The organism is Ruegeria sp., from assembly GCF_965243365.1.
Lineage (GTDB): Bacteria > Pseudomonadota > Alphaproteobacteria > Rhodobacterales > Rhodobacteraceae > Ruegeria.
This window is the reverse complement of the sequence record NZ_CBDEUW010000002.1, coordinates 2,332,687-2,447,187: the sequence shown is the minus strand read 5'-3', so window position 1 is coordinate 2,447,187 and position 114,501 is coordinate 2,332,687. Positions and strand designations below refer to the sequence as shown.

General features: G+C 58.4%; 110 protein-coding genes (2 of these 110 cut by a window edge). 44 read left to right on the top strand and 66 right to left on the bottom strand.

Annotated features, from left to right (window positions below; all coding sequences use genetic code 11):
* The 11 genes from ACP0GE_RS15835 to coxB all read right to left on the bottom strand — a co-directional run.
* On the bottom strand, positions 1-959 hold the 5' portion of the coding sequence (locus ACP0GE_RS15835; RefSeq protein ID WP_424832878.1) for an FAD-binding oxidoreductase. The gene continues 451 nt to the left of window position 1, outside the view; 959 of the gene's 1,410 nt are visible here — the first part of the coding sequence; the start codon lies at positions 957-959; the stop codon falls past the left edge of the window.
* Between the two features lie 38 nt (positions 960-997).
* Entirely contained in the window at positions 998-1,816 is an 819-nt protein-coding gene (locus tag ACP0GE_RS15830; RefSeq protein ID WP_424832877.1) for an MBL fold metallo-hydrolase, read from the bottom strand.
* 123 nt (positions 1,817-1,939) lie between these two features.
* Positions 1,940-2,524: a GNAT family N-acetyltransferase gene (locus ACP0GE_RS15825; protein ID WP_424832876.1), complete on the bottom strand. Its 585-nt coding sequence runs from the start codon at positions 2,522-2,524 to the stop codon at positions 1,940-1,942.
* Positions 2,524-3,786: a M16 family metallopeptidase gene (locus tag ACP0GE_RS15820; protein ID WP_424832875.1), complete on the bottom strand. Its 1,263-nt coding sequence runs from the start codon at positions 3,784-3,786 to the stop codon at positions 2,524-2,526. The genes ACP0GE_RS15825 and ACP0GE_RS15820 overlap by 1 nt, the downstream gene beginning before the upstream one ends.
* A complete protein-coding gene (gene thrC, locus ACP0GE_RS15815) occupies positions 3,783-5,171 on the bottom strand; it encodes a threonine synthase (RefSeq protein ID WP_424832874.1) in 1,389 nt (462 codons plus the stop codon). The genes ACP0GE_RS15820 and thrC overlap by 4 nt, the downstream gene beginning before the upstream one ends.
* Entirely contained in the window at positions 5,168-5,845 is a 678-nt protein-coding gene (locus ACP0GE_RS15810; protein WP_424832873.1) for an SURF1 family protein, read from the bottom strand. The genes thrC and ACP0GE_RS15810 overlap by 4 nt, the downstream gene beginning before the upstream one ends.
* Positions 5,846-6,000: 155 nt before the next feature.
* Positions 6,001-6,816 carry a cytochrome c oxidase subunit 3 gene (locus tag ACP0GE_RS15805; protein WP_424832872.1) on the bottom strand — a complete coding sequence of 272 codons (816 nt, stop codon included), beginning with the start codon at positions 6,814-6,816 and terminating at the stop codon, positions 6,001-6,003.
* 22 nt (positions 6,817-6,838) lie between these two features.
* Positions 6,839-7,414, bottom strand: coding sequence for a cytochrome c oxidase assembly protein (locus ACP0GE_RS15800; RefSeq protein ID WP_424832871.1), 576 nt, complete (start codon positions 7,412-7,414; stop codon positions 6,839-6,841).
* A complete protein-coding gene (locus tag ACP0GE_RS15795) occupies positions 7,414-7,575 on the bottom strand; it encodes a hypothetical protein (RefSeq protein WP_170530980.1) in 162 nt (53 codons plus the stop codon). Before ACP0GE_RS15795 ends, ACP0GE_RS15800 begins: the two co-directional genes overlap by 1 nt.
* Positions 7,572-8,528 (bottom strand): heme o synthase, encoded by a 957-nt coding sequence (cyoE, locus tag ACP0GE_RS15790; protein ID WP_424832870.1) that lies wholly within the window; start codon positions 8,526-8,528, stop codon positions 7,572-7,574. Before cyoE ends, ACP0GE_RS15795 begins: the two co-directional genes overlap by 4 nt.
* A gap of 83 nt (positions 8,529-8,611) precedes the next feature.
* Positions 8,612-9,523: a cytochrome c oxidase subunit II gene (gene coxB, locus ACP0GE_RS15785; RefSeq protein ID WP_424832869.1), complete on the bottom strand. Its 912-nt coding sequence runs from the start codon at positions 9,521-9,523 to the stop codon at positions 8,612-8,614.
* Between the two features lie 176 nt (positions 9,524-9,699).
* Between coxB and tldD the strand changes: the two genes are divergently transcribed.
* From tldD to ACP0GE_RS15760, 5 genes are all read left to right on the top strand, one after another.
* Positions 9,700-11,121, top strand: coding sequence for a metalloprotease TldD (tldD, locus tag ACP0GE_RS15780; protein WP_424832868.1), 1,422 nt, complete (start codon positions 9,700-9,702; stop codon positions 11,119-11,121).
* 240 nt (positions 11,122-11,361) lie between these two features.
* Positions 11,362-12,486 (top strand): DNA-processing protein DprA, encoded by a 1,125-nt coding sequence (gene dprA, locus ACP0GE_RS15775; RefSeq protein WP_424832867.1) that lies wholly within the window; start codon positions 11,362-11,364, stop codon positions 12,484-12,486.
* A 181-nt stretch (positions 12,487-12,667) separates the two neighbouring features.
* Positions 12,668-15,292, top strand: a complete 2,625-nt coding sequence (gene topA / locus ACP0GE_RS15770) for a type I DNA topoisomerase (protein WP_424832866.1) — start codon at positions 12,668-12,670, stop codon at positions 15,290-15,292.
* A 92-nt stretch (positions 15,293-15,384) separates the two neighbouring features.
* Positions 15,385-16,089 carry a CoA transferase subunit A gene (locus tag ACP0GE_RS15765; RefSeq protein WP_424832865.1) on the top strand — a complete coding sequence of 235 codons (705 nt, stop codon included), beginning with the start codon at positions 15,385-15,387 and terminating at the stop codon, positions 16,087-16,089.
* Positions 16,089-16,715: a CoA transferase subunit B gene (locus ACP0GE_RS15760; protein ID WP_424832864.1), complete on the top strand. Its 627-nt coding sequence runs from the start codon at positions 16,089-16,091 to the stop codon at positions 16,713-16,715. Before ACP0GE_RS15765 ends, ACP0GE_RS15760 begins: the two co-directional genes overlap by 1 nt.
* Before the next feature lie 42 nt (positions 16,716-16,757).
* Here ACP0GE_RS15760 and ACP0GE_RS15755 read toward each other — a convergent pair whose 3' ends face one another.
* Positions 16,758-17,624, bottom strand: a complete 867-nt coding sequence (locus ACP0GE_RS15755; RefSeq protein WP_424832863.1) for a lytic transglycosylase domain-containing protein — start codon at positions 17,622-17,624, stop codon at positions 16,758-16,760.
* A gap of 349 nt (positions 17,625-17,973) precedes the next feature.
* Here ACP0GE_RS15755 and ACP0GE_RS15750 point away from each other — a divergent pair, with 349 nt between their 5' ends.
* The 16 genes from ACP0GE_RS15750 to pdeM all read left to right on the top strand — a co-directional run bounded on the left by ACP0GE_RS15750 (position 17,974) and on the right by pdeM (position 33,149).
* Positions 17,974-18,168, top strand: a complete 195-nt coding sequence (locus ACP0GE_RS15750; protein WP_424832862.1) for a hypothetical protein — start codon at positions 17,974-17,976, stop codon at positions 18,166-18,168.
* 95 nt (positions 18,169-18,263) lie between these two features.
* Positions 18,264-18,455 (top strand): hypothetical protein, encoded by a 192-nt coding sequence (locus ACP0GE_RS15745; protein WP_424832861.1) that lies wholly within the window; start codon positions 18,264-18,266, stop codon positions 18,453-18,455.
* A gap of 176 nt (positions 18,456-18,631) precedes the next feature.
* Positions 18,632-19,510, top strand: coding sequence for a Flp pilus assembly protein CpaB (gene cpaB / locus ACP0GE_RS15740; protein WP_424832860.1), 879 nt, complete (start codon positions 18,632-18,634; stop codon positions 19,508-19,510).
* Between the two features lie 193 nt (positions 19,511-19,703).
* On the top strand, positions 19,704-21,125 hold the full coding sequence (locus tag ACP0GE_RS15735) for a type II and III secretion system protein family protein (RefSeq protein ID WP_424832859.1): 1,422 nt from the start codon (positions 19,704-19,706) through the stop codon (positions 21,123-21,125).
* Between the two features lie 16 nt (positions 21,126-21,141).
* Positions 21,142-21,771, top strand: coding sequence for an OmpA family protein (locus tag ACP0GE_RS15730; RefSeq protein WP_424832858.1), 630 nt, complete (start codon positions 21,142-21,144; stop codon positions 21,769-21,771).
* Between the two features lie 206 nt (positions 21,772-21,977).
* Complete coding sequence (locus ACP0GE_RS15725) at positions 21,978-23,210, top strand: AAA family ATPase (RefSeq protein ID WP_424832857.1); 1,233 nt, start codon at positions 21,978-21,980, stop codon at positions 23,208-23,210.
* A 17-nt stretch (positions 23,211-23,227) separates the two neighbouring features.
* A complete protein-coding gene (locus ACP0GE_RS15720; protein ID WP_424832856.1) occupies positions 23,228-24,667 on the top strand; it encodes a CpaF family protein in 1,440 nt (479 codons plus the stop codon).
* Positions 24,668-24,678: 11 nt separating this feature from the next.
* The gene (locus tag ACP0GE_RS15715) at positions 24,679-25,647 is read left to right on the top strand and encodes a type II secretion system F family protein (protein ID WP_424832855.1); all 969 of its coding nucleotides are present in this window, start codon (positions 24,679-24,681) and stop codon (positions 25,645-25,647) included.
* 9 nt (positions 25,648-25,656) lie between these two features.
* On the top strand, positions 25,657-26,634 hold the full coding sequence (locus ACP0GE_RS15710; protein WP_424832854.1) for a type II secretion system F family protein: 978 nt from the start codon (positions 25,657-25,659) through the stop codon (positions 26,632-26,634).
* Positions 26,635-26,656: 22 nt separating this feature from the next.
* Positions 26,657-26,929, top strand: coding sequence for a hypothetical protein (locus ACP0GE_RS15705; protein WP_424832853.1), 273 nt, complete (start codon positions 26,657-26,659; stop codon positions 26,927-26,929).
* Entirely contained in the window at positions 26,911-27,132 is a 222-nt protein-coding gene (locus ACP0GE_RS15700; RefSeq protein ID WP_424832852.1) for a hypothetical protein, read from the top strand. The genes ACP0GE_RS15705 and ACP0GE_RS15700 overlap by 19 nt, the downstream gene beginning before the upstream one ends.
* Positions 27,133-27,162: 30 nt before the next feature.
* Positions 27,163-28,014, top strand: a complete 852-nt coding sequence (locus ACP0GE_RS15695; protein WP_424832851.1) for a tetratricopeptide repeat protein — start codon at positions 27,163-27,165, stop codon at positions 28,012-28,014.
* Positions 28,015-28,017: 3 nt separating this feature from the next.
* Positions 28,018-28,563 (top strand): prepilin peptidase, encoded by a 546-nt coding sequence (locus ACP0GE_RS15690; RefSeq protein WP_424832850.1) that lies wholly within the window; start codon positions 28,018-28,020, stop codon positions 28,561-28,563.
* 118 nt (positions 28,564-28,681) lie between these two features.
* Entirely contained in the window at positions 28,682-29,989 is a 1,308-nt protein-coding gene (locus tag ACP0GE_RS15685; RefSeq protein ID WP_424832849.1) for an ATPase, read from the top strand.
* A gap of 40 nt (positions 29,990-30,029) precedes the next feature.
* Positions 30,030-32,438, top strand: coding sequence for a ligase-associated DNA damage response DEXH box helicase (locus tag ACP0GE_RS15680; protein WP_424832848.1), 2,409 nt, complete (start codon positions 30,030-30,032; stop codon positions 32,436-32,438).
* A gap of 39 nt (positions 32,439-32,477) precedes the next feature.
* Positions 32,478-33,149: a ligase-associated DNA damage response endonuclease PdeM gene (gene pdeM, locus ACP0GE_RS15675; protein ID WP_424832847.1), complete on the top strand. Its 672-nt coding sequence runs from the start codon at positions 32,478-32,480 to the stop codon at positions 33,147-33,149.
* Here pdeM and ACP0GE_RS15670 read toward each other — a convergent pair whose 3' ends face one another.
* From ACP0GE_RS15670 to ybgC, 14 genes are all read right to left on the bottom strand, one after another.
* Positions 33,150-33,884, bottom strand: coding sequence for a LytTR family DNA-binding domain-containing protein (locus tag ACP0GE_RS15670; protein ID WP_424832846.1), 735 nt, complete (start codon positions 33,882-33,884; stop codon positions 33,150-33,152).
* A gap of 230 nt (positions 33,885-34,114) precedes the next feature.
* Positions 34,115-35,005 carry a bifunctional methylenetetrahydrofolate dehydrogenase/methenyltetrahydrofolate cyclohydrolase FolD gene (gene folD / locus ACP0GE_RS15665; protein WP_424832845.1) on the bottom strand — a complete coding sequence of 297 codons (891 nt, stop codon included), beginning with the start codon at positions 35,003-35,005 and terminating at the stop codon, positions 34,115-34,117.
* A 52-nt stretch (positions 35,006-35,057) separates the two neighbouring features.
* Positions 35,058-35,363: a chorismate mutase gene (locus ACP0GE_RS15660; RefSeq protein ID WP_424832844.1), complete on the bottom strand. Its 306-nt coding sequence runs from the start codon at positions 35,361-35,363 to the stop codon at positions 35,058-35,060.
* A gap of 58 nt (positions 35,364-35,421) precedes the next feature.
* On the bottom strand, positions 35,422-37,098 hold the full coding sequence (locus tag ACP0GE_RS15655; protein WP_424832843.1) for a formate--tetrahydrofolate ligase: 1,677 nt from the start codon (positions 37,096-37,098) through the stop codon (positions 35,422-35,424).
* A 165-nt stretch (positions 37,099-37,263) separates the two neighbouring features.
* Positions 37,264-37,839 (bottom strand): MOSC domain-containing protein, encoded by a 576-nt coding sequence (locus tag ACP0GE_RS15650; RefSeq protein WP_424832842.1) that lies wholly within the window; start codon positions 37,837-37,839, stop codon positions 37,264-37,266.
* Positions 37,840-37,934: 95 nt separating this feature from the next.
* Positions 37,935-39,851, bottom strand: coding sequence for an ATP-dependent zinc metalloprotease FtsH (ftsH, locus tag ACP0GE_RS15645; protein ID WP_424832841.1), 1,917 nt, complete (start codon positions 39,849-39,851; stop codon positions 37,935-37,937).
* A gap of 75 nt (positions 39,852-39,926) precedes the next feature.
* Positions 39,927-41,180: a tRNA lysidine(34) synthetase TilS gene (gene tilS / locus ACP0GE_RS15640; protein WP_424832840.1), complete on the bottom strand. Its 1,254-nt coding sequence runs from the start codon at positions 41,178-41,180 to the stop codon at positions 39,927-39,929.
* Complete coding sequence (gene ybgF / locus ACP0GE_RS15635) at positions 41,177-42,001, bottom strand: tol-pal system protein YbgF (RefSeq protein WP_424833859.1); 825 nt, start codon at positions 41,999-42,001, stop codon at positions 41,177-41,179. The genes tilS and ybgF overlap by 4 nt, the downstream gene beginning before the upstream one ends.
* Before the next feature lie 4 nt (positions 42,002-42,005).
* Positions 42,006-42,509 carry a peptidoglycan-associated lipoprotein Pal gene (gene pal / locus ACP0GE_RS15630; RefSeq protein WP_424832839.1) on the bottom strand — a complete coding sequence of 168 codons (504 nt, stop codon included), beginning with the start codon at positions 42,507-42,509 and terminating at the stop codon, positions 42,006-42,008.
* A gap of 89 nt (positions 42,510-42,598) precedes the next feature.
* Positions 42,599-43,918 (bottom strand): Tol-Pal system beta propeller repeat protein TolB, encoded by a 1,320-nt coding sequence (gene tolB, locus ACP0GE_RS15625; RefSeq protein WP_424832838.1) that lies wholly within the window; start codon positions 43,916-43,918, stop codon positions 42,599-42,601.
* Positions 43,915-45,015 carry an energy transducer TonB gene (locus ACP0GE_RS15620; protein ID WP_424832837.1) on the bottom strand — a complete coding sequence of 367 codons (1,101 nt, stop codon included), beginning with the start codon at positions 45,013-45,015 and terminating at the stop codon, positions 43,915-43,917. The genes tolB and ACP0GE_RS15620 overlap by 4 nt, the downstream gene beginning before the upstream one ends.
* 9 nt (positions 45,016-45,024) lie before the next feature.
* Positions 45,025-45,501: a protein TolR gene (gene tolR, locus ACP0GE_RS15615; protein ID WP_424832836.1), complete on the bottom strand. Its 477-nt coding sequence runs from the start codon at positions 45,499-45,501 to the stop codon at positions 45,025-45,027.
* Position 45,502: 1 nt separating this feature from the next.
* Complete coding sequence (tolQ, locus tag ACP0GE_RS15610; protein WP_424832835.1) at positions 45,503-46,198, bottom strand: protein TolQ; 696 nt, start codon at positions 46,196-46,198, stop codon at positions 45,503-45,505.
* A 107-nt stretch (positions 46,199-46,305) separates the two neighbouring features.
* Positions 46,306-46,713 carry a tol-pal system-associated acyl-CoA thioesterase gene (gene ybgC / locus ACP0GE_RS15605; RefSeq protein WP_424832834.1) on the bottom strand — a complete coding sequence of 136 codons (408 nt, stop codon included), beginning with the start codon at positions 46,711-46,713 and terminating at the stop codon, positions 46,306-46,308.
* A gap of 166 nt (positions 46,714-46,879) precedes the next feature.
* Here ybgC and ACP0GE_RS15600 point away from each other — a divergent pair, with 166 nt between their 5' ends.
* Entirely contained in the window at positions 46,880-48,586 is a 1,707-nt protein-coding gene (locus ACP0GE_RS15600) for a SulP family inorganic anion transporter (protein ID WP_424832833.1), read from the top strand.
* A 16-nt stretch (positions 48,587-48,602) separates the two neighbouring features.
* On the opposite strand, the gene ACP0GE_RS15595 is transcribed toward ACP0GE_RS15600, so the two are convergent.
* The 4 genes from ACP0GE_RS15595 to ruvC form a co-directional block, all read right to left on the bottom strand.
* Positions 48,603-49,226, bottom strand: a complete 624-nt coding sequence (locus ACP0GE_RS15595) for a hypothetical protein (protein WP_424832832.1) — start codon at positions 49,224-49,226, stop codon at positions 48,603-48,605.
* A gap of 63 nt (positions 49,227-49,289) precedes the next feature.
* Positions 49,290-50,309, bottom strand: a complete 1,020-nt coding sequence (ruvB, locus tag ACP0GE_RS15590; RefSeq protein WP_424832831.1) for a Holliday junction branch migration DNA helicase RuvB — start codon at positions 50,307-50,309, stop codon at positions 49,290-49,292.
* A gap of 4 nt (positions 50,310-50,313) precedes the next feature.
* A complete protein-coding gene (gene ruvA / locus ACP0GE_RS15585) occupies positions 50,314-50,991 on the bottom strand; it encodes a Holliday junction branch migration protein RuvA (RefSeq protein WP_424832830.1) in 678 nt (225 codons plus the stop codon).
* Entirely contained in the window at positions 50,988-51,485 is a 498-nt protein-coding gene (gene ruvC / locus ACP0GE_RS15580) for a crossover junction endodeoxyribonuclease RuvC (protein ID WP_424832829.1), read from the bottom strand. Before ruvC ends, ruvA begins: the two co-directional genes overlap by 4 nt.
* Positions 51,486-51,812: 327 nt before the next feature.
* Between ruvC and ACP0GE_RS15575 the strand changes: the two genes are divergently transcribed.
* Positions 51,813-52,028 (top strand): DUF1127 domain-containing protein, encoded by a 216-nt coding sequence (locus ACP0GE_RS15575; RefSeq protein WP_424832828.1) that lies wholly within the window; start codon positions 51,813-51,815, stop codon positions 52,026-52,028.
* A 110-nt stretch (positions 52,029-52,138) separates the two neighbouring features.
* Here the strand turns inward: ACP0GE_RS15575 and ACP0GE_RS15570 are convergent, their stop codons facing one another.
* The 4 genes from ACP0GE_RS15570 to ACP0GE_RS15555 all read right to left on the bottom strand — a co-directional run bounded on the left by ACP0GE_RS15570 (position 52,139) and on the right by ACP0GE_RS15555 (position 57,036).
* The gene (locus tag ACP0GE_RS15570) at positions 52,139-52,483 is read right to left on the bottom strand and encodes a hypothetical protein (RefSeq protein ID WP_424832827.1); all 345 of its coding nucleotides are present in this window, start codon (positions 52,481-52,483) and stop codon (positions 52,139-52,141) included.
* 98 nt (positions 52,484-52,581) lie between these two features.
* Positions 52,582-53,460 (bottom strand): 50S ribosomal protein L11 methyltransferase, encoded by an 879-nt coding sequence (locus ACP0GE_RS15565; RefSeq protein ID WP_424832826.1) that lies wholly within the window; start codon positions 53,458-53,460, stop codon positions 52,582-52,584.
* Positions 53,461-53,528: 68 nt separating this feature from the next.
* Positions 53,529-54,761, bottom strand: coding sequence for an MFS transporter (locus tag ACP0GE_RS15560; protein WP_424832825.1), 1,233 nt, complete (start codon positions 54,759-54,761; stop codon positions 53,529-53,531).
* A gap of 79 nt (positions 54,762-54,840) precedes the next feature.
* Positions 54,841-57,036 carry a primosomal protein N' gene (locus tag ACP0GE_RS15555; RefSeq protein WP_424832824.1) on the bottom strand — a complete coding sequence of 732 codons (2,196 nt, stop codon included), beginning with the start codon at positions 57,034-57,036 and terminating at the stop codon, positions 54,841-54,843.
* Positions 57,037-57,124: 88 nt separating this feature from the next.
* On the opposite strand from ACP0GE_RS15555, the gene fsa reads away from it, so the two are divergent.
* The 4 genes from fsa to ACP0GE_RS15535 all read left to right on the top strand — a co-directional run bounded on the left by fsa (position 57,125) and on the right by ACP0GE_RS15535 (position 60,388).
* Positions 57,125-57,778, top strand: coding sequence for a fructose-6-phosphate aldolase (fsa, locus tag ACP0GE_RS15550; protein ID WP_152457215.1), 654 nt, complete (start codon positions 57,125-57,127; stop codon positions 57,776-57,778).
* Between the two features lie 198 nt (positions 57,779-57,976).
* Positions 57,977-58,684, top strand: coding sequence for a DUF484 family protein (locus ACP0GE_RS15545; protein ID WP_424832823.1), 708 nt, complete (start codon positions 57,977-57,979; stop codon positions 58,682-58,684).
* On the top strand, positions 58,681-59,601 hold the full coding sequence (locus ACP0GE_RS15540; protein ID WP_424832822.1) for a tyrosine recombinase XerC: 921 nt from the start codon (positions 58,681-58,683) through the stop codon (positions 59,599-59,601). Before ACP0GE_RS15545 ends, ACP0GE_RS15540 begins: the two co-directional genes overlap by 4 nt.
* Positions 59,602-59,692: 91 nt before the next feature.
* Entirely contained in the window at positions 59,693-60,388 is a 696-nt protein-coding gene (locus ACP0GE_RS15535; protein WP_424832821.1) for a CDP-alcohol phosphatidyltransferase family protein, read from the top strand.
* Between the two features lie 2 nt (positions 60,389-60,390).
* On the opposite strand, the gene ACP0GE_RS15530 is transcribed toward ACP0GE_RS15535, so the two are convergent.
* From ACP0GE_RS15530 to ACP0GE_RS15495, 8 genes are all read right to left on the bottom strand, one after another.
* Positions 60,391-60,858 carry a hypothetical protein gene (locus ACP0GE_RS15530; protein WP_424832820.1) on the bottom strand — a complete coding sequence of 156 codons (468 nt, stop codon included), beginning with the start codon at positions 60,856-60,858 and terminating at the stop codon, positions 60,391-60,393.
* A gap of 76 nt (positions 60,859-60,934) precedes the next feature.
* Positions 60,935-61,393, bottom strand: coding sequence for a methylated-DNA--[protein]-cysteine S-methyltransferase (locus tag ACP0GE_RS15525; protein ID WP_424832819.1), 459 nt, complete (start codon positions 61,391-61,393; stop codon positions 60,935-60,937).
* A 137-nt stretch (positions 61,394-61,530) separates the two neighbouring features.
* Entirely contained in the window at positions 61,531-64,443 is a 2,913-nt protein-coding gene (ileS, locus tag ACP0GE_RS15520; protein ID WP_424832818.1) for an isoleucine--tRNA ligase, read from the bottom strand.
* 164 nt (positions 64,444-64,607) lie between these two features.
* Complete coding sequence (locus ACP0GE_RS15515; protein WP_424832817.1) at positions 64,608-67,328, bottom strand: DUF2339 domain-containing protein; 2,721 nt, start codon at positions 67,326-67,328, stop codon at positions 64,608-64,610.
* A 236-nt stretch (positions 67,329-67,564) separates the two neighbouring features.
* Positions 67,565-68,275 carry a VIT1/CCC1 transporter family protein gene (locus tag ACP0GE_RS15510; protein ID WP_424832816.1) on the bottom strand — a complete coding sequence of 237 codons (711 nt, stop codon included), beginning with the start codon at positions 68,273-68,275 and terminating at the stop codon, positions 67,565-67,567.
* 54 nt (positions 68,276-68,329) lie between these two features.
* Complete coding sequence (locus ACP0GE_RS15505) at positions 68,330-69,319, bottom strand: YcjF family protein (protein ID WP_424832815.1); 990 nt, start codon at positions 69,317-69,319, stop codon at positions 68,330-68,332.
* Entirely contained in the window at positions 69,312-69,767 is a 456-nt protein-coding gene (locus tag ACP0GE_RS15500; protein ID WP_424832814.1) for an N-acetyltransferase family protein, read from the bottom strand. Before ACP0GE_RS15500 ends, ACP0GE_RS15505 begins: the two co-directional genes overlap by 8 nt.
* A complete protein-coding gene (locus tag ACP0GE_RS15495) occupies positions 69,764-71,179 on the bottom strand; it encodes a YcjX family protein (RefSeq protein ID WP_424832813.1) in 1,416 nt (471 codons plus the stop codon). Before ACP0GE_RS15495 ends, ACP0GE_RS15500 begins: the two co-directional genes overlap by 4 nt.
* A gap of 107 nt (positions 71,180-71,286) precedes the next feature.
* Between ACP0GE_RS15495 and truA the strand changes: the two genes are divergently transcribed.
* A complete protein-coding gene (gene truA, locus ACP0GE_RS15490; RefSeq protein WP_424832812.1) occupies positions 71,287-72,051 on the top strand; it encodes a tRNA pseudouridine(38-40) synthase TruA in 765 nt (254 codons plus the stop codon).
* Here truA and ACP0GE_RS15485 read toward each other — a convergent pair.
* The 4 genes from ACP0GE_RS15485 to ACP0GE_RS15470 form a co-directional block, all read right to left on the bottom strand.
* Positions 72,048-72,968: a nickel/cobalt transporter gene (locus tag ACP0GE_RS15485; RefSeq protein WP_424832811.1), complete on the bottom strand. Its 921-nt coding sequence runs from the start codon at positions 72,966-72,968 to the stop codon at positions 72,048-72,050. The genes truA and ACP0GE_RS15485 overlap by 4 nt on opposite strands.
* The gene (locus tag ACP0GE_RS15480) at positions 72,953-73,600 is read right to left on the bottom strand and encodes a DUF1007 family protein (RefSeq protein ID WP_424832810.1); all 648 of its coding nucleotides are present in this window, start codon (positions 73,598-73,600) and stop codon (positions 72,953-72,955) included. Before ACP0GE_RS15480 ends, ACP0GE_RS15485 begins: the two co-directional genes overlap by 16 nt.
* Positions 73,601-73,674: 74 nt before the next feature.
* Complete coding sequence (locus ACP0GE_RS15475) at positions 73,675-74,475, bottom strand: thioesterase family protein (protein WP_424832809.1); 801 nt, start codon at positions 74,473-74,475, stop codon at positions 73,675-73,677.
* Between the two features lie 9 nt (positions 74,476-74,484).
* Positions 74,485-75,720: an acyl-CoA dehydrogenase family protein gene (locus ACP0GE_RS15470; protein ID WP_424832808.1), complete on the bottom strand. Its 1,236-nt coding sequence runs from the start codon at positions 75,718-75,720 to the stop codon at positions 74,485-74,487.
* A gap of 131 nt (positions 75,721-75,851) precedes the next feature.
* On the opposite strand from ACP0GE_RS15470, the gene ACP0GE_RS15465 reads away from it, so the two are divergent.
* Entirely contained in the window at positions 75,852-76,787 is a 936-nt protein-coding gene (locus ACP0GE_RS15465) for a 2-hydroxyacid dehydrogenase (protein WP_424832807.1), read from the top strand.
* Positions 76,788-76,790: 3 nt separating this feature from the next.
* Here ACP0GE_RS15465 and ACP0GE_RS15460 read toward each other — a convergent pair whose 3' ends face one another.
* Positions 76,791-77,147, bottom strand: a complete 357-nt coding sequence (locus ACP0GE_RS15460; protein WP_424832806.1) for a hypothetical protein — start codon at positions 77,145-77,147, stop codon at positions 76,791-76,793.
* A gap of 167 nt (positions 77,148-77,314) precedes the next feature.
* On the opposite strand from ACP0GE_RS15460, the gene ACP0GE_RS15455 reads away from it, so the two are divergent.
* The 3 genes from ACP0GE_RS15455 to ACP0GE_RS15445 all read left to right on the top strand — a co-directional run bounded on the left by ACP0GE_RS15455 (position 77,315) and on the right by ACP0GE_RS15445 (position 79,581).
* Entirely contained in the window at positions 77,315-78,148 is an 834-nt protein-coding gene (locus ACP0GE_RS15455; protein ID WP_424832805.1) for a bifunctional allantoicase/(S)-ureidoglycine aminohydrolase, read from the top strand.
* A 68-nt stretch (positions 78,149-78,216) separates the two neighbouring features.
* Positions 78,217-78,543, top strand: a complete 327-nt coding sequence (locus tag ACP0GE_RS15450) for a hypothetical protein (RefSeq protein ID WP_424832804.1) — start codon at positions 78,217-78,219, stop codon at positions 78,541-78,543.
* 51 nt (positions 78,544-78,594) lie between these two features.
* Entirely contained in the window at positions 78,595-79,581 is a 987-nt protein-coding gene (locus ACP0GE_RS15445) for a type I glyceraldehyde-3-phosphate dehydrogenase (protein WP_424832803.1), read from the top strand.
* A gap of 39 nt (positions 79,582-79,620) precedes the next feature.
* Here ACP0GE_RS15445 and ACP0GE_RS15440 read toward each other — a convergent pair whose 3' ends face one another.
* Together ACP0GE_RS15440 and puuE are read right to left on the bottom strand one after the other, a co-directional pair.
* Positions 79,621-80,109: an ureidoglycolate lyase gene (locus ACP0GE_RS15440; RefSeq protein ID WP_424832802.1), complete on the bottom strand. Its 489-nt coding sequence runs from the start codon at positions 80,107-80,109 to the stop codon at positions 79,621-79,623.
* Positions 80,106-81,524 carry an allantoinase PuuE gene (puuE, locus tag ACP0GE_RS15435; protein ID WP_424832801.1) on the bottom strand — a complete coding sequence of 473 codons (1,419 nt, stop codon included), beginning with the start codon at positions 81,522-81,524 and terminating at the stop codon, positions 80,106-80,108. The genes ACP0GE_RS15440 and puuE overlap by 4 nt, the downstream gene beginning before the upstream one ends.
* A 159-nt stretch (positions 81,525-81,683) precedes the next feature.
* On the opposite strand from puuE, the gene uraH reads away from it, so the two are divergent.
* Positions 81,684-82,040 (top strand): hydroxyisourate hydrolase, encoded by a 357-nt coding sequence (gene uraH / locus ACP0GE_RS15430; protein WP_424832800.1) that lies wholly within the window; start codon positions 81,684-81,686, stop codon positions 82,038-82,040.
* A gap of 23 nt (positions 82,041-82,063) precedes the next feature.
* Here the strand turns inward: uraH and ACP0GE_RS15425 are convergent, their stop codons facing one another.
* Complete coding sequence (locus ACP0GE_RS15425) at positions 82,064-82,984, bottom strand: LysR family transcriptional regulator (protein WP_424832799.1); 921 nt, start codon at positions 82,982-82,984, stop codon at positions 82,064-82,066.
* Positions 82,985-83,080: 96 nt separating this feature from the next.
* Here ACP0GE_RS15425 and ACP0GE_RS15420 point away from each other — a divergent pair, with 96 nt between their 5' ends.
* The 3 genes from ACP0GE_RS15420 to ACP0GE_RS15410 all read left to right on the top strand — a co-directional run bounded on the left by ACP0GE_RS15420 (position 83,081) and on the right by ACP0GE_RS15410 (position 90,354).
* The gene (locus tag ACP0GE_RS15420; protein WP_424832798.1) at positions 83,081-84,304 is read left to right on the top strand and encodes a urate hydroxylase PuuD; all 1,224 of its coding nucleotides are present in this window, start codon (positions 83,081-83,083) and stop codon (positions 84,302-84,304) included.
* Positions 84,305-84,463: 159 nt separating this feature from the next.
* Positions 84,464-86,269, top strand: a complete 1,806-nt coding sequence (locus tag ACP0GE_RS15415) for an autotransporter assembly complex protein TamA (RefSeq protein ID WP_424832797.1) — start codon at positions 84,464-84,466, stop codon at positions 86,267-86,269.
* A gap of 86 nt (positions 86,270-86,355) precedes the next feature.
* Positions 86,356-90,354 carry a translocation/assembly module TamB domain-containing protein gene (locus ACP0GE_RS15410; protein ID WP_424832796.1) on the top strand — a complete coding sequence of 1,333 codons (3,999 nt, stop codon included), beginning with the start codon at positions 86,356-86,358 and terminating at the stop codon, positions 90,352-90,354.
* 111 nt (positions 90,355-90,465) lie between these two features.
* On the opposite strand, the gene fdhF is transcribed toward ACP0GE_RS15410, so the two are convergent.
* The 3 genes from fdhF to ACP0GE_RS15395 all read right to left on the bottom strand — a co-directional run bounded on the left by fdhF (position 90,466) and on the right by ACP0GE_RS15395 (position 95,933).
* Entirely contained in the window at positions 90,466-93,249 is a 2,784-nt protein-coding gene (gene fdhF, locus ACP0GE_RS15405; RefSeq protein WP_424832795.1) for a formate dehydrogenase subunit alpha, read from the bottom strand.
* 13 nt (positions 93,250-93,262) lie between these two features.
* Positions 93,263-94,966 carry an NAD(P)H-dependent oxidoreductase subunit E gene (locus tag ACP0GE_RS15400; RefSeq protein WP_424832794.1) on the bottom strand — a complete coding sequence of 568 codons (1,704 nt, stop codon included), beginning with the start codon at positions 94,964-94,966 and terminating at the stop codon, positions 93,263-93,265.
* A gap of 85 nt (positions 94,967-95,051) precedes the next feature.
* The gene (locus tag ACP0GE_RS15395; RefSeq protein WP_424832793.1) at positions 95,052-95,933 is read right to left on the bottom strand and encodes a LysR family transcriptional regulator; all 882 of its coding nucleotides are present in this window, start codon (positions 95,931-95,933) and stop codon (positions 95,052-95,054) included.
* Between the two features lie 155 nt (positions 95,934-96,088).
* Between ACP0GE_RS15395 and ACP0GE_RS15390 the strand changes: the two genes are divergently transcribed.
* The gene (locus ACP0GE_RS15390; RefSeq protein ID WP_424832792.1) at positions 96,089-96,601 is read left to right on the top strand and encodes an ester cyclase; all 513 of its coding nucleotides are present in this window, start codon (positions 96,089-96,091) and stop codon (positions 96,599-96,601) included.
* A 39-nt stretch (positions 96,602-96,640) separates the two neighbouring features.
* Here ACP0GE_RS15390 and ychF read toward each other — a convergent pair whose 3' ends face one another.
* Entirely contained in the window at positions 96,641-97,738 is a 1,098-nt protein-coding gene (gene ychF / locus ACP0GE_RS15385; RefSeq protein WP_424832791.1) for a redox-regulated ATPase YchF, read from the bottom strand.
* Positions 97,739-97,939: 201 nt separating this feature from the next.
* Between ychF and ACP0GE_RS15380 the strand changes: the two genes are divergently transcribed.
* The 7 genes from ACP0GE_RS15380 (at position 97,940) to ACP0GE_RS15350 (ending at position 103,978) form a co-directional block, all read left to right on the top strand.
* Positions 97,940-98,428 (top strand): acyloxyacyl hydrolase, encoded by a 489-nt coding sequence (locus ACP0GE_RS15380; protein ID WP_424832790.1) that lies wholly within the window; start codon positions 97,940-97,942, stop codon positions 98,426-98,428.
* A gap of 80 nt (positions 98,429-98,508) precedes the next feature.
* Positions 98,509-99,300, top strand: coding sequence for a tryptophan synthase subunit alpha (trpA, locus tag ACP0GE_RS15375; protein WP_424832789.1), 792 nt, complete (start codon positions 98,509-98,511; stop codon positions 99,298-99,300).
* 147 nt (positions 99,301-99,447) lie between these two features.
* Entirely contained in the window at positions 99,448-100,614 is a 1,167-nt protein-coding gene (locus tag ACP0GE_RS15370) for an alpha-hydroxy acid oxidase (RefSeq protein WP_424832788.1), read from the top strand.
* A 259-nt stretch (positions 100,615-100,873) separates the two neighbouring features.
* On the top strand, positions 100,874-101,539 hold the full coding sequence (locus ACP0GE_RS15365) for a 50S ribosomal protein L25/general stress protein Ctc (RefSeq protein ID WP_424832787.1): 666 nt from the start codon (positions 100,874-100,876) through the stop codon (positions 101,537-101,539).
* Positions 101,540-101,673: 134 nt separating this feature from the next.
* Complete coding sequence (gene pth, locus ACP0GE_RS15360) at positions 101,674-102,357, top strand: aminoacyl-tRNA hydrolase (RefSeq protein ID WP_424832786.1); 684 nt, start codon at positions 101,674-101,676, stop codon at positions 102,355-102,357.
* Between the two features lie 76 nt (positions 102,358-102,433).
* Positions 102,434-103,597: a serine hydrolase domain-containing protein gene (locus ACP0GE_RS15355; RefSeq protein ID WP_424832785.1), complete on the top strand. Its 1,164-nt coding sequence runs from the start codon at positions 102,434-102,436 to the stop codon at positions 103,595-103,597.
* A gap of 9 nt (positions 103,598-103,606) precedes the next feature.
* Positions 103,607-103,978 carry a DUF2237 family protein gene (locus ACP0GE_RS15350; protein ID WP_424832784.1) on the top strand — a complete coding sequence of 124 codons (372 nt, stop codon included), beginning with the start codon at positions 103,607-103,609 and terminating at the stop codon, positions 103,976-103,978.
* 60 nt (positions 103,979-104,038) lie between these two features.
* Here the strand turns inward: ACP0GE_RS15350 and ACP0GE_RS15345 are convergent, their stop codons facing one another.
* The 12 genes from ACP0GE_RS15345 to trmB form a co-directional block, all read right to left on the bottom strand.
* On the bottom strand, positions 104,039-105,697 hold the full coding sequence (locus ACP0GE_RS15345; protein WP_424832783.1) for an Ig-like domain-containing protein: 1,659 nt from the start codon (positions 105,695-105,697) through the stop codon (positions 104,039-104,041).
* Between the two features lie 515 nt (positions 105,698-106,212).
* Positions 106,213-107,460 (bottom strand): tryptophan synthase subunit beta, encoded by a 1,248-nt coding sequence (trpB, locus tag ACP0GE_RS15340; RefSeq protein WP_424832782.1) that lies wholly within the window; start codon positions 107,458-107,460, stop codon positions 106,213-106,215.
* Positions 107,461-107,527: 67 nt separating this feature from the next.
* A complete protein-coding gene (locus tag ACP0GE_RS15335) occupies positions 107,528-107,863 on the bottom strand; it encodes a hypothetical protein (RefSeq protein WP_424832781.1) in 336 nt (111 codons plus the stop codon).
* Positions 107,864-107,910: 47 nt separating this feature from the next.
* Entirely contained in the window at positions 107,911-108,555 is a 645-nt protein-coding gene (locus tag ACP0GE_RS15330; protein WP_424832780.1) for a phosphoribosylanthranilate isomerase, read from the bottom strand.
* 5 nt (positions 108,556-108,560) lie between these two features.
* Positions 108,561-108,911, bottom strand: coding sequence for a lipopolysaccharide assembly protein LapA domain-containing protein (locus tag ACP0GE_RS15325; protein ID WP_424833858.1), 351 nt, complete (start codon positions 108,909-108,911; stop codon positions 108,561-108,563).
* Positions 108,912-108,918: 7 nt separating this feature from the next.
* Positions 108,919-109,203, bottom strand: a complete 285-nt coding sequence (gene ihfB, locus ACP0GE_RS15320) for an integration host factor subunit beta (protein ID WP_008758048.1) — start codon at positions 109,201-109,203, stop codon at positions 108,919-108,921.
* 270 nt (positions 109,204-109,473) lie between these two features.
* Positions 109,474-111,150 (bottom strand): 30S ribosomal protein S1, encoded by a 1,677-nt coding sequence (gene rpsA / locus ACP0GE_RS15315; protein WP_039532111.1) that lies wholly within the window; start codon positions 111,148-111,150, stop codon positions 109,474-109,476.
* 274 nt (positions 111,151-111,424) lie between these two features.
* A complete protein-coding gene (locus ACP0GE_RS15310; RefSeq protein ID WP_424832779.1) occupies positions 111,425-111,616 on the bottom strand; it encodes a DUF6525 family protein in 192 nt (63 codons plus the stop codon).
* A 153-nt stretch (positions 111,617-111,769) separates the two neighbouring features.
* Entirely contained in the window at positions 111,770-112,285 is a 516-nt protein-coding gene (locus ACP0GE_RS15305; RefSeq protein WP_424832778.1) for a hypothetical protein, read from the bottom strand.
* A 90-nt stretch (positions 112,286-112,375) separates the two neighbouring features.
* Positions 112,376-112,999, bottom strand: coding sequence for a (d)CMP kinase (locus ACP0GE_RS15300; RefSeq protein WP_424832777.1), 624 nt, complete (start codon positions 112,997-112,999; stop codon positions 112,376-112,378).
* Positions 113,000-113,007: 8 nt separating this feature from the next.
* Complete coding sequence (gene aroA, locus ACP0GE_RS15295) at positions 113,008-114,360, bottom strand: 3-phosphoshikimate 1-carboxyvinyltransferase (protein WP_424832776.1); 1,353 nt, start codon at positions 114,358-114,360, stop codon at positions 113,008-113,010.
* A 66-nt stretch (positions 114,361-114,426) separates the two neighbouring features.
* On the bottom strand, positions 114,427-114,501 hold the 3' portion of the coding sequence (trmB, locus tag ACP0GE_RS15290; protein WP_424832775.1) for a tRNA (guanosine(46)-N7)-methyltransferase TrmB. 636 nt of this gene lie beyond the right edge of the window; 75 of the gene's 711 nt are visible here — the last part of the coding sequence; the start codon falls outside the window, past its right edge; its stop codon occupies positions 114,427-114,429.

Genomic DNA, 114,501 nt, shown 5'->3' with positions numbered 1-114,501 from the left:
GTCTGTGCGATGACGCCGTCTGTCACCAAACCCTTAGACAACCCTGATTCGAACGCCGTTTCCAATTCCATCGCCGGGTTCTGCCTGCCGGTCAGTCCCAGCTCAATCAGCACGCTCCATTCGGGCATGGTCTCAAAAGGTTGCCGCGTGTCCGGCAAAACCTCGGATAGAAACTCCAGCCCTTGCCGATGAATCAGTTCAAAGGCACTGATCCCTTCGCCAACCTGATCCCGCAGAACAGACAGCATTTCGATGGCGGCACCGGGGGACGCCACCTGAAAAATCGCCGCACCAACCTGAGACGGGTTTGGGAACAGCTTCAACGACGCTGCAGTAATGATACCCAACGTGCCCTCAGACCCGATCAGCAAGTCGCGCAGATCATATCCAGTATTGTCCTTCCGCAACCGGCTGAGGCCGCGCCAGATTTTACCATCCGGCAAAACCGCCTCAAGCCCCAAACACAGGTCACGCGCATTGCCATAGCGCAGCACATTCAGACCGCCGGCATTGGTCGCCAGATTCCCGCCAATCCGACAGGATCCTTGCGCGGCCAGAGACAAGGGAAACAGACGACCCGCATCCTGCGCTGCGGCCTGAACATCGGCAAGAATCGTCCCACCCTCGGCAATCAGCACATTCTCGGTCGGATAGAGGGCCCGGATTGTCGCCATACGTTCAAGAGAGATCACCAGCGGCACAGGGCCATCCGGCAACACTTGCCCGCCAACCAAACCTGTCCCGCCACCGTAAGGAACAACAGGAACCCGCGCATCAGCGGCCAGCCGGACCAGCACCGACACCTCTTCAACGGTGCGAGGCATTGCCAGCAGGCCAGACTGTCCGAAAAACCGCCCGCGCGGCTCCTCAAGAAAGCGTTGTTCGATGGGACGCAATACGTTGGGTAACGCCTCGCGAATTCTCTCGCCCAGATTTTCATCGGCAGGGTTCAGTCTCATGCCCCTTCCTTGCCCAAGCTTGCGCGTTCCGGCAAGGCCTATTCCAGATCGATCAGATATCGGGGCTCAAGCACAACAACGGTCGGACGATCCGGTAGATCGCGCAAGGAAACTATAATTTCGGAGACCCCTGTACGCTCGACCGGAAATTCATTGCGAATATCCACCAAAAACCGATCAAGCGAAAACCCGGAAAACCAGTGCATGGGTATGATGACCGAACTTTTCAGCCGTTTTAGAACCTGGATCATATCCGGCAACGGCATGGTTGTACCGCCATCGACCGCCGCCATAACCACATCCAAACGCCCCAAAGCGGCAAACTGTTCATCCGTGGGCACATGATGCAAATGCCCCAGATGTCCGATACACAGCCCTTCGACCTCGAACACGAAAATCGAATTCCCGCGTTCTTCGACCCCGCCATATGGGGACCGGATATCGGTCGACACGTTCCGAACCAGCATCTCGCCCAGATCAAGGTAATGGTCGATGCCCTGCCCAAACTCCCCCCACCCCGGCAGGACATGTGGAATGGCAGGATCAGGATGCGCCGTCCAATGCGTGCTGTGCGCGTGGTTCATGGTCACAACGTCCGGAATCAAATCCGCCCCGCCAATGAACCCGGTAAAATCGGTTACTGCGTTCAGTCCACCCGGCGTCTGAATCAGAAACGACGCATGAGCGACATAGCTGATCCGAACCGAAAACTCGGGCACCGGGTCGCTCCAGGACGCCTTGTGCAGATACTCTATCCCCGGTGTTGCATCGGCAATAGCGATACAATGGCTCGGCCTCCGCTCTTGTGCCGAAGCCGCGCCCGAAATCATCACCACTGCCAAAACCAACCAGCGCATGACCCTAGTGTAGCGCACTACGCCGCCAAGTCATGCCCCTTGCTTCATCTGGCCAAAAATATCCCGGGGGAGCCGCCCAAAGGGCGGCTGGGGCAGAGCCCCCAATGGCCCCTCGGGGGCCGACTAACCAGCGTCCGTCTTCCCGCGCCGATCCGAACGCAAGCTGGCATACAGAACATGCGTTCGCCATCGCCCATTGATCTGCAAATACGACTGCGCCACGCCCTCGTATTTAAAACCCGAGCTTTCCAGCAGCCCGCGTGAGGGTTTGTTTTCCGGCAAACATGCTGCCTGAATCCGACTCAAATCCAACCTTGTGAACGCATGGTGAACCAATGCCCCAATCGCCTCGCGCATATAGCCCTGCCGCGCGAAAGCCTGTCCGGTCCAGTATCCCAAGGTGCCAGCCTGCGCCGGTCCACGCTGGATGTTGTCCAGCGTGATGGCGCCCACCAAAACATCGTCGCTGCGACGAAACAGAAACAGCGGTACTGCCGTTCCGCTGGCCACCGACCGCTGCGCCCAATAAACCCTGTTGGTGAAGGATTTGCGCGTCAGATGATCCGACGCCCAGACCGGCTCCCACGGTGTCAGATATTCTTTGGACGCGCGCCGCAACGCGGCCCAATCTCCAAAATCGGAATGTATAGGCGGGCGCAGGCTGAGGCGCTCGGTCTCGAGTTTCAGCTTGCGTCTGCCCAACAGCATCACGCCGCACGCCTCTCCTGCAAATCCGCCAGTGTCGGCGCGCCCGAGATCGGACCATAGAGCGCCAGCGCCGCCGGGGCCTGCACCGCCATGTTTTCCGCAAAGGTGCGCACATCCTCGGTGCTGACCGCATCGATCTTGGCCACCGTGTCCTCCAGCGAGGGCACACGGCCCCAGATCTGCACCAGCCGCGCCAGACGCTCGGCCCGGTTCGACGGGCTTTCCAGCCCCATCAGCATCCCGGCCTTCATCTGAGCCCGCGCCCGAGCCACCTCTTCGGCGCTCATGTCTTCTGCCGCGCGCTTCATCTCATCGATGGTGATCGCACCAAGTTCGCCCACCTGATCGGCTGAAGTACCTGCATAGATCGTTGTTGTACCAGTATCCGCATAGGCCCCGGTCTGCGCGAAGATCGTATAACAAAGCCCGCGCGTTTCCCGCACTTCCTGGAACAGGCGCGAGGACATGCCTCCGCCCAGAGCGGTCGAATAGATCTGCGCGGTATAGATCGCATCATCGCGATAGCCCGGGCTTTCCAATGCCAAAGCGAAATGCGCCTGCTCCAGCTCTTTTTCCTGCCGCGCCTCACCGCCGGTGAATCGCGCCGCGTCGGGGATCACACCTTTGCGCGGTTTCAGATGGCCAAACATTTCTTCGGCTATTTTCATCAGCGCATCGTGATCCACAGCCCCGGCGGCAGACAGAATCATCTGCTCTGGCCCGTAATGTTCTGCCACAAACCCAGACAGGTCCTCGCGCGAGAACGCGCTGACCCGCTCGGACGGCCCAAGGATCGTCCGGCCCAGAGGCTGGTTGTGGTAGCTCTGCTCCTGCAGCCAATCAAAGATCACATCGTCAGGCGTATCGTAAGCCTGACCGATCTCTTGCAGGATCACGCCACGCTCGACCTCGATCTCGCGCGGGTCGAAAACCGGGTTCAGAACGATGTCGCCAATGACATCCATCGCAAGCGCCACGTCGTCCTTCAGAACCCGCGCGTAATAGGCCGTCACCTCGCGCGAGGTATAAGCGTTGATGTAACCGCCCACATCCTCGATCGCCTCGGCGATTTGCAACGCAGACCGGCGCTCGGTTCCCTTGAACGCCATGTGTTCAAGGAAATGCGCGATACCGTTCTGTTCGATCCGCTCATGCCGCCCACCGGCGGTTACCCAGATGCCGATGGCCGCCGATTGCAGCCCCGGCATATGTTCACTGACGATACGAAAGCCGTTCTTCAGTTGGTCTTGTCTGACTGTCACTCAGCGATATGCCTTCTGATATGATCCTCGAGGGCACCCAGATCATTGGCAATCCGCGTCACCCGTTCCGGACGTTCATACAGATCAGACATGCGGGATGGAAGAGGCGGATGTTCTCCGCTTGCCTTCTCGACCGCTGCCGGGAATTTCGCCGGGTGTGCCGTGGCCAGAGTGATCATCGGCACATCAGCGGAGCGATGTTCTTCCGAGACCTTGATACCAACGGCGGTGTGCGGGCAGACCAGTTCTGAGCTGTGGGCCAGCGTGTGCTTGATCGTCTCCAGCGTCTCATCCTCGGACACGCGACCCGAGTCAAAGCTTTCGCGCAGTGCCTCCATCGCGCCTTGGCTGACGTTGAAGCCGCCATTCCTGAGCTCGTCCATCAACTGCGCCACAGCACCGCCGTCCTCGCCATAGGCATAATACAGAGCCCGTTCAAAGTTCGAGCTGACCTGAATATCCATCGACGGGCTGATCGAGGGGATTGTGTCACCTTTGAAATAACCTTCACCGGATAGGCATCGATGCAGAATGTCATTCTGGTTGGTTGCGACGACCAGACGGTCAATCGGCAAGCCCATGCGTTTGGCCAGATAACCCGCGAAGATGTCACCGAAATTGCCAGTTGGCACCGTGAAGCTGACCTTGCGATGCGGCGCGCCAAGGCTGACGGCCGCCGTAAAGTAATAGACGATCTGTGCCAGAACGCGCGCGAAGTTGATCGAGTTCACACCGGCCAGTTTCACGCCGTCGCGGAAGTCGAAATCGTTGAACATATCCTTCAGCGCGGCCTGGCAATCGTCGAAATCTCCGTCAACAGCCAGCGCATGCACGTTGTTGTCCGTAGGCGTGGTCATCTGGCGGCGCTGCACCTCAGAGACACGGCCATGCGGGAACAGGATGAACACATCCACCGCGTCCAACCCCCGGAAAGCCTCAATGGCAGCAGAACCCGTATCGCCGCTGGTCGCGCCGACGATGGTAACTCGATCGCCATGCCGCTTCAGGGCCGCCTGAAACAGCTGGCCGATCAGTTGCATGGCGAAGTCTTTGAAAGCCAGCGTCGGGCCGTGGAACAGCTCCAACAGGAAGTGGTTCTCGTTCAACTGCTTCAAAGGCGCGCGGGCGTCATGGCCGAACCCTTCATAGGCGCGGGCGATGATCTCTTTGAACTCATCCTCGGCGAACGAGCCACTGACATAAGGCCACATCACGCGGAATGCGATGTCCTCGTAAGGCAGACCTGCCAAGGCGGCAATCTCGTCTTGCGACATCACCGGAATCTCGGCAGGCAAATACAGGCCGCCGTCGCGGGCGAGCCCGGTCAGCATCGCCTCTTCAAAGGTCAGTTCGGGCGCCTGCCCACGGGTCGAGATGTATTTCATGTCGCGTCACTCTCAGAATTGGCGCGGCTGCGCCACAGGAAGTATCCGGTCATCGCGGCCCAAACCAGGGCCAGACCAAACCAGGTGATTGCATATTGCAGGTGATCATTGGGAATGCCTGCCGTGTCCACGGGCAAAGGCGTTACGTCAGGGTCCGTAGCCGACCGGGCGATCAACAGCACGGGCTCTGCCCCCAAGGCGGCCGCCAGATTGGGCACATCGCGCGCAAACCAGATGTTGCCATCGATATCCGGTTCCGGCGTATAGCTGTCGATTTCATCCGGCCAGTGCAGGTTGCCGGTAACCTCCATCGGCCCGGTCAAACGATCAGCCTGCTTGGCGGTTGTCGGCACAAAGCCGCGATCCACCAGAATGGTCCGGTCTTGTGTGCTGAAAGACTGGATAATGCGGTACCCTGCTCCGACCTGCTTAACCGACACCAGAACGTGAATTTCCCCGGGCTCCATCTCGCCTGAAACGGTGACGGGCAGATATTTGTGCTCATCCGCGTCGATCTGTGACGGCAAGGCAATCGGATCGGCAGAGATGCGGCTTTCGATTTCAGCCAGAACACCCTGCTTCCAGCCCAGCCGCTGCACCTGCCAGATGCCCAGCGACACCAGCACGCCCAATCCGGCGAGGCCAAAGATCAGCAGGAACAGGATGCGGCGCATTTCTGGGCAAAACCTCGTATCTGGAACCGGCGTCTTGTTAAGGGCGGCGTAGGCAGAATTGCAACCACGCAATTGTATGGGGCGCAATCTTGCGCCCCGGATAGAGAAAAAGCCGCCCCTAAGGGCGGCTTTTGCAATTGGATCACCTGACCCGGTTACATCAGAGGCGCCTGACCCCAGATGTAAACAGCGAAGAACAGGAACAGCCAGACAACGTCAACGAAGTGCCAGTACCAGGCGGCGGCTTCGAAACCGACATGCTTCTCGGGTGTGAAATCCCCTCGCAACGCGCGGATCAGACAGACCGACAAGAAGATCGTCCCGATAACAACATGGAAGCCATGGAAACCGGTTGCCATGAAGAAGTTCGAATAGAACTGATCACCGCCAAATTTCCAGCCTTCGTGGGCCAGCAGCTCATAATATTCAAAGGCCTGCAGCGCAGTAAAGGCGATGCCCAGAACAATACCGATGGCCAAACCGTTGATCAACGCCTTGCGGTCATTGTCGTGGACCAGGGCGTGGTGTGCCCAGGTGATCGCACAGCCCGACAGCAACAGGACCAGAGTGTTGATCAGCGGCAGGTGGAACGGGTCAACCGCGTGGATATCCGGCTGGATGTATTCGGTGCCAGCATAGTCGTACATCGGATACATGCGATGTTTGAAGAACGACCAGAACCAGGCAAAGAAGAACATCACCTCGGACATCACGAACAGAATGAAGCCATAGCGCAGGCCGATGCGGACAACCGGCGTGTGATCGCCCTGACGGCTTTCCACAACGACTTCGGACCACCAGGCGAACATGGTGTAAAGAACGGCCACCAGACCGGCCCAGAACATCCACGGGGTGATCCCGTGCATCCAAAGGACGGCTCCGAACAGCATCACGAAGCCGCCAATCGCGCCGATCAGCGGCCAGATCGATGGAGCCAGAATGTGATAATCGTGGTTTTTAGCGTGTGCCATCAGCGTCCCTCACCTACAGGCGTTAGTTCGTGTTTGTATCTTCCTGCGTCTCGAGGGCAGCATAGCCCTCGGGCAGGTCAATTTCGTAGAATGTATACGACAGAGTGATCGTATGCACATATTTGGCTTCGAGGTCCTCGACCAATTCGGGATCAACGAAGAAACTCACCGGCATCTCTACCCGCTCCCCGGGCTCCAGCACTTGTTCTTCAAAGCAGAAACAGGCGATTTTCTGGAAATAGCCGCCCGCCGAATAAGGCGCGACGTTGTAGGATGCCTGCCCGGCAATGGGCCGATCCGTCGGGTTATATGCCTCATAGAACGCTAGGCCTGTTTCGCCGATCCGCACTTCCATCTCGCGCTCGACCGGTTTGAATTCCCAGGCCATGCCTTTTGCCTTGGAGGCGTCAAACCGCACGGTAATGGTCCGGTCCAGGATGTCCTCAGGCGCGGCCTCGGCAACCCCTGTTGTGCCCCCAAATCCAGTCACGCGGCAGAACCAGTCGTAGAACGGTACGGCTGCCCAGGCCAGGCTGCCCATCAGCAGGACCACGCCCACAGTTTGCGACACTGTTTTTTGCGGACCCGACAACGCCATCAGTTCTGCACCTCTTGCGTCGCCATGCCAAAATCGGTGCCGGAAACCTTAACGACGGTCAGGCCAAAGATAATCACAATGAATGCCGCCAATGTCAGGCCAACACCAAGATTGCGACCAAACCGGCGCTGATGCAGCTCGTGGCTTTTTCGCAGGCTCAAGACCAACCTCCCAACCCATAGGGTTTTAGCAGAGCTTCGGCCAAAATCGCACCGAAGTGCAGGAAAAGGTAGAGCAGCGAGAGCTTGAAGAAAGACTGCTCGACCTTGAAATTGTCGGCTTCGCACTCCTGCTCGGACCGGCGCGAAATCTGCCAGGCCCCGCGCAGGAACAGCGCATTCATCACAAGGGCAACCGCCAGATAGACCGGCCCGCCGATATCAGAAAACGCGGTGCCAATGGCCAGAACGGCCAGCAAACCCGTATAGACCAGAATATGCGTGCGCGTTGCTTTGCGCCCATGAGTCACGGTTAGCATCGGCACGCCCGCATCGTCGTAATCCGAGCGCATGAACAAGGCCAAAGCCCAGAAATGCGGTGGCGTCCACATGAAGGTCAGGGCGAACATCAGCCAGGGTTCGACGGACATTGTTCCGGTTGCAGCGACCCAACCGATGACCGGAGGGAACGCACCCGCGGCACCACCAATCACTATGTTCTGTGGCGTCGAACGCTTGAGCCACATGGTGTAGACAGCAACATAGAAAAAGATCGTGAAAGCCAGAAACGCCCCTGCAAACCAGTTGGTTGCCAGCCCCAGCATGATCACCGACAGGCCCGAAAGTGTCAGGCCTATCGCCAGTGCCTCACCCTCTTGGACTTTGCCGGACGGTATCGGACGCCCCTTGGTGCGTTTCATCACCTTGTCGATATCCGCATCCCACCACATATTCAGCGCACCCGAGGCACCGCCTCCGATTGCGATGAACAGGATCGCGCAGAAACCGATAAACGGGTGCACAGGGGTCGGAGCTGCCAGCAACCCAACCAAAGCAGTGAACACAACCAGCGACATCACGCGTGGCTTGAGCAACGCGAAGTAGTCGCCAAAGCTGGCCTCGTCGGCATGCGCCTTTGCGGTCACTTGGCTGGCATTGATGCTTGCGTCGCTCATTACGGGTCCTTTAGGGGCGAAAACTGCGCGGTAACCGCGCAGCCATTATTCAAACCGCAGGGTCGAAACCCCGCGCCGGGTCATCAGTTCGAGGCAACCTGATAGGTGGCCGGCTGTCCCGCGTATTCTTCCAGAGCGCCTTGCAGCCACTCTTCATACGCTTCCTCACTGACAACCTTGACCGTGATCGGCATGTAGGCATGGTCCTTGCCGCAAAGCTCGGAGCATTGACCAAAGTAGACGCCTTCCTTGTCGGCCTGGAACCACAGTTCAGCCAAACGACCCGGAACACCGTCCTGCTTCACTCCGAACGAGGGGATGGTCCACGAATGGATCACGTCCGACGCGGTGACTTGCATGACGATGATTTTTCCGACCGGTACGACCACGGCAGTGTCGGTCGCCAGTAGCCATTCGTCCTCGCCATAACCCGCATCAGAAAGCTTGGCGCGCATCGCATCATCCAGAACAAACGGGGTGACATCCGCATCTGCTGGGCGCGCGCCTTCGTCCAGAGTGGCTGGGTGACCCAGCAGATAGCTGTCGAACGCGAAATCGTGATCAACGTATTCGTAGGTCCAGTACCACTGGTTGCCCACAACCTTGATGACCACGTCACCTTCGGGGATTTCCTGCTGTTTGAACAGAACCGGAAGCGAGAAGGCACCGATAAAGACCAGAATCAGGATCGGCCCAAGGGTCCATGCAATCTCAACCGGGGTATAGTGCGAGAATCGCGCCGGTGTCGGGTTCACACGAGAGTTGTAGCGCACGATGCAATAGATCAGCAGACCAGCCACAAACAGACAGATCGCGGTGATGATCACCAGAATCATGTTGTCCAGCGAATGAATCCCTTCCGCAAGGCTGGTCGCTGCGGGCTGGAAACCCATGCCGCCATCAACCGGCTTGCCAATAATCTCAAGCTCCTGAGCCATGGCGGGAAGGCTGGAGAGGGCCGTTACAAGCCCCGAAAGCATCAAAGCATTCTTCATATTCTGTCCTGATCGTTTGATCTTTGCGTCCCTGGCGAAAAGGTGTGAATCGGCCACACCTCACCCGTTGTCTTTGGCCGCGTTAAAAACCATATTCCGACGGGTAGATAAAGCAAAATGCTTGCGTCAAACAGACGCTATTTTTGATCTGGATCAAACCCGAAAGGTCCCAACCCATGCCCAACGACCCGTTTCGCCCGTTTGAAAGCGCTCTTCCGCAGGACGAGGCGCTTGCGGTCTTGCAGTCTGCCACCGCTGGGGCCGAAGACGGAGAACTGTTTGTCGAGCGGCGGAAATCCGAGTCGCTGGTATTTGACGACGGGCGTTTGAAGACCGCATCCTATGACGCGTCCGAAGGGTTCGGGTTGCGCGCTGTGCAGGGTGAAGTTGCCGGATATGCCCATTCCACAGATGTCTCGATCCCTGCCCTGAAACGCGCGGCCGAGACCGCGCGTCTTGCCGTTGGTGACGGTGGCGGCACACTGGCCGAGGCACCTCGGGCGACCAACACGCGGCTTTATACCGATGAAGATCCCATCGACTCGGCCAGCTTCCCGGTGAAAATCGACACCCTGCGCGAGATCGACGCCTTCGCCCGTGATCTCGACCCGCGCGTCGTGCAGGTCAGCGCGTCGCTGATGGCTGCCGTGCAAGAGGTCGAAATTCTGCGCCCCGACGGGGTTCAGGTCCGCGACGTACGGCCGATGACTCGCCTCAACGTGTCGGTGATTGTGGAGCAGAACGGCCGCCGCGAAGGCGGTTCGGCGGGCGGCGGTGGGCGCGTAGGTCTGGATGGTCTCATCGACCCCGCAGACTGGCAGGACAAAGCGCGTGAGGCGCTGCGGATCGCTTTGGTCAACCTCGACGCCGTCCCTGCGCCTGCTGGCGTAATGGAAGTCGCGCTCGGCCCCGGCTGGCCCGGTATCCTTCTGCACGAGGCCATCGGTCACGGGCTGGAAGGTGATTTCAACCGCAAAGGCAGCTCGGCCTTTGCCGGGCTGATGGGGCAGCAGATTGCCTCCAAGGGCGTGACGGTCGTGGATGATGGCACGATTGCGGATCGTCGCGGTTCGATCACTGTGGATGACGAAGGCACCCCCAGCTCGCGCACTGTATTGATCGAAGACGGGGTTCTGACCGGTTATATGCAGGACCGTCAGAACGCGCGTCTGATGGGCGCTTCACCTACCGGAAATGGACGGCGGCAAAGCTATGCCCATAAACCCATGCCGCGCATGACCAATACGGTGATGCTAGGCGGTGATGCCGACCCGGCGGCCTTGGTCGCGGATATTAAGGATGGCATCTGGGCGGTGGGCTTTGGCGGCGGCCAGGTGGACATCACCAACGGCAAGTTCGTCTTTTCCTGCACCGAGGCGTATCGGGTCGAAAACGGTAAGATCGGCGCGCCGGTCAAAGGCGCCACGCTGATTGGCGATGGGCCTTCGGCGTTGAAGCGAATCCGGGGGCTTGGCAATGACATGGCCCTGGACCCTGGCATGGGTACCTGTGGCAAGGACGGGCAATGGGTGCCGGTCGGCGTCGGCCAACCGACCGTACTTATGGATGGGCTGACGGTCGGCGGCTCGGCCGCATGAGTCGCAATCAGACCTGATTTACGGGCGCAGGGTTAATCCCGCGCCCATGACTTTTTGCCTTACTCGGATTCCCAACTGGCACGGCACCAAAAGTCGAAAGTGGTATTTTTCTTTTAAATTCAATATATTAAATAGTAATCACGCTTTGAAGCCTCAGAAAATTGCATCTAATTTTCATCGATTTACAGCCTGTTAACCCAGCCGGTCGTAAACCAGTTCTGCAATCAGGCGGAGCATCGGATGACCGAAGAGCAGCTTTCTTCCAATCACCCCCCACTCCCACCCACCACGGAAGAGGATCGGTTTTCCTGGCTTCGTCTGTTGCGCTCGCGCAAGGTTGGACCGGCGACGTTTCGTCGGTTGCTGTGCGAACATGGCTCAGCGCAGAACGCGCTGGCCGCGCTGCCTGAAATGGCACGTGCTGCCGGAATTGAAGGGTATGAAATTTGCCCATTCGGCGTGATTGAGGCGGAACTCAAAGCAGCAAAAGCGGCCAAGGCGCAGCTATTGTGCCTTGGGTCCGCCGACTTTCCTGACGCTCTGGTCGACCTCAATGACGCACCACCAATGTTGTGGGCGATCGGGGATATTGCGCAACTGAAGAAGCCTGCAATTGCGTTGGTTGGAGCGCGGAACTGTTCTTCGCTTGGTGCCAGGATGGCGCGCGGTCTGGCAAAAGATTTAGGGGAAAAAGGTCACGTTATTATCTCTGGGCTTGCACGCGGCATCGATACGGCCGCTCATTTGGCCTCGCTTGAAACGGGCACCGTAGCGGTTATGGCCGGAGGTGTGGACGTTATCTACCCGGCGGAGAATACAGACTTGGCGCGAAAGATTTCTAAAACGGGCCTGCGGCTGTCGGAACAACCGATGGGCGTTACACCGCAAGCCCGGCATTTCCCAAGGCGCAACCGGATCATTTCAGGCTTGTCACAGGCGGTTGTAGTGGTCGAAGCAGCCGCCAAGTCAGGAAGCCTGATTACAGCCCGGGACGCGCTGGATCAGGGTCGTGAGGTTCTGGCCGTGCCGGGCCACCCATTCGATGCCCGCGCTGGCGGATGTAATTTACTGATTCGAGACGGCGCGACATTGGTTCGGTCTGCCGAAGACATCATCGAGGCCTTACCGAAACGGGTTGCCATCCCCACCGAACCGGCAAAAACCGCACCCCCGCCTGCATCAAAGACATCCCAAGCCTTGCACGGGCAGATTCTTGAACGGCTGGGGCCATCCCCCATCGCCGAGGATCAGTTGCTGCGCGACATCAATGCCAGCGCGGGCGAGCTCGGCCCCGCGCTGGTCGATCTGGAACTGGATGGGCGAATCCATCGCCAGCCGGGCGGGCTATTATCGCTGGCAAGTTGATTCAAAGCCACCTAAAGCGGGCAGCAGAAATGCGCAGCGCACCGTCGACAATGGGCTTATCCGCCTGAAATCCCCGGAACTTTCTAGGTGCGAAAGGAACGCATTGACAATTCTGTCTTGCCCCACACATTTTGCTCCACCATAGATGGCGCCCTATTCGTCGAGCGAGGATTCCCCTTAAATGCCCGTAGTTGTTGTAGAATCTCCGGCCAAAGCAAAAACAATCAATAAATATCTCGGCCCCGACTACACGGTTCTGGCCTCATACGGCCATGTACGGGACCTGCCGCCGAAGGATGGATCGGTGGATCCCGAGCACGAATTCTCGATGAAATGGGAAGTCGGCAATGACAGCCGAAAGCACGTCAAAGCCATCGCCGACGCGCTGAAAGAAGACAACGCGCTGATCCTCGCCACCGACCCTGACCGTGAGGGAGAGGCCATCAGCTGGCACCTGCAGGAGGCGCTGACCAAGCGCCGTTCGATCAAGAAGGACACGCCTGTCAGCCGCGTGACCTTCAACGCCATCACCAAAGATGCCGTGACCGAAGCGATGCAGAACCCGCGTGAGGTCGACATGCCGCTGGTCGAGGCCTATCTGGCCCGCCGTGCGCTGGACTATCTGGTGGGCTTCAACCTGTCACCGGTTCTGTGGCGGAAGCTGCCCGGAGCGCGTTCTGCCGGGCGCGTGCAATCCGTCTGCCTGCGTCTGATCGTTGAGCGCGAGATGGAGATCGAGGCCTTCAAGCCGGTCGAATACTGGTCGGTCAAGGCCGTCTTTGAAACGCCGCGCGGTCAGACCTATGAAGCGCGTCTGATAACGCTGGCCGGTAAGAAGCTGGACAAGCATGATCTGGCGAATGCCACGCAAGCGGAACTGGCCGTCCAGGCCATTACCAGCCGCGATCTGAGCGTATCGTCAGTCGAGGCCAAACCCGCAGCGCGCAACCCATCTGCCCCGTTCATGACCTCGACCCTGCAACAAGAGGCCAGCCGTAAATTCGGTATGGGCGCGCGCCATGCAATGCAGGTGGCGCAGCGGCTCTATGAGGCCGGGTACATTACCTATATGCGGACGGACGGCATCGATATGGCGCCTGAGGCCGTGGCGGCGGCACGTGACGCGATCACCGACCGCTATGGCGCGGAATACGTGCCGGACAGTCCGCGCATGTACAAGAACAAGGCCAAGAACGCACAGGAAGCCCACGAATGTATCCGCCCGACCGATATGTCGCGCGACGCCAAGGCGTTGAAGGTGACGGACGAGGATCAGCGCAAGCTTTATGATCTGATCTGGAAACGCACCATTGCCTGTCAGATGGCAGCCGCGCGACTGGAGCGCACGACGGTTGATATCACCAGCGCGGACGGTCAGGTCGGCCTGCGCGCCACCGGGCAAGTGGTGCTGTTCGATGGGTTCATGCGTGTTTACGAAGAAGGCCGCGATGACGTTGTCGACGATGACGAAAAGCGCCTGCCGCAGATCATGCAGGGCGATCCGGCGCGTTTTGCCAAGACCTCGCTGCGTGATCAATATGCCAAGGCCACCGGCGACTCGGACAAGGCTGCGATTCTGTCCGACAACGAATCCGTTCTGGCGCTGCAACACCACACCCAACCGCCCCCACGCTATACCGAGGCCACGCTGGTCAAGCGGATGGAGGAGTTGGGGATCGGACGCCCCTCGACCTATGCCTCGATTGTAACCACGATTCAGGACCGGGAATATGTGCGCAAGGACAAGAACCGGCTGATCCCCGAGGAAAAGGGGCGGATCGTCACGATCTTCCTGCTGAACTTCTTCCGCCAATATGTGGGCTATGAGTTCACCGCCAATCTGGAAGAAGAGCTTGACGACGTCAGCGCGGGCGACCGCGACTACAAGGACCTGCTGGGCAAATTCTGGCGCGATTTCTCGGCTGCGATTGGCGAGACGTCCGAGCTGCGCATTTCCGAAGTGCTGGACAAGCTGGACGAAGCGCTTGCTCCGCAGCTGTACCCGCCACGCGAGGATGGCTCCGATCCGCGCATCTGTCCGAAATGCGGTGTTGGGAAGTTGCATTTGAAAACCTCACGCACCGGCGGGTTTGTGGGCTGCGGCAACTATCCCGAATGCACGTATACACGTCCGATCGCTGGCGAAGGGGCCGAAGGCGATGAACGTCTGCTGGGAGAGGATGCTGGCGATGAGATCTGGCTGAAATCAGGCCGGTTCGGACCGTATGTTCAGCGCGGAGAGCCCACGCCGGAGAACAAGAAGCCGCCCCGCGCCTCGCTGCCGCGCGGGTGGAGCAAGGATGACATGGACTTGAATAAGGCCCTGACACTGCTATCCCTGCCCCGCCAGATTGGCGAGCATCCCGAGGGTGGCATGATCAGTTCAAACTTCGGCCGTTTTGGACCCTATCTGATGCACCAACTGGCCGATGAGGCCAAGCCGGTCTATGCCAACCTCAAAGACCCCAACGATGTGTTCGAAATCGGTATGAACCGTGCGGTGGAACTGCTGGCGGAGAAGCGCGCCAATCCCGGACGCGGGCGCCGGGCGGCGGCGAAACCTCTGAAGGAACTTGGCGAACATCCTGATGGCGGTGCGATGCAGGTTCTGGACGGGCGTTATGGGCCATATGTGAAATGGGAAAAGGTCAACGCGACCATTCCCAAGGATATCAAGCCCGAGGACGTGACGCAGGAAATGGCCATTGAACTGGTGAACGAGCGTGCCGCCAAGAAGGGTACAAAGAAAAAGGCGGCACCAAAGAAGAAAGCCGCTGCCAAGAAAACGACCAAAGAAGCAGGCTAGGTAGAAATACCACCTACCCCCCAGATTCGTTGACTTCCCAAGGGCGTGGCGGCACAACCTGCGTCATCACCATGTCATTGGGGGAGTTTTCCATGAAGAAAGTCTATGCCAATGCCACCGAGGCACTCGACGGAGTGTTGTCGGATGGCATGCTTATCGCCGCAGGTGGGTTTGGCCTATGCGGCATTCCCGAGCTGTTGTTAGAGGCCATTCGGGACTCGGGTGCTCAGGATCTGACATTCGCCTCGAACAATGCTGGCGTGGACGATTTCGGGATCGGCATTCTGCTGCAGACCAAGCAGGTCAAGAAGATGATCAGCTCGTATGTCGGCGAGAATGCCGAGTTCATGCGTCAGTATCTGAGCGGTGAGTTGGAGCTGGAGTTCAACCCTCAGGGCACTCTGGCCGAACGGATGCGGGCCGGTGGCGCCGGCATTCCCGGGTTCTACACCAAGACGGGCGTCGGCACCGTGATCGCTGAAGGCAAAGAGCACAAAGAGTTTAACGGCGAGACCTATATCATGGAGGAAGGCATCTTTGCCGATCTCGCCATCGTGAAAGCCTGGAAAGCGGATGACACCGGGAACCTTGTGTTCCGCAAAACCGCGCGCAACTTCAACGTGCCCGCGGCGACCTGTGGCAAGATCTGTGTGGCCGAGGTCGAAGAGATCGTCCCGCGCGGTTCGCTCGACCCAGACAGCATCCATCTGCCCGGTATTTATGTGCACCGCATCATTCAAGGCAGCCACGAAAAGCGCATCGAACAGCGCACCACCCGCAAGAAGGAGGACGCATAATGCCTTGGGATCGTAATCTGATGGCCGCCCGCGCGGCTAAGGAGCTGGAAGACGGCATGTATGTGAACCTCGGCATCGGGATTCCGACGCTGGTGGCAAACTACGTGGGTGACAAGGACATCACTCTACAGTCTGAAAACGGCATGCTGGGCATGGGCCCCTTCCCGTTTGAAGGCGAAGAAGATGCTGACCTGATCAACGCTGGGAAACAGACGATCACCGAATTGTCCCGCACGTCCTATTTCGACAGTGCGACCTCATTTGCCATGATTCGAGGCGGCAAGATCGCTGCAGCGATTCTGGGCGCGATGGAAGTTGACGAGGAAGGTGACCTCGCCAACTGGATGATTCCGGGTGTGCTGGTTAAGGGCATGGGCGGCGCGATGGATCTGGTCGCTGGCGTGGGCCGTGTGATCGTTGTGATGGATCACACCAACAAGCACGGTAAGTCCAAGCTGCTGAAGAAATGTACTCTGCCGCTGACCGGTAAAAAGGTGGTGGACCGCATCATCACCAATCTGGGTGTTCTGGATGTGGTGGACGGCGGCCTGAAGATCATCGAAATCGCCGAGGGCGTCACCGAAGACGAGATTCGGGCCGCGACCGAGGCCAATATCGTCAACTAAACATTTCTGCGAACGCAAGGGCCCGCCAATCGGCGGGCCTTTTCAATTCACGGTTTGGAAAACGCATCCATCCGAAATCAACTCGGGTGGTGTTGCGCAAAGGGCCCGCGCCACCTGAAAGGCGGCCAGAACCTTGGGTACATAATCACGCGTTTCGGCATAAGGCGGTACACCGCTATGTTTGCGCACGGCACCCTCCCCCGCATTATATCCAGCCAGGACAAGAATCGGGTCGTCACCGAACTCCTCCATCAGCCAGTCCAGGTATTTCACCCCTCCGGCAATGTTCTGTTCAGCAATCATGCTGTCTTTGACACCGAATCTGGCAGCGGTTGCTGGCATCAGTTGCATCAAGCCCTGCGCGCCTGCCGAACTGACAGCCTTTTCCCGCCCAGCAGATTCCACCGATATAACCGCCAAGACCAAAGCAGGCGAAACATTGGTTCCAACGGTCGAACGCAAAATATCCACGCCGCGTTCCTGCGCGATGTTCTGAAGCGTCTGCAATCGGGGTGAGGCGACTTCGGTGGCGGCCAGCGCCTGAATCGCATCGGCCAACCGCCCCGAACTGCCCTCAGCCAATTCTGGCGACACGCGGTTCCAGAATGCCTTATAGGACCCAACCGGATTGGGTTCTTGCTCGATTCCCGGCACCGCACCCGCCGGAGGTTTGGTACGCGCGATGATTTCGGGCACGATCAATTCTGTACCAGTGCTGGGAGCCGATGGCTTGGCCGCATGCTCCTCTGCTGTGATTTGCACCGTGATCTTAGGGCGGCTGCCTGGTGTTGGTGCCTTGATTCGTTTGTAAACGCCGCGCGGCTGTTGCTCGGCTGCAGGGGCCGTAGACGTCCCCGCCAGCAGAAATACCGCCATACCGGCGCACGAAATTGCATTCCGGAAAATCATTTTGCCTGCCTCAACTCTTCTTTTGGTTCATTTTGAACCCGGAAACGTCGCGCAAGGCCAGAAAAACAAAGCGAAATAGGGCAGTTTCGCCTCATTTGGCGCAATTTTGCACCGCTTGCCCGGGTGCTAGTTCAAAACATGGGAAAACTTTTCATTAAAAATCAGATGGTTACAAATTTTCCGAAGAAAAAGTTAATCCAAAAGCGAAAAAAATGCTGTTTGGCCCAATTCCTGCCACGCCGACCCGTCAAACATAGGTTCATACCGAGACGATCGGGAGCGGACTGAGAGAGAATGCTCTGAAAGACGCCGAGGTTAATTACTTTTGATCCTTTAGGAGGGACGTAACATGATCAAGATCTTCAAGAAGTTCCGTACAGACGAAGACGGCGCCGTAACAGTTGACTGGGTCGTTCTGACCGCAGCCGTTGTTGCTCTGGCCGCAGTTGCTTACAACCAGATCCGTTCTGGTGCCAGCGACCTGGCAGGTGACGTTGATTCCGCACTGACCGCGGCAACTGTTACTATGCCGACCACAAACTAATCGATACCACACTGGGTATTCGAAAATTGGGGCTGTGCCTTTCTTCGGAAGGCATGGCCCTCTTATTTCCGACTCAAGCAATCCGGCGGTATTCGATGTTTGATATTTGCAAGAAGTTTACCACTGACGAAAACGGCGCAGTCACGGTTGACTGGGTTGTTCTGACGGCAGCTGTCGTTGGATTCGGCGGTTTGATGTACGTTCTGCTAAACGAAGGCGTGCAGGACTTGGATGGCGATGTTGGGAACGCTTTGGCGAGTCACGAAGTTCAAGATATCAACTTTTAAGTTCGGCCGCTGGAATACTATTACAGCGATTATTGTATTTTCAAGTTTTCACACACGAACGTAACTTACCCAAAGATTGTCCCCTTTTTCGACACAATTACAGATTAGGTTGGCGTCTAAACCAATGTGGCGCGCTGCGTCACGTGACTTAGTGTAAGAAGAATAACGAGGGACAAATGCGAGCTGTTTTTGGACTTGTTCTGATCATTGGGGTCGCCCTTGCAGGCGGAGCTGTTTATCTGGCACGCGATTATATCAGCAAGAATCGGGCCCAACTGGAACTGGAGCGGCAACTGCGCGAACAGGCGCTTGCCAACGTAAAATCCGTACCCACTGTCGGGGTCATCGTTTCCACGCGTGCGCTTCGTTACGGCGAGAAGTTGACTCAGGAAGACGTGCGAATCGTCCAATGGCCGGAAGATGCGATTCCCGAAGGCTCATTCATCGATATCGCCGTCCTTTTCCCCGAAGCCGCAAACCAAGACCGCTTTGTCCTGCGTTCGATGGAAAAAGACGAAGCCGTGATGGAGGTCAAAGTGACCCAACCCGGAGAAGCGGCCGGCCTGACATCGCGCATTGAAAAGGGCATGCGTGCCTTTGCCATCAGCGTGGATGTGGCTTCTGGTGTTTCAGGCTTTTTGCGCCCAGGCGACAAGGTTGATGTCTATTGGACAGGATCACTGCGCGGTTTGGGGAACAATGGCGCGGACGGTGAAATCACTCGCCTGATCCAGACCAATATCGAACTGATTGCGGTTGATCAGTCGGCGGGCTCGGACGTGACAGGAACAATGATTGCACGAACAGTCACGGTTGCGGCGACACCAGAACAAATCGCGGCCCTGGCACAAGCTCAGAACACCGGGCGCCTTTCTTTGGCTCTGGTCGGCGTACAGGATGAGACTGTCGCAAGCGCAATTGAAGTCGATCAGCGAAAACTTCTGGGAATCAAAAAAGAAGCCCCGGCTCCAATCAAGGTCGAAGAGAAAGTTTGCACCGTGCGCACCCGCCGTGGGGGTGAGATTGTAGAGACTACTATTCCCTGCACAAACTGACGCTTAATCAACCTGTTAGGTACTTAAGGCCGCGCCGTCCGCGCGGCCTTTTTCATGGCATGTTGCGTAATACCCACATAAGGAAAACTCCGGAAACCATTGATTATTGCAAATAATCCGGATTTCGCGCAGGGTTTCTCTACATTGGGCGAAAGACCCAGAAAACATAGTGGTGATCGGAGAGGCAGGTCACATGACAATACGTTCTTGGATCAGCGCAGCCCTGATGGGGCTGACGCTTGTTATGGGTCCGGTCGGCGATGCCGCTTGGGCTGAAAATCTTCGTGTGGTTAAAAAGGGGACAGCGGAAACGCTGGATGTCCCTATTAATCGTGCGGTTGTTGTAGAAAGCGAAACACCCTTCGCTGAACTTAGTATCGCAAATGCGGGTATCGCAGACATCTCGTCGCTTTCCGAACGCACAATTTACGTTCTGGGTAAGGCACCGGGCCTGACGACCCTGACCCTGTTCGACGCAGCGGGCAACCTGATCACCAACGTTCAGGTCCGTGTTTCGCCCGACGTGACAGAGTTTAAAGAGCGTCTGCGTCAGATTCTTCCAAGCGAAGCCATTGAAGTTCGCACTGCAAATGACGGCATAGTACTATCTGGCACCGTCTCCAGCAGCGCTAAACTGGCGCGTGCCTTGGAACTGGCCGAACGGTATGCGCCCGAGCGGGTTTCGAACCTCATGAGTGTTGGCGGCATACAGCAGGTGATGCTGAAAGTACGCTTTGCCGAGATGAACCGCTCGGTCGCCAAAAGCCTCACCACTTCGCTCGGCTTCGCCGGGACTGACGTTACCGGTGGCTTTAACTCGCTAAACAACCAATTTGCTCTGGACAATGCGCTGGGTCGGTTCACCGGCACAAACAATATTCCCTTCACTCAAACCAATAACGGCGCAATCCTGTTTGGCTTTGGTGTGGGATCAACTCAGGTCCGCCTGTTGCTGGAAGCCCTTGAGACCAAAGGGTTGGTGCGCAGCTTGGCGGAACCAAACCTGTCAGCCCTGTCCGGTCAGGAAGCCGTTTTCCTTGCCGGTGGTCAGGTTCCAATTCCTGTTCCACAGGGTGACGGTGTTGTCGCCATCGAGTATCGCTCGTTTGGTGTTCAACTCGACTTTATCCCCCGCGTGGTTGACGGCGATCTGATCAACCTGGAACTGGTAGCCGGCGTTTCGAGCATTGACCCAAGCGTCAGTTTCTCGATCAACGGTGACAACGTTCCTGGCTTTATCGTCCGTCAGACAAGCACAACGGTTGAGTTGCGTGACGGTGAAAGCTTTGCCATCGCCGGATTGTTGCAGGATGACTTCACAGATCTGAACAACCAGGTACCGTGGCTGGGCGATCTTCCAGTCCTGGGTGCCCTCTTCCGCAGCGCCGAATATCAGCGTGATCAAAGCGAACTGGTCATCATTATCACCGCGCATCTGGTGTCTCCGACTCGCGGCGAGGCCCTGGCCCTGCCCACGGATCGTGTGAAACCACCCAGCGAGTTCGACCTGTTCATCAATGGTAAGACCGCACGGACAGAACGTGCCGGAAACGGTGCAGCCTCGGAAGTGGCCAATCAGACCTTTGGCAGCTCTTACGGCTATGTCCTGGATTAATGAGGAGGATAGACCAATGCAGAAGTGGATCATCATCCTGGGTCTGAGCACCTCGATCGCCGCATGTACCCGTGAAGCCGGTTACGAGATCGACCAAGGTGCATTCGGAAACGCAACGCTGAACAACATCCAGGTTGCGAACGGAGAACTGACCTATGCACAGATCCTCGGACAGCGCTTTGCCGCCGAGGTTCCAACCCAGATCAACTTTGCCTTTGACAGTGCGCAACTTGATGCCTCAGCACAGCGTATTCTGTTGCAGCAGGCTGACTGGATCAAACAGTTCCCCGAAGCACGGTTCCGTGTATACGGCCATACCGACGCGGTCGGTTCCTCGGCTTATAACCGAGCCTTGGGTCAGCGGCGGGCCAATGCGGCCGTTGCCTTCCTGACACAGCAGGGCATTTCGCGTAGCCGACTGGAAGCAGCGGTATCTTTCGGCAAAAGCAGACCTCTGATCGACACGCCGAACAGGGATCGCCGGAATCGCCGTACAGTGACCGAGGTTTCGGGCTTTGTGGACCGTCATCAGCAGCTTCTGGACGGAAAGTATGCTGAGGTCATCTACCGCGAATACATCGCCAGCGCCTCACCGCCGACCACCCTGTCGTGGGAGATTGATCTCGGCGGCGGCGAAGACGAATAAGACAATAAAACGTAATTGGGCGACATCGTCGCCCAATTCCCAACAATTGGTTCTTTTGCGCCTAAATCTCGCCCAACTTCCCAGCGACATTGAAAACAATAGGGTGACCTGCGGTCTGGATTGGCCGCATCAGGGCGACAGCAGACCAAAACCTTCCAGCTCATGCTTGTACGGTTTGCTCAGCCCTCTCGACGAGGATTGTGTTAATGACAAGCGCGACGCCGCAAGACGAAAATACAAGCATTCTGGCCTGCACCATCAGCCGGGACGTCCAGAACTTCGACCTTTTGATCGAAGACATGGAAGCCGTGCTGGGCGAAAGGTGGGGAGATCTGGGATTTGCCGAAGCTCTTGCCTTTTTCAATCAGCCCGAAGCCGAATCGCTGCAATTCGTAGCTCTGGCGCTTGATGGCGAGGACGAAGACAACCTGACTTTGATGGGTGAGATTATCACTCAGGCCAAAGACAAGGGCATCAAGATTGTTCTGATTGCCGAGGATGTGACCCCGGCCGCCCTTCATCAGCTCTTGCGCAAGGGCGCTGATGAGTTTGTCCCCTACCCTCTTCCCGAAGGGGAATTGCAGGAAGCCATCGAACGGATGAACCGGCCCGACCCGGTTGCGGCACCTCAAGCGGCAGTTACTCTGTCTGAAGGCGCCGGCAAAGAAGGCGCGCTGTTTGTCGTGCAAGGGCTTGCCGGTGGTGTCGGTTCGACGACTATGGCCGTCAACCTGGCCTGGGAATTGGCGACCGTGTCGGACAAGGATGCGCCCAAGGTCTGTTTGATCGACCTGGATCTGCAATACGGTACCGTCTCGACATATCTTGACATGCCCCGCCATGAGGCCGTGTTCGAGATGTGGTCGGACACAAGCTCGATGGATGAAGAATCCTTTGCGTCTTCGCTGCAGACCTTTGAAGACAAGCTTGAGGTTCTGACCTCGCCCTCTGACATGGTGCCGTTGGATATCGTCACGCCAGAGGATGTTCAGCGCGTAATCGACACAGCCCGCAGTCACTTTGATTATGTCATCATCGACATGCCCAAAACGCTGGTTCACTGGTCAGAGACGGTTCTACAGGCAGCCCATGTTTATTTTGCGCTGATCGAGCTGGACATGCGGTCGGCCCAAAATGCACTGCGTCTGAAACGTGCGCTGCAAGCCGAAGAGCTTCCGTTTAACAAACTGCGCTTTGCAATGAACCGGGCGCCAAAATTCACTGATCTCAATGGCAAGAGCCGGGTCAAGCGCATGGGTGAAAGCCTGGGCATTTCCATCGACCTGCTTCTGCCCGATGGCGGCAAACCCGTCATGCAAAGTGGTGATCATGGTCTTCCGCTGGCCAATTCTGCCGCGAAGAACCCACTGCGCAGAGAGATCGCAAAGCTCGCACAATCGCTTCACAGTCTAGGCAGCAGTAACGCCGAGGCCGCATAACACGAGGGAGAGCCGCCGTGTTTTCACGATATAAAAAACAACCTGCCGCCCAGCCGGTAGATGCTCAGCCAAAGACCCAGGCGCCGGCCTCAGCGACAGATCAGACCGCTGCTACAACGGCTATGGTCCGCAAGCCAATCAAGAAAAAGGCCGCCGAGGTTGCCACCAGCGACAAAGAACGCAAGCGCAAGGAGCGTCTGGGTGAAATCAAGCTGGAACTGCATCGCGAACTGCTTGAGAACCTGAACCTCGCCGCGCTGGAAAACGCGGCAGAGGCAGAATTACGCAATGAAATCAGCGCCATCGCCAGTGAAGTTCTCGACGCCCGGAACATCGTTCTCAACCGTGAAGACCGTACCCAGCTGAACAAAGAGCTGTATGACGAGGTCACCGGTCTTGGGCCGCTTGAAACCCTGCTGCAGGACGACTCGGTCAACGATATTCTGGTGAACGGGCCGCAACAGATATTTGTGGAACGTTCGGGTAAGCTGGAACTCAGCGACATTACGTTCAAAGACGAAAAGCACCTGATGCGGATCATCGACAAGATCGTGTCCGCTGTGGGTCGTCGTGTTGATGAATCCAACCCTTATGTTGACGCCCGACTTGCCGATGGCTCGCGTTTCAACGCCATGGTGCCGCCGATCGCCGTGGATGGCTCGCTGGTGTCCATTCGTAAGTTCAAAAAAGACAAGCTGGGCATTGACGACCTGGTCAATTTCGGCGCGTTCACAGAAGAAATGGCCGCCTATCTGCAGGCCGCCGTGTCCACTCGCCTGAATATCATTGTCTCGGGTGGTACCGGTTCCGGTAAAACGACGACGCTGAACGCGCTGTCCAGCTTCATCGATGACGCCGAGCGTATCCTGACCATCGAGGATACGGCGGAACTTCAGCTACAGCAGACCCACGTGGGCCGGATGGAAAGCCGCCCGCCCAACGTCGAAGGCAAGGGTGAGGTCAGCCCGCGCGACTGTCTGAAAAACGCCCTGCGTATGCGCCCTGACCGCATCATCGTGGGCGAGACGCGTGGCGCCGAGGTTATCGACATGTTGCAGGCCATGAACACCGGCCACGACGGCTCAATGACCACGATCCACGCCAACTCGGCCCGTGATGGTATCTCGCGTCTGGAAAACATGATCGCGATGGCCGGTATCGAGATGCCGATCAAAGCGGTCCGCAGCCAGATCTCGTCCGCTGTGAACCTGATCGTGCAGGCTAGCCGCCTGCAGGATGGCTCGCGCCGCATGACCTCGATCACCGAGATCACTGGCATGGAAGGCGATGTGATCTCGATGCAGGAAATCTTTAAGTTTCAGCGTGTTGGCCTGACACCGGATAACAAGATCATCGGCCATTTCACTGCAACGGGCGTTCGTAGCCACTATTCCGAACGGTTCCGCCTGTGGGGCTTTGACCTGCCGACGGCCATCTACGAACCAACCACTATGTAGGAGACACCGACATGCAACTGCCTATCGAGGCGCTTATATATGTCGTCATTTTCGTTGGTGTTTTTGCCCTCGTGGAAGGTATCTATCTGGTCGCCTTCGGCAAATCCATCAGCCTGAACAGCCGGGTCAATCGCCGCCTGGACATGATCGACAAAGGTGTAGGCCGGGAACAGGTTCTGGAACAGCTGCGCAAAGAGATGCAGCAGCACATGAAAAGCCAGACCATCCCACTCTATTCGCTTTTGGCCGCCAAAGCGCAAAAGGCTGCGATTGCCTTCAGCCCCCGGCAACTGATCATGATTATGGCATTGGTCTCTGCCATGGCCTTCGTGGCGCTAAGCGTTGCAACAGCTACCGAAGTCGCCTTGCGGGCCGCGATCTCGGTCGCAATTGGCGTCGGTGCCGTCTACGCATGGGTGAATCGGAAGGCCAAAAAGCGGATGTCGATGTTCGAAGAACAATTGCCGGACGCTGTGGAACTGATGGTGCGCTCGCTGCGTGTCGGTAACCCGTTCACATCCTCGATTCAAATTGTGGCGTCCGAGGCCGAAGACCCGTTGGCCACCGAATTTGGCATTATTTCGGACGAGGTTGCCTATGGCCGTGATGTCGGCGAAGCGCTGAAGGAAATGGCCGAGCGTCTGGATATGCAGGATCTGCGCTTCCTGGCGGTTGCGGTGTCCATTCAGCAGCAGTCAGGTGGTAACCTCGCTGAAATTCTGGCTGGCTTGGCTAAGGTGATCCGCGCCCGGTTTCGTCTGTTCCGACGCGTCAACGCAATCACGGCCGAGGCAAAATGGTCCGGGAAATTCCTGTCCGGTTTCCCTGTCGTGTGTCTGATCGTGATCCTGGTCAATGACCCGGGCTACTACGACACGGTTCTTGACCATGAACTGTTCATTCCGGCGTGTTTCTTCGTTGGCATCATGCTGACGCTGAACCTGATCGTCATGCGCATTCTCACCAACATCAAGGTCTGAGGTTCTGCCATGGAAATTCTTTCACAAATCAACGACTTCCTGACGCAGCACCTTGGGGAATTCGGCCCATTGATCGTGGTCGGTGTGCTGGGGTTGTTCATGATCCTTGTCACTGTCCCGCTGATGCTGAATCAGCCCGAGGATCCTCTGAAAAAGCTTCAGCGTTCGACTGCTGCGCCGAAGAAATCCCAGAAGGATAAGAAAGATCGCCTTAGACAAGCCGGGCAGAACGAGCAGCTTGAGAAATTTGCCAACTTCCTTGAGCCGAAAGACAAGGAAGAATACTCGGCCATGCAGCTCAAAATGCGCCAGGCGGGGTACCAATCCAAGGATTCCGTGCGGTTTTTTCACTTTGCACAGTTCTCATTGGGTTTGATCGGGCTGCTGATTGGCGTTCTGTTCGTGACTGTTTTCGCGGGGGATCAAGAATTCGATAGCCAACAATTGCTGATTCGAGTGCTGGTGCCCGGGGCGATTGGCTATTACATCCCGAAATACTGGATCACGCGCCGTGTAGAGGAACGTAAGGAAAAGATCACAGCCGGCTTCCCTGACACACTGGACCTGATGCTGGTTTGTGTTGAGGCGGGCCAGTCGCTGGATCAGGCAATCGTTCGCGTATCCGCCGAGATGAAAGCTTCGTACCCCGATATTGCGCTGGAGTTTGAGGTTGTTGCCTATGAAATGAAGGCAGGTAAGGAAAAAGATACGGTTCTGCGCGATTTCGCAACCCGTTGTGGGGTACAGGACGTCAGCGCCTTTGTGACCGTGATGATCCAGTCGGCCACTTTTGGTACATCCATCGCCGACGCGTTGCGGGTTTACGCTGACGAAATGCGTGACAAACGCGTGATGCGCGCCGAAGAAGCCGCGAACAAGTTGCCAACCAAAATGACACTTGCCACAATGATGCTGACAGTGCCTCCGCTTCTGGTCATTCTTGTTGGACCGTCTGCAAAAGGCATCATGGAATTCGGCAGTCAATAAATACCGGAGGTTACAGCTTCTGATGAAATCGGCAGCGGATGTTGCCCTCAGATGGCTTCAAAAAACAGCTCAGGCCACCTTGGTTTTTGCCATGGTGGCCTCTTGCGCTGAAAACGAATTGGGCGATGACCCTTTTGCGCCTGGCGTAGATCCCGACGGGGAAGCCGTCGATGAAATCACGGTGGGCAATCGCTTGATGGTTGCTGGCGAGTACGAGCTGGCGATGGACTCTTTCACGCGTGCGGCCTTGACGGGGAAGCCGTCGATGAAATCACGGTGGGCAATCGCTTCCTGATGGAAATCGGAGAATACCCAGAGGCTGAACAGGTGTTTCGACGGGCATTTGCGTTGGACAATGGCGAAAGTGACGCAATCCGCGACAATCTGCGCTTAGCACTCGCAAAAATGGAAAATCCTGTTAATAATACGCCTCAAGAACAAGAATTTGAGCTGGAGCAACAAGGGAACGGAGAATTCCTGCTGCGCAAAATCCAGTGACCGAGGTTAAGAGCAGTAAAGGACGCAAAAATGCGCCACCCCTTTTTGATTCCGACCATCCTTGCGTGCGGCGTCGTTTTGACCGCCTGCGCTAAAGAAACCGAAGAAGAAAAGGTCGAGCGTACCTTTCAGGAAGTGAACGTCATTGACGAAACCAACCTGAATGACGTGATGCTCAGTGCGGCAGATCCAAACGAAGCCGTCACCTATTTTCACGCAGCCGCAAGCAAGGATCCCGAACGGATCGACTTGCAGCGCGGGCTGGCCTTTTCACTGACCCGCGCGAAGCGCAACACCGAGGCATCCGCTGCATGGAAGCGGGTAACCGAAATGGAAGGCGCAACCATGGCGGATCGGGTCGAGTATGCCGATGCTCAGGTCCGTGGTGGAAACTGGAAAGGCGCCAAGGCTACGCTGGATGCGATCCCGCCAACTTATGAGACATTCAAAAGATACCGGCTCGAAGCGGTTGTTGCGGACTCCAACAAGGATTGGAAACGCGCCGATCATTTCTATGAAACCGCAGTCGGTCTGACGACCCGCCCCGCCAGCGTCATGAACAATTGGGGATACTCCAAGCTGACACGTGGGCAATATGCCGACGCCGAGCGCCTGTTCACTGAGGCCGTTCGTCAGGACAATTCCCTGTTCACAGCCAAAAACAACCTGGTTCTGGCCCGCAGCGCGCAGCGTAATTACAGCTTACCTGTAATTCCGATGTCGCAAACGGAACGTGCCCGCCTGCTGAATACAATGGCCATCTCGGCCGTCAAACAGGGTGATGTCGCCACCGGCAAGAACCTGCTGCGTGAAGCAATCGCCACGCATCCACAGCACTATGACGAGGCTGTCCGGTCGCTTCGCGCGCTTGAGGGCACCTGATCCATGGCAATACCTGCCTTGGCGGCGGCATGGTTCCTACCATTTGTGCTGCCGATCTGCCTGTACGTGGCCTTTACGGATCTGCGGGAAATGCGGATTAAGAACCACGCAGTTCTGCTGCTGGTGCTGGTATTCGTTGTCGTAGGCTTTTTTGTCTTGCCGCCATGGTCAGGAGGTTTGGTTCCCGGCCGGATTGGTCCGTTGGACATTAAGCTGCCGATCTATGTCTGGCAACTCACTCATATTATTGTTGTTTTGGTTATAGGCATTGTTCTCAATGCGGCCGGAGCTTTGGGGGCCGGAGACGCGAAATTCTGCGCAGCCGCTGCACCCTTTATCTGGCTCTCAGATCTGATGCCGCTGCTGGTCATACTGATGGCCACAACACTGGGCGCGGTCGCCACCCACAGACTGGCAAAACATACGGCGTTGCGCCAAATCGCACCGCATTGGAAAAGCTGGGACAGGGGCCGCAAGTTCCCAATGGGTTTCCCCTTGGCTGGCAGCCTGATCATCTATTTGATTCTAGGCATAATTAACGGATCGTAAACAATCATAAGCCCGCCATGCCCACGCCTTGGTCATGCCACAAAGACAATCCAGATTTTCCATAGCAAGCCCTTTTGAGGGGCGATTGGTGTGACGATTAGACAAGCGAGCGACGCTCATGAATATGCAGCCCACCGCAGTTATGGCCCCCCCTACCCCCAAAGGGTTGGGCGAAATGAAACTCCCGCTGGTGATGATGCGGGATATTCTGCTGAAAACCGTTTTCCGCAAGAACGTGAACACGGTCACCGAAATCGCCGAGGCTGTATGTCTGCCCGGTGCGGTGACGCAGGAACTGATCGACATCGCGCGCGAGCAGAAACTGCTGGAAGCGACAGGCACCCTGAACGCCAACTCGGGCAACGAAATGGGATATCAGCTGACGGATGCAGGCAAGGCGCGGGCACTGGATGCGCTTAGCCAATCCGAATACTTCGGCGCGATGCCGGTGCCGCTGGATGTCTACCGCGAGCAGGTAAAGCGCCAATCCATCCGCAACATTCAGGTCACCCGGGACCAACTGACCGGAGCGATGGGACATCTGGTATTGCCCGACAGCCTGCTGGACCATCTGGGCCCGGCGGTCAGTGCAGGACGTTCGATCCTGATGTATGGCCCTCCGGGTAACGGTAAGTCGTCCATCTCGAACGGTATTCGCGATGCGCTGGGGGATAACGTCTATGTCCCGCGCGCCATCGAATATGCTGGTCAGGTGATTACCGTTTATGACCCCATCGTCCACACCGCGATCGAGCAGGAGGCCGACGACCCCAACAGCCTGCGCCGCCGCAAGCGTTTTGACACGCGCTATGTTCAGTGCGAACGCCCGACCGTTGTGACCGGCGGTGAACTTTCGCTGTCGATGCTCGACCTGGTCTACAACCCCACGGCCCGGACATATCAGGCGCCGTTGCAGTTGAAATCAACCGGCGGCATCTTCATCGTCGACGACCTTGGTCGTCAGGCCGAGCCTCCGCAGGCCCTGATCAACCGTTGGATTGTTCCACTGGAAGAAAGCAAGGACATCCTCGGCCTGCAGTCCGGTGAAAAGTTTGAAGTGCCTTTTGACACGCTGGTCATCTTCTCGACCAACTTCCACCCGAACGAGATCTTCGACCAAGCGGCCCTGCGGCGGATCTTCTTCAAGATCAAGATCGACGGCCCGAACCAGGAGAACTTCCTGAAAATCTTCGCCATGGTTGCCCGCAAACGCGGCATTCCACTGGACGAAGCCGCACTGGTCCATCTGCTGAAAGTCAAATACCCGACCATCAACAATATCTACGCGAACTATCAGCCGATCTTCCTGATCGACCAGATGATCTCAATCTGCGAGTTTGAGGGCATCCCCTATCAGATGACCCCCGACCTGATTGATCGCGCCTGGGCCAACATGTTCGTCAAGGACGAAAAAATCGTCAAATAACGCCGTGCCAATCCGGTGCATGCCCGGGTAATCTGCGTCCATGACGCAGATTCCTTCCCGGATTACCGATTGGTTTACAGCCAAAGGCTGGTCCATCCATCCGCATCAGCAAGAGATGTTCGACCGGGCGCAAGATCCGGCAACACTCCTTATTGCCCCGACGGGCGGCGGCAAGACAATGGCGGGGTTTCTGCCCTCGTTGGCTGAGCTGGCCGATGGTGGCACACGGCTGCACACGATCTATGTCTCGCCCCTTAAGGCGCTCGCGGCGGATATCAAACGCAACCTGCGCACTCCGGTTGATGAAATCGGGCTACCAATCCGTATTGAAGACCGCACCGGCGACACCTCGGCCACGCAGAAGAAACGCCAGCGGGTGGACCCGCCTCATATTTTGCTGACAACCCCTGAGAGTCTGGCGCTACTGACGTCCTATGAGGACGCCCCGCGCATGTTTGACGGGGTTCAGCGCGTGATCGTGGATGAAATTCACGCCCTGTCGGAAAGCAAGCGGGGTGATCAGCTGATGCTGGCGCTGGCCCGTTTGCAGCGGCTATGCCCGGACCTGCGGCGCGTGGGCCTGTCTGCAACCGTCGAAGACCCCGAAGGCATTGCCCGTTTTCTGGCCCGACATCCCGACCCTTGCCAGATCATTCTGGCCGATCCCGGTCCGGACCCGGATATCCGTATGCTGGAAACCGAAGAAATGCCCCCCTGGTCCGGCGGCGGCGCGGCCTACGCGATTCCGGCAGTTCTGGAACAAATCAAGCAGCACAAAACGACACTGATCTTTCACAACACCCGCGCGCAGGCCGAGATTTTCTTTCATAATCTGTGGCTTGCGAACGAGGACGGTTTGCCCATCGGCATTCATCACGGCAGTCTGGACCGGCAACAGCGGGAACGGGTCGAGGCCGCAATGGTGCGGGGCGACCTGCGCGCCATCGTCTGCACCGGCTCTTTGGATCTGGGTATCGATTGGGGCGACGTGGACCTGGTGATTCAGATCGGCGCGCCCAAGAACGTCAAACGGCTGGTCCAGCGGATCGGGCGGGCAAATCACCGGTACAATGCGCCTTCCAAGGCCCTGCTGGTGCCTGCCAACCGGTTCGAGGTGGTCGAATGCGTCGCAGCCCTTGAAGCCGCACGCGCGCATGAACTGGACGGCGATCCACGCGGTCCGGGGCCTCGGGACGTGTTGTGCCAACACATCCTTATCGCAGCCGCCGCCGGCCCTTTTCAGGCAGACACACTGTTTGCCGAAATGACTGCGGCTGGCCCCTACGCCAGTCTCACCCGGAACGAGTTTGATGCCTGTCTCGATTTCTGCGCCACCGGCGGGTATGCCTTGCGCGCCTATGACCGTTGGCAGCGGTTGCAACAACGTCCCGACGGGCAATGGCAATTGCGCGACCCGCGCGCGGCGCAACGTATTCGCATGAACCTCGGCACGATACAGGACACTGATACGCTAAAGGTCCGCCTGAAGCGTAATCGCGGGGGGAAGCCTCTGGGCGAGGTGGAGGAGGGCTTTGCCGCCTCGCTGACTCCGGGCGACACCTTTCTGATCGGCGGCCAGATCGTGCGTTACGAGGGTCTGCGCGAGATGGTGGTCGAGGTATCACGCCGCGCCGACAAGAAGCCCAAGATTGCCACCTTCATGGGCACCAAATTCGCCACCTCTACACAGCTAAGCGATCGCATTCTGCGCATGTTTGCCCAACCCGACTGGCCACAACTGCCGCAGCACACGGCAGACTGGCTGGCGCTTCAACGCGACGTGTCGCGTCTGCCGCAGCGCGACCGGCTGCTGATCGAGAGCTTTCCAAACGATGGTCGCGAACACCTGTGTGTCTACGGTTTCGCAGGACGCAATGCGCAGCAGACCCTGGGTCTGCTACTGACCAAACGGATGGAGGAAACCGGCCTTGCACCTTTGGGGTTTGTCGCCACCGACTACGCAACTCTGATCTGGGGGCTGGACGCCGTGACCGACCCGCGCCCTTTGTTCCAAAGGGATGCACTGCGCGAAGGGCTAGAGACCTGGCTTGCCGGAAACGCAGTGATGAAGCGAACCTTTCGCGCCTCGGCGACCATTGCCGGTCTGATTGAGCGGAACACGGGCGGTCAGCGAAAATCCGGCCGACAGGCTACTTTTTCCTCGGATATTCTGTATGACACGCTGCTGAAATACGACCCAAACCATCTGCTGATGCAAATCACACGAGAGGAGGCGATGCGCGGTTTGGTCGATTTCGGGCGGATCGAAGCCATGATCGCCCGGATCGGCGACCGGATTGATCTGTTGCGCCTTGACCGGGTTTCTCCGCTCGCCGCGCCACTGTTTCTGGAGGTCGGCAAAGTGCCGGTTAAAGGCGCGGCCGAAGAACGCCTTCTGGCCGAAGAAAGCGCCCGCCTGATGCAGGCGGCAGGCTTGTCGATGGGATGACCCCTTGCAAATACAGCGCGAAAGATAGAAGAACGGATCATGAACGCCGTTGAGATCACTTTTGCCGGACAACGCCTGCACGCCCTTGGCACTGGCGCGCTATGGTGGCCCGAAAGACGACTGTTATGCGTATCGGACCTTCATCTGGGCAAATCTGAACGCGTAGCACGGCGCGGCGGCCCGACTCTGCCGCCCTATGACATTCGTGACACCTTGAACAGGCTGGCGACGGACCTGACGGCGACCGCTGCAACAACAGTGATCTGTTTGGGCGACAGCTTTGACGATCTTCAGGCCACTCACGCACTAGAGATATCCGACAGGCTGCAAATCACAGCCATGCAAGCCGGGCGGCAATGGATTTGGATCGAAGGCAACCACGATCCCGGTCCTGTCGACTTGGGCGGTGAGCATCGGACTGAATGGTCCAGTGGCCCGTTAACCTTCCGCCATATCGCGCAGGATCCTGCATGGGGTGAAATTTCAGGCCACTACCACCCAAAAGTCAGCGTAAGGGTGAGAGGTCGATCAATCTCACGCCCGGCCTTTCTGATCGACGATCAACGGCTGATCCTGCCTGCATACGGAACTTACACCGGCGGGCTGCGCAGCACAGATACGGCGCTATCTGATCTTTTGCAAAGCGATGCACAGGCCATTTTGACCGGGCCGCACCCGCAACTTATCCCCATGCCGCGTCAGAACTGTTGATCAGACAAGACCTGCCTGCTCCAATTCGGACCGATATTTGCGGCTGATCGGGATCAGATCACCATTGCAGAGTTTCAAAAACGTCCTATTGCCCTGCTTTTCAATCCCGGCAATCGCAGCTTCGGTCACCCAATGCGAGCGATGCGTACAAAACCCCAGGACCGGTTCCATCTCGGAAATGGCGTCCGTTAGACGAGACCGAATGGTAAAAACGCCTACCGAAGTCACCACATCCACATAGTGATCTCGCACTGTCAGGCGAAAAACCGTTCCATCAAAATCCTGTGGCAATCGGCGGAAAAGCCTTGGTGTCTGGGCCGGCTCCTCTGGCGTCGCCTCATCTCGCTTGTGAACAAACATCAAGCCCGCTGCGAGCATAAAACCATAAGGCATCACAGCGGTAGGCCCAGGGGTTTCCTGCCCGCTGAAGGTAAACACCAGCCAACTCAAGACCCAAAGCGCCGGGGCAAAAAGACACAGAACAAAAGCTGCGAATGCCATATCGCGCATAATTACAGTTGAGTGACGGATATTTCTTCGCACCAGTTGCCGCGCCCCCCAGGTCACGGCCAATGCGAGCGCAATAACGCCGCTCCAAAAGATCAGACGGGCCAGAAAAGACAGATTCATGTCCCGGAACGGGTCAAAACAATAGGCCAGCAGTGGTATGAAAATGACGCCGGCCAGCGTTCTTTGCAGGCTGAAATGAGTAAGTAGAGGTCTTAGTCCTGACATTGCGCTTGGTAACATTCGCCGCCGACGGCACAGCCTTCACACCCCGGTCGGACTTCTGTATTTAACTTAACCGGCTGAAATACAAGGTTTATCACCGCTCCCCCCATATTCAAACCCATTAATTTCCAAGAACCAAGCTAACGAAAAAAAGAAAAGGCCGAAAAGCCAGTCAGCTTTTCGGCCCGGTGCATCAGGTGGACCCCAAGAACTGGGTCACTCGCCAGCAGTTGTCAGGCGGTCAAACCCTCTGGTTCCGGCAAGCTGTTTGCACGGCAGCAAGCGGTCAGCGTGTTCGCCAGCAAGCACGCGATGGTCATCGGGCCTACACCACCCGGAACTGGCGTAATGGCCCCCGCGCGCTCGGCGGCGCTGGCGTAGTCGACATCCCCCACCAGCTTGTTTTTACCGTCGCGCTCAATCCGGTTGATCCCCACGTCAATCACCGTGGCACCTTCCTTGATCCAGTCGCCCGGAACCATCTCAGGCCGTCCAACAGCGGCCACAACGATGTCTGCGCGGCGTACAACGTCCGGCAGGTCTTTGGTCCGCGAATGCGCGATGGTCACCGTGCAGCTGTCACCCAACAGCAATTGTGCCATCGGCTTGCCCACGATGTTCGAGCGCCCGATCACAACCGCATCCATACCCGACAACGAGCCATGATGGTCACGCAGCATCATCAAGCAGCCCAGCGGTGTGCAGGGCACCATCGACTTCTGGCCGGTACCCAGAAGGCCGACATTCGAGATATGAAACCCATCCACATCCTTGGCCGGATCGATCGAGTTGATTACCAGGTCCTCGTTCAAATGCCCGGGCAGCGGCAGCTGTACCAGAATACCATGCACAGCCGGATCATTGTTCAGCTTGTCGATCAGTGCCAGCAGGTCCGCCTCGGAGGTGTCGACATCCAGCTTGTGCTCATACGAGTTCATGCCGACCTCGACGGTCATCTTGCCTTTCGAGCGGACATAGACCTGACTGGCCGGATCTTCGCCCACCAGAACCACCGCCAGGCCCGGCGTGATGCCGTTTTCTTCCTTGAGCTTCGCAACCTGATCGGCCACCTGTGCGCGAACCTTGGCCGCAAAAGCCTTACCGTCGATAACCTGCGCTACCATCCTTTGATCCCTTCTTTCAAAAAGCGGATCGGGCGCAAAAGCGCCCGGTCATTCAGTCGGGGCCGAGTACGCGTTCCTCACGTGCAATCGACCAATCAATCAAGATGCGCCACAATCTTTCGGCAAGGTCAGGGTCCATTCCCAGTTCAACCGAATTCACACGCACCTTTTGCACCACATCTTCGACACGATCCGGGATTCGGGCGGGCAGGCCCTCGCCCGGTTTCAGCTCGGACGCGCGGTCGATATAAGACGCGCGCGTTACCAACAGTTCGATCAGTTGGCGGTCCAGCTTGTCGATCTGAGCCCGCAACTCCTGCATGGACTGGCAGTCTTGCGGCGATGTCAGAGTGGGCATGTTCGTCTCCTCATGGCCCGGGGAATTCCCCGGACCACGAGATGTCTTATTCAGCGGCTTAGAACAAGCCCTCGATCTCACCTGCGTCGTTAAGGCAAATGGTTTCAGCCGCCGGTTTACGCGGCAGACCGGGCATGGTCATGATCTCACCGCAGACCACGACGATGAAACCAGCACCGGCAGACAGGCGGACCTCACGCACCGGAACCGAGTGGCCGGTGGGCGCGCCGCGCAGGGTCGGGTCGGTCGAGAACGAGTACTGGGTTTTCGCCATGCAGACCGGCAGGTTGCCATAGCCGGCAGCTTCCCATTCCTTCAACTGGTTGCGGATTTTGTTGTCGGCCAGAACCTCATCCGCGCGGTAGATGCGCTTGGCGATGGTTTCGATTTTCTCGAACAGCGGCATGTCGTCGGGATAGATCGGAGCGAAGTTCGCCGCACCGTTTTCGACGATTTCAACCACTTTCTCGGCCAGGGGCGCAGAACCGTCCGACCCCAGTTCCCAGTGACGCGACAGGATCGCCTCGACGCCATGCTCGGCGCAGTAGGTCTTGACCGCGTCCACTTCGTCATCGGTATCGGTAACGAAATGGTTGATTGCGACCACGACCGGAACACCGAAGGATTTCACGTTCTCGATGTGACGGCCCAGGTTGGCGCAACCCGACTTTACGGCGTCGACGTTTTCGGCACCCAGATCGGCCTTGGCAACGCCGCCGTTCATCTTCATCGCGCGCACGGTGGCGACCAGTACCACTGCCGACGGGGCGATGCCCGCCTTACGGCACTTGATGTTCATGAACTTTTCGGCACCCAGGTCAGCACCAAAGCCCGCTTCGGTCACGACATAGTCAGCGACTTTCAGAGCGGTCTTGGTCGCGATGACCGAGTTGCAGCCGTGCGCGATGTTCGCGAAGGGACCACCATGGACAAAGGCCGGGTTGTTTTCCAGCGTCTGCACCAGGTTCGGCTGCATCGCGTCCTTCAGCAGAACGGTCATAGCGCCTTCGGCCTTGATGTCGCGGCAGTAAACCGGGGTCTTGTCGCGGCGGTAGGCCACGATGATGTCGCCCAGACGCTTTTCCAGGTCTTTCAGGTCATTGGCCAGACATAGGATCGCCATAACTTCGGACGCAACAGTGATGTCAAAGCCTGCTTCACGCGGGAAGCCGTTCGATACGCCACCCAGAGACGCCGTGATCTGACGCAGCGCGCGGTCGTTCATATCGACCACACGACGCCACGCAACGCGGCGGGTGTCGATTTCCTGCTCGTTGCCCCAATAGATGTGGTTGTCGATCATCGCCGACAACAGCGAGTGGGCCGAGGTGATGGCGTGAAAATCGCCGGTGAAGTGCAGGTTCATCTCTTCCATCGGAACAACCTGCGCATAGCCGCCACCTGCAGCGCCGCCCTTCATGCCGAAGTTCGGGCCAAGCGAGGCCTCACGGATACAAATCATCGCGTTTTTGCCGATGCGGTTCAGGCCGTCGCCCAGACCAACGGTCGTGGTGGTCTTGCCCTCACCCGCAGGGGTCGGGTTGATCGCGGTTACCAGGATCAGTTTACCGTCTTCACGGTCCTGCACCGAGTTGATGAAGTCCTGGCTGACTTTCGCCTTATCATGACCATAAGGCAGCAGATCGTCGCTGGAGATACCCAGCTTGGCGCCGATTTCCTGAATCGGCTTTTTGTTCGCTTCTCGGGCGATTTCGATGTCGGATTTATAGCTCATTGGGCAGGGTCCCTGGTTGAATTCCGTGCATAACCAACGCAGAACGCCGGCGCTGCGCAATACATACCGTTGTGTACCAATCTGGTGGCTATGGATTCCGACATAATTGTGCTGCGAAACGGCGTGGCGTCATTTCAAGAGTTTCAAATCGGAAACGAGCGGCCTTTATGGTGCCCATCCCTTCTGGTCCGGAACAAACAGGCGCATCCTGTCTTCGACGCGCAGCGGGCCTGGGCGTTCGACCCAAGCCGTCACGCCACGTCGGCCCTGCGCAGCAGGCTTGAACGCAACCCCATGTCCGGCGTGATCAGCCTCAATCTCACGACCGGGAAGAACGCAGGGCGCGTTTTCCATATCGACAGTGATCGTCGCGCCGCTATCCGCCTGCAATCGCGAGGATGGAGGAATATGAGAGAAATCAGGAATACCTTTCAAAACAATCGACGCCCCAAGATATGACGGGTCAAGGTCATCCAGTTTCATGTTGGTGGCGATCTCTTCCAGCTCCTCGACAGACAATACCGACACCTGCCGCACATTCCGGATTTCAGTGCCTTTTGGGTATAGGTTCCCGACCCGAACACAAGAGGCCCGATTAAGCCCCTCGTGCCGCTCGCCCCGAACACCTTCGAATCCTAACTCCAGACAAGTCACGGGCGTGGCCCGAAGGGATTTTCCGGCTGGCACGTGGCCCAGCCAGGTCACCTCCGCAATATACTCGGTCTCACGCAAAAACGGCACTGGCTTCCCCTTCTTGCCACCTTCTTTGCGGGCATAATGCCCAACCAAGCCCTGATGGAAAGAAAAAACCCGAGGCGAAGACCTCGGGTTTCAAGTTATGCGGTTGGTTCCGGCTCCATCCCCCCGTCGGGTGGGGATTTTTTGGCCTTTGTCTTGGGAATCGCAGTCAGGCTGGGCGCGTTGCCTTCGTCCGGCTTGTCGCCCTCATCATCGCTTTCATTGGGCGGTTCGCCGTTCATGACGCGCTTGATTTCATCACCTGTCAGAGTTTCATATTCCAATAGCCCCTGAGCCAGACGTTCCCATTCCTCGTTCTGTTCGGTCAGAATCTGGTGGGCACGCTCATACCCTTGTTGGATCAGGCGCTTGACCTCTTCCTCGATCAGCTCTTTGGTATGGGCCGAAACCGAGAACCCGGCAGTGTTGCCCTGATAACCTTCATGGGCTTCGGCATAATCGATGTTGCCGACTTTGTCGGACATGCCCCAGCGCATCACCATGGCCCGCGCCAACTGGCTAGCTTGCATGATGTCACCGGCCGGACCGTTCGAGACGTGATCTTCACCGTATTTGATGACCTCGGCGGCTTTACCGGCCATAGTCATGGCCAGCTTCTGCTCACATTCGTCGCGGTGATAGTTCAGACGGTCCATTTCCGGCAGCGACACGACCATACCCAGCGCGCCACCGCGCGGAATGATAGTCGCCTTGTAGACCGGATCGCACAGCGGCAGAGTCAGGCCGACAACGGCGTGGCCAGCCTCGTGATAGGCGGTCTTTTCCTTCTGGTCCTGGGTCAGCACCATCGAGCGGCGCTCGGCCCCCATCATCACCTTGTCCTTGGCGTTTTCGAAATCTTCCATGGTAACAAAGCGACGGCCCACACGCGCGGCCATCAAAGCCGCCTCGTTCACGAGATTCGCAAGATCGGCACCCGAGAAGCCTGGCGTTCCGCGCGCGATGATGCGCAGGTCCACATCGGGGCCCAGGGGCGTCTTGCGGGCATGAACGCCCAGAATTTTCTCGCGTCCTTTGATGTCAGGGTTGCCGACGGTCACATTCCGGTCGAACCGGCCCGGACGCAGCAGCGCGGGGTCCAGAACGTCTTTCCGGTTGGTGGCCGCCAGAATGATGACGCCCTCGTTGGCCTCGAACCCGTCCATTTCAACCAGCAACTGGTTGAGCGTCTGTTCGCGTTCGTCGTTACCGCCGCCATAGCCAGCACCACGATGGCGGCCCACGGCGTCGATCTCGTCGATAAACACAATACAGGGCGCGTTCTTCTTGGCTTGTTCGAACATGTCGCGCACACGGGATGCGCCGACACCTACGAACATTTCAACGAAGTCCGAGCCTGAAATAGTGAAGAACGGAACACCCGCCTCACCTGCAATCGCACGGGCCAGCAGCGTTTTACCGGTGCCCGGAGGGCCAACCAGCAGCGCACCTTTCGGAATCTTGCCACCGAGGCGCGAGAATTTCTGCGGGTTGCGCAGGAATTCCACGATCTCTTCCAATTCTTCCTTGGCCTCGTCAATGCCGGCCACATCGTCAAACGTCACGCGGCCATGCTTTTCTGTCAGCATCTTCGCCTTGGACTTGCCAAAGCCCATCGCGCCACCTTTGCCACCGCCCTGCATCCGGTTCATGAAATAGACCCAGACGCCGATCAGCAGCAGGAAGGGCAACAGAGTGATCAGGAAGGACTGGAACCCCGATTGCTGCTGTTTCTCCGCCCGAACTGGGATATTCTTGTCGATCAGCAGCTTGGTGACCTCAGCGTCGGCGGGTTTGATGGTGACATAATCACGGTTGTCATTCGTACGATAGCGAATCTGCTCACCATCAAGCGTCACGTTGGTGACGTCTCCGGCATCCACGGCGCTTACGAATTCGGAATAGGTTCTTTCGTTGTTCTGAAGTGTCCCGCCCGATCCGCTGAACAGATTGAACAGTGCAAGGATCAGCAGAAACAGAACGACCCAGAAGGCGATGTTGCGAGCGTTGCCCAAGGAAAATCTCCCAGAAGGTTTCGGCAGATGGGGTCTGCCGGGTTGTTTCTTAAAATAGAGATGATTGAAGCAGGTTCAATGCGATAAAATCGAAGCGTGAAAACTGGGCCGTTCACTCGGTGCCTCAACGCGCCAATGATTGGGAAAACCGGCTATTGGTGCGGCAATAAGCATGTTTTCGGACCACACAGCAGGTGTCGATACCAGAACGGCCCTTGGCACGCCTGTGCTTCGCCAATCCTCAACCTGCAGGATTCCATCCTCGCCCAAAGCGCGGATTTGGGCGTTGGGCGACCGGGGCCCGGTCAAAATCCATCTTTTATCCCAAATCTCGCCGGGCCGCGCTGTCTGATGCGCTATGGTGTTTAGCTCTCTGCTAATCCACGTCTTTTTGCCTTCCGCATACAATAGACAGCCGCCAATTGTGGTGGTCTGTCCGTTCAAGATAGCGTTCATCGCCTGTTCAACCGCTCGGTGGCGCGGTGAATAACCCCCTCCGGCAATCCAGACCGCGGCAGCGGCCAGAATGCGGCGGCGGATTTCCATGGGCAGTGCCGAGTAAGCATCTTGATCGATGCACAAACCCGCGTCTTTCGCCTGGACGACACGCATGGCGGACTCCTGCGCATAATGCGCCAAAGCCTCACGCGCCTGTGCAAGATTTTCCGCCACCCGTGACAGGGTATCGGCCGTAATCCCCAAAGGGGCCAGCTGAGACAAGGCCGCACGCGCCTTGATCCGGTCAAATCGCTGGTCCTGATTCGAGGGGTCGTCGATCCAACGGATATTCTCGGACCTGAGGTATTTGCGCAGGCGTTCGCGGGGGATCGACAGCATTGGACGCAACAGACTGACGTTATGTTCCCTGCGCATCGAAGCCATGGCCGACAAGCCCGAAACACCCGCCGCGCGGGCCATTCGCATCAAAACGGTCTCAGCCTGATCGTCAGCAGTGTGACCGAGTGCTATCGCCTTCAACCCCATCTGGTTCGCCCAGTCGATCAGCAACTCGTATCGCGCCCGTCGCGCAGCATCCTGGAGGTTTCCGGTTTTGTCCCAGCCAGTCCATTTCAACGTCTCATGAGGAATACCCCAGCGGTCTGCCTGTGCCGCAACCGATGCGGCTTCGGCCACCGATTCCGGTCGCAAACCGTGGTCGACTGTTGCGGCAAACAGCTCAATTCCTTCGGCCCGGGCAATATCCCCGAGCAGGCGCATCAAAGCCGTCGAATCACTGCCCCCCGAGACAGCAACACCCAGACGGTGCGGCAGCAGTTCGGGTAATTTTTTCCGGATTTCGGAACGGAGTGTATCGGCGTCAGCAGTCAAGAACAGCCCAGCGACGCCATTTCCTGTGCCGCAGATCCCGCCGGAGCAGAGGTTGGAAACCGCACGCCCACCTCACCCAGCGTTATACAGGCCTGATCGGTCTGACCCAAACGTCCCAAGGCTGCACCCAGTTCAAACAATGCCTCTGGGGCCAAAGGGCCTTCGGAATCGCCGGTGAAGCTGGCCAGAAATGCCCGTGCCGCTTCGCGCGTGTCGCCCAGACCTTCCAATGCTTGCCCGCGCCGCAGGTTGGCGCGCGGGGCCAAAGGACTGCCGGGATAAGACTGATCGAACTGTGAAAACAGATTGGCCGCAGTCTGGAAATCCCCGTCCGCCAGCGCCTGTGCGGCCAGATCAAAATCAGCCTGTTCGCCAACGGCCAACTCGCCCTGATCCGGGACAGCGGGCTGCGTGGGCGACGGGTTCGCAGCAATGTCAGTCTGGCCCTCGCCGCCGAGGGTCGTTGTTTCGCCCAAAGTGCTCAGATCACCGCCTTCCAGCTCAACCAGTCGAAACTCCAGATCGCCGATCCGGTTGGTGCCATCGGTCACGATATTCTGCACCCGCTGATTCAACTGCTCGGTTTGACGGGTCAGCCGCTGAAGCTCGGCCTCGATCGCGTCCACACGCTCAAGAACCGAGCTGCCGGACAGGTTTGGTGCCGGGGAGCCCGTGGTTGAGAACTCACGCTTCAGACGCTGAATCTCAACATGCAGTACCGTCAATTCCTGACGGATATCCGCCAGAGTCTGCTGATCCTGCGCCTGAGCCACCCCTGCGACGGCCATCACCGCCGCCAGAACCAAACCTGCAATACGCATCATTTTACCCCAATGTTGAGCCGGTCAGTACCGTTACCGCACGACGGTTCTTGGCATAACAATCTTCGGTGCTGCAAATCTCGATCGGACGTTCTTTGCCATAGCTGACGGTGGTCAAGCGATTGCCTGCAACGCCGCGCGAAATCAGATACTCGCGTGCGGCGTTTGCACGACGCGCGCCCAGCGCGAGGTTGTATTCGCGGGTGCCTTGTTCGTCTGCATGACCTTCGATTGTCGCGACAAAATCGGGGTTGGCCAACAGCCAGTCGGCCTGCCCTTGAAGGATCGTCTGCGCCTCGGGCGTCAGCGTCGACTGATCTACGGCAAACAGTACCCGATCCCCAACTGTTTGCTGGAAATAGGCCGGAGACCGTGGATCACTTGGCGACCCCGGAACCAACGCGCCGCTACCGCCCGCGCCGCCGCCCAGTGACGAAGGATCATTATTAGTACAGGCTGCGATCAGGGCCAGCGCGCCAACCGCCGCGATTTTGCTTAGAAATTTCATCTCAATGCCTCGTGCTCGGTTTTGTTTATTGACGTCTCTACTATCACAGCGCGGGTTTCTTGTGAACGTTGCTGACCCGCTTCAGGCGATCAATTCTGCAACGGTCCCCAGGACGGGTCGCTGCCACCATCCGGCGTCCGCACCGGGCGCAAATTGCGCCCTGAAATATCGACAGAATAAAGCGTCGCCCGACCGCTGGCCCCCTGCGTTTCCCGGGTGAACATGATCACGCGACCGTTGGGCGACCAGGTTGGCCCCTCATCCAGGAAAGACGCGGTCAAAAGACGCTCTTCGCTGCCGTCCGTGCGCATCACGCCGATGTGGAACCGGCCCTTGTTCTGTTTGGTGAACGCGATCAGGTCACCACGCGGCGACCAGACCGGCGTGCCATAGCGCCCCTGCCCAAAGCTGATCCGAGTCGCCTCACCCCCGCTTGCGGGCATGATATACAGCTGCGGTGTGCCGGACCGGTCGCTTTCGAATACGATCTGGCTGCCATCGGGGGAATAGCTGGGTGCGGTCTCAATCGCGGGCGTATTGGTCAGCCGTGTGTTTTGCCCCGACGCCAGATCCATCCGCCACAGGTCGGTGTTTCCACCCTGCGTCAGCGAATACACGATCGACCGCCCATCCGGCGAAAAGCGCGGAGAGAAGCTCATCGTGCCGTCCTGCGTTTTCAACTCCTGCGGGCGCACGCGGGCGATGTCCATTACATAAATCCTCGGCTGGCCCGTGGCATAGCTGGTATAAAGCAGCCGGTCCCCGGTGGGTGAAAAGCGCGGCGCAAGCACGATGGCGGCGCTGTCAGTCAGGTACTGAACATTCGCGCCGTCATAATCCATGATCGCCAACCGCTTAAGCCGCTGATCCTTTGGCCCGCTTTCCGAAATAAAGGCGACGCGGCTGTCGAAATATCCGCCCTCACCGGTGATGCGGCTGTAAACTTGGTCGGCCACTTTATGCGCCATCCGCCGCCAGCCGTCTGTTGTGCCCGCAAACTGCAACCCGTTGCCCAGTTCCTGACCCGAGAACACGTCCCACACGCGAAACCGTACCGTCAGCCGCTTGCCCGAGACGTTGACTGCACCTGTGACCAGCGCCTGAGCGTTGATCGCTTTCCAGTCAGCGAACTGAACCGGCGCATCAAAGCTGCTGACCCTGCTGATAAACGCATCCGCTGCGATTTCTCGAAACAGCCCGGTGCCGGTTAAATCAGCCGCAACCACGCGCGAGATGTCTTGGGCATACTGCGCCGCTGCCGCGCTGTCGGGAACAAAGTTCGGTACGGCAAAGGGCATCGGTTCGATGATCCCCTGGTCGATTTCCAAACGCAGCGGACCGCTTTGCGCGTATACCGGAGCCGCCAGCAAAGAAAGGCCAACAAAGAGGCTGGTCAGAAGTTTCATCATTTGATCCGCATCCTCTCGGGATTAAATGTAATCTCAATATCCTGCCATTGAGTGTATTTGTCAGCAGGCAAGGTGTATCCTTTGGCTCCGCAGCGCAAAATCGCGCGCCGCGCAGCTTCGTAAGCTTGTTTTGCCGAGGCTGCCGTGCCGCCCGAGGCATCCAGCATCCGCACACTACCGCCGACGACTTTCCCATCGGGCGTCAGTGAAAATCCAACTACGACAATCGTTTGCAAGGCATCCGTCGACAAAGAACCGACGTTCCAACAGTTCGACACCGCCAGACGCATCGCATCCTTTTCCCCGCTGGTCAGGGGCGGCCCAGACGGTTCACTGCCCTGCCCCAATGCCTCGGCAAGTGCGTCGTCGATGGCGGACTGATCGTTTTGCGCCGGTTCCTCTGCCGGCTCGGGCGTTTCCGCAACCTCGGGCTGGGCCGGAGGTTGCGGCCGGTTGGGCCGTGTGCGTGGACGCGGCGAGGTCAGGGGCGCAGTTTCATCCGTTTCTTCCGCTTCGGTCACGATCTGATCGGTAGCCTCTTCAGGCGCAGTCTGGTCCTGTTGTTCCTGCTGGGTCTCGGCGCCGTCGTCCAATGAGACCGGCGGTGTCTCCACATCGTCAGGCTTGGCCTCGGGTGGTGGCGGCGCAACCGGCTCTGGCGCAACGCGATCAACCGGACGAGGTTGGGCTTCGGGGCCGGGAGGTACAGGTAGCGCGGCAATCTCGGGTTCGGGTTGTTCAAGCGTCGGAAGCTCTTCGATCACCTCGGGATCGGCGGGCGCTTCGACGACCACAGGTTCAACCTCGGGCTCGGGCTCAACCGGCGTTTCTGGCTCGGGCACAGGCTGCACCTCATCCACCGGTTCGGGAGGCGTGGCCGTGTCCTCGGGCTCATTCGGTTGCTGTAACTCGTTTGGGGCGGTCGGAACGTCCGGCGCTTCTCTCTGCGCTGTCATTGCCGCGAACTGCTCAGCCGAAATCACAGACACATCCTGCACTGCCATTGGCAACGGCTCGGACCTGAAAGTCCCTCCGAACAGCGCCCAGCTTATCAAGCCGACATGCGCAATTGCCGAAATCTTGGTGCCGGTATCCACCGCGCAGCCTCACTCTTCCCCATCGTCCAGCGTCGGGCCGCCGGTATCCGTAACCAGACCCACGTTCGAAAATCCACCCGCGTTCAGCGCGCCCATGACCTGCATCACCTGCGCATAGGGGATCGCGCCATCGGCCCGCAGGAACACCCGGTCACTGCTGCGTTCCGCTGCAATAGCGCGCAGCTTTCCAATCAACTCATCGCGCACGACATCCGTGGTCTGAATCTGCACACGCCCGTCCGCCGTCAGGGTCACAGTCAATGGCTCCTCGTTATCGCCAGGCAAGGCGCTGGCGGCTGTCTTTGGCAGATCGACCGGCACACCGACGGTCAACAACGGTGCAGCCACCATGAAGATGATCAACAACACCAGCATGACATCCACAAACGGAGTCACATTGATCTCGGCCATCGGCTGCGCGCGCCCGCGCCGCCGTCCGCGCCTGCGCCCGTTCCCGCCCGAGGGTTGTTGGACCGCCGCGCCCATATCAGCTGTCCACTTGGCGCGACAGGATAGTAGCGAACTCGTCAGCAAAAGCTTCGTAGCCGCCAACGATCCGATCACTGTCGGCGCTTAGCTTGTTGTAGAAAATCACCGCTGGGATCGCAGCCAACAGGCCCAGACCGGTGGCCAGCAGCGCCTCGGCAATACCCGGAGCCACAACGGCCAGATTGGTGTTCTGCTGCTCGGCAATTTCGATGAAGGCGTTCATGATGCCCCAGACGGTGCCGAACAGACCGATGAACGGAGCGGTTGAGCCCACTGTCGCCAGTATCGGCAGACCTTTCTGCAAAGTCTCAGCCTCTTTCGCGATGGCCACATCCATCGACCGGTCAATCCGGGCGGTTGCCCCGGCAATCAGCCCACCGTCGGTGCGATGAGACCGCCGCCATTCGATCATTCCGGCGGCAAATATCTTTTCAGAACTGCCATCCGGCTGCGTGCCGATTTGTTCGAATAATTCATCCAGAGGGTTGCCGGACCAGAAACTTTCGTCAAAAACCTGCGCCTCACGCCGCGCGGCCCGGTAGTTGATAAGTTTCTGGATAATGATCCCCCAGGACCAGACCGATGCCACAATCAGCATCAGCATCACCAGTTTTACGATAAATGTCGCGCGGGCAAACAGCCCCCACATGGAGAAATCGATCTCCTGCGCCAGCACCAGCGTTTCAGCTTCCATGAACCTGCTCTTTTTAAAATGCCTGACAGCCATTTGGCCTTGTTTTGCCAAACGCTAACGCAGTTGGTAGCGAAAAGCCAATAGAACCACCCTTGCTTGCCAATTTGTTACAGCAATGCGCGAATCTCTGCCGGAAGACGCACTGGCCTGCCCTTCGCATTCATGCAAACCGCGGTGACAATTGCCCGAAACACCTCTGTCTCGCCCCGCTTAACTACCTGCGCCATGGTCAGCCGAGCCCCCGAGATCGAAACCATCCGAGTTTCAATCGTCAGTTCGTCATCGAATTTCGCCGATGACAGATAATCCGCCTCGATCCGCCGCACGACCCAGACAAGCCCTGCGTCGCGCATCGCATTCTGATCATTTCCTAGTTTCCGCACCCAGTCCGAGCGGGCGCGCTCGATAAACTTCAGGTAATTCGCATGGTACACCACGCCGCCCATATCGGTGTCTTCATAGAAGACACGAACGGAAAAGGTATGTGTGTGCTGTCCGACAGAAGTGTCTTCCATAGTCGCAAGCCTGGCTTTCCTTTGGGGTCCTCGTCACAGACAAGACCCGCTTCCCACACATGCACGCATCGGTAAGGTCCTGCAATCCCGGATTTCAATGCTTTACTCGATATTCCTGCGCAGGGCGTCTAGGGTTCGCCTACTGGCTGACTATAAGTAGACGCGCATGAACGAACCCTTAAAACAGAACACCAGAACACGGCTTCCTGTTTTGCAGGGCGTGCTGCCCTTCGATCGCTCGCGGTTGCCGACGGAAATTCTGGCTGGTCTAACATTTGCCTGCCTCGCCATCCCCGAGGTGCTTGGCTACACCAAAATCGCCGGAACGCCGGTGGTAACCGGATTATACACGATCCTGATACCGATGGCTTTGTTCGCGATTTTCGGGTCATCCCGCCACCTGGTTGTCGGCGCAGATTCTGCAACCGCGGCCATTACGGCGTCAGCACTAGCCGGAATGGCTGTATCAGGGTCATCCGAATATCTGGCACTGGCCTCGCTGCTGGCACTGATGGCCGCCGTTTTGTTGATTGTGGCCCGGCTCGTTGGTGTGGGATTTCTGGCCGATTTTCTGTCCAGAACGGTTCTGGTCGGGTTCCTGACCGGCGTCGGAATACAGGTTGCAATCGGTGACCTTCCGGGCCTGATCGGGCTACAGGTTTCAGGGCATGGCGTGCTTGCCAAGCTGCAGGGCACTTACCAAAACATCAATCAATTCAGCTTACCAACCTTAACCGTAGCTGCCGCCGTGTTGGCCATAGTTGTCGGCTGCGCGCGCGTCTCAAAGAAGATACCTGGCCCCTTGATCGCCATACTGGGCGTGATCCTGTGCAGTTGGGCGTTTCAGTTCGACAACATGGGCATCGGTGTCCTGGGTACGGTCCCAAGCGGCCTGCCATCCCTTTCGATCCCGAATGTTGATTGGAGCTGGGCCCTGATCAAACAGCTGTTACCCACAGCCGCCTCGATTTTTATCGTTATCCTTGCGCAAAGCGCCGCAACCTCACGCGCATACGCCGCCCGCTACGACGAGAAATTCAACGAAAATACAGACCTGATCGGGCTGGGCCTCGCCAACCTCGGGGCAGCCTTTTCCGGTACATTCGTGATCAATGGCAGCCCGACTAAGACAGAAATGGTGGCCAGCGCCGGTGGCCAAAGTCAGATTGCCCAACTGACCACAGTCGTCATTGTGCTGCTGGTCATTCTGTTTCTGACGGCGCCTCTTGCCTTCCTGCCAAACGCAGCGCTGTCAGCGATCGTTTTTCTGATAGGCATCAAGCTGATCGACATTGCAGCTTTGCGGCAGATTTTCCGTCAGGCCCGGTCCGAGTTCTGGATTGCAATCGGCACCGCCGCTGTCGTGGTGATCGTCGGGGTCGAGCAAGGCATTCTTTTTGCCATGGTCCTTTCCCTGATCGATCACACGCGCCGCGGGTACCGCCCGAAAAACTCGGTCATCGTCAAGAATGACTCAGGCGGCTGGCATTCGAAAGCCCTGACCGAACCCACCCAGTTCGCGCCAGGGCTTGTCATCTACCGCTTCTCGCACAGCTTGTACTACGCCAATACGCAGCGCCTGTCCGACGAGGTCACCTCACTCGTTCAAAACGCCGCATCGCCCATCCGATGGTTTTGCCTCGATGCATCTGCCGTGGACGATGTCGATTTCACGGCTGGATATACTCTGCGCTCCCTTCACGAAATTCTGTCGGCTCAGGACATCAGGCTGGTCTTCGTTTTTGTCGAACCTGACGTAAAAACCGAACTGGACCGATACGGGATTACAGCGCTGGTTACCGGGCAGGCTTATTTCGACAGCGGAAACGACTTGCTTCAGGCGTATCATGATCAGGCCGAGGCTCCTGCCTAAACCAGGTTGCACCAAATCACTGAGGCTGTTCCATCCGGGCAAACAAGCGCAGCGCATGAGATGAATCCCGCGACGCACCGGGCAAGACAGGATCGTAGGCTGCGCGGATCAGCGAAGCGATATCCGGTCGTAAAATCGTTGTTTCCCCGGCAATCGCCAGTGGGGACTTGGCGCGAAACGCGGTATCCGACCACAGCAGGATCGTCTGAACCACCTGACTCAACGCAAGGGTCTCGGCAGGAATCTTCGACAACTCAGCGTCCATTTTGAGAAAGACAAAACCCGCCCTGATCGCGCCGTCTTCTTCAAAGCGAAAAATACGGTATTGATTGGCCTCTGCGGCAATCAGCCGATCCACCAAAGGCGCAAGGTCAGGGATCAGGCGATCCAAATCAGGAACTTCAAGCAGTTCCTGCCATTGGCGAAAAAAGAAAACCATGCAATTGGCGCCAAGTTCCGGGTCGGTCTCGGCCATTTTATGACCCGCAAGCGTCACAACCGCTTCAAAAGCGCCCTTGACCGTGGCCAGCGTCTCATCCTCGACACCAAATACAATCGGGACAATCGGCCGCCCCCATCGCGCAAACAAAAAATCACCACTTTCGCGCGTGAACAGCGCTTCGATCTCTTCCGGAGTCACGCCCAGCCCTTCATCTTTTCGAAAATACTCTCGCCGAAGGCATAAAAACTCTGGCGCGCGGCTTCAACCGAACAAATCGTTCTGCCCTCGGGGGGGCGCCATTCCCAAATGTGTCCAGGCCTTCTGCACCAACATGCGCCCGCGCGGTGTGCGCTGAATCAATCCTTGCTGCAACAAATAAGGCTCGATCACCTCTTCCAGCGAATCCCGGCTCTCGGACAAAGCGGCCGACATCGTTTCGATCCCGACCGGCCCTCCGCCGTAGTTTTCGGCAATCAATGTCAAATAGCGGCGGTCCGCACCATCCAGACCCAGATTATCCACGCCCAACCGGGTCAAGGCGCCATCCGCAAGGTCGCGCGTGATCCGTCCATCCCCTTCGACGATGGCGAAATCGACAACCCGGCGCAGCAAACGCCCCGCGATCCGAGGTGTCCCGCGCGAGCGTCGCGCGATTTCGCGCGCGCCATCATCATCCGCCGGGGCACCCAATTTGCGCGCGTTGCGCGTGACGATTTCATGCAGCTCATCCACCGTATAAAACTGCAATCGCGTTGGAATACCAAACCGGTCCCGCAGCGGTGTTGTCAGCAGACCCATCCGCGTCGTCGCCCCTACCAGCGTGAACGGTTGCAATTCGATCCTAACTGTCCGAGCCGCCGGGCCTTCACCGATCACGAGGTCCAGTTCGAAATCTTCCATCGCGGGGTAAAGAACCTCTTCCACCGCCGGGTTTAGCCGGTGAATCTCGTCAATAAACAACACATCACGCGCTTCAAGATTGGTCAGGATCGCCGCAAGGTCGCCTGCCTTGGCCAATACAGGCCCGGACGTCATGCGAAAGTTCACCCCCAACTCACGCGCCATGATCTGTGCAAGTGTTGTTTTGCCCAACCCCGGAGGGCCATGAAACAGCGTATGATCCATCGCCTCACCGCGTTGGCGCGCCGACTGGATGAAGATGCGCAGATTGGCCCGCGCTTCCGCCTGACCGATGAATTCATCCAGCCCCTGCGGGCGCAGCGCGCGATCATTGTCTTCGGGCAACGGCTCGGGGCGCAGGGTCGGATCAGCATCTACCATTCATCTACCCCTTCGGAGCCAGCAGTTTCAGAGCCGCGCGGATCAGTTCTGCCTCGCTTGCATCCGGCAGACTTGCCGCAGCTTCTGCCACAGCCGACGCGGCCTCGGACGGGCCATACCCCAGATTGGACAAGGCTGACAGCGCTCCGGCAGACGCGGCAGCCGAACCGGAACCAGATATCGCCGCACGCCTTAGCGCGGATGACGGCTCGGCCGGCTCAATGACTTCAAGGCCTGGCCCGTCCATCGCCTCGGTCACCGTACCGCCCATGGCCATGACCCCTGGGGCCTTGTCCTTGAGGTCAAGTACGATCCTTTGGGCCGTTTTCGGCCCAACGCCCTTTGCGGCTTTGACCGCCCCCCAGTCGCCCAATGCAATTGCACGGCTGACCCCGTCGGGGCCCAACGCGGACAGGATGGCGAGCGAGACCTTGGCCCCAACACCCTGTACCGAACACAGCAATCGGTGCCATTCCTTTTCGATCAGCGACAGGAACCCGTAAAGCTGCATCAGATCCTCACGCACCACCATGTCAGTGTAGATTGAGACAGCCTCTCCCACGCCCGGCAGCGCGGCCATGGTCCGGTCCGAACAATAGACGATGTACCCGACACCTCTGACATCGATCAGAACGTGATCCGCCGCGCGGTAATCCAACCGCCCTGTCAGCTTGCCGATCATGTCCCCACCTCTTTCAAACGCGACTGTTGTGTCTTGCCGTAATACGCGTGACAGATCGCGATCGCCAGCGCGTCCGCCGCGTCTGCGCCTTTGGGCTGACAACCGGGCAATTGCAATTTGACCATATGCAGAATTTGCTCTTTCTCGGCATGCCCCACACCCACCACCGTTTTCTTTACCCGGTTGGGCGCATATTCCCCAACAGGCAACCCGGCCTGTGCCAACGTCAGCAGCGCCACGCCCCGCGCTTGACCCAGCTTGAGCGTCCCTGCCCCGTCCTTGTTCACAAATGTCTGTTCGATAGCCGCCTGATCCGGTTGGTGCTCGGCAATCACCTCGACGATCTGATTGTGCAGCGACAACAACCGTTCGCCCAGATCGTCCCCGTCTGACTTGCAAAGGCCATTCGAAACATGGCTCAGGCGGCTGCCATTTGATTCGATGACGCCCCATCCCAGGGTCCTAAGACCCGGATCAATGCCCAAAATTCGCATGTTTCGCCTCGGCCTGCTCGGGTTATTTGATCTTTTTTCATCGAATAGCACGAAGCGTGAACATTTTCCAAGCGAATTGACCTCACGTCCAAAAACGACACAGCTGTCCCTGCGGCGACACCCCGGTCAGATTACGACTCCAAAAAGTCAGAAATCGACCTGTTTTATGAACGCGAATTCACCAAATATTTAAGAGGATTACAGTCATTTCGAGCATTGCAGAAACTGCATAGGACACATGCAAAAACTGCTATTGCGCGGCCAAAACAGCCGCACTAGATGCCGCCTTGTAACAGGAACGTAACTCAAACCAGAAGGAAACAGGATATGGCTGCACTGGACACTTCCCGCACTGCCACTGGCTCATTCGGCCTCGTCGGCCGTATCGGCGCATTGTTCGCATCGGTAAACAACGCCGTCATCGAATGGAACGACGCCCGCGTGACACGTAACGCGCTGAGCGATCTGACAGATCGCGAACTGGCTGACATTGGCATGTGCCGTGGCGACATCGACGTCGTTGCTGAAAGCCGTCGCTACTAAGGTTCACAGAACCGCCACTCACGCGCCCCGTCCTCCCTCAGGGGCAAAAAACACCGCGCGCCACACGGCACGCGGTGTTTTTTATTCCTGTCCCGCTCTGACGCGTCAGGCTAGAAACGAAGCTTGTTGATCTGAAGCGCAAGGAAATCGGAAACCGGGTCAATCTGCATGATCCATGCCCCCGCCTTTTCAACCGAGGTTCCGGCGTTCAGGCTATCCACGCGGTTCTGGTAGGTCGTTGCGCCGAGATGTGCCAACAAAAACGCTTTGAACGCAAAGAAGCCAAGTACGGCCAGTATCAGAACCCGAGCCGGGATGGCCGAGCGTACACGCTGCGGCTTCATCACCACCAGCCCATCCGACCGCATGGTCGCACGATAGCCGCGGTTCAGTTTCTGATGTTTCTTGGTCAGCTGCGTCACGCGCTGATCAAATTCAAGTTGCTTTCCAGTCATGGCAGCCTCCGAAAACCGCCCCCCGATTTCATCCAGTAACGTTAGATACAGAATGCGACAAAACCGAGGCGAAACTCCAGAAAACTCCTGTAAATGGCCTAATTTCCGCCCTGTTTCGTTAAGATTAGCGTCGTCCACTCGCCAATTTCCGAGATTTTAGCAAGATTGAACTCGTTTTGAGAATAAACGGACAGCACATCTTGGGCTTGTTCGTTAAGGATTCCAGACAGAATCGCCTGCCCTCCGACCCGTAGATTGGCCGAGATTTCGGGCGCGAGCGCCACAAGCGGGCCCTTCAGGATATTGGCGAAAATTAAATCATAAGGTGCATGGGCCTTCAGGGCAGGATGATCGAAACCTGCCGCTTCGATGCATTGCACGGCACCGTTCATGCCATTGGCTTTAAGATTGGCTTCGGCGACGTCAACGGCCACCTGATCAATGTCGCTGGCGAGAATGTCACCTTCCCAGACTCGGGCGGCTGCCATCGCCAGCACGGCCGTACCACATCCAATGTCAGCCACTTTCGAGGCCGAGAACCCCTGCTCCAGTAGCCAATCCAGGGCCTTGAGGCAGCCCAGCGTCGTTCCGTGATGCCCGGTTCCAAACGCCATGGCGGCCTCGATCAAAAGCGGGATGCTGTCTGCGGGCACCTTGTCAGCATCATGGCCGCCATACACGAAAAACCGACCCGCTTCGACAGGCGCCAACTCCCGGCGAACGTGCGCAACCCAGTCAGTTTCCGGCAGTTCCGAAACCACAAAAGGCTTGGCTTCAAACGCCGCCGCCAGCAAGGCCAGCGCAGCCTCATCCGGGGTTTCGGTGAAATAGCCCCCGACCTCCCACAGGCCCGAACCGTCTTCGACCTCGAACACGCCAACGCCGGTGGGTTCAGGGTCCAATCGCTCCATCGCTTCGCCCAGACCTTCGGCGGCTTTTTTACCGGTCAGGGTGGTCAGCGCTGTGAATGTAGGCATGGGGAAAGCTCCTGTTTCGATTGAAACAGCGCCTAGGGCCACGGACCGCCGAGGTCAAGCATGGGTGCCTATTCGGCGGGCGCAGTGGCGTATTTAGACAAGATGGTTTCGTTTCCCGGTTCGGGATGGCGCGGAATGAGCAGGGACAGGGCCAATGACACCAGCGCCATTGCCGCCGCAAGGCCAAAGACAGCACCTGGCGATATGACCCAAAGCAGCCCCAACAGCGCAGGCAGGAACACAGCCGCGATATGGTTGATGGTGAAGGCCACCGCAGCGGTGGGCGCAATATCCGCCGGGTCGGCGATCTTCTGAAAATACGTCTTCAAAGCCAGCGCGAGGGCAAACAGCACATGGTCGATCACATAGAGGATTGCCGCCAACAATACTCCCCAACCGAACCAGTAGATACCGCCATAGGCGGCGAACACGATGGCCAGACCGGCATACTCAAAGATCAGCGTGCGGCGCTCACCAAATCTGGCCACCGCCTTGCCCAACAGCGGTGCGGCCATCATGTTGATCATCAGGTTGATTAGATAAAGGCTGGTGAGTTCATGCACTTTGAAGCCGAACTTCTCGACCATCATGAACCCGGCAAAAACGACAAAGATCTGCCGCCGCGCACCGGCCATGAATTGCAGCGCATAGTACAGCCAATACCGCTTGCGCAGGATCAGCTTTTTGGTTTGCGGCGTGGGCGCGTCGAATTGCGGATAGGCGAACAGACAGAACAGCGCCAGCAGCGCGGTCACGCCGCCTGCCGCCATGAACACAGTGTTGTAGGATAGGTCGAACCGGTCCCAGGTCAGCACGATCAGCCCATAGACAACCGCCGTCGCCGCCGACCCCATCGCCACCAGCCAGCCCAGCACCTGCGGAGCGCGATCCTTGGGCAACCACTGAAGTTGTAGGGATTGGTTCACCGTTTCGTAGTAGTGAAACCCGATTGAACTGAAGAGCGTCACAAACAGCAATCCGCCCAAGCTGGGAAACCAGGCCGTCACCGCCGTGGCCACACCCAGCATGATCAGAGAGATCATCGCCAGAACCTGTTCCCGGATAAAAATGATAACAGCGATCACGCCAACTGCGAGAAATCCGGGAATCTCGCGCACCGTATGCAGCAGACCGATATCCGCCCCGTCGAAATTCGCCACTTCGATTACGAAGTTGTTCAATAGCGCACTCCAGCCGTTGAACGCGATGGGCATCATCAGCGCCATCATGAACAGCAGCGTCATGGGCCGACGCCAGAACGGCAGGCTTCGCGCCTCGGAAAGTGGCATAGGTTTCGGCATGAGAGTCCTCTACGCCCATTTTTGCGGTTTGGCGAGGGGGAAGCAGCTGGCGCACATGGCTTCTGCATTGGTGCAGATGTCAGTAAAAGCTCTGCGGGTCGATATCTACGGTCAGGCGGATGTCGCCTTTAAGGCGCAATGGTGCGATCCAGCGGGCGATCGCGTCCTGAATAGGCGCGCCTTTAGGGGCCTTGACCAGCAGCCGCACTCTGTGGCGGCCCCGGATGCGCGCAATCGGAGCCGGGGCCGGGCCAAAGACCTGCGCCCCGATCTGACGCAGCGACTGATCGTTGCGTGCCATTGTGTTGCCGATGTCAAAGACCGGCCCAACCTCGGGCCCCGACAGTACGATCCCAGCCATGCGCCCATAGGGCGGAACGCCTGCGGCTTGTCTTCCAGCAGCTTCGGCTTTCCAGAACCCTTCTTCATCACCTGATAAAATGGCACGGATCACCGGATGTTCCGGCTGAAAGGTCTGCAGCAACGCCTGCCCCGGCTTATCGGCACGCCCTGCACGCCCTGCAACCTGCCGCATCAGCTGGAACGTCCGCTCTGCCGCGCGCAGGTCAGCCCCGTGCAGGCTGAGATCGGCATCAATGACCCCTACCAGCGTCAGCTTGGGAAAGTTATGCCCCTTGGCCACCAGTTGCGTACCAATAACGATATCGGCGTCACCTTCGGCGATCTCTTCGATCTTGGCCTTCAGCGCCCGAGCCGAGCCAAACAGATCGGAACTCAGCATCGCGATCTTTGCTTCGGGAAACGTCGCCTCAGCCTCTTCCGCCAGCCGCTCAATCCCCGGGCCGACCGGGGCCAGCTTGCCCTCGACACCGCAAGATGGGCAGGCCTCGGGCATTGGCTTGGTCTCACCGCATTGATGGCACATCAGACGTTTGAGGAACCGATGCTCGACCATCCGCGCATCGCAATGGTCGCAGGCAATCTGCTCGCCACAGGCCCTGCACAGGGTCACGGGCGCATACCCACGACGGTTGATGAACAGCAGTGACTGCTCGCCGCGTTCGATCCGCTGCCGCACCGCCTGCCGTAGTGAGGGCGAAATCCACGTCCCTGACTGCATCTGCTCGGCCCGCATATCAATGGGTTTCATCTCGGGCAACATCGCCGCCCCAAATCGCGCGGTCAGGTCGAGCCGTTCATATTTGCCCGCCTCGGCATTCACCCAGCTCTCCAGCGACGGCGTCGCGCTGGCCAGAATTACCCGCGCCCCGCAAATGGCCGAGCGCAGCACCGCCATGTCACGCGCGCTGTAATGCACGCCGTCCTCCTGTTTGTATGAGGTGTCGTGTTCTTCATCGACCACCACCAACCCCAGATCGCGGAACGGCAGGAACAAGGCCGACCGCGCACCAACGACAAGCTGTGCATCGCCCTGTCCGACCATCCGCCAGACCCGGCGACGTTCGGTCATGGTCGCGCCCGAGTGCCACTCGGCGGGTCGCGCGCCAAACCGCGCCTCAACCCGGGTCAGGAATTCAGCGGTCAAAGCAATTTCAGGCAGCAACACCAAAGCCTGCCGCCCCATGCGGAGTGCTTCGGCCACGGCCTCCAGATATACCTCGGTCTTGCCCGATCCGGTCACGCCCTTCAGCAGCGTAGTACCATAGTCACCTGTGCGCTGACCGGCCTGCAGCCGCGAAACCGCCGCTGCCTGATCTTCTGTCAAGTCCTTCCCCGGCAGGTCCGGGTCCAGACGCGGATAGGGCAGATCGCGTGGGCTATCTTCTTCCCGCACCGCGCCTTGTTTCACCAAGCCTTTCACAACCGATGAGGTCACTCCAGCCTGCTCGGCCAGCTCTTTCAGCGTGAATGCCAGCCCGCCGTAGTCGCGCAACACTTCCAGAGCGCGCTTCCGCGCATCTGTCATCCGGTCCGGTTCGCCACTTCCAAGGCGATAGATCTTGCGCATCGAAGGTGGGTCACCCAACCCCGGCGCACGAGTCGCCAGACGCAGCATTGCAGGCATCGGCGTCAGCGTGTAGTCGGCCACCTTCCCCAGAAACAAGCGCATCTCTTCCCGCATCGGCGCGACATCCAGCACCCGGATCACCGACCGCGCCTTGGCCAGATCAAATCCACCCTGCCCCGGCCCCCAAACCACGCCCAGAACCTTGCGCGGGCCCAGCGGCACCTCGACAAAGGCGCCCAGAAAACACCCGCCCTCGGGCGCTTTGTAATCCAGCGTCCGGTCCAGCGGTTGCGTGGTCAGTACCGCCACCAGCTCTCCTTGGTCGAAATACTCCTGAGTGCTCACCGCATATCCTTGTCAGGGGGTTTCAGCATGTCTCTCTTTGGGGTAAAGCCATCCGCGACCAAGGCCAACCCATCAAAGGACTGCCCGCATGAAATTCTTCGTAGACACAGCCGAGATCGACGCCATCGCCGAACTGAACGATTTGGGCATGGTGGACGGCGTAACCACCAACCCTTCGCTCATCCTGAAATCCGGTCGCGACATTCTGGAAGTGACCAAAGAAATCTGCGATCTGGTAGACGGTCCGGTCTCGGCAGAGGTCGTAGCCACCGAGGCCGATGACATGATCGCCGAAGGCCGCAAGCTGGCCAAGATCGCACCGAACATCGCGGTCAAAGTGCCGCTGACCTGGGCGGGCCTGAAAACCTGCAAAACGCTCAGTGACGAAGGCCAGATGGTCAACGTGACCCTGTGTTTTTCGACCAACCAAGCGATTTTGGCAGCCAAAGCGGGCGCAACCTTCATCTCACCCTTCATTGGGCGGCTGGACGACATCAACCTGGATGGCATGGACCTGATTGCGGATATCCGTCAGGTCTATGACAATTACGGGTTCGAGACCGAAATCCTCGCCGCCTCGATCCGCACCGTAAACCACGTGACGGACAGCGCCCGCATTGGTGCAGACGTCATCACCGCACCCCCTGCTGTGATCAAAAAGCTGGCCGATCACCCCCTGACCGACAAAGGCCTGGAAACCTTCTTGGCTGACTGGGCCAAGACTGGTCAGAAAATCCTCTGATCCAATACGCGACTGCGCGGTGCCGTCAGACGCCGCGCCCAGCCCAACCGGATGGATCTGATCTGCGATCAGAGCCTTCCGGGCGGGAGCACCCGCGCCACAACAGGCAAGGAAATCCACCAGAGCGTGCATTTTTGCCAAGGCAAATCCGTCAACTCATGTTATAAGCCGCCAAAACAAAAAATGACCGGACGGGACATGAGCAGTAATTCAAAACTCAAGGACAATCTCCGCGCGGCTATTCTGGCTGAACCTGATGCTGTGCTGGATGATCAGGACCTAATGCAGGCCCTTGTGGCCGCGAATGAGCAAGCCCGGGGCGAAAACATTATCGACCTGCGGGGCATCGCGATGCAGCGGCTCGAAAACAGACTGGATCGGCTGGAAGACACCCACCGCTCTGTCATTGCCGCAGCTTACGAAAACCTAGCAGGCACCAACCAGGTACACCGCGCCATCCTGCGCCTGCTTGAACCAGTCGAATTCGAGGATTTTTTGCGCGTGCTCGGCAGTGACGTGGCCGATATCCTGCGGGTGGACCAACTGACATTGATCCTCGAAACCACTGCCGTGCGCGACGACCCGGCCGTTGAAAAGCTTGGCGGTGTACTCAAAATCGTTGAGCCCGGCTTTGTCGACAAATACATGGCAAAAGACCGCCCCGCCCCAGCGCGCGACATTCTCCTGCGCGAGGTTCGACAGCCAAACCGACTGATCTATGGCGACAAGATTGACCATCTTCGGTCCGAGGCCTGCATGAAACTGAATTTCGGCACCGGTCGTCTGCCCGGAATGATCGTGATGGGCGCCAAGGACCCGCGCCACTTCACCCCGCAACTTGGCACCGATCTTTTGGCCTTTTTCTCTGGCGTGTTCGAACGCTCGATGCGTCACTGGCTGTCGTGAGCCTCATCTCTCCGGCCTGCCGCGACGCGCTGCAGCATTGGCTGGACAGTCTGAAGGCGATTGCAGGGCGATCGGATAATACGCAAAAGGCCTATGGCGGGGATGTAACCGAATTCCTGTCTTTCATCACGCTGCATCACAGTGAGCGTCAGGGGCTGGCGGCGCTGGCACGGATCACCGTATCGGACATGCGGGCCTGGATGGCCGATCAGCGCGCCTCGGGCGTTGGGGCCCGGTCCTTGGCGCGCAAATTGTCAGCGGTCAAAAGCTTCTATCGCTGGCTGGCAGAACGAGAGGGGTTCGAACCAACCGCCGTCTTGTCCACCCGCGCGCCCAAATTCACCAAGAAACTGCCCCGCCCTTTGGCTCAGGACGCCGCCCGCGCCATGATCGACACGGTCGAGTTACAGTCGACCCCAGACTGGGTCGCTGCACGGGATGTAGCGGTCGTGACATTGCTTTACGGCTGCGGCCTGCGAATATCCGAGGCCCTGTCATTGAAAGGTACCGACGCCCCCCTACCCGAGACATTGCGCATTGTCGGCAAAGGCGACAAGGAGCGGATCGTCCCGGTCCTGCCAGCCGCGCAAGCCGCAGTTGACCGCTATCTGCGCCTGTGCCCACATCCTCAATCCCCCGACGCGCCTTTGTTTCGCGGCGTTCGCGGTGGTGCGTTGAACCCACGTGCCATTCAGGGGGTAATGGCCAAGGCACGCATGCAGCTGGGCCTGCCCGCAACGGCCACCCCCCATGCCATGCGCCATAGCTTTGCCACCCACCTGCTGTCCGCCGGAGGCGACTTGCGCTCTATTCAGGAACTGCTGGGCCATGCGTCCCTGTCCACAACGCAAACCTACACAGCGGTCGATACCGCGCGGCTGATGGAAGTTTACAATCGCGCCCATCCCAAGGCGTGATGCTCGACAAAAAACAAACAGTTTCGGCACACTTGGCCGTCAATCGGCTTTTTGCTTTGCATCTGTGTCACGCATCGTACATGACACCTGCATGACACTCAGATTCAAAGCGCTTGCCGTCCATCTCTTCACTGCCACCGGCGCTGTTTTTGCCATGCTCGCCATGCTGGCCGCGGTCGAAGAGAAGTGGAGCCTGATGTATCTGTGGCTGGTGGTGTCCTTTATTGTGGACGGCATCGATGGGCCCCTGGCCCGGCACTACCATGTCAAGCACAACGCCCCCGAATTTGATGGGGTGCTGCTGGACCTGATCATCGACTACCTGACCTATGTGTTCATTCCCGCCTTTGCGCTGTTCAAATCCGGGCTGATGGATGGCTGGACCGGCTGGTTCGCGATCATCGTGATCACCTTTGCCAGTGCGATGTACTTTGCTGATACGCGCATGAAAACCAAGGACAATTCCTTTTCCGGCTTTCCCGGCTGCTGGAACATGTTCGTTATCGTGATCTTCGCGCTCGAACCCAATTTCTGGGTCATTCTGACTCTGGTGACCCTACTGTCGCTGGCAATGTTCCTGCCGCTGAAGTTCATCCACCCGGTCCGGACCGAGCGGTGGCGGTCATTGTCGCTGCCGATGGCCTTTGCCTGGACCTTCTTTGCCGGTTGGGCGGCCTGGGTCGATTTCCATCCCGAAAGCTGGGCCCATTGGGGTCTGGTGATTACCAGCCTGTATCTGACCTTTGCCGGTATTGCGCAGCAGATCATTCCGCCGCGCAAAACCTGAATTTACAGCACTTCCTGCACTTCAAATTCAGTGCCGTTATGGGTAAACACGTCGCCCTGCTGCAGCCCCGCCATGGCCAGAAAAATCGGGCTTTGCGTTGAAATGCCCATGTAAGTCTTTCCATCCACATCAAACCGGGTGGTCGAGACACAGACAACAAACCTGCGGTTGTTGAACTTGATCACCGCACCGGGACGCACCGTATCGGTCAGGCCAAAATCGGTATTCTCGATCACATCGATCTTGGCATGGTGGGCGTGAACCGGCGCATCAAACGCCGCCGCCAGATCCGCATTCTCACGCGAGGCGGCGATGTCATCCTTGTCATGCCCTTCACGGTCGTCCAGCTGAGCGTCCTTCAGAAACGCGTCGTAATGCGCCTGCGCGGTCGCCAGTTCCTGCTCTTCCAGCGACATCAGGCGTTCAACAATGATCTTCTTGCGCGCAGCGGCGTCAGTCGGGCCAGCCATCCAATACAATCCCTCAAATTCAGTAACGAATATAGGTTGGAGCCCGCAAAGGCGGAATGCAATAGAAATCCTGCCCTCAGATCAGCAGTCCTGCCGCTCCTTCGTGCCGCAACAGCGCGACCTTTGTTTCTACGCCGCCCTGACCCGAGAACCCGACCATTTTGCCATCCGCGCCCAAAACGCGATGACACGGTATGATGATCGGAATGGGATTGCCGCCGCAGCCCTTTCCGACGGCCTGCGCCGAATACCCAAGCTCTTTGGCAATCTCGCCATAAGTCCGCGTATCACCAAAGGGGATTGCAAACATGGCGTCACACACGCGGCGCTGAAACTCGGACCCCTTGATCCGATAGGGCAGGTCGAACTGCTGCAAACGCCCCTCATCATAGGCCTGCAACTGCGCCGCCGCCTCGCGCTGCAAGGGTGAGTCCGGGTCGCCCTCGGCACCATCCCAGGTCAGACGGACGATGGCCTCATCTTCCTCAACAACACCCAAACGCCCGAAACGGGTCTCTATCGCAATCAGTCCCATGGGGTGATGCTGGCAGAGGACGGGCCAACCCGGCAACCCGTTTCTTGACGATTTAACCCTTCTTCTGTTCACAAATACCTCGGAGCGCGAAGCAGAGCCTCGCAAAAGGCTCCGCCGCTCACACTATCGCCACGGTATCAGCCAAGCGCTTCGTTGCAGCGCCCGCAAACACCCGGGTGAGCGTGACGGCCCACATCAGGCAAGATCTTCCAGCAACGCTGACACTTCTCGCCCTCGGCTTTTTCGAAAACAACGCCAACGCCTTCGATTTCGGGCACGCGGAAGGCCTCGGCCGGGGCCGGATCGCCTGAAACGGTCAGTCCGGAAGTGATGCACAGATCATCCACGTCGAATGTAGACAGCAGATCGCGGGTTTCCGGGTCCTCGACATGCACAATCGGCGCAGCCTCCAGACTGGAGCCGATGACTTTGTCCTGACGTTGAACCTCCAGCGCAGCGGTTACTGCGCGGCGCACACGGCGCACTTTAGCGACGGCCTCTTCCAACTCGGCATGACGCCAGTCGGCTGGAGTGTCCGGGAAATCGACCAGATGGACCGAGCTATCGTCGCCCGGAAAGCGCTCCAACCAGACCTCTTCCATGGTAAAGACCAGAACCGGGGCAAGCCATGTGGTCAGGCGATGGAACAGGATATCCAGAACGGTCCGCGCGGCACGACGGCGCAGGCTGTCGCCATCGCAATACAGCGCGTCCTTACGGACGTCGAAATAGAAGGACGACAGATCAACCGTGGCAAAGGTGAACACGGCACTGAACACGCCCTGGAAATCGAACGCGGCATAGCCCTTGCGGACCTGCTCATCCAGCTCCGCCAAACGGCTGAGCACCCAGCGTTCAAGACGCGGCATATCCTCGGGCGCGACGCGGTCGGCCTCGGTGAAGTCCGCCAATGATCCCAGCATGAACCGCATAGTGTTGCGAAGGCGGCGATAGCTGTCGGCGGTGCCTTTCAGGATCTCCGGCCCGATCCGCTGGTCGGCGGTATAGTCGGTCTGGGCCACCCACAGACGCAGGATATCAGCACCGTATTGCTTGACGACCTCTTCCGGCACGATGGTGTTGCCCAGCGATTTGGACATCTTGTTGCCCTTGGCGTCCAGCGTGAAGCCATGGGTCACCACGTTGCGATAGGGCGCACGGCCTTTGGTGCCACAGGCTTGCAGCATCGACGAATGGAACCAACCCCGGTGCTGGTCGGTGCCTTCCATGTAAACATCGGCGATGCCGTCTTCGGTCCCGTCTTCACGGTCGCGCAAAACAAAGGCGTGGGTCGAACCCGAGTCGAACCACACGTCCAGTACGTCAAACACCTGATCGTAGTCCTCGGGGTTGGCGATGCCGTCGAGGATCTTCTCCTTGAACCCATCGGTATACCAGATATCCGCGCCGTCTTTCTCGAACGCGGCCTTGATGCGCGCGTTGAGATCTTCGTTGCGCAACAGGTAATCCGCGTCGGTGGGCAGAGCGCCCTTCTTGGTAAAGCATGTCAGCGGCACGCCCCAGGCGCGCTGGCGCGACAGAACCCAATCGGGGCGCGCTTCGATCATGGAATACAGTCGGTTACGGCCGGTCTGCGGGGTCCATTTCACCAGCTCGTCGATCGAGCGCAGGGCGCGTTCGCGGATGGTATCCCCCATCTCGCCCATGCCATCGTCCAGCTTGCGGTCAACGGATGCAAACCACTGCGGAGTGTTGCGATAGATGATCGGAGCCTTCGAGCGCCACGAATGCGGATAGCTGTGCTTGATCTTGCCGCGCGCCAGCAGCCCGCCGACCTCGACCAGCTTGTCGATGACGGCCTTGTTCGCATCACCTTCACCACCCTTGCGGGACAGGATGAACTTACCGCCAAAGAACGGCAGATCGGCACGGAAAGAGCCATCGTCCATCACGTTATAGGTGATGACCTGCTCCAGCATCCCCAGATCGCGATAGAGTTCGAATTCTTCCATACCGTGGGACGGCGCGCAGTGGACGAAGCCGGTCCCCTCAGTATCGGTCACGAAGTCAGCGGCGCGGAAATCACGGATGTCATCCCATTCGCCATTGCCACCCTCGGCTCCGGCCAGCGGGTGGGTCAGTTGCACACCTGTCAGTTCATCAGTGGTCACGTCACGGACGCGGGTCCACTGATCGTCGTTCAGACGGGCGCGGCCCAGAACATCGGCGGCCAGATTGTCGGCCAGCAGGAACTTGTCGCCAACCGCAGCCCAGCATTCTTCCGGAGCGCCGGTGACTTCGTACAGGCCGTAAGAGATGTCCTTGCCAAAAACGACCGCCTTGTTGGACGGCATGGTCCACGGGGTGGTCGTCCAGATCACGACAAACGCATCATACAGATCCCCGGCGTTCACGACTTTGAACTTCACCCAGATCGTGAAGCTCTCCTTGTCGTGATACTCGACCTCGGCCTCGGCCAGAGCTGTCTTTTCAATCGGCGACCACATAACGGGCTTCGAGCCCTGATACAGCGTGCCGTTCATCAGGAACTTCATGAACTCGTCGGCGATCACCGCCTCGGCGTGATAGTCCATGGTAATGTAGGGATCGGGCCAGTTGCCGGTGATGCCCAGACGCTTGAACTCTTCGCGCTGGATGTCGATCCAACCCTCGGCGAACTTGCGGCATTCCTGACGGAAGTCGACGATGTTCACCTCGTCCTTGTTCTTGCCCTTCTTACGGTACTGTTCCTCAATCTTCCACTCGATGGGCAAACCGTGGCAGTCCCAACCGGGCACGTAACGCGCGTCGAAACCCATCATCTGATGGGACCGCACGATCATGTCCTTGATGGTCTTATTCAGCGCGTGGCCGATGTGCAGGTGGCCGTTCGCATAGGGGGGACCATCGTGCAGGGTAAAGGGCTTACGGCCCTCTTTCTCGCGCAGGCGGTCATAGACGCCGATGGTCTCCCAGCGTTCCAGCCATGCGGGTTCGCGCTTGGGCAGGCCGGCGCGCATGGGAAAGTCGGTTTTGGGCAGGTTCAGCGTGTCTTTGTAATCAGGTGTTTGGGTCGTGTCGGCGCACATTGGGGGCGTCCTCAGGATGATCTTGTCGTGTATGGATCGAAGCGGTCAGTGCGAAGTCTCAAGCACCTTTGCCCGGCGTCTCGCGATATCAGAGCGCCGGGGATATAATTCGAATAATGATGGCCAGACGGTCATGCATGGCCGCGCTTATAGGATGCTCGCGCCTAATCGTCCATAGGTTCCGAGCCCTGCGGCGAATGGCGCAGCATGGCCCAGCGGTTCAGCCACGCAAGACCCGCCAGCGCGAGGCCCAGTGCCAATAATGAGAACACCCGGATCAGACCGCCCAAACCGGCGATATCGATCAGAAACACCTTGGCGACGGCCAACCCAATGACCGCCAATCCTGCCTTGCGCATCAGATCAGAGTGACGCGCCAGAGACTGATAGAACAGGGCTCCACCAATGACCAGCAACGTTAGAGTATAGGTGTAAAGCTCGGGCTGGGTGACGCCGTTGCCTTCATACATTCCCGCAGACCCCTGCCAGAAATGGCGGATCATCAAGCCCAACCAAATGGTCGCGAGAATCCCGGCCGCCCCAAAGCTGACCTGCCGCAATCGGACCGGCATCAATGGCAAACGCCAGGCTGACATCGCCATCGCCAACGCAGGCAGAAGGTATGCCACGGCGAGGGTGTTCACAACCGGCAGGCCCAACACCGGATCGGTGTTGGGCACAAGCAGCGGGTTTGCGTCGGTCAGAGCCTGAGCCAATCGGGCAATACCGTGTGCCGCAAAAAAGGCCGCCAGCAGGTAGCGTGCGTAGTTCAGCTTGCCGCCGAGTTCGAACCGCTGAACCTGAGCATACGCAAGCAGCAGCCAGATAACCGACAACAGACCCAGACCCCAGTGGCTGTCTTTCGCACCGCCTTCGCCAAATCCTTCCAACCACCGCAGCAGCAACAAAGACAACAGAATTCCGCCTGTTGCCCAAGCCGCGCTCTCTAACAGCAGCGCGGCGACCGGCCGTGTCAGAGGCCGTAGCTGCCACCACGCGATCAGGAAACCCAGCGTGGCGCCACCATAGACCAGTGCCAGTTCTGAAACAGGTGCGGTATCGGCCCAGTCGAGACCGGGGTTCAGCACCAGACGAACGGTGACCGTAAACACACCCACCCAGATGAACCAGGTCATCGGTGGTAACGTGAACTTGCGGTCCAATGCAGCGGCCACAATAACAGTTGCCACCAGGGCAATGGTAAGAGCCGCCGAACTGAGCACGATAACGCAGGCAAAGGCCAGGCAAGACAAGGCGGACAACGCGGCCAGAGCCGGGCGCATCCGATCCGGCCCATCTGCCCGGGAAAAGCGTTCTGCCAACACTACCATGAACGCGCCCAACACAATCGCATGCAAGGCCCAAGGATAGGCCCCGATCACGATCGCGGGACGCCAGCCTATTTCCAAGGCGATTGCCATCGCGGGTGCGAATACAGCCGCCGCTCCAGCCCAGATCGCTTTGTAGTTCGGTGCGCGAAGGGAACGCCAAGCCGCCAGACCGGAAATCACCAAGCCTATGGCCACCAGAATGGTGATCACGAAGGGCGTATCAGCCTCGACAGTCTCGGCATAAGTATTCGCAAATATACGTTCGACCGGGCCGCCATTCACGCCATGAGCGAACACAAACCAAACAAGACCCAAAGCGGGGAAAAGGGTGATGTCCTGTAACGCCCGCGCATTTTCGGCCCATACCATCACCGCCAACGTCAATGCCGTCAGAAGGGTCACGACCAACCAGAACTCGGCCACTGAGTTTGCCCAAAACAGCGACAGGATAGCTGAACTGACAGCCACAGCGCCAAAGGCCAACCGAGTTGGAAATTCGGGCCAGGGATCGCCCTTTTTGCGCTGGACGATCTCGAGGATCATAGTGCCGTCATGGTTCGGCCAGACCCGGCGCACGGGTATCGCGATAGCAATAAGCGCGACGACCGAGACACAGGTTAGATAGGCAGGTTCTGTTGACGGGGACGACACAACCAGCAGGAATGTGGATGTGTAGGCGGCAAGCAATGTCAGCACCGATATCCACGCCCACCGGCGCACCGTGTCGATTCCAAGACCCAGAATGGCAAGCATAAGGAAATAGCCATATAGCCAGCTGGGGTCTTCGGACGAACCCCCGACAACAAAGGGCGCTGCAAAGCCGCCAATCAATCCCACGGCAGCCAGGAGCGGCCCGTGGAACCAGCCCAGGATCAGACCAGCCAGGGCGATCACGACCATACCAACCAGCGCTGCCTCAGCTCCGATCAGACCATAGAGCTGGCGGGCGGCCAGAACCCCACCGAACAGGGTAACCAATCCGGCACCGGAAAAGACCGAGGGCAGATAGGCGGTCGCGGAGGATTCGCCGTCCCCGAACCGCCGACGCACGATTTCGCCCGCGATAATCAACACGACACCAAAGGCCAGCGCCGCCAAAACCCGAGCCGAGGGCGGCAGCAGACCGTTTTCAACGCCATATTGGACAAGGAATATGCCCGCCAAAGCCAGCGACAGAGCGGACACCGCATAGAACCAGCTGTCACGCATCCACGCGCCCAGCGCGGCGAACCTGTCCTGACGCAGCACGACAGCCGCCGGTGTCTCTGCTACCTCGGGTTTTTGGGAGTCTTCGGTTTGGTCTTCATCCTGCGGCGGGCGAACCTTGGCAGCCCAAGGGCCGGGCTGTGTCTCCGCCTTTTGGCTCTCGGGCGCTTCGGGCTCGGGTGCCGGTTTTTCGACTAAAGAGTCTGGCTCTGGCAAGCCGCCTTGGGCAATTCGCCGCTCCAGCATCTCGATCCGCCTGCGCAAACGCGCATGCCCAATCAGCAAACCGATGATCGATACCGGAATGGCCAGAACAATCAGGCCGACAAGGACAAGCGCAAGATCCAACAGATATCTCCCAACGGAATTCAAACCAGATTAACCTGCCCGCCGGGTGGGTAATAGTCTGGAATTTCAGATGAAATCAGCCTGTTGCAGCCGCGTCCGAGTCACGGCCACGCAAAGCCCGGACGCCCCGGCATCAGCCAGAAGGCAACCAGCGCGGCTAGAAATGCCGGAACTCCGCAGGTGAGCAGTACACATGGACCGACCAGACCCGTCTGGCTTTCTACGGCCAAGGCGCCTCACGGGTGGAACAAAGACCCGACGAGATAAGCAATCAACGCCGCCACGCCACCGATCACAAAGGTCTCACATCCCGAACGCCACCACGGAGACAAAGACCACCGGCTTTTCAACGCCCCGATGGCAAAGAAAACGCCCATCGTCATCCAAGCCGAGGTCACAAAGGCATTTGGAACCGATAACAAAAACGGCAGCAGAGGTATCATTCCGGCAACCAAAAACGCCAGAAACGTTGCCATCGCGGCCTTGACCGGGTGTGGGTCGACACTGCCCAGCCCGTACTCACCTTCGATCATCAGGTTGATCCAGTTTTCGCGGTTGGCTGTGATCGCATCTGTGGCATCCTCCAAAACCTGACCGGCCAGCCCCTTCTGCAACAGAATCTCGCGTACTTCATCCCGTTCACCATCCGGGTAGAGTCGGATGTGACGTTCCTCAATGGCACGAATCCGGCGAATGTTGTCCAGTTCAGCCTTGGTGCCCGAATAGTTTCCCGCCGCCATGGAAAACCCATCCGCCAGCACATTGGCCAGCCCGAGCGCGACGATAACAAAAGAGGAAAGACCCGCCCCGGCCACCCCTGCAACGATGGCAAAGGTGGTGACCGATCCGTCAATGCCGCCATACACGACGTCACGCAGCACACCGCGACCGGGTGGTGCGTTGATGCGCGCCTCAATTTCTTGCTGGCTGTGGCCGTGTTCGGTCATGGCTGGCTCCGTCCTTGTTATGCAGGACCAGCGTGACCATGGCTTTGCCTCAGATCAAGTCCGCGAAAACAACCCGCCCAACGCGCGTTTGATCATCCCGCGTGTTGAGGGTTTATGCCTATCGGAGAACGGTAGCGGGCGGCAGACCTCCATCGCGGCGACACCGACGCGGGCGCTGAGTGCGCCGTTGACCAAACCTTCCCCGAACCGGCGTGAGAGTTTGCTGAGGACCGAGCCGCCCAGAATAGGCTCTAGCAGATCATCACCGACCGCCACCGCCCCTGTCGCAACCAGGTGGACAAACACCGCACGGGTCAGACGCCAGCTTCCCCAAAACCCGGCGCGACCGCCGTAGATCTCGGCAATTCGCCGGATCATGCGCAGCGAGGCCGCAAGCGCCGTAACAACGTCTGCCAGCGCCAGCGGCACCAGCGCAGTCACGGTCGCGACCTGTCTGGCGGCAGCCTCAACCTCGCGACTGGCGGCGGCGTCCAGCGGGGCCAGCACTTCATCCTCGGCCAGTGCCAGCAGGGTCGAGGCATCAAACTGATCCCCCATCCGCTCCCGCAAACGGTCGCGGCCCCATCGGGTTTCCTCACGGCTGCTGTAAAATGAAAGCAGCCGGTTGGTGACAGCGCGCGCCTGTGTCAGATCATCCTCGGCCAGCGCTGCATCAGCGGCGCAGCGCATCCCGTCCACACGCGACAGGCGGCCGATTGCGGCCAGTTCGCGTAGCGCAATCACCAGCACCACCAACAACAATGCGACAATCAGCCCGGTGACGATGCCGCCCAAAATCGGTGAGCGATCCAGCAGCGAGACCGCGAAATCCCACGCCGCGACCGAGACGACCGCGCCGACAACGGCCAGAGCCAGCCCCCAGAACCAGCGCGACAAGGCGGACGGCTTGCGTGCCGCAAACCGTGCGGCACTCTGCATGGCCTGCCCCTGTGGCATCCCGACATCCGGAACCGGTGGGGCCTGCGAAACATCCGCACCCAGTGCATCATCGTCGAGGTCTATCACTACTGGGCCTTTAGCCATGGGCCGCCTCCTCACTGCGCCAGACATATTTTATGTCGGGCAGGTTTTCGTCATTGTCGGCCCCATCGCTGCGTGCAACTTCGGTAAATCCATTGCGTTCATAAAACCGACATGCACGGCCATTGGCCTGAAACGCAAACAAGGACAGGGAGGGCTGGCTCGATTTGGCGTTTTGCAATAACTGGCAGCCAATCCCCTGCCCCCGCGCGGCTTCCGTCAGGTAGAGCGAGTGAATATCCTGCCCGTTAAGCGCCAGAAATCCGACCACACCGTCTTCGGTTTCGGCCACCGTGACCCAACCCTGATCGATCATCCAGCCGCAGAACGCGATAGTTTCTGCGCAGGAATGCAACTTGGGCATCCACGGATTCTCCTGTGCAAACCCGTGCAGGATTTCACCGGTACGCCCGGCATCTGTGCTGCGCGCAGGGCGGAGATGGGCAGTCACAAGCGGTCTCCGATCAAGAACTGGGCCGCGCGGTCCAGCCGAATATGGGGCGGGCCATCTCCGGGTTGCAGGGTCAGGGGTGCAGGCGCGAAGGCCATGAACCCATAATCCTCACCCAGCCAGCCCTCTGCCCCGTTTCGCGCAGGCCCCAACAGATGCGAGGGGTCTTCGGGCAGATCACCCGGGTAAAACGCTGCCTGTTTGCCGCTGTCCAGTAAGGTGCCGCGGACACAGGGCAGCTCTGTCCCGTTATGGCTGCGCATTTCTTCGGTTGTCGCGCGCAGGGATGCCAGCGACAGCGCCGCAGTTTCCGCACGGGCAAAATCGGCGCGGTCGCGGGCGTCGCGTGTCAGCGCTTCCATTATGGCCGTAAGACGCGGGTGTTGCAGGTGGTGCAGATGATCGGCCTTGGTAGCGGCAAAGAGGATACGTTCCACCCGTTTACCCAGCAGCAACTGGCTGAGCCACGCATTCCGCCCGGGCCGGAAAGCAGCCAGAATGTCGGCCATGGCTCGGCGCATATCCTCAACTGCCTGCGGCCCTTTGTGAATAGCGCCCAGCGCATCAACCAAGACGACCTGCCGGTCGATCCGGGCGAAATGATCGCGGAAGAACGGTTTGACGACCTGCGCCTTGTAGGCCTCATACCGTCGCTCCATCTCGCGCTGCAAAGTTCGGCGCTGGGACGGGCCCATGATGGGCAAAGGTGCGAAGGTCAAAACCGGTGACCCGGCCAGATCGCCGGGCAATAGGAAGCGGCCCGGTGTGCAGTCGTAGAACCCGGCGTCACGAGCTGCGTTCAGGTACTCCGTGAATCCGCGCGCCAGTGCTTGTGCCGTTAGTTCATCATGCGGTGCGCTGGGATCAGCAGCTTTTGCACTGGCGACATATTCGGCAGCCTGATCGCGGCTTTCGATCCGTGTCAGAGTTTCCGTCGACCAATCGACATAAGACTTGTCCAACAGGGCAAGGTCCAACAGCCATTCGCCCGGATAATCCACAATATCAAGGTGAAGCGTTCGCGGACCCTGAAGCCCCGACAGCAAACCGCCCGGTCGCACCTTAAAGGAAAGGCGTAACTCCGACACGGCCCGGGTGCTGTCCGGCCAATGCGGTGTCGGCCCGGTCAGTGCGGCCAGATGCGCCTCGTAGTCAAAACGGGGCACGGTATCGTCGGGCTGCGGCTGCAGATAGGCCGCGGTGATCCGCCCCTCTTGCTGGGCAACCAAACCGGTCATGCGACCTCGGTCCAATAGATTTGCCACCAGCGAAGTAATGAAGACGGTCTTGCCCGACCGCGCCAATCCGGTGACGCCCAGCCGGATCACCGGTTCGAAAAAAGTCTCGGACACGCTGTCGCCGATGGATTCGACTCCGCGCACAAAACTGTCTGCCAGTGATGAGATGACCAAGCCGTCGCCCCGCAATTTTCGTTTTGCCCAAGATAGGTAGCCGCTCCCGGACATGCCAGAGCTTTCCCGCTCTTGCCCGCAGCGTCCGGGCGCGATACCAGCGCCTCATGCCGAGATATGCGTTGAAAGTGGAATATCAGGGGGAACCGTTTGCCGGATGGCAGCGGCAGAAAGAGCTGCCGTCGGTTCAGGGCGCCATCGAAGAGGCCCTATCGCGCATTCAGCCGGGGGACCACACGATTGCCGCCGCCGGGCGAACCGACGCGGGCGTTCACGCGTTGGGACAGGTTGCGCATTGCGATCTGGTCAAGGAATGGGACCCGTTCCGCCTGTCCGAGGCGCTGAACTATCACCTCAAACCGCAGCCGGTTGCCATCGTAAAGGCCGCGCGGGTTGACGATGACTGGCACGCGCGTTTTTCAGCGGTCGAGCGGCAGTACCTGTTCCGTATCCTGATGCGGCGCGCGCCTGCGACTCATGACAATGGTCAGGTCTGGCAGATCAACCGCATGTTGGACGTTGACGCCATGCAGGCTGGCGCGGACATGCTGATCGGGCGACATGATTTCACGACCTTCCGGTCTTCGATCTGTCAGGCCGCGAGCCCGGTCAAAACGCTGGATGAGCTGTGTGTGGAGCAAGTCGAAGGTTTTTCCGGCCCCGAAGTGCATTTCCACGTCCGCGCCCGGTCATTCCTGCACAATCAGGTACGCAGCTTTGTCGGGACGCTGGAACGTGTCGGAGCCGGGGCATGGACGCCTGGGGATGTCCGTGATGCGCTTGATGCTGTTGACCGTGCTGCCTGTGGACCGGTCTGCCCGCCACAGGGTCTGTATCTGGCGCGGGTCGGATACCCGGACCCGGTGTTCTAAAGCGCGCGCAACAGCAGCCCGCTTGCGATCGCCACGATCATGATCCCAGCGACAAGTTCAATTGTCGGCGCAAGTACCGAGGCAAAACGCGTGGCCGATGCCGAGGCCAGCAACCCGCCGCGCAACCCGAAGGACGTCCAGCCGACCAGCGTAGTCACCATGGCCGTCCCCAGCGCCATGGTGAACGCACCGGCAATCCCAACCACTGCGATGCCCATCTGCCAGGTTAGGATCAGAACAAACAGCGCGCCCGTGCAAGGCCGCACGGCAATGCCTGCGATCAAGACAACCGCCTCGCGCAGGCTGCCGGCATTGGCGACCTCTTCGGGGCTGGGGCCATGGCGATGGCCACAATCCGAACAAACGTCATCGTGGTGATGGTCATGGTGATGGTGGTCAGGGGCGTGGGGTTTCGCGGCTCGATACCGTCGGGAAAATCCGCGCACAGCACGAAATACCAACCAAAGGCCAATTGCAGCGATAGCGGCATAGCTTATCGGGGCCATTACTTGTTCGGTCGCTCCGACAAGGTTCTGCCGCGACATTTGAAAGATCAAAACACCTGTGTAAACCAGAACAACCGCCGTAACAGCCTGACCCAGGCTCGACAAAACACTGATCGCAGACAAACGCCAGAAAGCAACACGGCGACCAAGGCCGTAGCCGCCGATCAACACCTTGCCGTGGCCCGGACCGATAGCGTGGAAAAACCCATAGGCGAAACACACGGTCAGCAGGGTAGCGACGGCCTCGGGTTGTTCGGCCCGAACGGCGCGCAGGGAACGGGCAATTTGATTCTGAAACACCCGTTGCTCACCAGCGGCCCAGGTCGCGAGGCTGTCAAACCCACCGCTGCCCCAGAACCATAGCAACAAGACGCAGGCGATGGTGACCGGGATAATCAGGTGTTTGGACATGAAATGCGGATCTCAGTCGCAAAGCTTTCCCCGACAAGCGGGATATCGTTTTCCTCCAGATCGTAATCCGCATCCAGCGTCAACAGAAACGCCTGCATCTGCGCGAGTTGCCCGTCGATATCCGGCTCCAGCCGGTCGATCTGACATTCATTCAGACCTGTGACGGTAACGGGACGTGTGACTTCATAAGCTGTGTAGAAGGTCTCGTCATATGCCTTTGCCAGTATCGCGCTGGCAGGCACAGAGGCGTCGGTGACCGCGCGCAGGTGGCTTGTGACTATACGACCGTCTTCGGTGGTCGCCGTTGGCTCCATTGGTCCGGACAACGCAACCGGCTGGTCATTGGCAAAAACGACGAGATCACCGTTGTAGCCGTCCATCCATTGCGCATCGAAACCGGACAGATAGTGCTGTTCGACCTCGGTCAACAGACCGTCCCCATCCTGATCCAGTTTCAAGTCTTCCAAAACCAGCAACGAGTAGAGATCATCATAGGCCCAGGTCACCCGAACATGGGTCAGGTGACCGGCATCGTTCACAACAAACTCCAACCCCGTGTCGACGAAGACATGCGGGTGCGCCAACGCGGGCAGCGGCAGCCAACAGGTCAGGAATGGGATCATCCAACGCATGGGCGAAAGATAGGGGCTGGTGCGGACCCCGGCAACGGCTTTCCGGTCGTTGGTGCAGAAAGCAGCCGATGCGCCTATCCAGACGGAAACAGAACCAGCGTCTGCAGTGCCGTCCCAATCGGCCCCTCTGTGTCATATAACACCGCCTGAGACATCCCCACGCCAGACGGTTGCCAGTGCGAAATGGACTGAGAGGCCAGCCAATCCGACACCGGCTCGCGATGGATGTTCACCGTCAGGTCCGTGTTCATAAAGCCCATTTCGGTGGGCGGGGCATTCCAGGATATGCCATTCCCGCAATCGGCCAGCGCACAAAGCGACTGAATCGGCGATTGCACCTCACCCTGCAACAGGTTTGGTGTACGCATCCAGATTGTCTTGGGTCCGGCCCCCTGATTGCCAGCTTCGGGATAGCGAACCTCGGCGTAATGTGGGAACGCCTTTAAGCCGTGCCGCAATTGGTTCAGGGGAAACGGACCTTCGACCACCTTGGTAATATCCGGGCGGGCGCAGTCTGCATCCGGAACCGGCCCAAGGTCTCGACGCACCAGATGCATCGTCGTTGCTGTCGCGCATAGCGAGTCATCCAGATCATGCACGGTGACGCGCGTGGTCGCCAGGGTCTTGGTATGGCGCGTCGTCTCGGCGGCAACCCGCAACCCGACCAGCGGTAAAGGCCGCAGCAGGTCGACCGTCAGCCGGGTCAACATCTTGTCCGCGCCGATCTCGGCCTCTGCGGCGCGTACAATCAAACCACTGACCGGTCCAGCGTGACAGTGATCGGCCGACCACGGCCCGCGCGCCGGATCATTGCCCGCAAAGACACCGTCCTCTCGCAGGCGAAAATAAGACTGAGTGCTGGCGTCATCCTGCATTTCGGTCGCTCAAATCTTTTCCTGAGTGTGCTTTTTCAATTCGGCCCGGGCCACCTGCCGACGATGCACCGCATCTGGCCCGTCAGCCATCCTGAGGGTACGGACATGTGTCCAGGCATTTGCCAGCGGGGTATCCTGGCTGATGCCTTGCGCACCAAACATCTGGACCGCTTCATCGATCACTTTCAGTGCGACACGGGGCGCAACGACCTTGATCTGGCTGATCCACGGAGCCGCAGCCCGAGCATCGCCCTGATCCATGTACCACGCCGCCTTGAGGCATAACAGGCGGGCCATCTCAATCTCCATCCGGCATTCCGCGATAATATCGAAATTGGCACCCAGTTGGGCCAGCTTCTTGCCAAAAGCCTCACGCTGCAGCGACCGTTTGCACATCTGTTCCAGGGCAATCTCGGCCTGCCCTATGGCGCGCATGCAATGGTGAATGCGTCCCGGCCCCAGTCGGCCCTGTGCGATCTCAAAGCCCCGGCCCTCGCCCACCAGCATATTTTCCGCCGGAACCCGGACATCCGTGAACCGGATATGCATATGCCCATGCGGCGCTTCGTCATGGCCATAAACCTCCATCGGGCGCAACCGCTCGATCCCCGGCGTGTCTGCGGGCACGACGATCATCGATTGGCGTTTATGCTTTGGCTGCTCATCCCCGGCGGTTTTCACCATGACGATATAAACCTTGCAGCGCGGATCACCCGCGCCGGAGGACCACCATTTCTCGCCGTTCAGTACGTAGTCATCCCCATCCCGCACACAGGACATCGACACATTGGTTGCGTCGGACGAGGCCACATCGGGTTCGGTCATCAGATAGGCTGACCTGATCTGGCCCTCCAGCAGCGGCTTCAGCCACTGCTCTTTCATCTTTTCGGTTCCGTACCGCTCGAACACTTCCATGTTGCCGGTGTCCGGGGCCGAGCAGTTGAAAACCTCGGCCCCCAGTGGTGTCTTGCCCATCTCTTCGGCGAAAAAAGCATACTCCACAGTTGTCAGACCAAATCCCTTGTCACTGTCGGTCAGCCAGAAGTTCCACAGCCCGGCTGCCTTGGCCTTGGCCTTCAGCCCCTCGAGGATTTCGGCCTGACGTTCGGTATATTGCCAGCGGTCGCCCTTGTTGATCTCGGCCTGATACTCGTGTTCCAGGGGCATGATTTCGTCCCGGATCATATCTTTTACCCGTTGCAGCAGGGCGTGGTTCTCCTCGCGCAGTCCAAAGGTCATGGTCATGGGGCGATTCCTCCTCGGGTGGCCAAACGGTGGGCTTTACCTTGGCGGAAAGAATGGCTTAGCTGCGCACGAACTGTCCAGTTGAGTGACGGAACGTCACTAAACCTATTTTCAGGATAAGGAGGCGCTGCATGGCCCTTTTGATCGAGACCGGCCTGTCGGACTGGATGACGGATGAGGATATCGCCCGCGACATACGAAAGCTGGCGCCTGAGCTGGATGTGCGCACGCCGGATACACTTGGCAATGCAGATGAAATCACGATGGTCGCAATGGTGCAGATGCGCGAAGATCACTTGATGCGCCTGCCAAACCTGCAACTGCTGCAAAAGCTTGGCGCTGGGGTGGAAACCATCCTCGGCCATCCCTCCCTGCCCGATCACATGCGCGTTGCCCGCCTGAAACCCGACGCCCCTGCGCAGGGCATTGCCGAATGGTTTCTGGCCTACATCCTGCGCACCCAGCGGAACATGGCATTTCACGAGACCGCGCAGGCCAGCGCCGAATGGCTGCCAAAAGCACCGGTATTCTCGCCCGACACTGTCGTTGGCGTTCTGGGGCTGGGTCATATCGGAGCCCGCACCGCCCGCATGATGGATGCAGTTGGTTTCAGGGTTCTGGGTTGGAGCCGGTCCGAAAAGCAGATTGACGGGGTGACCTGCCATCACAGCCCGGATGCCTTGCCCGAAGTCCTGGAGCAATGCGATCATGTCTGCGCCATTCTGCCGTCGACCCCGGAAACGATCGGTCTGTTTGACGCGGCGATGTTGGCCCGAATGAAGCCAGGCAGCCAGTTGCTGAACGCCGGACGCGGGGATCTGATTGACGAACAAGCCCTGATCGCCGCCCTGGACAAGGGCACGCCCGGCCATGCAGTTCTGGATGTCACCAGTCAGGAACCTCTACCTGCGGACAGTCCCCTATGGCTCAACCCAAGCGTGACAATCACACCGCATGTCTCCGGATGGTATCTGGGCGACGCTTTGACAGACGTCATTCAGAACTTCCGCAACCTGACCGCCGGCGCGCCTCTGCTGCACGAGGTGAACAGGACTCGCGGATACTGACGGTCAGGGGGCCATCAGCCAATTTCCGTTGGCGTCCTTGCACCGGCGGGTCCGAATTTCGCGGGTCTGGCCAGCGCCTTCGGGATCGATGACATGCTGAAGGGTGACGCAGTTATTCTGCACCGCCTGCACACGAATCGTACCTTTTGAGCCGGTGCTTTCATTCACCCATGCGCGCTCTTGCCCGACACTAGGGCTACCGCCCGACAGCATCGCGGTCGAGGTCGCGTTCACCACCTCGAAATCGGCAGGTGTCAGTCCCATCTCGGCAATAATCCGGGAAATTGGTTTTGCGTTCGCAGCGACTGCCGCTGAGATCGCGGCAACAGTGGCCAATGCAATATGGGTCCGGGCTTTCATGGCTGCCTCGTCGTGCTGAAATCGATTTGCAACCAAGGATATACCGTCCGGATTGCACGGCCAAGCCCACCTTCAAATAATCCCGAACAAACCTATCGCAAAGGTGGCGCTAGGCCCTCTTCCGCGATCCCTTCATAGTGCCGGAAACACAGTATCCCGAGGCTAGAATGGCAAACTCATCCTATTACGCCCCCAGCGGCGGGCATCCTGACCAGACCCAGCTGCTGACCGACCGCGCCATGTTCACTGAGGCTTATGCCGTCATCCCCAAAGGCACGATGCGCGATATCGTCACCAGTTCACTGCCGTTTTGGGAGGGCACGCGGCTGTGGGTCTTGTCCCGCCCGCTCAGCGGCTTTGCCGAGACCTTTTCGCAGTACATCATGGAGGTTCAACCCGGCGGCGGCAGCAACACCCCGGAAACCGATCCACAGGCGCAGGGCGTCATCTTTGTCGCCGAAGGCGGCGTGACGCTGACCCTCAACGGCACCGAACATGTTCTGGATGAAGGCGGCTATGCCTATATCCCGCCGGGCAGCGACTGGTTTCTGCACAACAGGACAGGTGCAATTGCCCGGTTCCACTGGATTCGCAAAGCCTATGAGGCCGTCCATGGCCTGACCACACCAGATCCTATCATCACCAATGAACGCGACATCGCCCCGATCCCGATGCCGGGTACCGAAGGGCGCTGGGCCACCACCCGCTTTGCCGACCCGCAGGACCTGCGCCATGACATGCACGTGAACATCGTCACCTTTGAACCCGGCGGTGTCATCCCCTTTGCCGAGACGCACGTTATGGAGCACGGACTTTACGTGCTAGAGGGCAAGGCGGTTTATCGCCTGAATCAGGATTGGGTAGAGGTCGAGGCGGGCGACTACATGTGGCTACGTGCGTTCTGCCCGCAGGCCTGTTACGCGGGCGGCCCGGGCAGGTTTCGATACCTGCTGTACAAGGATGTGAACCGCCATATGCCGTTATCTCTGAACCGGCGGTAGGTTCAGGGGTTCACAGCGGAGTTTGAATCTGTTGATATCAGATCAGATTTCAGCACTGGAGATTATCGATGCGACTGCGCTCAACATCGCTGGCTCTGGCAACCGTCGTTGGCCTGACCTCAATGGTTGCGGCGCCGGTTGTGGCCAAAGACGAAACCAAAACCGTTAATGTGCTCAGCCGGACATGGGAGGTCACGCAAGTCACGGACGCGCCAGTTGTTTATCGGGCGACACGGGATAACAACAACCTCAACCCCTTTGGACCACCGCCGCGCACCCGTACGGCACAGGCTATCGCTGCAATCCAAGCCGCGACAGGGTGCAAGGTGATCTTTTCCAGCATGTATCAGAATATCTCGGGCCAGTTTTTCTCGCAGGTCAGTTGCGGGTCGTAACAGCCAACTTCCGGCATTGAGGTCGTACAAACAGCCTGCCATAGCTTGCCCATGAGAATAGCGATCAACGGATTCGGCCGCATCGGCCGCACGATCCTGCGGCAGGTTCTGGCCTTACCGCAGGACAAGGGTGTCGACGTGGTGCTGATCAACGACATCGCGCCGCTGGAAACCTGTGCCTACCTGTTCAAATATGACAGCACCTTTGGCCCCTACCCGGGTCAGGTGACACAGGGCAACGCAGTGCTCGACGTTGACGGGCGTTGCTTTCCCATGACTCACAGCCCCGATCTGACCCGCGTCGACCTTTCAGGTGTCGACGTTCTGCTGGATTGTACGGGGATCGCCCGCACGTCAGACGTGGCAAGTCAGGGCCTGACAGCCGGGGCGGGCAAGGTCCTGATCTCCGGCCCCTCACCCGCTGCCGAGATCACCATTGTGCTGGGCGCCAACGAGGATCAACTGGGCAATGCCCGGATTGTGTCAAACGCATCCTGTACCACCAACGGGCTCGCGCCCTTGGTGTCCGCGCTCGATAAGATCGGTGGTATCGCATCCGCGCATATGACGACGATCCACTGCTATACCAACAGTCAGCCGATGGTAGACGCCCCGCGTGGCGATCTGGCCCGGTCGCGCGCTGGGGCGCTGTCGATGGTTCCTACGACCTCCAGCGCCACACACCTGATCGATGAAATCCTGCCCCACCTCGCCGGGCGCATATCAGGCGCGGCGGTTCGGGTGCCGACAGCCAGTGTTTCGGCTGTGGACCTCGTCGCAACGCTGGAACGCGGCATGACACCGGATGCCTTCCAGTCCGCACTGCGTAACGCCGTCGACCAATCGCCCGTTCTGGGATGGACCGATCAGCCGTTGGTGTCCTCCGACCTGCGCACACGCCCCGAGTCCCTCGTCATCGCAGGGCCGGAAACACGCATCGTCGGCCAAAACCAGGTTCGGGTGTTTGGCTGGTATGATAATGAATGGGGCTTCTCGGCACGTATGCTGGACGTCGCACGGTTGATGGTAGAACGCTGACGCAGCGGGCGGGCGGGCCCGGGCGGGAGCCGCCCTGTATTATCCCTCGACGACCTCATAGGGCGTATCGAACCAATACTCCTCAAGATTGGTGCCCTCTCCAATCCGGTCCACGACGGCAAACAGCCCCGGCCCGTGCAAGGGGGTCAGCACCCCATGCCATGTTCCGCGATGGTAGTTCACAGCCTGCCCCGGCAGCGTCGCAAAGGCTCGGGGCAGCCCGGGCTTTCCACCCTCATCTGGCGCAACAATCACCAGAAACGCCTGATGGGTCATCGGAATAAAGGCCTGACTGCCCTCCGGGTGTCGTTCGACCATATCCAGTTGATAAGGCAAGGCGCGCGGGTTGGCGTCAAACAGGCTGATACCAGCGCGGCCATCACCAAATTCCATTGCCGCCCGATCATGATACCGACCGCATTGACCCTGATTGATGATCTTGTCCGGCGCGCCTGACACGTCCATCAGATCACCAAACGGAGCAAATGCCTTGGCCGAGATCGCCTCGATCACAATCCGGCGGCTCATGACGGCAACATGTCCCGCAAACGGAACTCGGCAATCCGTTCAACCTGTCGGCAGGCTTCGGCAAACTCTGTATCCCGGTCCTGTTCGATCCGTCGTTCGAAGGCTTGCAGGATCGAGGCCTTGTCATGATCCCGCACCGCAATGATGAAAGGAAATCCGAATTTCTGCGTGTAGCGCGTGTTTAGGTCTGTGAACGCCGCCCTTTCCGCATCCGTCAGTGCATCCAACCCGGCCGAGGCCTGCTCGGACGTGCTTTCCTGTGTCAGTCGCTTTGCCTGCGCCAGCTTGCCTGCCAGATCGGGATGCGCGGTCAACACGCCAAGGCGTTCTTTTTCAGAAGCAGATCGGAACATCCGCGTCAGCGCGTTGTGCAAACCGCCTGCCGTGTCATGCGCCGGTCCCAATTCAAGCTCATACGCCCGTTCCGCAATCCAGGCCGAGTGTTCAAAAACTCCGCCGTAATTTGCAACAAACTCGGCGCGCTCCATTCGTGAAGGTCTTGGGCTGCGCATGGGGGGATGATGGGCCGCCCAGTGTTCCGCGATCTGCAGACGCGTCGCGAACCAAACGTCCGAAAAGCTGCGGGCATAGTCAAGGAACCGTTTCAAAGCCATAATACGGCCCGGACGTCCGATCAGGCGGCAGTGCAAACCGATCGACAGCATCTTTGGTGCCCCGGCTTCACCCTCTGCGTACAACGCGTCGAAACTGTCCTTGAGATAGGAAAAGAACTGATCGCCCGAGTTGAATCCCTGTGGTGTCGCAAAGCGCATGTCGTTGCAATCCAGTGTATAGGGAACAATCAACTGGTCCCTCTCACCAGCCTCAATCCAATAGGGTAGATCATCCGCGTAAGTGTCGGCGACGTAGGCAAAGCTGCCCTCCTCTGCCGCCAGCCGCACCGTATTTTCCGAACACCGCCCGGTGTACCACCCACGCGGAGGTGCGCCGACGACCTCGGTATGCAGACGGACAGCCTCGGCGATCTGGACGCGTTCTTCAGCCTCAGGCATATCTTTGTGTTCGACCCATTTCAAACCATGGCTTGCGATCTCCCACCCCGCGGATTTCATGGCTGCCACCTGATCCGGTGAGCGCGCCAAGGCGGTTGCAACCCCATAGATGGTGATCGGGATATCCTTCATAAGCCGATGCAATCGCCAGAAGCCTGCGCGCGCGCCGTATTCGTAAATCGATTCCATGTTCAGGTGCCGTTGCCCCTGCCACGGTGCCGCGCCAACGATTTCCGACAGAAAGGCCTCGGAAGCGGGGTCGCCGTGCAACAGGCAATTCTCACCGCCTTCCTCGTAGTTCAGAACAATCTGAACTGCCAGCTTGGCCCCGCCCGGCCATTGGGCATCCGGTGGGTTAGCTCCGTATCCGGTCATATCGCGAGAGTAACGAGGCGGCTGCATGGTTTATTCCATTTTGATTAGGGACCTGACAGGTTTAGCTTAGAAAGACGTCTGAGATTATCAAATCAATCCGAACGCAGTTTCCGGTTCTTTCGGCATTTCAATTGTTATGAAAACCGTTTCACTCTGTATCACATCGGACTTTCAAAGGAGAATTTCGTGGCCGGCTACCTGACAACCCATGTTTTGGACACAGCCCGAGGCTGCCCGGCAGAAGGGTTGAAAATCGCCCTATATGCAGTGTCCGGGAATTCCCATCGTAAACTGGTCGAAATGGTGACCAATTCAGATGGCCGTACAGACAGCCCGATTCTACCGCAGGAAAAATTCAAGACGGGGTCGTATGAATTGATTTTCTTTGCTGGTGATTATCTGCGCGCCACGGGCCAGGATGGCGACGAGCCGCTGTTTCTGGATCAGGTGCCGATCCGATTTGGCATGTCCGACCCCGATGCACATTATCATGTGCCGCTTTTGCTATCCCCCTACGGTTATTCGACCTATCGCGGAAGCTGACCATAGGCACCGGGAAAGGGGTTTTAGTTAAGCCCCTCCGCCGAACGAACAACTTTTCCAATGCGCGGGATCATGAAATCCATGAACAACCGCGCCTTGGGGTCCTGATGACGCCGATGTGTATACAGGCAAGCCATCTGCACCGGGGTCGGCGGCGTATCCTGCGCAACCGGGACCAAACGCCCGGCTTTCAGATGTTCGGCCACTTCAAACACAGGCTTCATTGCAATCCCTTGCCCGGACAAAGCCCAATCCGTCAGCACGTCGCCATCGTCACACTCGAACCGTCCTGAAACCGCAAACCGTTTGGGGCCTTCTGGCGTTTCCAGCATCCATTGAAACTCGGTCGCGCCGGGAAACCGCAGGTTCAGGCATTCATGTTTGTCAGCGATCAGATCGGTGCCAGATGCCGGTGCCCCGTGTCGTTTTACATAGTCCGGCGCAGCGCAAAGCACGCGCTGGCAATCGGATATCTTGCGAATGCGCAACGTGCTGTCCTCGGGCTGACCAATGAAAAGTGCCAGATCCAGTCCTTCGGTGGTCAGATCAACAGATCGGTCTGTCAGCCGCAGGCGCACATCGATTTCGGGGTATTCCGACAAAAATTCCGGCACATGCGGCGCTAGCAGGCGCCGCCCTACCCCAAGTGGGGCCGCCACAAATAACGAGCCACGAGGCGCTTCAGTCAGGTGCATCACCTGCGCCTCGGCCTCGTCCACCGCGTCCAGAACCGCCACCGCGCCGGGGTAGAACGCCCGGCCCTGTTCGGTGGGTGTCAGGTTGCGGGTGGTACGCTGGAACAGGCGAACGCCCAACTTATCCTCCAACTGCGAAATCCGCGCCGAGGTTACCGCAGGCGAAATGCGCAGGTCGCGCCCGGCGGCGGACATGCTGCCCAGATCATAAACGCGGACAAAGGTTCGGATGTTGTCGAGGTAGGACATCTTTTCGTTTTTTTTGATACAGTTTGATAATATACGGGAATACCGAAGAAAAGCCCGCTTGCCTAGTGTGAGGCAACGCAATCGGAGACCTCTGACATGTACGACTTTGCCGTGTTCTGGGATTGGATGGCTTTTGCCGTGCGCTGGCTGCACGTGATCACCGCCATCGCCTGGATCGGATCCTCATTCTATTTCATCGCGCTGGATCTGGGCCTGAACCGCGACATTCCCGGCCCGGCTGATGGCGAGGAATGGCAGGTGCACGGTGGAGGGTTCTATCACATCCAGAAATATCTGGTCGCGCCGGAACGGATGCCGGACCACCTGACTTGGTTCAAATGGGAAAGTTACGCCACATGGCTCAGCGGCGCGGCACTGCTGATGATCGTCTATTGGGTCGGTGGAGAGCTGTATCTGATCGATGCGCAAAAGGCGGATCTGGCTTTGTGGCAGGGCATTCTGATCTCGGCGGCCTCTCTGACCGTCGGGTGGCTGGTCTATGATTACCTGTGCAAATCCGGGCTAGGTGAACGCCCCACCCTTCTTATGGTTTTGCTATTCGTCCTGCTGGTCGCCATGGGCTGGGGTTATAATCAGATCTTCACCGGTCGTGCGATGATGCTGCATCTGGGTGCGTTCACCGCCACGATCATGACCGCAAATGTGTTCTTCATCATCATGCCCAACCAGCGCATTGTGGTGGATGATCTAAAGAACGGGCGCACACCCGATCCGAAATACGGGAAGATCGCCAAACTGCGGTCGACCCACAACAACTATCTGACGCTGCCGGTCGTGTTCCTGATGCTGTCGAACCATTATCCGCTGGCTTTCGCGACCGAGTACAACTGGATCATCGCTGCGCTGGTCTTCCTGATGGGGGTCACGATCCGGCACTATTTCAACACCCGCCATGCGCGTGCGGGCAATCCGACCTGGACCTGGCTGGTCACTGCGCTTTTGTTCATTGCGATCATGTGGCTATCGACCGCTCCGATGTACAAACCCTTGGAAGAGGCCGAAGCTCAGCCCCTTACCCGATACGAACAAAAATTCGCGGCAGCCGAAGGGTTTGAAACAGCACATGATGTCGTGCTGGGCCGCTGTTCCATGTGTCATGCGCGCGAACCGGTCTGGGAGGGTATCCTGTGGGCCCCAAAAGGCGTGTTGCTTGAAACCGAAGCCGATATCGCCCGCAACGCGCAGCAGATTTACCTGCAGGCCGGCGTCAGCCACGCCATGCCACCCGCAAACGTAACCTACATGGAACCCGAAGACCGCGAAGCGATTATTCGGTGGTTCAGAAATGCCGGCCTGTAAATCCTGCACAGACACAGATCAACGTAGTTAAATCAGACGGCTTTGGCGGATAAGTTCTTTCCCTGAACGCAAACAGATGCTCTAAGATGAATTCAATGGGCCGCGACCGGGTATTGCGCGGCAATAACGATTTCGACCTGGGGCAGTTGGAACAAAATGATGACAGGGAGCAGGCCGCGCGGGGTTTTGAGGTACTGGCTGGTTGGCGCAGTCGCCTCAATTGCCCCGACTTTTGCCGCTGCTTTGGACGTTACCCTGTCGGCCCCCGGCGCATCCAAAGATCTTGTCGCGCGACTTGAAGAGACCTCATCGGTATATACGGCGGATTCGCGCGGTCTTGATACGTCGCTAGAGGTTTTGTCGGCTGCTCTGTCAGATTACCGCACCATCGTCCAGATCATGTATGACGAAGGGTATTTCGGTCCGGTCGTCAGCATCAAACTGGATGGGCAAGAGGCCGCGAATATCAGCGCATTGGATGCCCCGGCCCAGTTCAAGCGGGCGGTGATTACGGTCACACCGGGGCCGACATTCCGTTTTGGCGAAGCTGTCGTGCAACCGATCGCGCCTGACACGGAATTGCCCGCAGAGTTTGCAACAGGCAAACTGGCCACGACCGGCGCGATTCAGCAGGCCACGTCGACAGGTGTACAGGGTTGGAAAGATGCAGGCCACGCCAAGGCGGATGTCGAAGGCCAGAAAGTCATCGCCCGCCATGCGCAATCCCGGCTGGACGCGCAGATCGATCTTGATCCTGGCCCGCGTCTGACATTCGGTAAGATGATCATTCAGGGCGACACCAGGGTCCGTCACCGCTCGATCGAGAAAATTGCCGGGTTTCCATCGGGTGAGGTGTATTCCCCCCAAGAGTTGCAAAAGGTCGGAACCCGCCTTCGTCGCACCGGCACGTTCAGCGTGGTGTCAATTCAGGAGCGTGACACGCCAAATCCGGACGGCACCCTGGATTTCGACGCCACGTTCGAAGACCTGCCGCCGCGCCGCCTGACCTTCGGGGCCGAGGTCGCCTCGAATGCAGGGATCGACCTGACCGCCACCTGGACCCATCGCAACGTGTCCCGCCGCGCCGAGCGGCTGAGGTTCGAGGCAGCGCTACGCAATATTGGCGGTAGCGAAGATCTGGACGGCCGTATCGGTCTGCGTCTGGACCAGCCTGATCGCCTGGGCCCGGATGACAACACGTTCTGGAGCGCACTTCTGGAACGCCGCAACACTGAAAACTACAATGTGTCTGTGGCCTCGCTTACCTATGGTGCGCGGCGAACGTTCTCGGACCGACTTTATGCCGAAGCCTCGGCCGGATTTCAGTGGTCAGATGCCGACGACGCTTATGGCAGTGGCCGCAAGTTCCGGTACTTCATCATTCCCTTCCGCTCGGAATGGGATGAACGGGACAGCAAAGTCAGCGCCACGCGCGGCTTTTATCTGGATTCACAGGCGATGCCCTTTGTTGGCCTGTCCGGAACCGACACCGGCCTAAGGCTGTTTTTCGACGGTCGTGCCTACAACGATCTGGGCACAGGCGGACGTTTGGTGCTGGCGGGCCGTGTGCAATTGGGCTCGGTCGTCGGGCCGCCTGCGGACGGGGTCACGCCGGACTTTCTGTTTTTCTCTGGCGGGGCCGGGACGGTGCGGGGCCAGCCGTTTGAAAGCCTTGGAATTCCGGTCGGAACCGGTGTTGCTGGCGGTAGATCATTCATCGGTTTGTCGGGTGAGGTGCGCGGACGCGTAACCGAAACTTTGTCCCTGGTCGGGTTCTACGACTATGGGGTTGTCGACACATCCTCGTTCATCGGCAGCGGCGCCGAGGATCACGCAGGTGCCGGAATCGGTATCCGCTATGATCTGGGCGGGTTTGGCCCCTTGCGGTTTGATCTGGCCTACCCGGTTCAGGGCACCACCGGAAGCGGGCTACAATTCTATATCGGAATCGGTCAGGCCTTTTGATACGTCGCGCTGCATATCCCCTTCTGCTCGCCTCGGTCGCATTGGCCGCGCCTGTGCCACTGATGGCGCAGGAGGAAGGCGGCAGCATGATCGAGCGCTTCTTGCAGGACACGCTGTCTGGCGACAATCAAAATGTCCGGGTCATCGGCCTGCAAGGCGCGTTGAGTTCACGCGCGACAATTCAGGAAATCACAGTCGCGGATGACGAAGGCATCTGGCTGACCATCAAGAATGCGGAACTCGACTGGAACCGTTTGGCCCTGCTGCGCGGTCGGTTCTCGGTCAATGCCCTGACAGCCGAAGAGATCGATATTGCCCGGGCCCCGGGCACCACAACCAAGGAAACACCGCCGCCTTCGGCAGAAACACAACCGTTCCAATTGCCGGAACTGCCGGTTGCGATTGAAATCGGAGAGCTGAGGGTCGATGACCTGTCTCTGGGCGAGCCGTTGATCGGTGTCGCCGCTGATCTGCAGGTCAATGGCAACCTCTCGCTGGCCGATGGCGCGCTGGACACGACTCTGGATATCGACCGGACCGACCGCCCCGGCGACACCATTGATCTGACTGCCGGGTTCAGCAACCAAAGCCGCGAAATCAACCTTGATCTGACTGTGGCTGAAGCGTCGGGCGGTTTGATTGCAACAGCGCTGAAAATTCCGGACAGCCCGCCCATTGGTTTGACCGCAAAGGGAAATGGCCCGGTGACGGATTTCACGGCCGATATCGGCCTGAGCAGCGACGATCAGCTTCGGGTGACCGGACAGGTGCGCCTGCGTGCAGCCCCGACTGCCGCCGCAAGCGCTGACGACGGAATTGCATTCACAGCCGATCTGGGCGGCGACCTGACACCGTTTCTGGCCGAGGACATGGATACGTTCTTTGGCACCGACACCAAGGTGTTCGTCGACGGCCGAACGCATGCCGACGGGGCGTTGGATATCTCGAATATCGAGGTCACCGCACAAGCGTTGAAGCTGGAGAGCCAGCTGAGCCTCGCAGCTGGTGGGCAGCTGCAACTGCTGGCTGTGCAGGGCCGGATAACCCCGCCGGAAGGCGACAGCGTGGTACTGCCTGTCAGTGGCGGCGACACCTCGATCGGCGCTGCCCAGGTTTCGGCATTGTTTGACGCGAAAAACGGCGACTTGTGGGATCTGAGCCTGACCGCCGATGATGTCATGGCGGCCCAAATCAATCTCGACCGGGCACAGATTATCGGTCAGGGTACGCTGGATCAAAGCAGCGGTCTGGCCATCGACGGAGACCTGCAAGCCGCGCTTGACGGCGTCGACATGGCCGACCCGGCTTTGAATGCGGCGATTGGCGACCGTGTCACGCTGGACGGGCAATTCGAATACGGAACGGACCAGAGCCTGAACCTGTCCAGCTTTGAACTGGTCGGCAGTGACTATAAACTGGCAGGTGATGCGGCGATCAGCGGTTTGGCCACCGGGTTGAAAATCGACGGTTCGGCCTCTCTGCAAGCTTCTGACCTGTCGCGGTTTTCCGAATTGGCAAAGCTTGACCTTGGCGGGAATGCCTCAATCAATGTTGTCGGCACAGGCTCACCGCTTGAAGGTAGCTTTGACGCCATCGTTGCGGTCCGGGGCAACGACCTTTCAACCGGACGTGATGATATTGACCCCGTGATCGACGGAGAAACCGAGATCACGTTGGACGCAAAGCGGGACACGGATGGGGTCACGATCCGGACCTTCTCGATCACATCCGAAGAAATCACTGCACAAGCCAGTGGCGATGTCACAACACCTGACGGAAACCTGACGCTGGACGGTCAGGTCAGCCTGGATGTCAGTGATCTGTCCATCTTCTCGGGCTTGGCACAACAAGACCTCAGCGGCGCGTTGCAGGCTCAGTTGTCAGGTAAAGGATCCGTGCAGTCGCTGGAATTCGATGGCACTGCCAAAGTGGCCGGTGACAATATCCAAACCGGTCTATCGCAGTTTGACCCATTGCTGACTGGTCAGGTGTCGATCGATTTTGACGGGGCCAAAGCCGGCGACCAAATCACCGTCCGCAGCGCGTCCGTGACTGCCAATGCAGTGACCGCGCAAGTTGCGGCAGTCATCGATGATCTGACGGGCGATCTGAGCATTGATGGGCAGGCAAAAATAGATGCGCCTGACCTATCTCTGTTTTCGGGGATCGCCGGGCGCGCCCTCGGCGGCTCGGTTCGCGCTGACATAAAAGGGAAAGGCTCCCAAAGCAGCCAACTATTCGACGTTCAAGGTGATGTCTGGGCCGATGACATCGTCACTGGCATTGATCCCGTGGACAACCTTTTATCCGGGCGCACCACCTTGGCTGTGGATGCGGTGAATGATGAACAGGGCCTGAACGTACGAACCTTCCGCCTGAACGGGGCCGCGCTGACAGCAAGCGCGTCCGGTCAAGTAAAGCGTGAGACGGGCGGGCTGAATTTCTCCGCCGAGCTGGACAGTCTATCGCGCCTTTCTCCATCTCTGTCCGGACCTTTGAAACTGGACGGAAACGTTGCCCCTACCGGATCAGGGCTGGAAGGTACGGCACGTTTGCAAGGCCCCGACAGTTCGTATGCCAACCTGACAGGGACGGTGCAGAGCAACGGCACCGCCGATCTGGATTTTGAGGCACGCTTTAACCGCATAGAACGGTTCGTGCCCGAGTTCCCCGGCACAATCTCGGCAGCCGGCAAGGCGCGCCGCGATGCGGGGACATGGACCATTGACGCCAAAGCCGAGGGGCCCGCCCAGATCAAAACCACAGTGGCCGGGACCTTTGACGAAAGCGATGGGACCGCAGATCTGGCGATGAAAGGCGGCCTGAACATCGGCCTGATCAACGCTTTCATCTCGCCCAACAGTATTGAAGGTGCGGCAAGTTTTGACCTGACCATGAAGGGCGCGCCGTCGCTGGGCGCGCTCAGCGGTTCCATCTCGACCTCAGGCACTGCGATGGCGATTCCAAGCATCGGGCAGACCATCACGGGGATCGGCGGTACGGTGAACATTGCCCAAAGCCGTGCCACAATCTCACTGCAAGGCGGCGTCCGCGCAGGTGGCGGCTTTAGCGTAAATGGCCCGATCGACCTGACGCCGCCGTTCAATGCCCAGATCACTACGGCGATCAACAACCTGGTACTGACCGACAAGCTGCTGTACGAAACCACCCTGAACGGTCAGATCGCGCTGTCCGGCGCGCTGGCTGGGAACAGTTCATTGGCCGGGCAAATCAATTTTGGTGAGACAAATATCAACCTCGCCGCTGCGGCGGGTGCGGTTGGTGCGGCGCCGATCCCGACAATCACGCACCTGAACGAAAGCAAGGCAGGTTTCGTCACCCGTGAGCGGGCGCAATTGGTGATCACCGAAAAGCAAACCAAAAGCGACTCGCGCATTGCGCTGGATATCGGGCTTCTGGCCCCCAAAGCGGTCTTTGTAAGGGGGCGCGGCGTGAATGCCGAGTTGGGGGGGCGCATCCAGATCGGCGGTACAACGGCTGCGGTTGTGCCTTCGGGTCAGATCGAACTGATCCGGGGCAACATCGACATCCTTGGACGCAGGCTTGCCCTGACGAAAGGTCTGGTCACGCTACAGGGCGATCTGACCCCGTATATCGAGTTCGAATCCTCCACCAGCACTTCGGATGGTACGGCCACAATCGAAATCGCAGGGCCATTGGATTCGCCTGAAATCAACATCTTCTCAGACCCCGAACGCCCGACCGAAGAGGCGCTGGCCATGCTTTTGTTCGGCAACCGTTTTTCCGAGCTTTCGCCCTTTGTCATCGCCCAGATGGCGGCCTCTCTGGCGCAGCTCAGCGGTGCCGGTGGGGACTCGACCAAAGGTGTGCGGGACGCGACCGGGGTGGATACCATCGATATCGGCACTTCGGAAAGCGGAGCAGGTCGGCTGGGCGCCGGTGCGTATCTGAGCGACAATCTTTACACAGATTTTACTGTCAATACCGAAGGCGATACCGAGGTGAACCTGAATCTGGACGTAACCGACAATTTCACCGTCAAGGGTACGGTGGATGGTCGCGGCGAAACGGGGATCGGGGTATTCTTCGAGCGGGACTATTGATCCCCGGCACACATTGCCGCACTCGGGCGCAACCGGCTACGATCCCATGCCATCAAGACAAAAAAGGCGACCCACAATGGGCCGCCCTGTCTGTTGGCATGAGCGGAAATCTCATTCCGCTGCGATGGCGTCTTCGATCTTTTCAACCCGGATCGCCGAGAACTTGAACTCCGGGATTTTGCCATAAGGGTCGATGGCCGAATTGGTCAGAATGTTCGCCGCCGCTTCGACATAGGCGAACGGTATGAACACCATGTCTTCGGCGATCGCACGGTCGGCGCGGACCATGATTTCGATGGAACCGCGGCGAGTTGTGAGGCGGATCAACTCACCCGGTTCGATACCCATCAGCTTCAGCGTGCGCGGGTTCATCGAACAGTTCGCCTCGGGTTCGACCGCATCCAGAACAGTGGCGCGGCGGGTCATGGAACCAGTGTGCCAGTGTTCCAGTTGACGGCCCGTGGTGGCAATCATCGGATAGTCTTCATCCGGGGCCTCATCCGGTGGGATGATGCTGGCCGGGGTGAATTTGGCCCTGCCATCAGTACGCGGAAATCCATCGCCGAACACAATCGCCTGCCCCGGGTCCGTCTCGGACAGCGACGGATAGGTGATCGTCTCGGTCTCAAGCCGTTCCCAAGTGATGTTGTCGAGCGACTCCATGGTCAGCTTCATCTCGTTGAACACTTGGGACACGTCCGTATAGCCCCAATTCAGGCCAATGCGCTGCGCTAGCTCAACCGTGATCGCCCAATCCTCACGCGCCTCTCCCGGAGGCGCCACGGCGGGACGCACCCGCTGCACCTGACGGTTGGTGTTCGACACCGTGCCGTTCTTTTCGTACAGCGCCGAGGCGGGCAGGATGATGTCGGCATAGTTCGCCGTTTCGGTCAGGAAGATATCCTGTACGATCATCAGGTCCAGCTTGGCCAGCGCCTCACGCGCATGACCCACGTCCGGGTCGGACATGGCCGGGTTTTCGCCCAGAATGTACATGCCCTTGATGTTGCGCGCATAAATCTGGTCGATGATCTCGGTGACAGTCAGACCTTTCTCGTTCGAGAAATCGTCAGACTTCCAGACATCCGTGAACTGCGCACGGATATTGTCATCCGTGACCGTCTTGTAGTCTGGCAGGAACATCGGGATCAGGCCCGCATCGGATGCGCCCTGCACGTTGTTCTGCCCCCGCAAAGGATGCAGGCCCGCGCCCGGTTTGCCGACGTTTCCAGTCATCAGGGCCAGCGAGATCAGGCAGCGCGAGTTGTCGGTGCCGTGGATATGCTGGCTGACGCCCATGCCCCAGAAGATCAGGCCGGCTTTGGCCTGCGCAAAGGTGCGGGCCACGCGGCGCAGCTGATCCGGTTCGATACCGCAGATCGGGGCCATCGCCTCGGGCGTGAACTGCCGCAGATGTTCTTTCTCGGCCTCCCAGTTCTCGGTCCAACGATGGATGTACTGGCTGTCATACAGCTCTTCCTCGACGATCACGTTCATGATCGCGTTGAGCATCGAGACATCTGCACCCGGACGGAACTGCAGCATCTCATCGGCGAACTTGCGCATACCAACGCCGCGCGGGTCCATCACAATCAGCTTGCCACCGCGCTTGGTGAACTGCTTGAAATAGGTCGCTGCGACAGGATGGTTTTCGATCGGGTTGGCACCGATGATAATAACCACGTCCGAGTTTTCGACCTCATTGAAGGTCGCGGTCACCGCACCGGAACCAACGTTCTCGATCAGGGCAGCAACGGACGACGCATGGCACAGACGGGTGCAGTGGTCGACATTGTTATGCTTAAAGCCCTGACGGATGAACTTCTGGAACAGATACGCTTCTTCGTTGGTGCACTTGGCCGAGCCAAAGCCTGCAACCGAACGCGGATCTTCGTCGCGCAGGGCTTTCAATTTAGTGGCGGCCAGATCCATCGCCTCTTCCCACGTTGCTTCGCGGAAATGGGTCGACAGGTTGCCCGGATCGACGTTCAGGCCCTTTTCAGGCGCGTCTTCACGACGGATCAGCGGCTTGGTAAGGCGGTGGGGGTGGTGGATATAGTCAAAGCCAAACCGGCCTTTGACGCACAGACGGCCTTCGTTGGCGGGGCCATTGATGCCCTCGACATATTTGACCTTACCGTCCTTGACCTTCAGCGAGACCTTGCAGCCCACACCGCAGAACGGGCAGACGCTTTCAGTCTCAGAATCGTAGTCCTTACTGTCGCCCTGCTGTTTGTCGTCCAGCACGGTGGCGGGCATCAGGGCGCCGGTCGGGCAGGCCTGAACGCATTCACCACAGGCAACACAGGTTGAATCGCCCATCGGGTCGTTCTGATCGAACACCACCTGTGCGGTGTGACCGCGACCGGCCATGCCGATCACGTCATTGACCTGTACTTCGCGGCAGGCACGGACGCAGAGATTGCAGTTGATGCAGGCGTCCAGATTGACCCGCATCGCCACATGGCTGTCATCCAGCAGCGGGATTTTCTCGGCCTCTTTCGCAGGGAAACGGCTGTCGCTGACATCGTTCAGCTTGGCCATATCCCAGAAATGGCTGGACGTGTCGTGTGCTACCTCGGGCTGGTCAGCGACCAGCAGTTCCATGACCATGGCGCGCGATTTCTCGGCTCGGTCGCTGTCGGTCTTGACGACCATACCGTCTGCGGCAGGGCGGATGCACGAGGCGACCAGCGTGCGCTCGCCTTCCACCTCAACCATACAGGCGCGGCAGTTGCCGTCGGGTTTATACCCCGGCTGCGGCTTGTGGCACAGGTGCGGGATAGTAAACCCCTGCCCCTTGGCGGCTTCCCAGATGGTCCAGCCTTCGGGCACGGTGACGTCTTCGCCGTTCAGGTTGAAGGTGACGGTCTTGTTTGGGCTTGCATCAAGCATGGCTCTGTCTCCCTCAGATTTCGTCAGCGAAATGTTTCATGACCAAGCGGATCGGGTTCGGGGCCGCCTGCCCCAGACCGCAGATCGAGGCATCGCCCATGACCTGACACAGGTCTTCCAGCAGGTCCTGATCCCATTTGTCGGCCTGCATCAGCTTCACTGCCTTTTCGCAGCCAACCCGGCAGGGCGTGCACTGACCGCAGCTTTCATCCTCGAAGAAGCGCAGCATGTTCAGTGCCGCATCGCGGGCGGTGTCTTGATCGGACAAAACCGCGACAGCGGCAGAGCCGATGAATGTGCCATGCGGTTGCAGCGTGTCGAAATCCAGCGGGATGTCATCCATCGACGCAGGCAGCAGGCCCGAGGATGGACCACCGGGCTGATACGCCTTGAAGGTCTGCCCTTCGGCCATGCCGCCAGCGGCCTCGATCACGTCCAGAATGGTCGAACCTGCAGGCAGCAGATAGACGCCCGGCTTCGCCACCCGGCCCGAGACCGAATAGCTGCGCAGACCCTTACGGCCATTCTTTTCGGTGCTGTTGAGGCACTCGGGCCCCTCGCGACAAACCTTGGTGACCCAATAGAGTGTCTCAACATTGTGAACCAAGGTCGGGCGGTTGAACACGCCAACCTGCGCCACGAACGGAGGGCGGTGACGGGGCAGGCCCTTTTTACCCTCGATCGACTCGATCATCGCGGATTCTTCACCGCAGATATAAGCGCCCGCGCCGCGGCGCAGATCGATATAGCCTTCTTCGACAATCCCAGCCTGCTCCAAAGCAGCAATCTCGCGGCGCAGGACTTCCAGCACGGCAGGGTATTCGTCGCGCATGTAGATAAAGCAGGTTTCGGCCTCGACCGCCCATGCGGCGATCAACATGCCCTCAAGGAACACATGCGGTGTGCGCTCCAGATAGTAGCGGTCCTTGAACGTGCCGGGTTCACCTTCGTCCCCGTTCACGGCCAGATAGCGCGGACCTTCGTTCATGCGAACAAAGCCCCATTTCTTGCCCGACGGGAAACCCGCGCCACCCAGACCCCGCAGGCCCGAGGACAGGACGTCTTCCTGTACCTTTTCCCAATCGCCGCCCTCGCGCAGCTCTTTCAGCTTGGCGTAGCCACCATTGGCCTCGTAGGTGGTGAAGGTTTCATAGTCGGGCAGGTGCGCGTGAGTGTCATCGGCAGCAATCGCGGCCTGCACCTTTTCGGGAGTCGCATGGTCGATATGGTTGTGACCGATCTCCAACACCGGAGCTGTATCGCAGCGGCCCATGCAGGGTGCCCGCACCACACGCACCTCAGCGGGGTCCAGCCCATCTTCCAACGCCTTTTGCAGTTGCTGTGCCCCGGCCATTTCGCAAGACAAAGAATCGCAAACCCGAATGGTCAACGCGGGTGGAGGCGTTTCGCCCTCCTTCACTACGTCGAAATGGGCATAAAAGGTCGCGGTCTCATAAATCTCGGCCTGACCAATCCGCATCTCAACCGCCAATGCGGCGATGTGGTCGGCGCTGATATGGCCGTGTTCGTCCTGAATCAAATGCAGGAACTCGATCAGCAGGTCGCGGCGGCGGGGGCGGTCACCCAGCAGGCGACTAATCTCAACCTGCGCCTCATCCGTGAACTGACGGCCTTTGGGCGTGTGCCGCCCCTTGCCTTTACCTGACTTCCAGACGCCCTTGGGTGCGCCCGATGGCTTGGTATCTAATGGTGCCATGATGCCCTCCGATTGAGGCTCCGTGTCTCATCAGAATATCATATCGTCAAATCGCTTTTCTCTATCGCACGATAACGACAGCTTATCACCGTAAAGACGTCACAACTGCACGCAAAGCCTCGACTGTTGGCAGATCCGGGTCACGGGACAGCGTCGCCAGACAAATCGGTTTACTTACAACCGGCTCGACCAGCGGCAGCACCTTCGTGCCCTTCAGGTCGCCAAGTGCACTGACCAGAACGCGGGGGACCACGGTGGCCGCCAGCCCTTCGCGCGCCATGACCATCGAGGCGGTGAAACCGCTGGTTTCGGCCACTACATCCGGGTGCAGTCCCTGATCCTCGAAAATCCGGTCGAGGATACGCCGGTTCTGCATCTGCGGCTCCAGCAGGCTAAGCGGGAATTCGGCCACCCTTGCCCAAGGGAGCGAGCCAGTTTCGTCGGTCATATGCGACGGCACAAGCAGAACGTAAGTTTCCTCGTACAGAGACTGCACTTGCCGCAGATCGGTGCCGATGCTGTCGCCATAGGTGATGCCAGCATCCAGACTGCCCTCATCCAGCCGGTGCTGAATGGCCGTCGCCGACATGGTTTCAATCCGCGTAATGATCCGTGGATGGGCCTCACGCAATCGTTTGATCAGGCGACCGGTAAAGGCAATCGCAGTGGGGATTACTCCGACAATCAGCGTCCCGGTGATTTCGCCCTTGGCGGCCAGCACCTGTTGCTCCAGCGCCTTGGTGTCTTCGAGAATCCGTCGCGCCCGCTGGACGATCATCTCGCCCTCTTCGGTCAGGCCCTGAAACCGGTTGGCACGGCGGACGATGGAGACGCCCAACCGGTCTTCGAGATTGCGGATACGCATCGAGAAGGCAGGCTGCGAGATGCCGCACTCTTCGGCCGCTTTGGCAAAGTGCCGGTGCCGTGCGAGAGCACTGAGGAGTTGGAGGTCTCGGATTTCGATCATGCCTTGGTTTCTTCTTTACGTGAAAAAGCAGGATAGCGTGTTTACTGCTCGGTAAAAGTGATCGTTACTATTCGATATGCTGTAAATTGAAAATTCCCCAATCCAAACGAACACGCTATCTTGCCCAAAGTCGACTTGATGGATTGAGGGCGTCAATGGCCAGAAAGAACATCAGCTTGGCCCAGCGCATTTGGGCACTGGCGATTATGCTGGTCTTTGCCGCAGGAGGAAATGTGATGACAGAAGAAACTGGAAATTCCGCGGCAAAAAGCCTGTCCCGGCAGGCCGTTGAGATGTGGGCAGCTGAATCCACGATTGACGAGTCAATTTTCGCCGAAGGGTATAAAAACCATCAGGCCCCCTTGGCAACCGGAGGCACTGGAAGCATCGATTTAGCCACCTGGGCCGCCATAGTCGCGGAAAACCACAAGGCTTTTCCCGATCTGAAGGTCGAGATTTTCGGACAAGTTGCCGAAGGCGACCGCGTATCCACCCATTGGCGTTTCTATGGGACTCAAAAGGGGGCCTACCTCGGCCAGCCCGCCTCTGGCGATTTAGTCAACTGGACCGGAGTTCAGATCGACCGGATCGCCAACGGAAAGATTGCGGAAAGCTGGGTCGTCTGGGACTACTTCACATTGCGGCACGAGCTTGGTCTGGGAAACTAGTCCCAAAGGCCCGGTTGCACCCTGGCGCTCAGGCATTGCTCATGTATTAAACAAGAAGTGCATCACATCGCCGTCCTTGACGATGTAACCCTTACCCTCAGCCCGCATCTTGCCCGCTTCTTTCGCCCCCTGCTCGCCATTGGCGGCGATGTAGTCATCATAGGCGATGGTTTCCGCGCGGATGAAGCCTTTCTCGAAATCACCATGGATGACGCCTGCGGCCTGCGGGGCGGCGGTGCCGGTGCGGATGGTCCAGGCGCGGGCCTCTTTCGGGCCGACGGTGAAATAGGTCTCAAGCTTCAGCAGGTCGTAGCCAGCGCGGATCAGACGGTCGAGACCGGGTTCTTCCAGACCCATCTCTTCAAGAAACATCTGAGCTTCGTCTTCTTCCAGCAGGCTGATCTCTTCTTCGATCTTGGCGCTGATGATGACGTGGGAATTGCCCTGCGCCGCAGCCATCTCGGCAACCTTGGCAGAATACTCGTTGCCTTCCGCCGCTTCTTCCTCGGACACGTTGCAGACGTATAGCACCGGCTTGGTGGTCAGCAGTTGCAGCATTTTCCAAGCCTTGGCGTCTTCGTCCGAGACTTCGACCAGCCGCGCGGGCTTGCCGTTTTCCAACATTTCCTGCGCGGCGACCAGCAGGCGGTCCTGCTGCTGCGCCTCTTTGTCGTTGCCTTTCAGCTTGCGCACCAAATTGGCACGGCGCTTTTCGATGCTTTCCAGATCGGCCAGCATCAGCTCAGTCTCGATGGTGTCGGCATCGGCCACCGGATCGACACGGCCATCCACATGGGTCACGTCACCATCTTCGAAACAGCGCAGCACATGGGCAATCGCGTCAGTTTCACGAATATTGGCTAGAAACTGGTTCCCCAGCCCTTCACCCTTGGAAGCACCTTTGACCAGACCAGCAATATCCACAAAGGTCATCCGCGTTGGAATGATCTGCTTGGATGACGCAATCGCCGCTAGCTTATCCAGTCGATCATCGGGCACGGCCACATCACCCACATTGGGTTCGATGGTGCAGAACGGGAAGTTCGCCGCCTGCGCCGCAGCGGTCTTGGTCAGCGCATTGAACAAGGTCGACTTGCCCACATTCGGCAGACCCACGATTCCCATTTTAAAGCCCATGACGGCCTCCTGCATACCATTCGCGGGGTCTTCTAGGCAGGTCCGGGTCGATGCGCAAGCCGTAGTGCAGAGCCCGGCAAACAGAGTCCAAATGGCCACATCACAAAAACGTTCAAAAAACGTGTTCTTGTGCCAATTGAAAAAGCTCCGTTAGGATAAGCACTTAGCGAACATCGATGAATTAACCTGTGACAGATTACCATGAAGAACCTTCTATTTGTGTCCGCGCTGGCGGCTTTCGCGGCAACCTCGGCCCCGGCTCAGACCATCGTTTTTGGTGCCGGCTATGCAGATTTTTCAGAAGAACAGTCCGTTGATCAGGCGATCTTTTCGCTTGAGTATCAGCATCGGCCATTTCACGAAGCGACCCGTTTTAGTGCGACATGGGGTGGGGCACTGTCTGTTGACGAAGACGGGGACACCCATATCGGGCTTGGCCTGATCGGCTTCTACACATTCGCCGACCGCTGGTTTTTGGAAGGCAGCGTGATGCCGGGCTACTATGACCAATCCAATGTGCTGAACGATCTGGGTGGCAGCTTTCAGATCCGCAGCCTGTTTGGAATCGGCTACACTCTGAACAACGGCAACGCGGTGTCGCTGGCAATTACCCACAAATCCAACGCAAGCACGCAGGAAGAAAACCCAGGCGTGAATGCATTCCTCGTACGGTATCACTACGCGTTCTAGGGCAATACCGTCGCAGCGGGATTGATTTTCCCAGAAAGTTTCTGCACATCGGTTCCAAACCCCGAGCGCAAGGACTTCTGATGACCCGTATCGACGCCAAATTCGCCGCCCTGAAGGCCGAAGGCAAAAAAGCCTTTGTCGCCTATATCATGGCCGGAGACCCCGATTATGACACGTCGCTTGAGGTTGTGAAGGGTTTACCGGGTGCTGGCGTCGACGTAATTGAACTGGGCTTGCCATTCACCGATCCAATGGCCGATGGCCCGACCATTCAGCTTGCGGGGCAACGCGCACTGGATGCTGGCATGACCCTGCAGCGCACTCTGGATCTGGCGCGCGCTTTCCGCGAAACCGACGATACGACGCCAATTGTGCTGATGGGGTACTACAACCCGATCTACAGCCGTGGCGTTGACACGTTTCTGGCCGACGCCAAAGAGGCCGGGATCGATGGCTTGATCGTGGTCGACCTGCCCCCGGAGGAAGATGACGAGCTGTGCCTGCCCGCACAGGCTGCCGGGTTGAACTTCATCCGTTTGGCTACACCGACGACCGACGACAAACGCCTGCCCCGCGTGCTGCAAAACACCTCGGGCTTTGTCTACTACGTGTCGATCACCGGTATTACCGGCGCGGCCGAAGCCCAAGCAACTGATGTGGGCCCCGAGGTGTCCCGGATCAAATCCGCGACCGACCTGCCGGTCATCGTCGGGTTCGGCATTAACACGCCAGAGAAATCGCGCGCTATTGCCTCGGTCGCAGACGGGGCTGTTGTCGGCTCGGCCATCGTCAGCCAGATCGGCGCCGGCAAACCGGTGGGCGAAGTGCTTGATTTCGTCAAATCGCTGGCGGACGGGGCGCATTCGGCCTGATCACCGCAGATATTTGGTTCTGACTTTCATCCACGGTTGGTTCTAGCCCACCGCGGTTTGTCGCTTGGTCGGAGCAACCGGTTTTCTTTGCGGTCTGCGACGGGAATTGGTAGGAAAATCAAGCCAATGATGTGAAAGCCCGCGCCAATGCCCGTGATTACCAATATTGAGGACCTCAAACGCATCTATGAACGCCGTGTCCCACGGATGTTTTTCGACTACACCGAAAGCGGCAGCTGGACCGAACAGACATTTCGCGACAACAGTTCGGATTTTGAAGATATCCGTCTGCGCCAGCGTGTCGCCGTAGACATGTCCGGTCGCTCGACCGCATCGCAGATGATCGGGCAGGATGTTGCCATGCCCGTGGCGCTGGCTCCGGTCGGGCTGACGGGCATGCAGCACGCGGATGGTGAGATCAAAGCTGCCAAAGCCGCCGAAGAGTTCGGCGTGCCGTTTACGCTGTCGACCATGTCCATCAACTCGATCGAGGATGTGGCAGAATCCACAACCGCGCCTTTCTGGTTCCAGCTTTATACAATGAAGGACGATGACTACATGCGTCGGCTGATCCAGCGCGCCAGGGATGCAAAATGCGCAGCCCTGGTCATTACGCTGGATCTTCAAATTCTGGGGCAACGGCACAAGGATCTCAAAAACGGTCTGTCGGCGCCCCCAAAGCTTACGCCCCGGACAATTGCCAACCTGATGACGAAATGGGCCTGGGGTATTGAAATGCTGGGCGCCCGGCGGCGTGAATTCGGCAATATCGTGGGTCATATCGATTCCGTCACCGATGCCCGATCGCTGGGGAAATGGACCGCCGAGCAATTCGACCCCAGCCTGGATTGGAAAAAGGTCGAAAAGCTGATGGAGCAATGGGGCGGTAAGGTGATCCTCAAAGGCATTCTGGATGCAGAGGACGCAAAAATGGCTGCCAAACTGGGGGCTGACGCCATCGTTGTCTCCAACCACGGCGGGCGCCAGTTGGATGGCGCGCTCAGCTCAATCCGTGTGCTGCCAGAAATTATGGATGCCGTTGGCAACGATATCGAAGTGCATCTTGATAGTGGTATCCGCTCGGGCCAGGATGTCCTCAAGGCTCTGGCCCTGGGGGCCAAAGGCGCCTTCATCGGGCGCGCATTCATCTACGGTCTTGGGGCGATGGGGCAAAAAGGCGTAACAAAGGCGCTGGAGGTTATCCAAAAGGAGCTCGACACCACCATGGCTCTTTGCGGTGAGCGTGAAGTGAGTGGCCTTGGACGCCACAATCTACTTGTCCCCGAGGATTTCGGCGGACGCTGGCAGAAGTGACGTCCTGCAGTTTGGCAGGATTGGACAGGGGGCTCTGCCCCCGCCGCCCTGCGGGCGACTCCCCCGGGATATTTACAGCCAGATGAAGCAGGGGACCCATTCTTCATCTGGCCCCAAATATCCCGGAGCGCGAGGCAGAGCCTCGCAAAAAGAAACCCGCTAAAAACCTCTTTCCAAACCCGATGAATCAAGCTAAGGACGCGGCTTCACGCGGGCATACAGCCTTGGAGGATGCCCGCCCTAACATTGGAGATATATCATGGCTGGTGAGATTCCTGATCTCGTAGCTCTGGAACGGACGGGGACAGGCAAGGGCGCCGCTCGTCAGGCACGCCGCGACGGCATGGTTCCGGGCATTGTTTTTGGTGGCGACAAAGATCCGCTGCCGATCCAGATCCCGTTCAACGTCCTGTTCAAGCGCCTGAAAGCAGGCCGGTTCAAGTCGACCCTGTGGAACCTGAAGGTTGAAGGCCACGAAGACGTCCGCGTCATCTGCCGCGACGTTCAGCGTGATGTCGTCAAAGACCTGCCGACTCACCTGGACCTGATGCGCCTGCGTCGGACCACCAAGATCGCGCTGTTCATTCCGGTTGAGTTCATCAACGAAGAAGAAGCACCCGGCATCAAGAAGGGTGGCGTTCTGACCGTTGTCCGTCCGGAAGTCGAACTGGTTTGCACCGCCGGTGAGATCCCCGAAAAGATCACCGTTGATCTGACAGGGATGGAAATCAATGACGTTGTGACCATTTCGTCGGTTGATCTGCCTGCGGGCACCAAGCCGACCATCGACCGGGACTTCGTGATTGCAAACGTTTCGGCACCGACCGGTCTGTCAACCAGCGACGACGAAGAGGGCGAAGGCGAAGAAGCAGAAGTTGCAGCCGATGAAGTCGAAGTCGTCGGCAAAGAAGAAGCTGAAGAATAAGCCCGGACCAAATTCCGGACTTGCAACGGGGCTCAACTTGGGCCCCGTTTTTTTTGCTAGCATCCTCTAGGACTGGAAACACAGCCGTTTTTCGTGCAATCAACCGTTGACTTGAAACGCACAAGGTCGAAGCGATGAAACTTTTCGTGGGCTTGGGAAATCCGGGGGCCAAATACGCCCGCAACCGGCACAACATCGGCTTCATGGCCGTGGACCGGATTGCCGCGGACCACAATTTTGGCCCGTGGCGGTCCAAGTTTCAGGCTGACTTCTCGGAAGGGCGGCTGGGGTCGGAGAAGGTCCTGCTGATGAAGCCGCAGACTTTCATGAACCGCTCTGGCCAGTCGGTGGGCGAGGCAATGCGGTTTTATAAGCTCGACTCGACCGATGTGACCGTATTCCACGATGAGCTGGATCTGGCCCCTGGCAAAGTGCGCGCAAAAGCAGGGGGCGGGCATGCGGGCCATAACGGATTGCGTTCGGTTCACGAACATATCGGTGCCGCTTATGACAGGGTGCGGCTGGGGATCGGGCATCCGGGCAGAAAGGAACTGGTGTCCCCTTACGTTCTGGGTGATTTCGCCAAATCCGACGCAGATTGGCTGGAGGATGTCTTGCGCGGTGTCTCGGATGGCGCGACACATTTGGCTTCGGGAGATGGTGGAAAATTTATGAACGCTGTCGCGTTGCGGACTTCACCGCCCCGTTCCTCCAAATCACCGGACAAGGCTGTGGACCAACCAAAGTCTGCGCCAAAGGCAGAGCCTCCGGCTGATGAGCGCACGGCCATGCAAAAGTTGCTGGACAAGTTTCGATAGCCTGTTGATTGCCGTAACGTCTTCGTTGCGAACACGCACGCCCAACGTTCCAATACAATCAAATGGGAGGAGACAGATGAGAGCTCTGTTTAAGTGGACGCTGCGCATCTTGCTGGCGCTGGTTCTGGCCGCTATGGTTGTAGGCGTATGGAAGCGTGAAGAGATCACCCGTTTGATGGCCGTGAACTCTTTGTTCTCAGAAGAAAAGATCGTTCACAACTTCTCCCACATGGACGAGGCATTTCTGACGGTTGACCTGCCGCGTGGAAATGGCCCGACCTGGGAACTGTCTTATGGCCCCGGGTTTGACTTGCCCGAAGGCACCGATGCCTGGGTCGAGGATCGCGCCGTGACCTCACTATTGGTAATGCGGGACGGTCAGATCCGTTTTGAGGAATATTATTTGGGAACCGGCCCAGATGATCGGCGGATTTCGTGGTCGGTCGCCAAAAGCTACCTCTCGGCCCTGTTCGGCATCCTGTTGCATGAGGGTACGATTGCCTCACTGGACGATCCGGTTACCAAATACGCACCGAAACTGATCGGCGGCGCCTATGATGGCGCAACAATCCGCAATGTTCTGAACATGGCCAGCGGCGTTACCTTTGACGAGGATTACCTGGACTACAATTCGGACATCAACCGCATGGGTCGCGTCGTGGCACTGGGCGGTGAGCTGGACGATTTCGCGGCCTCGCTACAGGACAGCTTCGCCATACCAGGGGATATCTGGCAATATGTGTCTATCGATACCCATGTGATCGGGATGGTGATCCGGGGTGCGACCGGGCGCAGCGTGGCTGATCTGATAACCGAAAAGATCGTGCAACCTTTGGGATTGGAGCGTGACGGATACTACATCACCGACGGCGCGGGTGTGGCGTTTGTGCTGGGCGGTCTGAACTTCACCACCCGCGATTTCGCGCGCTTTGGTCAGATGATCCTGCAGAATGGTAAACATAACGGCAAACAACTGGTTCCCGCCGATTGGATTGCTGACGCCACTTGGCCCAGTGCTCCGACTGAACCCGGGAAGATCGGGTATGGGTATCAATGGTGGATTCCGATTGGCGCACATGAAGGTGAGTTTCTGGCCCGTGGAGTCTACGGCCAATACATCTATTTCGATCGACCACGCGGCGTTCTGATTGTGACCACCGGGGCCGACCGAAAATTTCGCGAGCCGGGCGTCAGCGATTTGAATGTCGAAATGTTCCGCAAGATCGCCCAAAGCCTGTAAGGTAAGCCCATGCAGAAACAAGACAGTATAAATGTTCTTGGCGGTGTACTGGCGCCGTGCTCTCGTAAACCGCTCACAGGGTTTTTTCGGGACGGCGCGTGCAACACATGCCCCGAGGATCAGGGGAGCCACACGGTTTGCGCCGTCATGACGGCAGAGTTTCTGGCATTCTCAAAATACGTGGGAAATGACCTGAGTACGCCGCGCCCTGAATTCGATTTCCCGGGTCTCAAACCCGGGGACAGCTGGTGCTTGTGTGCCGCGCGCTTTCTGCAAGCCCATGACGAGGGCTGTGCACCCAAAGTGCATCTGGAGGCAACCCACCAACGCGCGTTGGACATTGTGCCGTTACGACTGCTGCAGCTGCACAAGGCTAGATAACACAGGCCCAGTCAGCAATAGAGGCAAGCGTTCCGTTGCCTGTCTGAACAGGTTGATTGATCAGAACGCCATCTGCCATGTCAGGTTGATGCTATAGCTTTCAAATCCGCTTTCGCCGATGCCGTCATAGAACACATTGGCCGCCAGCAAACTGTCATTGGGCAACTGATAGTCGAACCCAAGGTCCACACGACCGCGGGCCGTATCACCGATCGGAGAAACACCAGGCACAGTCCCTGTTCCGGACGTGGTGCTCCAGATACCGGAAAGACCGCCGGTTAAGAGCATATCACCGCGCGCCACGGCAATTGGGTGACTGAAGTCCATACCCAGTCGAGCCGTCGTCAGGCTAAAATCCTGCTGCGATATCGAATTGCCAAGGCTATCGGTATACGCGTCCTGATCGTCGCTGGTATAGCTGACGTCCAGCAATGGCATCAGGGTCAAATCCCCACGCTTCATTTCGCCCGTGACCCGGGATTGAATCAGCCAGCGCTCGCTGTCAAAACTGTCCTCGTAAGTCCCAAAAGGCGAAATGTCATTGTCGGCCTGACCATACAATACACGTCCTTCCAGAAACACCGGATGGCTTGGCAGCTTGGCGACCACATACGGCCCAACCAGCCAGCCCGTCCCGTCAACGCTCGCCGCACCATTCTCGGTCTCCGCATAATCGAGCTGTAACATCGCGCCGATCAACAGGTTGCTGTTGATGTACCGATGCGCGCCCAAAACGGCCAGGGCATAAGAGTTGTCGAAATCGTCCTGCGAGCTCCAGTTGCCGGTCAGATGGAACCAGACAGGATGAGCCGGACTGCTGGCAAAGTTGAGATATCCGTTGTCACGCGTGACAGAAGTGTCGAGAGAGCCTGCTCCGGACCGCTGCAAGAATGGGGTCAGTTTGGGTTGGTTCGCCACAAGACTGTTTGCCCGGGCGTTCAGGAAACCCTGAATCAGGCTTTCCGTATTGGTGACCGCCTGAAGAGTGCTAACCCGGTTTGACGCCAGGTTCGTATTACCAGCGGCATCAGTGAACACACCTTCCGGAACAAACAACACGATCTCGTCATTGTTCTGGGGGGTCAGTGTCGCGGTGTAGCTGGTCCCGGATCCGGTCATCGTCGCCGTGGCATTGGTCACCGAAAGATCGCTGGCGGTGAAGTCCGTGCTAGGTTCGCTCAGCGTGATTGTTGCCTCAAAGGTTCCGCCGGCAGTTTCCGTCAACGCACCGATTGTTGCCGTTGGCCGCGTTGTATCAATCATGACCCGTGTGTTGATCAATTGGGTATTCGTGACACCGGACAGCGCGATTTCATATTGATACAGCGGCCCACCAGCCGTTTCGCGAGCATTGAAAACCACACCAATGTAGTTGTCCGTTGCATAAGTGGAATCCGCGCCATCCTGACTGATGATGGTTACATCAAGCCAACCAAGGGCGGCCAACCCACCTGGCGTGATCGCGGGTTGCGAAGTATCTATCCCTCCAACAAAATAAAACGCCCCGCCGGGAACTTCACCTGAGCCTCCGAGTGATACAAAGGCCTCGGGTACAATAGGGTTGTTAAATACAAATATCTGCCCGCCCGGAGCTGGTGTCGGTATGGGGGTAACAATGAAAGTGTCGCCAAGCGCGGATGCCTCTTTGCTGTTTCCAAGCAAAGCGACTGAAACCAATAGGACGAGGCACCATCCCTTCAACAACGCGGACCAGAACATTCCAACCTCCAACAAAACCAAAAGAGTGCGACAGTCCGAAGCAAACGGATCGCGATTGATCGATAACCGGAACCACGCGATCCACTCTCAGCAAATAGAGAGGTCTCCAAACCAGCGCCCCCAAAACCGCTAGTTGAAAAAACGTTAATTCATTTGAATTGGGCTGTATAGAAATCCCAAATTTTCAACGAATGGGAGCAAACGACGAGACCCGCATTGCGTCTGGCACTTTGCCTTTTACTCGCGCGAACATCCCATCAAATGCCCTTGTTTTTATCAGCTAAGGTGACGCAAACACTGCAGATTTGGCTGATCCGGCCAGACCGTCGGCATTTTGAAAGCCCACTGAAGCTCACTGGTCAGTTTTCGCAATTTTGCAACAGTCCAAAAAAAGATCGAATACTATATTTAGTATGGAAACACCGACTACGGCGCCTAAAACCACAAGACGGCAGCCGATTCCTCGTACTGCCGTCCATTCAGCAAAAGCTTTCGCAGTTTTTTGATCTCAGCCCTTAGTCGACAGCCCGCCCTTCGGTGTCCGACATATCAAAGTTCAGATACTTCGCGACCGTCTGAACGTCTTTATCCCCGCGTCCGCACATGTTCATGCAGATCAGGTGATCCTTGGGCAACTCAGGCGCAATTTTCATCACATGGGCCAGCGCGTGACAGGGTTCCAGAGCCGGGATGATACCCTCGGTGGCGCAGCAAAGCTGGAACGCCTCCAGCGCCTCTTTGTCGGTGATCGAGACATATTGCGCGCGGCCCACATCGTTCAGCCAGGAATGCTCTGGGCCGATACCCGGGTAATCCAGGCCCGCAGAAATCGAATACCCTTCAAGGATCTGCCCATCGTCGTCCTGCAACAAATAGGTTCGGTTGCCATGCAACACCCCCGGGCGACCACCTGTCAGCGAGGCACAATGCTCCATCTTTTCGTTCACGCCTTTACCACCGGCTTCTACGCCGATGATGTTGACGGATTTGTCATCAAGGAACGGATAAAACAGACCCATAGCGTTCGAGCCGCCGCCGATGGCAGCGATGATCGTGTCGGGCAGACGGCCTTCGGCCTTCATCATCTGTTCTTTCGCTTCCTTGCCGATGATCGACTGGAAATCACGCACCATCGCCGGGTACGGGTGCGGACCGGCCACGGTTCCGATGCAATAGAACGTGTCGCGCACATTGGTCACCCAGTCGCGCAACGCGTCGTTCATCGCGTCTTTCAGCGTGCCACGGCCTGAGGTCACCGGGATCACCTCGGCCCCCAGCAGGCGCATCCGGAATACGTTCGGGGCCTGACGCTGCACGTCATGCGCGCCCATGTAGACGATACACTTCAAACCAAACTTGGCGCAGACTGTGGCTGTGGCAACGCCATGCTGCCCAGCCCCGGTTTCCGCGATGATCCGGGTCTTGCCCATGCGCCGCGCCAGAATGATCTGACCCAGCACGTTGTTGATCTTGTGCGCGCCGGTATGGTTCAGCTCATCGCGCTTCAGGTAAATCTTGGCCCCACCCAGATGCTCGGTCAGGCGCTCGGCGTAGTACAGCGGCGAGGGGCGCCCCACATAGTTCGCCCACAGATCGTCCATCTCGGCCCAGAAGGTGGGGTCATCCTTGGCGCGGTCATATTCCTCTTCCAGTGACAGGATCAGCGGCATCAGCGTTTCGCTGACAAAGCGCCCGCCGAAGATGCCGAAACGGCCCTGCTCATCGGGGCCGGACATGAAGGAATTGAATAGATCGTTGGCCATGGGTGTCTCCATCGTCGTGCATGTTGTTCATAGGAGGTGGCAGTGGAATTTGCCATGGCAAAACGTACTATTTCGTTGCCTGGGGTTGCTGCATCCAGACGTCCAATGCCTGAGCACGGGTTGGAACCGCGATGCAGGTGAAGTGGCAAAACCGATTAACACGCGCCAATCGGGTTGAAAGCTGCATCACTCGGCGATGCGGACCGGATTGCGCAAAGGTCAACATCGCCTCGATATCGTGCCATACGGTCAGCGAGAAATACAGGCGCTGATAGGCGAAAACCTCGGCATGGAGGCAAAGCGGGTCGCCCTGCGCCTGGTGTAACGCCCGTTTCGCGCGCCAAAAGAATTCGGGCGCGTGGTACCAGTTTTTCAGGGAAACACCACCGATCACCGCCAGCATCAATCCATCCTCCGCTTGTGGAGGTACGTTTGGACTAACGGGTCAGATCACCGGACGGCATCAATAAATGACTTGATGAGGTCCGGGTCTTTCAATCCGGGCGCGCTTTCCACTCCGGATGCGACGTCCACCTGCCGGGCCCCGGTCATTTTGATGGCTTCGGCCACGTTCCCCGGATTCAGCCCGCCGGATAACATCCACGGAGTACGCCAGTATTTTCGCCCCGCCAGCAACCGCCAATCAAAAGGAAGGCCGTTGCCTCCCGGTAGTTCCGAATTCTTTGGCGGCTTGGCATCAATCAGCAACTGATCTGCCGCTTCAGAATACCGGTCGATCTCTGCCAGGTCTTCAGGTTCTGCCACACCGATCGCCTTGATCACCGGCAACCCATAGCGCTGCTTGACGTCCGCTACTCGCTCAGGGCTTTCCGCACCGTGAAGTTGCAGCATATCCAGCGGCACCCCGGCAACGATCTCATCCAGTTGCGCGTTCGAAAAGTTCACCGCCAACGCAACCTTAGCCACCCCCGCCGGCACATCCGAGGCCAATGCCGCGGCTTTGGCAATCGAAGCGAAGCGTGGTGATTTAGGGAAAAAGTTAAAACCGATATAGCGCGCGCCTGCGTCAACGGCTGCGCGCACATGTTCCGGTGCGGTCAGGCCGCAGATTTTAACACTGATTTCAGCAGACATTGGGCTTAGCTGGCCTCATCCAGCAGGGCCAGAACATCGTCCTGACCTTCGTTCTGCTTTTTCTTGAGCTTCTTAACCTCACGCTCAAGCTTGCGCACTTCGCTTGTCTTGACGGTGGCATCCTTGCGATGCTTGTGCTCGCGCAGCCATTCCCACAGGAACCCGATCACCAGACCAGCGACAACCCCACCCAGAACCACGATGAACAACGGCAGTGAGGTGGACAGGTTAAAGCCCAACAGCTCGGACAAGGCATCCGGCATCAGTTTGAGTTCGACGATCTGACGATTGGCCAAAGACACCGAAACAAGGACGATTCCGAGAATCGCCAGAAATCCATATCGAAGATAGCGCATCATGAGGCTAGGCTTTACCGTTCAGGCGATCCCTTAGCAACTTGCCAGTCTTGAAGAAGGGCACACATTTTTCTTCGACCTGTACGGTCTCGCCGGTGCGTGGATTGCGGCCCACACGCGCATCGCGCTTTTTGACCGAGAACGCGCCAAAGCCGCGCAGTTCAACCCGGTCACCCCGCGACATGGCGTCGGTGACTTCCTCGAACACAGTATTCACGATCCGTTCGACATCACGCTGATAGAGATGCGGATTTTCGTCGGCGATTTTTTGAATCAATTCTGAACGGATCATGCGTGATACCCTCCCAGGCAGCCGGTGTGACAGGTCTACTGATTTGACAGTATAGGAAAAAACCCGAAAGGGGGGAACGGATACTCTGCGCACCGAGGCCCTATTTTGCCACATTCTCACGCGATTTTTTGCCGGTTACCCCGATTTCCACACTTAATGCGCGAATGATACGGTGAATAAGCTCGAAATTAGGAACATATTGATTCGCAACAAAAACGGCCCCGCGCAGATACGCGGGGCCGAAATTCTTGCTTAGGCTCTCGCCCTGGGTCAGTCGCCGGACTTCAGCGCTGCACCCAGGATATCGCCCAGCGATGCGCCCGAGTCGGACGAACCGTACTGTTCCACGGCCTCTTTCTCTTCGGCGATCTCGCGTGCCTTGATCGACAGGCCCAGACGACGGGTCTTGCTGTCAACATTAGTGACGCGGACGTCGACCTTGTCACCGACCGAGAAACGCTCGGGGCGTTGTTCGGCGCGGTCACGCGACAGGTCCGAACGACGGATGAACGACTTCATGCCTTCGTACTCGACCTCGATGCCGCCATCTTCGATCGCGGTCACTTCGACGGTGATAACAGAACCACGCTTCACGCCGCCCACGGCTTCGGCGAACTTGTCACCGCCCAGGGCTTTGATCGACAGCGAGATACGCTCTTTCTCAACGTCAACTTCCGAAACGACGGCCGAAACCATATCGCCTTTGCGATAGTTCTGGATCGCATCCTCGCCACGCTCGTCCCAGGACAGGTCGGACAGGTGAACCATGCCGTCGATGTCGCCTTCGAGGCCAATGAACAGACCGAATTCGGTGATGTTCTTGACTTCGCCTTCGACCTCGGTGCCCTCGGGGTGTGTTTCTGCAAACACTTCCCATGGGTTGCGCTGAGTCTGCTTCAGGCCCAGAGACACGCGACGCTTGGCGCCGTCGATTTCCAGAACCATGACGTCGACTTCCTGGCTGGTCGAAACGATCTTGCCGGGGTGGACGTTTTTCTTGGTCCAGGACATCTCGGATACGTGCACCAGACCTTCGACACCGGCTTCCAGCTCGACGAACGCGCCGTAGTCGGTGATGTTGGTGACGCGACCCTGATGGACCGAGCCCAGCGGGTACTTCGCAGCAACCAGATCCCATGGATCTTCCTGCAACTGCTTCATGCCCAGGCTGATGCGGTGGGTCTCTTTGTTGATCTTGATGACCTGAACCTTGATGGTTTCGCCGATCGTCAGGATCTCGGACGGGTGGTTCACACGACGCCATGCCATGTCGGTGACGTGCAGCAGGCCGTCAACGCCGCCCAGGTCAACGAATGCACCGTATTCGGTGATGTTCTTGACAACACCCTCGACGGTCTGACCTTCGGACAGGTTGCCGATAACTTCGGCACGCTGTTCGGCACGCGATTCTTCCAGGATTGCGCGACGCGAAACAACGATGTTGCCACGGCGGCGGTCCATTTTCAGAATCTGGAACGGCTGCTTCAGACCCATCAGCGGGCCAGCGTCGCGTACAGGGCGTACGTCAACTTGCGAGCCGGGCAGGAACGCAACTGCGCCACCCAGATCAACGGTGAAGCCACCTTTGACGCGACCAAAGATTGCACCTTCGACGCGCTGGTCGTCGGCATATGCTTTTTCCAGACGGTCCCATGCCTCTTCACGGCGGGCCATCTCACGTGAGATGACAGCTTCGCCACGGGCGTTTTCTGCGGCGCGCAGGTAAACTTCGACCTCGTCACCAACAGCGATTTCAGGGGCTTCGCCGGGATTTGCGAATTCTTTCAGATCAACGCGGCCTTCCATTTTGTAGCCTACGTCGATGATGGCTTGGCCGGCTTCGATCGCCAGAACCTTGCCTTTGACAACAGAACCCTCTTCGGGCGTGTCCATTTCGAAGCTTTCGTTCAGGAGGGCTTCGAATTCCTCCATGGATGCGTTAGCCATGTGGCGTTGTTTTCCTTTACATACGTTTTTGCTGGCCGAGCGGTTGTCTCCGCCGGTCTTGTTTCATGATGTCTTCAGGCGTGATCCGGTGCGCCCCTGAGCAAACAAACACAAAGGGCCGAGGTAACCCGGCCCTGCTCAGAAACGTCATCCGGACGTTGACCGCCCTTGTATCGACAGCGCGCGTATAGGCGGATTCCACTGCCAGTGCAAGGGCAAAGCCCATATTTCCAAGGCCCGGCCGGATATCGCCGGCGTCAGGTCTTGATCCTATCTAAGCCCAAACTGTCGCGTCCTTCTGCAGCATTGCCTGCTCAACCGCGTTCAGCCGCCCAATCGCAGCCGCAGGATCGTCATTTCCACCGGTTTGCTTCCAGATTTTCAAAGCCGAGGTCGGGCTCCACGGCAGGCAGGCTTGCGCCAACCACTGCCTCAAGGGCCGCGGCAGAGCATCATAGGTCTGCATCGGCGAGACCTGCCGACGACGACGTTTCAAACCACTGCGAAGATTACGGGTCGCGCCGGTTTGGCGCTGTTCTGATCTCGAATTCCTCATATTGTGATGATATTACATTTCTCATCATCAGAGACAAGGCAGATCGAACCACCGAACGAGGGGTCAGATCTCTTCGCCTTTCTTGAGCAATTCCTCAATCAGTTGCCGTTGCAAACCATCGCTGTCACCACCACCGAATTGAATCGCCCCGCCGGTGTAGGAGGTGCCATAAGTCACGGCGATGTTTATCGTCTGCGCCAAGCCGGAAATCAGTTGGTCTTTCTCCAATGTCGAAAGAGGGTGAATAAACGCTGCCCAAACTGTCCCGTTGGCAATCGCATAACGGGCGTCCAAAGCTGTATCGAAATTGGCCTGCATCATACGATACAGCTCTTCTTTCGACAGTTCATCCGCACTTCGGATAGCCACCATTGCGCGCATCCGATCCGTGCTGACGTCTGTGACAACCAAAACCGGCACGTCGGAAATCGTCAGCTGAAACCCCGGGCCAAGCGGCTGCGCCTCGGGATCGAGAGCAAACAGAATCTTGCCCAGCCGTTCGTAATCCATCGGAGGCTCAGCCTCTTGGGCGGCAAGACTTCCGGCCAGAAAAATCAGCGCAATGGCGAGGCGGATCATGGTCATTCTCCTGCAGACAATGATCCAACCATAAAAGCACAGTATTACGCTGACCAAACAAAGCTTGGTGAACTGTGTTTCCGTTCGACTTTATAGACCAGTGGGTCGCTGTGCGGTAACCAGAGCAATCGCTTTGCCCAAAGCTTCTTCGATCGACAGGTCAGAGGTATCCAGAAGAACCGCATCCTCTGCCGGTTTCATCGGGGCCGTACTGCGGTCAGCATCGCGCGCGTCGCGTTCGCGAACGTCCGCCAAAACCTGAGCACGTGTGACTTCGGCACCCTTGGCCAGAAGTTCCAGAAACCGGCGTTCGGCCCGAACTTCTGGGCTGGCGGTGACAAACAGCTTAACCTCAGCGTGCGGGCAAATCACGGTTCCAATGTCGCGCCCGTCCAGAACGGCACCCCCGGCCCGACGGGCAAAGGCACGCTGGAAATCCACCAAAGCGGCGCGAACCTCGGGGATCACCGCGACTTTTGAGGCCGCCTGAGCGATCTCGGCCGTGCGTAAATCCCCTAGTTCCAGTTCTTCTGCTGTCAGTGCCTGCGCTGCCTCGATCGCGTCCACACCATCCAGCGTGCGCCGCCCCACCGCGCGATACAAGAGCCCTGTATCCAGATGCGCAAACCCGAAATGCGCCGCAACAGCCTTTGAGATCGTGCCTTTCCCTGCAGCAGCCGGGCCGTCAATCGCTACAGTGAAACTCTGCGTCATGACCGGTCTTATCGGTTGTTTCTGACAAGCTGCGCCCCAAGGCGCGCCATCAGCGGTTCGAAGATCGGGAAAGATGTGGCAATCGGGCCGGCATCATCGACGGTCACGGGGGTCTTGGCCCCCATTCCAAGGATCATGAAGGACATGGCAATGCGATGATCCAGGAAGCTCTCGCAGGTCCCTGCGCCGGGGACATTGCCGATGCCCAGCCCCTCGACCGACCACCAGTCTTCGCCCTCATCGACAGTCACACCGTTCGCGCGCAGACCTTTGGCCATCGCGTCGATCCGGTCACTTTCTTTTACGCGCAGCTCTTTCACGCCGCCCATCATTGTAGTGCCGGTGGCGTTGGCCGCAACAACTGACAGAACCGGATATTCGTCGATCATCGAAGCCGCCCGCGCAGGCGGCACCTCGATACCTTTCATGTTGGGCGAGTATTTTGCGCGCAAATCAGCGACAGGTTCGCCGCCTTCTTCACCTTCGTTTTCATAGGTCAGGTCAGCCCCCATCTCGCGCAGCGTGGTGAATAGTCCGGCGCGGGTCGGATTCAAACCTATGCCCGGGACCAGCACATCCGAACCGGGTGTGATCAGTGCCGCGCAAACCGGAAAGGCGGCGCTGGACGGATCGCGCGGGACGGCAATGACCTGCGGCTTCAACTCTGGGCGACCGGTCAGGGTAATGACGCGGCCTTCTTCAGTGTCTTCTACAGTAATCTCGGCCCCAAAACCCGCCAGCATCCGTTCGGAGTGGTCGCGGGTGGCCTCTTTCTCAATCACAACAGTTTTGCCGGGCGCGTTAAGACCGGCCAGTAATACTGCGGATTTCACCTGTGCCGACGGCACCGGAACCTCGTAACGGACCGGAACAGGTTCTGCGGCGCCGACGATGGTCATCGGCAAGCGCCCGCCTGAACGACCCACGGACTGCGCCCCAAACAATGCCAACGGATCAGTAACCCGCGCCATCGGGCGTTTGTTCAGGCTGGCATCACCCGTAAAGGTCGCTGTGATCGGACAGGTCGCCATCGCGCCCATGATCAGCCGCACCCCGGTGCCCGAGTTGCCGCAGTCGATCACCTGATCCGGCTCGGCAAAGCCACCAACGCCAACACCATAAACTGTCCATTCTCCGCCACCGTGATCGGTCACCTCGGCCCCAAAGACGCGCATGGCTTTGGCGGTATCCAGCACATCCTCACCCTCCAGCAGTCCCGAGATTCGGGTCTCGCCCACAGCCATTGCACCCAGGATCAGCGACCGGTGCGAGATTGACTTGTCGCCGGGCACCTGTGCCGTGCCGGTCAGCGGACCGCAAGGACGTGAGGTCATCGGGATGGGCGTGCCGTGTCCGGACATGGGGGCTCCTTTTGCGCTATCAGTCTATGCCGATTAGCGAATTGGGGCCGGTTGGTCCAGCGGCAATCAGCCTTTGCGTCGGAAGGTCAGATAGTGAGGCGTGCGACCTTCGCGCAATGCCTTCTGCTCGTAGCGGGTGGA

What these genes read in the sequence shown, in the direction of transcription:
- ACP0GE_RS15370 (WP_424832788.1), top strand. Translation starts at nt 99,448, where the DNA reads ATGCCCGTGATTACCAATATTGAGGACCTCAAACGCATCTATGAACGC.
- ileS (WP_424832818.1), bottom strand. Translation starts at nt 64,443, where the DNA reads ATGTGCGCCGACACGACCCAAACACCTGATTACAAAGACACGCTGAAC.
- ychF (WP_424832791.1), bottom strand. Translation starts at nt 97,738, where the DNA reads ATGGGCTTTAAAATGGGAATCGTGGGTCTGCCGAATGTGGGCAAGTCG.
- ACP0GE_RS15705 (WP_424832853.1), top strand. Translation starts at nt 26,657, where the DNA reads ATGAAATCGGCAGCGGATGTTGCCCTCAGATGGCTTCAAAAAACAGCT.
- ACP0GE_RS15450 (WP_424832804.1), top strand. Translation starts at nt 78,217, where the DNA reads ATGCGACTGCGCTCAACATCGCTGGCTCTGGCAACCGTCGTTGGCCTG.
- ACP0GE_RS15600 (WP_424832833.1), top strand. Translation starts at nt 46,880, where the DNA reads ATGAACGAACCCTTAAAACAGAACACCAGAACACGGCTTCCTGTTTTG.
- ACP0GE_RS15425 (WP_424832799.1), bottom strand. Translation starts at nt 82,984, where the DNA reads ATGTCCTACCTCGACAACATCCGAACCTTTGTCCGCGTTTATGATCTG.
- ACP0GE_RS15305 (WP_424832778.1), bottom strand. Translation starts at nt 112,285, where the DNA reads ATGATCCGCCTCGCCATTGCGCTGATTTTTCTGGCCGGAAGTCTTGCC.
- tolB (WP_424832838.1), bottom strand. Translation starts at nt 43,918, where the DNA reads ATGATGAAACTTCTGACCAGCCTCTTTGTTGGCCTTTCTTTGCTGGCG.
- ACP0GE_RS15695 (WP_424832851.1), top strand. Translation starts at nt 27,163, where the DNA reads ATGCGCCACCCCTTTTTGATTCCGACCATCCTTGCGTGCGGCGTCGTT.
- ACP0GE_RS15760 (WP_424832864.1), top strand. Translation starts at nt 16,089, where the DNA reads ATGCCTTGGGATCGTAATCTGATGGCCGCCCGCGCGGCTAAGGAGCTG.
- ACP0GE_RS15660 (WP_424832844.1), bottom strand. Translation starts at nt 35,363, where the DNA reads ATGCCCACTCTGACATCGCCGCAAGACTGCCAGTCCATGCAGGAGTTG.
- ACP0GE_RS15745 (WP_424832861.1), top strand. Translation starts at nt 18,264, where the DNA reads ATGTTTGATATTTGCAAGAAGTTTACCACTGACGAAAACGGCGCAGTC.
- ACP0GE_RS15355 (WP_424832785.1), top strand. Translation starts at nt 102,434, where the DNA reads ATGAGAGCTCTGTTTAAGTGGACGCTGCGCATCTTGCTGGCGCTGGTT.
- pth (WP_424832786.1), top strand. Translation starts at nt 101,674, where the DNA reads ATGAAACTTTTCGTGGGCTTGGGAAATCCGGGGGCCAAATACGCCCGC.
- ACP0GE_RS15475 (WP_424832809.1), bottom strand. Translation starts at nt 74,475, where the DNA reads ATGCAGGATGACGCCAGCACTCAGTCTTATTTTCGCCTGCGAGAGGAC.
- ACP0GE_RS15765 (WP_424832865.1), top strand. Translation starts at nt 15,385, where the DNA reads ATGAAGAAAGTCTATGCCAATGCCACCGAGGCACTCGACGGAGTGTTG.
- ACP0GE_RS15410 (WP_424832796.1), top strand. Translation starts at nt 86,356, where the DNA reads ATGATCGAGCGCTTCTTGCAGGACACGCTGTCTGGCGACAATCAAAAT.
- ACP0GE_RS15830 (WP_424832877.1), bottom strand. Translation starts at nt 1,816, where the DNA reads ATGCGCTGGTTGGTTTTGGCAGTGGTGATGATTTCGGGCGCGGCTTCG.
- ruvB (WP_424832831.1), bottom strand. Translation starts at nt 50,309, where the DNA reads ATGGTAGATGCTGATCCGACCCTGCGCCCCGAGCCGTTGCCCGAAGAC.
- ybgF (WP_424833859.1), bottom strand. Translation starts at nt 42,001, where the DNA reads ATGCGTATTGCAGGTTTGGTTCTGGCGGCGGTGATGGCCGTCGCAGGG.
- ACP0GE_RS15680 (WP_424832848.1), top strand. Translation starts at nt 30,030, where the DNA reads ATGACGCAGATTCCTTCCCGGATTACCGATTGGTTTACAGCCAAAGGC.
- ACP0GE_RS15445 (WP_424832803.1), top strand. Translation starts at nt 78,595, where the DNA reads ATGAGAATAGCGATCAACGGATTCGGCCGCATCGGCCGCACGATCCTG.
- ACP0GE_RS15525 (WP_424832819.1), bottom strand. Translation starts at nt 61,393, where the DNA reads ATGGGACTGATTGCGATAGAGACCCGTTTCGGGCGTTTGGGTGTTGTT.
- cyoE (WP_424832870.1), bottom strand. Translation starts at nt 8,528, where the DNA reads ATGAGCGACGCAAGCATCAATGCCAGCCAAGTGACCGCAAAGGCGCAT.
- coxB (WP_424832869.1), bottom strand. Translation starts at nt 9,523, where the DNA reads ATGAAGAATGCTTTGATGCTTTCGGGGCTTGTAACGGCCCTCTCCAGC.
- ruvA (WP_424832830.1), bottom strand. Translation starts at nt 50,991, where the DNA reads ATGATCGGCAAGCTGACAGGGCGGTTGGATTACCGCGCGGCGGATCAC.
- ACP0GE_RS15330 (WP_424832780.1), bottom strand. Translation starts at nt 108,555, where the DNA reads ATGTCTGCTGAAATCAGTGTTAAAATCTGCGGCCTGACCGCACCGGAA.
- pdeM (WP_424832847.1), top strand. Translation starts at nt 32,478, where the DNA reads ATGAACGCCGTTGAGATCACTTTTGCCGGACAACGCCTGCACGCCCTT.
- ACP0GE_RS15510 (WP_424832816.1), bottom strand. Translation starts at nt 68,275, where the DNA reads ATGACCGAACACGGCCACAGCCAGCAAGAAATTGAGGCGCGCATCAAC.
- ACP0GE_RS15465 (WP_424832807.1), top strand. Translation starts at nt 75,852, where the DNA reads ATGGCCCTTTTGATCGAGACCGGCCTGTCGGACTGGATGACGGATGAG.
- aroA (WP_424832776.1), bottom strand. Translation starts at nt 114,360, where the DNA reads ATGTCCGGACACGGCACGCCCATCCCGATGACCTCACGTCCTTGCGGT.
- ACP0GE_RS15365 (WP_424832787.1), top strand. Translation starts at nt 100,874, where the DNA reads ATGGCTGGTGAGATTCCTGATCTCGTAGCTCTGGAACGGACGGGGACA.
- ACP0GE_RS15395 (WP_424832793.1), bottom strand. Translation starts at nt 95,933, where the DNA reads ATGATCGAAATCCGAGACCTCCAACTCCTCAGTGCTCTCGCACGGCAC.
- ACP0GE_RS15335 (WP_424832781.1), bottom strand. Translation starts at nt 107,863, where the DNA reads ATGCTGGCGGTGATCGGTGGTGTTTCCCTGAAAAACTGGTACCACGCG.
- fdhF (WP_424832795.1), bottom strand. Translation starts at nt 93,249, where the DNA reads ATGCTTGATGCAAGCCCAAACAAGACCGTCACCTTCAACCTGAACGGC.
- tldD (WP_424832868.1), top strand. Translation starts at nt 9,700, where the DNA reads ATGCCCAACGACCCGTTTCGCCCGTTTGAAAGCGCTCTTCCGCAGGAC.
- ACP0GE_RS15800 (WP_424832871.1), bottom strand. Translation starts at nt 7,414, where the DNA reads ATGGCGTTGTCGGGTCCGCAAAAAACAGTGTCGCAAACTGTGGGCGTG.
- ACP0GE_RS15690 (WP_424832850.1), top strand. Translation starts at nt 28,018, where the DNA reads ATGGCAATACCTGCCTTGGCGGCGGCATGGTTCCTACCATTTGTGCTG.
- dprA (WP_424832867.1), top strand. Translation starts at nt 11,362, where the DNA reads ATGACCGAAGAGCAGCTTTCTTCCAATCACCCCCCACTCCCACCCACC.
- ACP0GE_RS15535 (WP_424832821.1), top strand. Translation starts at nt 59,693, where the DNA reads ATGACACTCAGATTCAAAGCGCTTGCCGTCCATCTCTTCACTGCCACC.
- ACP0GE_RS15345 (WP_424832783.1), bottom strand. Translation starts at nt 105,697, where the DNA reads ATGTTCTGGTCCGCGTTGTTGAAGGGATGGTGCCTCGTCCTATTGGTT.
- truA (WP_424832812.1), top strand. Translation starts at nt 71,287, where the DNA reads ATGCCGAGATATGCGTTGAAAGTGGAATATCAGGGGGAACCGTTTGCC.
- ACP0GE_RS15505 (WP_424832815.1), bottom strand. Translation starts at nt 69,319, where the DNA reads ATGGCTAAAGGCCCAGTAGTGATAGACCTCGACGATGATGCACTGGGT.
- ACP0GE_RS15400 (WP_424832794.1), bottom strand. Translation starts at nt 94,966, where the DNA reads ATGGCACCATTAGATACCAAGCCATCGGGCGCACCCAAGGGCGTCTGG.
- ACP0GE_RS15415 (WP_424832797.1), top strand. Translation starts at nt 84,464, where the DNA reads ATGACAGGGAGCAGGCCGCGCGGGGTTTTGAGGTACTGGCTGGTTGGC.
- ACP0GE_RS15480 (WP_424832810.1), bottom strand. Translation starts at nt 73,600, where the DNA reads ATGCGTTGGATGATCCCATTCCTGACCTGTTGGCTGCCGCTGCCCGCG.
- pal (WP_424832839.1), bottom strand. Translation starts at nt 42,509, where the DNA reads ATGAAATTTCTAAGCAAAATCGCGGCGGTTGGCGCGCTGGCCCTGATC.
- ACP0GE_RS15460 (WP_424832806.1), bottom strand. Translation starts at nt 77,147, where the DNA reads ATGAAAGCCCGGACCCATATTGCATTGGCCACTGTTGCCGCGATCTCA.
- thrC (WP_424832874.1), bottom strand. Translation starts at nt 5,171, where the DNA reads ATGAAATACATCTCGACCCGTGGGCAGGCGCCCGAACTGACCTTTGAA.
- ACP0GE_RS15685 (WP_424832849.1), top strand. Translation starts at nt 28,682, where the DNA reads ATGAATATGCAGCCCACCGCAGTTATGGCCCCCCCTACCCCCAAAGGG.
- ACP0GE_RS15380 (WP_424832790.1), top strand. Translation starts at nt 97,940, where the DNA reads ATGAAGAACCTTCTATTTGTGTCCGCGCTGGCGGCTTTCGCGGCAACC.
- ACP0GE_RS15710 (WP_424832854.1), top strand. Translation starts at nt 25,657, where the DNA reads ATGGAAATTCTTTCACAAATCAACGACTTCCTGACGCAGCACCTTGGG.
- ACP0GE_RS15485 (WP_424832811.1), bottom strand. Translation starts at nt 72,968, where the DNA reads ATGTCCAAACACCTGATTATCCCGGTCACCATCGCCTGCGTCTTGTTG.
- puuE (WP_424832801.1), bottom strand. Translation starts at nt 81,524, where the DNA reads ATGCAGCCGCCTCGTTACTCTCGCGATATGACCGGATACGGAGCTAAC.
- ACP0GE_RS15455 (WP_424832805.1), top strand. Translation starts at nt 77,315, where the DNA reads ATGGCAAACTCATCCTATTACGCCCCCAGCGGCGGGCATCCTGACCAG.
- trpA (WP_424832789.1), top strand. Translation starts at nt 98,509, where the DNA reads ATGACCCGTATCGACGCCAAATTCGCCGCCCTGAAGGCCGAAGGCAAA.
- topA (WP_424832866.1), top strand. Translation starts at nt 12,668, where the DNA reads ATGCCCGTAGTTGTTGTAGAATCTCCGGCCAAAGCAAAAACAATCAAT.
- folD (WP_424832845.1), bottom strand. Translation starts at nt 35,005, where the DNA reads ATGGTAGCGCAGGTTATCGACGGTAAGGCTTTTGCGGCCAAGGTTCGC.
- ybgC (WP_424832834.1), bottom strand. Translation starts at nt 46,713, where the DNA reads ATGGAAGACACTTCTGTCGGACAGCACACACATACCTTTTCCGTTCGT.
- ACP0GE_RS15325 (WP_424833858.1), bottom strand. Translation starts at nt 108,911, where the DNA reads ATGCGCTATCTTCGATATGGATTTCTGGCGATTCTCGGAATCGTCCTT.
- cpaB (WP_424832860.1), top strand. Translation starts at nt 18,632, where the DNA reads ATGCGAGCTGTTTTTGGACTTGTTCTGATCATTGGGGTCGCCCTTGCA.
- ACP0GE_RS15655 (WP_424832843.1), bottom strand. Translation starts at nt 37,098, where the DNA reads ATGAGCTATAAATCCGACATCGAAATCGCCCGAGAAGCGAACAAAAAG.
- ACP0GE_RS15750 (WP_424832862.1), top strand. Translation starts at nt 17,974, where the DNA reads ATGATCAAGATCTTCAAGAAGTTCCGTACAGACGAAGACGGCGCCGTA.
- ACP0GE_RS15670 (WP_424832846.1), bottom strand. Translation starts at nt 33,884, where the DNA reads ATGTCAGGACTAAGACCTCTACTTACTCATTTCAGCCTGCAAAGAACG.
- tolQ (WP_424832835.1), bottom strand. Translation starts at nt 46,198, where the DNA reads ATGGAAGCTGAAACGCTGGTGCTGGCGCAGGAGATCGATTTCTCCATG.
- ACP0GE_RS15310 (WP_424832779.1), bottom strand. Translation starts at nt 111,616, where the DNA reads ATGCAGACCTATGATGCTCTGCCGCGGCCCTTGAGGCAGTGGTTGGCG.
- ACP0GE_RS15735 (WP_424832859.1), top strand. Translation starts at nt 19,704, where the DNA reads ATGACAATACGTTCTTGGATCAGCGCAGCCCTGATGGGGCTGACGCTT.
- ACP0GE_RS15825 (WP_424832876.1), bottom strand. Translation starts at nt 2,524, where the DNA reads ATGCTGTTGGGCAGACGCAAGCTGAAACTCGAGACCGAGCGCCTCAGC.
- ACP0GE_RS15420 (WP_424832798.1), top strand. Translation starts at nt 83,081, where the DNA reads ATGTACGACTTTGCCGTGTTCTGGGATTGGATGGCTTTTGCCGTGCGC.
- ACP0GE_RS15545 (WP_424832823.1), top strand. Translation starts at nt 57,977, where the DNA reads ATGAGCAGTAATTCAAAACTCAAGGACAATCTCCGCGCGGCTATTCTG.
- tolR (WP_424832836.1), bottom strand. Translation starts at nt 45,501, where the DNA reads ATGGGCGCGGCGGTCCAACAACCCTCGGGCGGGAACGGGCGCAGGCGC.
- trpB (WP_424832782.1), bottom strand. Translation starts at nt 107,460, where the DNA reads ATGGCCAACGATCTATTCAATTCCTTCATGTCCGGCCCCGATGAGCAG.
- ACP0GE_RS15390 (WP_424832792.1), top strand. Translation starts at nt 96,089, where the DNA reads ATGGCCAGAAAGAACATCAGCTTGGCCCAGCGCATTTGGGCACTGGCG.
- ACP0GE_RS15755 (WP_424832863.1), bottom strand. Translation starts at nt 17,624, where the DNA reads ATGATTTTCCGGAATGCAATTTCGTGCGCCGGTATGGCGGTATTTCTG.
- ACP0GE_RS15730 (WP_424832858.1), top strand. Translation starts at nt 21,142, where the DNA reads ATGCAGAAGTGGATCATCATCCTGGGTCTGAGCACCTCGATCGCCGCA.
- ACP0GE_RS15570 (WP_424832827.1), bottom strand. Translation starts at nt 52,483, where the DNA reads ATGACTGGAAAGCAACTTGAATTTGATCAGCGCGTGACGCAGCTGACC.
- ACP0GE_RS15470 (WP_424832808.1), bottom strand. Translation starts at nt 75,720, where the DNA reads ATGACCATGACCTTTGGACTGCGCGAGGAGAACCACGCCCTGCTGCAA.
- fsa (WP_152457215.1), top strand. Translation starts at nt 57,125, where the DNA reads ATGAAATTCTTCGTAGACACAGCCGAGATCGACGCCATCGCCGAACTG.
- ihfB (WP_008758048.1), bottom strand. Translation starts at nt 109,203, where the DNA reads ATGATCCGTTCAGAATTGATTCAAAAAATCGCCGACGAAAATCCGCAT.
- ACP0GE_RS15575 (WP_424832828.1), top strand. Translation starts at nt 51,813, where the DNA reads ATGGCTGCACTGGACACTTCCCGCACTGCCACTGGCTCATTCGGCCTC.
- ACP0GE_RS15725 (WP_424832857.1), top strand. Translation starts at nt 21,978, where the DNA reads ATGACAAGCGCGACGCCGCAAGACGAAAATACAAGCATTCTGGCCTGC.
- rpsA (WP_039532111.1), bottom strand. Translation starts at nt 111,150, where the DNA reads ATGGCTAACGCATCCATGGAGGAATTCGAAGCCCTCCTGAACGAAAGC.
- ACP0GE_RS15530 (WP_424832820.1), bottom strand. Translation starts at nt 60,858, where the DNA reads ATGGCTGGCCCGACTGACGCCGCTGCGCGCAAGAAGATCATTGTTGAA.
- ACP0GE_RS15350 (WP_424832784.1), top strand. Translation starts at nt 103,607, where the DNA reads ATGCAGAAACAAGACAGTATAAATGTTCTTGGCGGTGTACTGGCGCCG.
- ACP0GE_RS15560 (WP_424832825.1), bottom strand. Translation starts at nt 54,761, where the DNA reads ATGCCGAAACCTATGCCACTTTCCGAGGCGCGAAGCCTGCCGTTCTGG.
- ACP0GE_RS15715 (WP_424832855.1), top strand. Translation starts at nt 24,679, where the DNA reads ATGCAACTGCCTATCGAGGCGCTTATATATGTCGTCATTTTCGTTGGT.
- ruvC (WP_424832829.1), bottom strand. Translation starts at nt 51,485, where the DNA reads ATGCGAATTTTGGGCATTGATCCGGGTCTTAGGACCCTGGGATGGGGC.
- ACP0GE_RS15300 (WP_424832777.1), bottom strand. Translation starts at nt 112,999, where the DNA reads ATGACGCAGAGTTTCACTGTAGCGATTGACGGCCCGGCTGCTGCAGGG.
- ACP0GE_RS15805 (WP_424832872.1), bottom strand. Translation starts at nt 6,816, where the DNA reads ATGGCACACGCTAAAAACCACGATTATCACATTCTGGCTCCATCGATC.
- ACP0GE_RS15565 (WP_424832826.1), bottom strand. Translation starts at nt 53,460, where the DNA reads ATGCCTACATTCACAGCGCTGACCACCCTGACCGGTAAAAAAGCCGCC.
- ACP0GE_RS15810 (WP_424832873.1), bottom strand. Translation starts at nt 5,845, where the DNA reads ATGCGCCGCATCCTGTTCCTGCTGATCTTTGGCCTCGCCGGATTGGGC.
- ACP0GE_RS15440 (WP_424832802.1), bottom strand. Translation starts at nt 80,109, where the DNA reads ATGAGCCGCCGGATTGTGATCGAGGCGATCTCGGCCAAGGCATTTGCT.